At 44.0% G+C, this 115,343-nt stretch carries 122 protein-coding genes, 1 other RNA gene and 2 other annotated features (2 of these 125 cut by a window edge); of the genes, 19 read left to right on the top strand and 104 right to left on the bottom strand.

Annotated features, from left to right (window positions below):
• From dnaJ to gpr, 9 genes are all read right to left on the bottom strand, one after another.
• Positions 1–431 carry the beginning of a molecular chaperone DnaJ gene (gene dnaJ / locus HWX64_RS18390; protein WP_175990986.1) on the bottom strand. It extends 697 nt beyond the left edge of the window, so only the first 431 of its 1,128 coding nucleotides appear in the window; its start codon is at positions 429–431; the stop codon falls past the left edge of the window.
• Positions 432–589: 158 nt separating this feature from the next.
• Complete coding sequence (gene dnaK / locus HWX64_RS18385; protein ID WP_175990985.1) at positions 590–2,419, bottom strand: molecular chaperone DnaK; 1,830 nt, start codon at positions 2,417–2,419, stop codon at positions 590–592.
• Positions 2,420–2,457: 38 nt separating this feature from the next.
• Positions 2,458–3,015 carry a nucleotide exchange factor GrpE gene (grpE, locus tag HWX64_RS18380; RefSeq protein WP_175990984.1) on the bottom strand — a complete coding sequence of 186 codons (558 nt, stop codon included), beginning with the start codon at positions 3,013–3,015 and terminating at the stop codon, positions 2,458–2,460.
• Positions 3,016–3,112: 97 nt separating this feature from the next.
• The gene (gene hrcA / locus HWX64_RS18375; RefSeq protein WP_175991582.1) at positions 3,113–4,147 is read right to left on the bottom strand and encodes a heat-inducible transcriptional repressor HrcA; all 1,035 of its coding nucleotides are present in this window, start codon (positions 4,145–4,147) and stop codon (positions 3,113–3,115) included.
• 501 nt (positions 4,148–4,648) lie between these two features.
• Positions 4,649–5,806 carry a radical SAM family heme chaperone HemW gene (hemW, locus tag HWX64_RS18370; protein ID WP_175990983.1) on the bottom strand — a complete coding sequence of 386 codons (1,158 nt, stop codon included), beginning with the start codon at positions 5,804–5,806 and terminating at the stop codon, positions 4,649–4,651.
• 63 nt (positions 5,807–5,869) lie between these two features.
• A complete protein-coding gene (gene lepA / locus HWX64_RS18365; RefSeq protein WP_175990982.1) occupies positions 5,870–7,702 on the bottom strand; it encodes a translation elongation factor 4 in 1,833 nt (610 codons plus the stop codon).
• Positions 7,703–7,883: 181 nt separating this feature from the next.
• On the bottom strand, positions 7,884–8,219 hold the full coding sequence (locus tag HWX64_RS18360) for a DUF3679 domain-containing protein (RefSeq protein WP_175990981.1): 336 nt from the start codon (positions 8,217–8,219) through the stop codon (positions 7,884–7,886).
• Positions 8,220–8,237: 18 nt separating this feature from the next.
• The gene (gene spoIIP / locus HWX64_RS18355; RefSeq protein WP_175990980.1) at positions 8,238–9,446 is read right to left on the bottom strand and encodes a stage II sporulation protein P; all 1,209 of its coding nucleotides are present in this window, start codon (positions 9,444–9,446) and stop codon (positions 8,238–8,240) included.
• A 241-nt stretch (positions 9,447–9,687) separates the two neighbouring features.
• A complete protein-coding gene (gpr, locus tag HWX64_RS18350) occupies positions 9,688–10,839 on the bottom strand; it encodes a GPR endopeptidase (RefSeq protein WP_175990979.1) in 1,152 nt (383 codons plus the stop codon).
• 202 nt (positions 10,840–11,041) lie between these two features.
• On the opposite strand from gpr, the gene rpsT reads away from it, so the two are divergent.
• Positions 11,042–11,293, top strand: coding sequence for a 30S ribosomal protein S20 (gene rpsT, locus HWX64_RS18345; protein ID WP_175990978.1), 252 nt, complete (start codon positions 11,042–11,044; stop codon positions 11,291–11,293).
• A gap of 250 nt (positions 11,294–11,543) precedes the next feature.
• Here the strand turns inward: rpsT and holA are convergent, their stop codons facing one another.
• Entirely contained in the window at positions 11,544–12,563 is a 1,020-nt protein-coding gene (gene holA, locus HWX64_RS18340) for a DNA polymerase III subunit delta (protein WP_175990977.1), read from the bottom strand.
• A 296-nt stretch (positions 12,564–12,859) separates the two neighbouring features.
• Between holA and HWX64_RS18335 the strand changes: the two genes are divergently transcribed.
• Positions 12,860–12,994, top strand: coding sequence for a YqzM family protein (locus HWX64_RS18335; RefSeq protein WP_044339687.1), 135 nt, complete (start codon positions 12,860–12,862; stop codon positions 12,992–12,994).
• 158 nt (positions 12,995–13,152) lie between these two features.
• Here the strand turns inward: HWX64_RS18335 and HWX64_RS18330 are convergent, their stop codons facing one another.
• The 3 genes from HWX64_RS18330 to HWX64_RS18320 form a co-directional block, all read right to left on the bottom strand.
• A complete protein-coding gene (locus HWX64_RS18330; protein ID WP_175990976.1) occupies positions 13,153–15,447 on the bottom strand; it encodes a DNA internalization-related competence protein ComEC/Rec2 in 2,295 nt (764 codons plus the stop codon).
• On the bottom strand, positions 15,440–16,003 hold the full coding sequence (locus HWX64_RS18325; protein ID WP_175990975.1) for a ComE operon protein 2: 564 nt from the start codon (positions 16,001–16,003) through the stop codon (positions 15,440–15,442). The genes HWX64_RS18330 and HWX64_RS18325 overlap by 8 nt, the downstream gene beginning before the upstream one ends.
• Before the next feature lie 68 nt (positions 16,004–16,071).
• On the bottom strand, positions 16,072–16,704 hold the full coding sequence (locus tag HWX64_RS18320) for a helix-hairpin-helix domain-containing protein (protein ID WP_175990974.1): 633 nt from the start codon (positions 16,702–16,704) through the stop codon (positions 16,072–16,074).
• A 194-nt stretch (positions 16,705–16,898) separates the two neighbouring features.
• Between HWX64_RS18320 and comER the strand changes: the two genes are divergently transcribed.
• Positions 16,899–17,717 carry a late competence protein ComER gene (gene comER / locus HWX64_RS18315; protein WP_175990973.1) on the top strand — a complete coding sequence of 273 codons (819 nt, stop codon included), beginning with the start codon at positions 16,899–16,901 and terminating at the stop codon, positions 17,715–17,717.
• A gap of 94 nt (positions 17,718–17,811) precedes the next feature.
• Here comER and HWX64_RS18310 read toward each other — a convergent pair whose 3' ends face one another.
• From HWX64_RS18310 to HWX64_RS18275, 8 genes are read right to left on the bottom strand one after another with little or no spacing between them, the layout of a single operon-like run.
• Complete coding sequence (locus HWX64_RS18310; protein WP_175990972.1) at positions 17,812–18,558, bottom strand: class I SAM-dependent methyltransferase; 747 nt, start codon at positions 18,556–18,558, stop codon at positions 17,812–17,814.
• On the bottom strand, positions 18,558–18,905 hold the full coding sequence (rsfS, locus tag HWX64_RS18305) for a ribosome silencing factor (protein ID WP_175990971.1): 348 nt from the start codon (positions 18,903–18,905) through the stop codon (positions 18,558–18,560). The genes HWX64_RS18310 and rsfS overlap by 1 nt, the downstream gene beginning before the upstream one ends.
• A 4-nt stretch (positions 18,906–18,909) precedes the next feature.
• Positions 18,910–19,476: a bis(5'-nucleosyl)-tetraphosphatase (symmetrical) YqeK gene (yqeK, locus tag HWX64_RS18300; protein ID WP_175990970.1), complete on the bottom strand. Its 567-nt coding sequence runs from the start codon at positions 19,474–19,476 to the stop codon at positions 18,910–18,912.
• Entirely contained in the window at positions 19,469–20,038 is a 570-nt protein-coding gene (locus HWX64_RS18295) for a nicotinate-nucleotide adenylyltransferase (protein ID WP_175990969.1), read from the bottom strand. The genes yqeK and HWX64_RS18295 overlap by 8 nt, the downstream gene beginning before the upstream one ends.
• A 13-nt stretch (positions 20,039–20,051) precedes the next feature.
• Positions 20,052–20,345 (bottom strand): ribosome assembly RNA-binding protein YhbY, encoded by a 294-nt coding sequence (yhbY, locus tag HWX64_RS18290; protein WP_175990968.1) that lies wholly within the window; start codon positions 20,343–20,345, stop codon positions 20,052–20,054.
• Positions 20,346–20,347: 2 nt separating this feature from the next.
• The gene (aroE, locus tag HWX64_RS18285; protein ID WP_175990967.1) at positions 20,348–21,181 is read right to left on the bottom strand and encodes a shikimate dehydrogenase; all 834 of its coding nucleotides are present in this window, start codon (positions 21,179–21,181) and stop codon (positions 20,348–20,350) included.
• An 11-nt stretch (positions 21,182–21,192) separates the two neighbouring features.
• On the bottom strand, positions 21,193–22,293 hold the full coding sequence (gene yqeH, locus HWX64_RS18280; protein WP_175990966.1) for a ribosome biogenesis GTPase YqeH: 1,101 nt from the start codon (positions 22,291–22,293) through the stop codon (positions 21,193–21,195).
• Entirely contained in the window at positions 22,290–22,814 is a 525-nt protein-coding gene (locus HWX64_RS18275; RefSeq protein ID WP_175990965.1) for a YqeG family HAD IIIA-type phosphatase, read from the bottom strand. Before HWX64_RS18275 ends, yqeH begins: the two co-directional genes overlap by 4 nt.
• Before the next feature lie 380 nt (positions 22,815–23,194).
• On the opposite strand from HWX64_RS18275, the gene HWX64_RS18270 reads away from it, so the two are divergent.
• On the top strand, positions 23,195–23,335 hold the full coding sequence (locus HWX64_RS18270; protein ID WP_175990964.1) for a sporulation histidine kinase inhibitor Sda: 141 nt from the start codon (positions 23,195–23,197) through the stop codon (positions 23,333–23,335).
• 39 nt (positions 23,336–23,374) lie between these two features.
• On the opposite strand, the gene HWX64_RS18265 is transcribed toward HWX64_RS18270, so the two are convergent.
• Positions 23,375–24,157, bottom strand: coding sequence for a phosphatidylserine decarboxylase (locus HWX64_RS18265; RefSeq protein ID WP_175990963.1), 783 nt, complete (start codon positions 24,155–24,157; stop codon positions 23,375–23,377).
• A gap of 172 nt (positions 24,158–24,329) precedes the next feature.
• Between HWX64_RS18265 and pssA the strand changes: the two genes are divergently transcribed.
• Positions 24,330–24,869, top strand: a complete 540-nt coding sequence (pssA, locus tag HWX64_RS18260) for a CDP-diacylglycerol--serine O-phosphatidyltransferase (protein WP_175990962.1) — start codon at positions 24,330–24,332, stop codon at positions 24,867–24,869.
• Between the two features lie 44 nt (positions 24,870–24,913).
• On the opposite strand, the gene HWX64_RS18255 is transcribed toward pssA, so the two are convergent.
• Complete coding sequence (locus HWX64_RS18255; RefSeq protein WP_175990961.1) at positions 24,914–25,051, bottom strand: hypothetical protein; 138 nt, start codon at positions 25,049–25,051, stop codon at positions 24,914–24,916.
• A 173-nt stretch (positions 25,052–25,224) separates the two neighbouring features.
• On the opposite strand from HWX64_RS18255, the gene sigK reads away from it, so the two are divergent.
• Positions 25,225–25,938 carry an RNA polymerase sporulation sigma factor SigK gene (sigK, locus tag HWX64_RS18250; RefSeq protein ID WP_175990960.1) on the top strand — a complete coding sequence of 238 codons (714 nt, stop codon included), beginning with the start codon at positions 25,225–25,227 and terminating at the stop codon, positions 25,936–25,938.
• A 91-nt stretch (positions 25,939–26,029) separates the two neighbouring features.
• Here sigK and HWX64_RS22135 read toward each other — a convergent pair whose 3' ends face one another.
• Entirely contained in the window at positions 26,030–26,161 is a 132-nt protein-coding gene (locus HWX64_RS22135; RefSeq protein WP_303049496.1) for a hypothetical protein, read from the bottom strand.
• A gap of 265 nt (positions 26,162–26,426) precedes the next feature.
• On the opposite strand from HWX64_RS22135, the gene HWX64_RS18245 reads away from it, so the two are divergent.
• The 3 genes from HWX64_RS18245 to HWX64_RS18235 all read left to right on the top strand — a co-directional run bounded on the left by HWX64_RS18245 (position 26,427) and on the right by HWX64_RS18235 (position 27,885).
• Positions 26,427–26,750, top strand: a complete 324-nt coding sequence (locus tag HWX64_RS18245; protein WP_175990959.1) for a metalloregulator ArsR/SmtB family transcription factor — start codon at positions 26,427–26,429, stop codon at positions 26,748–26,750.
• Between the two features lie 68 nt (positions 26,751–26,818).
• Complete coding sequence (locus HWX64_RS18240; protein ID WP_175990958.1) at positions 26,819–26,998, top strand: hypothetical protein; 180 nt, start codon at positions 26,819–26,821, stop codon at positions 26,996–26,998.
• A 20-nt stretch (positions 26,999–27,018) separates the two neighbouring features.
• Positions 27,019–27,885, top strand: a complete 867-nt coding sequence (locus HWX64_RS18235; RefSeq protein WP_175990957.1) for a permease — start codon at positions 27,019–27,021, stop codon at positions 27,883–27,885.
• A 41-nt stretch (positions 27,886–27,926) separates the two neighbouring features.
• Here HWX64_RS18235 and HWX64_RS18230 read toward each other — a convergent pair whose 3' ends face one another.
• The 7 genes from HWX64_RS18230 to HWX64_RS18200 form a co-directional block, all read right to left on the bottom strand.
• The gene (locus HWX64_RS18230; protein WP_175990956.1) at positions 27,927–28,202 is read right to left on the bottom strand and encodes an adhesin; all 276 of its coding nucleotides are present in this window, start codon (positions 28,200–28,202) and stop codon (positions 27,927–27,929) included.
• 16 nt (positions 28,203–28,218) lie between these two features.
• Positions 28,219–28,644, bottom strand: a complete 426-nt coding sequence (locus tag HWX64_RS18225; protein ID WP_175990955.1) for a dual specificity protein phosphatase family protein — start codon at positions 28,642–28,644, stop codon at positions 28,219–28,221.
• 16 nt (positions 28,645–28,660) lie between these two features.
• The gene (arsA, locus tag HWX64_RS18220) at positions 28,661–30,436 is read right to left on the bottom strand and encodes an arsenical pump-driving ATPase (RefSeq protein ID WP_175990954.1); all 1,776 of its coding nucleotides are present in this window, start codon (positions 30,434–30,436) and stop codon (positions 28,661–28,663) included.
• A 15-nt stretch (positions 30,437–30,451) separates the two neighbouring features.
• On the bottom strand, positions 30,452–30,817 hold the full coding sequence (gene arsD / locus HWX64_RS18215; protein ID WP_175990953.1) for an arsenite efflux transporter metallochaperone ArsD: 366 nt from the start codon (positions 30,815–30,817) through the stop codon (positions 30,452–30,454).
• A gap of 85 nt (positions 30,818–30,902) precedes the next feature.
• The gene (gene arsC / locus HWX64_RS18210; RefSeq protein ID WP_175990952.1) at positions 30,903–31,322 is read right to left on the bottom strand and encodes an arsenate reductase (thioredoxin); all 420 of its coding nucleotides are present in this window, start codon (positions 31,320–31,322) and stop codon (positions 30,903–30,905) included.
• Positions 31,323–31,346: 24 nt separating this feature from the next.
• Complete coding sequence (locus HWX64_RS18205) at positions 31,347–32,636, bottom strand: arsenic transporter (RefSeq protein WP_175990951.1); 1,290 nt, start codon at positions 32,634–32,636, stop codon at positions 31,347–31,349.
• An 18-nt stretch (positions 32,637–32,654) separates the two neighbouring features.
• Positions 32,655–32,999: a metalloregulator ArsR/SmtB family transcription factor gene (locus tag HWX64_RS18200; protein ID WP_175990950.1), complete on the bottom strand. Its 345-nt coding sequence runs from the start codon at positions 32,997–32,999 to the stop codon at positions 32,655–32,657.
• A gap of 156 nt (positions 33,000–33,155) precedes the next feature.
• Between HWX64_RS18200 and HWX64_RS18195 the strand changes: the two genes are divergently transcribed.
• Positions 33,156–33,662 carry a GNAT family N-acetyltransferase gene (locus tag HWX64_RS18195; RefSeq protein WP_175990949.1) on the top strand — a complete coding sequence of 169 codons (507 nt, stop codon included), beginning with the start codon at positions 33,156–33,158 and terminating at the stop codon, positions 33,660–33,662.
• 334 nt (positions 33,663–33,996) lie between these two features.
• On the opposite strand, the gene HWX64_RS18190 is transcribed toward HWX64_RS18195, so the two are convergent.
• The 7 genes from HWX64_RS18190 to HWX64_RS18160 form a co-directional block, all read right to left on the bottom strand.
• Complete coding sequence (locus HWX64_RS18190) at positions 33,997–34,152, bottom strand: hypothetical protein (protein WP_175990948.1); 156 nt, start codon at positions 34,150–34,152, stop codon at positions 33,997–33,999.
• Positions 34,153–34,185: 33 nt separating this feature from the next.
• Positions 34,186–34,326 (bottom strand): YrzI family small protein, encoded by a 141-nt coding sequence (locus HWX64_RS18185; RefSeq protein WP_175990947.1) that lies wholly within the window; start codon positions 34,324–34,326, stop codon positions 34,186–34,188.
• 498 nt (positions 34,327–34,824) lie between these two features.
• Positions 34,825–35,067 (bottom strand): YrhC family protein, encoded by a 243-nt coding sequence (locus HWX64_RS18180; protein WP_175990946.1) that lies wholly within the window; start codon positions 35,065–35,067, stop codon positions 34,825–34,827.
• A 102-nt stretch (positions 35,068–35,169) separates the two neighbouring features.
• Complete coding sequence (locus HWX64_RS18175) at positions 35,170–36,306, bottom strand: bifunctional cystathionine gamma-lyase/homocysteine desulfhydrase (RefSeq protein ID WP_175990945.1); 1,137 nt, start codon at positions 36,304–36,306, stop codon at positions 35,170–35,172.
• Positions 36,307–36,308: 2 nt separating this feature from the next.
• Positions 36,309–37,232: a PLP-dependent cysteine synthase family protein gene (locus tag HWX64_RS18170; protein ID WP_175990944.1), complete on the bottom strand. Its 924-nt coding sequence runs from the start codon at positions 37,230–37,232 to the stop codon at positions 36,309–36,311.
• Positions 37,233–37,385: 153 nt separating this feature from the next.
• Positions 37,386–38,078: a 5'-methylthioadenosine/S-adenosylhomocysteine nucleosidase gene (mtnN, locus tag HWX64_RS18165; protein WP_175990943.1), complete on the bottom strand. Its 693-nt coding sequence runs from the start codon at positions 38,076–38,078 to the stop codon at positions 37,386–37,388.
• A gap of 14 nt (positions 38,079–38,092) precedes the next feature.
• The gene (locus HWX64_RS18160) at positions 38,093–38,731 is read right to left on the bottom strand and encodes a class I SAM-dependent methyltransferase (RefSeq protein WP_175990942.1); all 639 of its coding nucleotides are present in this window, start codon (positions 38,729–38,731) and stop codon (positions 38,093–38,095) included.
• Positions 38,732–38,940: 209 nt separating this feature from the next.
• Between HWX64_RS18160 and HWX64_RS18155 the strand changes: the two genes are divergently transcribed.
• Complete coding sequence (locus HWX64_RS18155) at positions 38,941–39,147, top strand: YrzA family protein (protein ID WP_175990941.1); 207 nt, start codon at positions 38,941–38,943, stop codon at positions 39,145–39,147.
• Between the two features lie 37 nt (positions 39,148–39,184).
• Here HWX64_RS18155 and HWX64_RS18150 read toward each other — a convergent pair whose 3' ends face one another.
• The 22 genes from HWX64_RS18150 to HWX64_RS18045 all read right to left on the bottom strand — a co-directional run bounded on the left by HWX64_RS18150 (position 39,185) and on the right by HWX64_RS18045 (position 62,123).
• Positions 39,185–39,901, bottom strand: a complete 717-nt coding sequence (locus HWX64_RS18150) for a YrrS family protein (protein ID WP_254871209.1) — start codon at positions 39,899–39,901, stop codon at positions 39,185–39,187.
• Between the two features lie 114 nt (positions 39,902–40,015).
• Positions 40,016–41,761, bottom strand: coding sequence for a penicillin-binding protein 2 (locus HWX64_RS18145; RefSeq protein WP_175990939.1), 1,746 nt, complete (start codon positions 41,759–41,761; stop codon positions 40,016–40,018).
• A gap of 518 nt (positions 41,762–42,279) precedes the next feature.
• Positions 42,280–42,756, bottom strand: coding sequence for a transcription elongation factor GreA (greA, locus tag HWX64_RS18140; RefSeq protein WP_175990938.1), 477 nt, complete (start codon positions 42,754–42,756; stop codon positions 42,280–42,282).
• A 169-nt stretch (positions 42,757–42,925) separates the two neighbouring features.
• Positions 42,926–43,561 carry a uridine kinase gene (gene udk, locus HWX64_RS18135; protein WP_175990937.1) on the bottom strand — a complete coding sequence of 212 codons (636 nt, stop codon included), beginning with the start codon at positions 43,559–43,561 and terminating at the stop codon, positions 42,926–42,928.
• Between the two features lie 5 nt (positions 43,562–43,566).
• On the bottom strand, positions 43,567–44,838 hold the full coding sequence (locus HWX64_RS18130) for a U32 family peptidase (protein WP_175991581.1): 1,272 nt from the start codon (positions 44,836–44,838) through the stop codon (positions 43,567–43,569).
• Between the two features lie 44 nt (positions 44,839–44,882).
• The gene (locus HWX64_RS18125; RefSeq protein WP_175990936.1) at positions 44,883–45,812 is read right to left on the bottom strand and encodes a peptidase U32 family protein; all 930 of its coding nucleotides are present in this window, start codon (positions 45,810–45,812) and stop codon (positions 44,883–44,885) included.
• Entirely contained in the window at positions 45,809–46,459 is a 651-nt protein-coding gene (locus tag HWX64_RS18120; RefSeq protein ID WP_175990935.1) for an O-methyltransferase, read from the bottom strand. The genes HWX64_RS18125 and HWX64_RS18120 overlap by 4 nt, the downstream gene beginning before the upstream one ends.
• A gap of 226 nt (positions 46,460–46,685) precedes the next feature.
• On the bottom strand, positions 46,686–47,786 hold the full coding sequence (gene mltG / locus HWX64_RS18115) for an endolytic transglycosylase MltG (protein ID WP_254871244.1): 1,101 nt from the start codon (positions 47,784–47,786) through the stop codon (positions 46,686–46,688).
• 203 nt (positions 47,787–47,989) lie between these two features.
• Entirely contained in the window at positions 47,990–48,277 is a 288-nt protein-coding gene (locus HWX64_RS18110) for a DUF1292 domain-containing protein (protein ID WP_032087548.1), read from the bottom strand.
• Between the two features lie 15 nt (positions 48,278–48,292).
• Positions 48,293–48,709 (bottom strand): Holliday junction resolvase RuvX, encoded by a 417-nt coding sequence (gene ruvX, locus HWX64_RS18105; RefSeq protein ID WP_175990933.1) that lies wholly within the window; start codon positions 48,707–48,709, stop codon positions 48,293–48,295.
• 3 nt (positions 48,710–48,712) lie between these two features.
• Entirely contained in the window at positions 48,713–48,979 is a 267-nt protein-coding gene (locus tag HWX64_RS18100; RefSeq protein WP_071619018.1) for an IreB family regulatory phosphoprotein, read from the bottom strand.
• A gap of 83 nt (positions 48,980–49,062) precedes the next feature.
• Positions 49,063–51,696 (bottom strand): alanine--tRNA ligase, encoded by a 2,634-nt coding sequence (gene alaS / locus HWX64_RS18095; protein WP_175990932.1) that lies wholly within the window; start codon positions 51,694–51,696, stop codon positions 49,063–49,065.
• Between the two features lie 355 nt (positions 51,697–52,051).
• Entirely contained in the window at positions 52,052–53,122 is a 1,071-nt protein-coding gene (locus HWX64_RS18090; protein ID WP_254871208.1) for an AI-2E family transporter, read from the bottom strand.
• A gap of 108 nt (positions 53,123–53,230) precedes the next feature.
• Complete coding sequence (locus tag HWX64_RS18085; protein ID WP_175990931.1) at positions 53,231–53,371, bottom strand: YrzQ family protein; 141 nt, start codon at positions 53,369–53,371, stop codon at positions 53,231–53,233.
• 6 nt (positions 53,372–53,377) lie between these two features.
• Positions 53,378–53,563: a hypothetical protein gene (locus HWX64_RS18080; protein ID WP_071619022.1), complete on the bottom strand. Its 186-nt coding sequence runs from the start codon at positions 53,561–53,563 to the stop codon at positions 53,378–53,380.
• A gap of 799 nt (positions 53,564–54,362) precedes the next feature.
• A complete protein-coding gene (bioB, locus tag HWX64_RS18075) occupies positions 54,363–55,373 on the bottom strand; it encodes a biotin synthase BioB (RefSeq protein WP_175990930.1) in 1,011 nt (336 codons plus the stop codon).
• A 21-nt stretch (positions 55,374–55,394) separates the two neighbouring features.
• Positions 55,395–55,991 carry a biotin transporter BioY gene (locus tag HWX64_RS18070; RefSeq protein WP_175990929.1) on the bottom strand — a complete coding sequence of 199 codons (597 nt, stop codon included), beginning with the start codon at positions 55,989–55,991 and terminating at the stop codon, positions 55,395–55,397.
• Positions 55,992–56,144: 153 nt separating this feature from the next.
• Entirely contained in the window at positions 56,145–58,544 is a 2,400-nt protein-coding gene (locus tag HWX64_RS18065; RefSeq protein ID WP_175990928.1) for an ATP-dependent RecD-like DNA helicase, read from the bottom strand.
• A gap of 18 nt (positions 58,545–58,562) precedes the next feature.
• Positions 58,563–59,225 carry a lipopolysaccharide assembly protein LapB gene (locus HWX64_RS18060; RefSeq protein WP_175990927.1) on the bottom strand — a complete coding sequence of 221 codons (663 nt, stop codon included), beginning with the start codon at positions 59,223–59,225 and terminating at the stop codon, positions 58,563–58,565.
• A gap of 168 nt (positions 59,226–59,393) precedes the next feature.
• Positions 59,394–60,509, bottom strand: coding sequence for a tRNA 2-thiouridine(34) synthase MnmA (gene mnmA / locus HWX64_RS18055; RefSeq protein WP_175990926.1), 1,116 nt, complete (start codon positions 60,507–60,509; stop codon positions 59,394–59,396).
• Between the two features lie 40 nt (positions 60,510–60,549).
• Positions 60,550–61,692 carry a cysteine desulfurase family protein gene (locus HWX64_RS18050; RefSeq protein ID WP_175990925.1) on the bottom strand — a complete coding sequence of 381 codons (1,143 nt, stop codon included), beginning with the start codon at positions 61,690–61,692 and terminating at the stop codon, positions 60,550–60,552.
• A gap of 11 nt (positions 61,693–61,703) precedes the next feature.
• Entirely contained in the window at positions 61,704–62,123 is a 420-nt protein-coding gene (locus HWX64_RS18045) for a cysteine metabolism transcriptional regulator CymR (RefSeq protein ID WP_175990924.1), read from the bottom strand.
• A gap of 240 nt (positions 62,124–62,363) precedes the next feature.
• Here HWX64_RS18045 and HWX64_RS18040 point away from each other — a divergent pair, with 240 nt between their 5' ends.
• Positions 62,364–63,632 (top strand): replication-associated recombination protein A, encoded by a 1,269-nt coding sequence (locus tag HWX64_RS18040; RefSeq protein WP_175991579.1) that lies wholly within the window; start codon positions 62,364–62,366, stop codon positions 63,630–63,632.
• 180 nt (positions 63,633–63,812) lie between these two features.
• Positions 63,813–64,532 carry a protein-glutamine gamma-glutamyltransferase gene (locus HWX64_RS18035; protein ID WP_175990923.1) on the top strand — a complete coding sequence of 240 codons (720 nt, stop codon included), beginning with the start codon at positions 63,813–63,815 and terminating at the stop codon, positions 64,530–64,532.
• Between the two features lie 95 nt (positions 64,533–64,627).
• Here the strand turns inward: HWX64_RS18035 and HWX64_RS18030 are convergent, their stop codons facing one another.
• Genes HWX64_RS18030 through HWX64_RS18010 form a run of 5 tightly spaced genes read right to left on the bottom strand, consistent with a single transcriptional unit; the run spans position 64,628 to position 68,349 of the window.
• Positions 64,628–65,575: an ABC transporter permease gene (locus HWX64_RS18030; protein WP_175990922.1), complete on the bottom strand. Its 948-nt coding sequence runs from the start codon at positions 65,573–65,575 to the stop codon at positions 64,628–64,630.
• The gene (locus tag HWX64_RS18025; protein ID WP_175990921.1) at positions 65,568–66,494 is read right to left on the bottom strand and encodes an ABC transporter ATP-binding protein; all 927 of its coding nucleotides are present in this window, start codon (positions 66,492–66,494) and stop codon (positions 65,568–65,570) included. Before HWX64_RS18025 ends, HWX64_RS18030 begins: the two co-directional genes overlap by 8 nt.
• The gene (locus HWX64_RS18020; RefSeq protein ID WP_175990920.1) at positions 66,491–67,198 is read right to left on the bottom strand and encodes an ABC transporter ATP-binding protein; all 708 of its coding nucleotides are present in this window, start codon (positions 67,196–67,198) and stop codon (positions 66,491–66,493) included. The genes HWX64_RS18025 and HWX64_RS18020 overlap by 4 nt, the downstream gene beginning before the upstream one ends.
• A 2-nt stretch (positions 67,199–67,200) precedes the next feature.
• Complete coding sequence (locus tag HWX64_RS18015) at positions 67,201–67,566, bottom strand: GntR family transcriptional regulator (RefSeq protein WP_175990919.1); 366 nt, start codon at positions 67,564–67,566, stop codon at positions 67,201–67,203.
• 3 nt (positions 67,567–67,569) lie between these two features.
• Positions 67,570–68,349 (bottom strand): hypothetical protein, encoded by a 780-nt coding sequence (locus tag HWX64_RS18010; RefSeq protein ID WP_175990918.1) that lies wholly within the window; start codon positions 68,347–68,349, stop codon positions 67,570–67,572.
• Positions 68,350–68,497: 148 nt separating this feature from the next.
• Between HWX64_RS18010 and HWX64_RS18005 the strand changes: the two genes are divergently transcribed.
• On the top strand, positions 68,498–68,932 hold the full coding sequence (locus tag HWX64_RS18005) for a hypothetical protein (protein ID WP_175990917.1): 435 nt from the start codon (positions 68,498–68,500) through the stop codon (positions 68,930–68,932).
• 53 nt (positions 68,933–68,985) lie between these two features.
• On the opposite strand, the gene HWX64_RS18000 is transcribed toward HWX64_RS18005, so the two are convergent.
• The 5 genes from HWX64_RS18000 to HWX64_RS17980 all read right to left on the bottom strand — a co-directional run bounded on the left by HWX64_RS18000 (position 68,986) and on the right by HWX64_RS17980 (position 74,130).
• A complete protein-coding gene (locus tag HWX64_RS18000) occupies positions 68,986–69,750 on the bottom strand; it encodes a ThiF family adenylyltransferase (RefSeq protein WP_175990916.1) in 765 nt (254 codons plus the stop codon).
• 495 nt (positions 69,751–70,245) lie between these two features.
• Positions 70,246–70,431: non-coding RNA, 6S RNA (gene ssrS / locus HWX64_RS17995), on the bottom strand.
• Between the two features lie 64 nt (positions 70,432–70,495).
• On the bottom strand, positions 70,496–72,268 hold the full coding sequence (gene aspS / locus HWX64_RS17990; RefSeq protein ID WP_175990915.1) for an aspartate--tRNA ligase: 1,773 nt from the start codon (positions 72,266–72,268) through the stop codon (positions 70,496–70,498).
• A gap of 39 nt (positions 72,269–72,307) precedes the next feature.
• Positions 72,308–73,579, bottom strand: a complete 1,272-nt coding sequence (gene hisS / locus HWX64_RS17985) for a histidine--tRNA ligase (RefSeq protein WP_175990914.1) — start codon at positions 73,577–73,579, stop codon at positions 72,308–72,310.
• Between the two features lie 72 nt (positions 73,580–73,651).
• Positions 73,652–73,882 (bottom strand) — a binding site (T-box leader).
• A 71-nt stretch (positions 73,883–73,953) separates the two neighbouring features.
• A complete protein-coding gene (locus HWX64_RS17980; RefSeq protein ID WP_175990913.1) occupies positions 73,954–74,130 on the bottom strand; it encodes an RNA polymerase subunit sigma-70 in 177 nt (58 codons plus the stop codon).
• Between the two features lie 181 nt (positions 74,131–74,311).
• On the opposite strand from HWX64_RS17980, the gene HWX64_RS17975 reads away from it, so the two are divergent.
• The gene (locus HWX64_RS17975; RefSeq protein WP_175990912.1) at positions 74,312–76,069 is read left to right on the top strand and encodes an SH3 domain-containing protein; all 1,758 of its coding nucleotides are present in this window, start codon (positions 74,312–74,314) and stop codon (positions 76,067–76,069) included.
• 64 nt (positions 76,070–76,133) lie between these two features.
• On the opposite strand, the gene dtd is transcribed toward HWX64_RS17975, so the two are convergent.
• From dtd to HWX64_RS17935, 8 genes are all read right to left on the bottom strand, one after another.
• Positions 76,134–76,574 carry a D-aminoacyl-tRNA deacylase gene (gene dtd / locus HWX64_RS17970; protein ID WP_175990911.1) on the bottom strand — a complete coding sequence of 147 codons (441 nt, stop codon included), beginning with the start codon at positions 76,572–76,574 and terminating at the stop codon, positions 76,134–76,136.
• A 14-nt stretch (positions 76,575–76,588) separates the two neighbouring features.
• Positions 76,589–78,781: a bifunctional (p)ppGpp synthetase/guanosine-3',5'-bis(diphosphate) 3'-pyrophosphohydrolase gene (locus HWX64_RS17965; RefSeq protein ID WP_175990910.1), complete on the bottom strand. Its 2,193-nt coding sequence runs from the start codon at positions 78,779–78,781 to the stop codon at positions 76,589–76,591.
• 553 nt (positions 78,782–79,334) lie between these two features.
• Positions 79,335–79,847: an adenine phosphoribosyltransferase gene (locus HWX64_RS17960; protein ID WP_175990909.1), complete on the bottom strand. Its 513-nt coding sequence runs from the start codon at positions 79,845–79,847 to the stop codon at positions 79,335–79,337.
• Positions 79,838–82,204: a single-stranded-DNA-specific exonuclease RecJ gene (recJ, locus tag HWX64_RS17955; RefSeq protein ID WP_175990908.1), complete on the bottom strand. Its 2,367-nt coding sequence runs from the start codon at positions 82,202–82,204 to the stop codon at positions 79,838–79,840. The genes HWX64_RS17960 and recJ overlap by 10 nt, the downstream gene beginning before the upstream one ends.
• A 403-nt stretch (positions 82,205–82,607) precedes the next feature.
• Positions 82,608–82,943 (bottom strand): lipopolysaccharide assembly LapA domain-containing protein, encoded by a 336-nt coding sequence (locus HWX64_RS17950; protein ID WP_175990907.1) that lies wholly within the window; start codon positions 82,941–82,943, stop codon positions 82,608–82,610.
• Between the two features lie 11 nt (positions 82,944–82,954).
• Positions 82,955–83,881, bottom strand: a complete 927-nt coding sequence (locus tag HWX64_RS17945) for a cation diffusion facilitator family transporter (RefSeq protein WP_175990906.1) — start codon at positions 83,879–83,881, stop codon at positions 82,955–82,957.
• Between the two features lie 113 nt (positions 83,882–83,994).
• Positions 83,995–86,259: a protein translocase subunit SecDF gene (gene secDF / locus HWX64_RS17940; protein WP_175990905.1), complete on the bottom strand. Its 2,265-nt coding sequence runs from the start codon at positions 86,257–86,259 to the stop codon at positions 83,995–83,997.
• Positions 86,260–86,380: 121 nt separating this feature from the next.
• On the bottom strand, positions 86,381–86,698 hold the full coding sequence (locus HWX64_RS17935) for a post-transcriptional regulator (protein ID WP_175990904.1): 318 nt from the start codon (positions 86,696–86,698) through the stop codon (positions 86,381–86,383).
• A gap of 131 nt (positions 86,699–86,829) precedes the next feature.
• Between HWX64_RS17935 and spoVB the strand changes: the two genes are divergently transcribed.
• Positions 86,830–88,377: a stage V sporulation protein B gene (gene spoVB / locus HWX64_RS17930; RefSeq protein ID WP_175990903.1), complete on the top strand. Its 1,548-nt coding sequence runs from the start codon at positions 86,830–86,832 to the stop codon at positions 88,375–88,377.
• A gap of 481 nt (positions 88,378–88,858) precedes the next feature.
• Here spoVB and HWX64_RS17925 read toward each other — a convergent pair whose 3' ends face one another.
• Both HWX64_RS17925 and HWX64_RS17920 read right to left on the bottom strand, forming a co-directional pair.
• Positions 88,859–89,503 (bottom strand): DUF421 domain-containing protein, encoded by a 645-nt coding sequence (locus HWX64_RS17925; RefSeq protein WP_175990902.1) that lies wholly within the window; start codon positions 89,501–89,503, stop codon positions 88,859–88,861.
• Between the two features lie 71 nt (positions 89,504–89,574).
• Positions 89,575–90,870 carry an ArsB/NhaD family transporter gene (locus HWX64_RS17920; RefSeq protein WP_175990901.1) on the bottom strand — a complete coding sequence of 432 codons (1,296 nt, stop codon included), beginning with the start codon at positions 90,868–90,870 and terminating at the stop codon, positions 89,575–89,577.
• Between the two features lie 144 nt (positions 90,871–91,014).
• Here HWX64_RS17920 and HWX64_RS17915 point away from each other — a divergent pair, with 144 nt between their 5' ends.
• Positions 91,015–91,404 (top strand): TIGR04086 family membrane protein, encoded by a 390-nt coding sequence (locus HWX64_RS17915; RefSeq protein WP_254871243.1) that lies wholly within the window; start codon positions 91,015–91,017, stop codon positions 91,402–91,404.
• 83 nt (positions 91,405–91,487) lie between these two features.
• Here the strand turns inward: HWX64_RS17915 and yajC are convergent, their stop codons facing one another.
• From yajC to nadB, 13 genes are all read right to left on the bottom strand, one after another.
• On the bottom strand, positions 91,488–91,748 hold the full coding sequence (yajC, locus tag HWX64_RS17910; protein WP_175990900.1) for a preprotein translocase subunit YajC: 261 nt from the start codon (positions 91,746–91,748) through the stop codon (positions 91,488–91,490).
• A gap of 31 nt (positions 91,749–91,779) precedes the next feature.
• Positions 91,780–92,919, bottom strand: a complete 1,140-nt coding sequence (tgt, locus tag HWX64_RS17905; RefSeq protein WP_175990899.1) for a tRNA guanosine(34) transglycosylase Tgt — start codon at positions 92,917–92,919, stop codon at positions 91,780–91,782.
• Positions 92,920–92,957: 38 nt separating this feature from the next.
• Positions 92,958–93,983 carry a tRNA preQ1(34) S-adenosylmethionine ribosyltransferase-isomerase QueA gene (gene queA / locus HWX64_RS17900; protein WP_175990898.1) on the bottom strand — a complete coding sequence of 342 codons (1,026 nt, stop codon included), beginning with the start codon at positions 93,981–93,983 and terminating at the stop codon, positions 92,958–92,960.
• A gap of 37 nt (positions 93,984–94,020) precedes the next feature.
• Positions 94,021–94,227 carry a DUF2905 domain-containing protein gene (locus tag HWX64_RS17895; protein ID WP_175990897.1) on the bottom strand — a complete coding sequence of 69 codons (207 nt, stop codon included), beginning with the start codon at positions 94,225–94,227 and terminating at the stop codon, positions 94,021–94,023.
• Positions 94,224–95,225 (bottom strand): Holliday junction branch migration DNA helicase RuvB, encoded by a 1,002-nt coding sequence (ruvB, locus tag HWX64_RS17890; RefSeq protein WP_175990896.1) that lies wholly within the window; start codon positions 95,223–95,225, stop codon positions 94,224–94,226. Before ruvB ends, HWX64_RS17895 begins: the two co-directional genes overlap by 4 nt.
• 26 nt (positions 95,226–95,251) lie before the next feature.
• Positions 95,252–95,866, bottom strand: a complete 615-nt coding sequence (gene ruvA / locus HWX64_RS17885; RefSeq protein WP_175990895.1) for a Holliday junction branch migration protein RuvA — start codon at positions 95,864–95,866, stop codon at positions 95,252–95,254.
• A 600-nt stretch (positions 95,867–96,466) separates the two neighbouring features.
• On the bottom strand, positions 96,467–97,009 hold the full coding sequence (locus tag HWX64_RS17880) for an intercompartmental signaling factor BofC (RefSeq protein WP_175990894.1): 543 nt from the start codon (positions 97,007–97,009) through the stop codon (positions 96,467–96,469).
• Positions 97,010–97,198: 189 nt separating this feature from the next.
• The gene (locus HWX64_RS17875) at positions 97,199–97,939 is read right to left on the bottom strand and encodes a YhcN/YlaJ family sporulation lipoprotein (protein WP_175990893.1); all 741 of its coding nucleotides are present in this window, start codon (positions 97,937–97,939) and stop codon (positions 97,199–97,201) included.
• Between the two features lie 108 nt (positions 97,940–98,047).
• Positions 98,048–99,031: a phosphotransferase gene (locus HWX64_RS17870; RefSeq protein ID WP_175990892.1), complete on the bottom strand. Its 984-nt coding sequence runs from the start codon at positions 99,029–99,031 to the stop codon at positions 98,048–98,050.
• Positions 99,021–100,907 (bottom strand): SafA/ExsA family spore coat assembly protein, encoded by a 1,887-nt coding sequence (safA, locus tag HWX64_RS17865; protein WP_175990891.1) that lies wholly within the window; start codon positions 100,905–100,907, stop codon positions 99,021–99,023. Before safA ends, HWX64_RS17870 begins: the two co-directional genes overlap by 11 nt.
• 224 nt (positions 100,908–101,131) lie before the next feature.
• Positions 101,132–102,238: a quinolinate synthase NadA gene (gene nadA, locus HWX64_RS17860; RefSeq protein WP_175990890.1), complete on the bottom strand. Its 1,107-nt coding sequence runs from the start codon at positions 102,236–102,238 to the stop codon at positions 101,132–101,134.
• Positions 102,225–103,085, bottom strand: coding sequence for a carboxylating nicotinate-nucleotide diphosphorylase (gene nadC, locus HWX64_RS17855; protein ID WP_175991577.1), 861 nt, complete (start codon positions 103,083–103,085; stop codon positions 102,225–102,227). Before nadC ends, nadA begins: the two co-directional genes overlap by 14 nt.
• Positions 103,054–104,640, bottom strand: coding sequence for an L-aspartate oxidase (nadB, locus tag HWX64_RS17850; protein ID WP_254871207.1), 1,587 nt, complete (start codon positions 104,638–104,640; stop codon positions 103,054–103,056). The genes nadC and nadB overlap by 32 nt, the downstream gene beginning before the upstream one ends.
• A gap of 239 nt (positions 104,641–104,879) precedes the next feature.
• Here nadB and HWX64_RS17845 point away from each other — a divergent pair, with 239 nt between their 5' ends.
• Positions 104,880–106,016, top strand: coding sequence for an IscS subfamily cysteine desulfurase (locus HWX64_RS17845; RefSeq protein WP_175990889.1), 1,137 nt, complete (start codon positions 104,880–104,882; stop codon positions 106,014–106,016).
• A gap of 57 nt (positions 106,017–106,073) precedes the next feature.
• Positions 106,074–106,616, top strand: a complete 543-nt coding sequence (locus tag HWX64_RS17840; RefSeq protein ID WP_175990888.1) for a transcription repressor NadR — start codon at positions 106,074–106,076, stop codon at positions 106,614–106,616.
• Between the two features lie 303 nt (positions 106,617–106,919).
• Here the strand turns inward: HWX64_RS17840 and pheA are convergent, their stop codons facing one another.
• From pheA to minD, 11 genes are all read right to left on the bottom strand, one after another.
• Positions 106,920–107,771: a prephenate dehydratase gene (gene pheA, locus HWX64_RS17835; RefSeq protein WP_175990887.1), complete on the bottom strand. Its 852-nt coding sequence runs from the start codon at positions 107,769–107,771 to the stop codon at positions 106,920–106,922.
• A gap of 131 nt (positions 107,772–107,902) precedes the next feature.
• A complete protein-coding gene (locus HWX64_RS17830) occupies positions 107,903–108,358 on the bottom strand; it encodes an ACT domain-containing protein (protein WP_175990886.1) in 456 nt (151 codons plus the stop codon).
• Positions 108,359–108,384: 26 nt separating this feature from the next.
• Positions 108,385–109,674, bottom strand: a complete 1,290-nt coding sequence (gene obgE / locus HWX64_RS17825; protein ID WP_175990885.1) for a GTPase ObgE — start codon at positions 109,672–109,674, stop codon at positions 108,385–108,387.
• A gap of 52 nt (positions 109,675–109,726) precedes the next feature.
• Positions 109,727–110,260: a Spo0B C-terminal domain-containing protein gene (locus tag HWX64_RS17820; protein ID WP_175990884.1), complete on the bottom strand. Its 534-nt coding sequence runs from the start codon at positions 110,258–110,260 to the stop codon at positions 109,727–109,729.
• 219 nt (positions 110,261–110,479) lie between these two features.
• Complete coding sequence (rpmA, locus tag HWX64_RS17815) at positions 110,480–110,770, bottom strand: 50S ribosomal protein L27 (RefSeq protein WP_032087495.1); 291 nt, start codon at positions 110,768–110,770, stop codon at positions 110,480–110,482.
• 12 nt (positions 110,771–110,782) lie between these two features.
• The gene (locus HWX64_RS17810) at positions 110,783–111,115 is read right to left on the bottom strand and encodes a ribosomal-processing cysteine protease Prp (RefSeq protein ID WP_175990883.1); all 333 of its coding nucleotides are present in this window, start codon (positions 111,113–111,115) and stop codon (positions 110,783–110,785) included.
• 11 nt (positions 111,116–111,126) lie between these two features.
• Positions 111,127–111,435, bottom strand: coding sequence for a 50S ribosomal protein L21 (rplU, locus tag HWX64_RS17805; protein ID WP_172253646.1), 309 nt, complete (start codon positions 111,433–111,435; stop codon positions 111,127–111,129).
• Positions 111,436–111,448: 13 nt separating this feature from the next.
• Positions 111,449–111,527 (bottom strand) — a sequence feature (ribosomal protein L21 leader region).
• Positions 111,528–111,594: 67 nt separating this feature from the next.
• Entirely contained in the window at positions 111,595–113,040 is a 1,446-nt protein-coding gene (locus tag HWX64_RS17800; protein ID WP_175990882.1) for an Rne/Rng family ribonuclease, read from the bottom strand.
• Between the two features lie 122 nt (positions 113,041–113,162).
• The gene (locus HWX64_RS17795; protein WP_254871206.1) at positions 113,163–114,029 is read right to left on the bottom strand and encodes a M50 family metallopeptidase; all 867 of its coding nucleotides are present in this window, start codon (positions 114,027–114,029) and stop codon (positions 113,163–113,165) included.
• Positions 114,022–114,810, bottom strand: coding sequence for a M23 family metallopeptidase (locus HWX64_RS17790; protein WP_175990881.1), 789 nt, complete (start codon positions 114,808–114,810; stop codon positions 114,022–114,024). Before HWX64_RS17790 ends, HWX64_RS17795 begins: the two co-directional genes overlap by 8 nt.
• Before the next feature lie 255 nt (positions 114,811–115,065).
• Positions 115,066–115,343: the final stretch of a septum site-determining protein MinD gene (gene minD, locus HWX64_RS17785; protein ID WP_175990880.1), read on the bottom strand. Its footprint extends 526 nt past the window's final position; the window shows 278 of its 804 coding nt (coding positions 527–804); its start codon lies off the right edge, out of view; the stop codon is at positions 115,066–115,068.

Raw genomic sequence — 115,343 nt, 5'->3', positions numbered from 1 at the left:
TCTTCTTCTTTCGGAATTTCGATTTCGGTTTCCTTACCGAACACCGCTTCTTCGAATTTCAGTGACATCGTATACTGAAGATCGGCACCTTGTCTAGGCGCATTCGGATCTCTTCTGCGTCCTCCGCCGCCGCCGAAGAATGTATTGAAGATATCTTCAAAGCCTCCGAAGCCTCCGCCGCCAAAGTCTGCACCGCCGCCGAAGCCCTGATTAGGATCTGTGTGACCGAACCGATCGTATTGAGCACGTTTTTGATCATCACTCAACACTTCATATGCTTCTGATATTTCTTTGAACTTTTGGTCTGCATCCGCCTCTTTATTAATATCAGGATGATATTTTTTGGAGAGTTTGCGGTATGCTTTTTTTATTTCATCTTTAGAGGCGCCTTTTCCGACACCCAGAACTTCATAATAGTCCCGTTTACTCATGAAAACACCACTCCCGAATCGTTTGCATAAAGGTTATTTTAACATTGAGTTCTATTGATTATCAATAAAAACATGGAATCCCCATTTTTTAGAGCCAATCTCATAGAAAAAGCCAAAGCCAAGAACCGTCCTGACTTTGACTTTTTACTGCGTGAATCTTATTTCTTGTCGTCGTTTACTTCTTCATACTCAGCATCAACGACATCATCATCCTGCTTAGCTTGACCTTCTTCTCCTTGAGCAGCCTGTGCATCCGCCTGAGCTTGCTCATACAGCTTCATTGTCAACGCTTGAACGATTTCCTGAAGTGCATCTTTCTTTTCACGGATAAGATCAAGATCATCTTTTTCGATTGCTTCTTTAAGTTCAGCTTTCGCATCTTCCGCTTTTTTCACTTCTGCTTCGTCGACTTTGCCTTCAAGGTCTTTAAGCGTTTTTTCCGTTTGGAAGACTAATTGATCCGCTTCATTGCGAAGTTCAACTTCTTCCTTGCGCTTTTTATCAGCTTCAGCATTTTCTTCTGCTTCTTTCACCATACGTTCTACTTCATCTTCAGAAAGACCAGTAGAAGATTTGATCGTAATGTTTTGCTCTTTACCTGTTCCAAGGTCTTTCGCGCTTACATTGACGATACCGTTTTTATCAATATCGAATTTAACTTCGATTTGAGGTACTCCGCGTGGTGCCGGCGGGATATCAGATAATTGGAAACGGCCAAGCGTTTTGTTATCTGCAGCCATCGGACGCTCACCTTGAAGCACATGGATATCAACGGCAGTCTGGTTATCAGCAGCAGTTGAGAATACTTGAGATTTTGAAGTAGGGATCGTTGTATTACGCTCGATCAGCTTCGTTGATACTCCGCCCATTGTTTCGATACCAAGTGAAAGTGGTGTAACGTCAAGTAAAACAACATCTTTCACGTCTCCAGTAAGGACTCCACCTTGGATAGCAGCACCCATCGCTACTACTTCATCAGGGTTTACACCTTTAGAAGGTTCTTTGCCTGTTTCTTTCTTGATTGCTTCTTGTACAGCCGGGATACGAGTTGATCCACCTACAAGGATGATCTTATCGATTTCGCTTGCAGAAAGACCTGCATCTTTCATTGCTTGGCGAGTTGGTCCCATCGTACGTTCTACAAGATCAGAAGAAAGTTCATCAAACTTAGCTCTTGTCAGGTTCAATTCCAAGTGTAATGGACCTGCTTCACCTGCTGTGATGAAAGGAAGTGAGATTTGTGTTGAAGTAACACCTGATAAGTCTTTCTTCGCTTTCTCAGCAGCGTCTTTAAGACGTTGAAGAGCCATTTTGTCTTTAGATAAGTCAATGCCGTTTTCTTTCTTGAATTCAGCCACTAAGTGGTCGATGATCACTTGGTCGAAATCATCTCCGCCAAGACGGTTGTCACCGGCAGTGGAGCGTACTTCGAATACTCCGTCGCCAAGTTCCAGGATGGATACGTCAAATGTACCGCCCCCAAGGTCGTATACAAGGATGGTTTGGTCTTGATCCATTTTATCCAGACCGTATGCAAGTGCTGCTGCAGTTGGTTCGTTGATAATACGTTCCACTTCAAGACCTGCAATTTTACCCGCGTCTTTTGTTGCTTGACGTTCTGCATCATTGAAATAAGCAGGCACGGTGATAACCGCTTTTTCAACCTTTTCACCAAGATAGTCTTCTGCATATGACTTCAAGTGCTGAAGGATCATGGCTGAAATTTCCTGCGGTGTATATTCTTTTCCTTCTGCTTCTACTTTGTGATCCGTTCCCATGTGGCGTTTCACTGAGATGATCGTATTCGGGTTCGTAATTGCTTGACGTTTTGCAACTTCCCCGACTTGTTTTTCACCATTTTTAAATGCAACGACTGAAGGGGTTGTACGGTTACCTTCCGCGTTTGCAATTACTTTTGGTTCTCCGCCTTCAAGAACGGATACACAAGAGTTTGTTGTTCCTAAGTCAATACCGATAATTTTACTCATCGTCATTATACCTCCCTGTTTAATATGTAATTTCTATATTATTGATTTACTTTTACCATGGACGGACGGATTACCCTGTCCTTAAGCTTGTATCCTTTTTGGAACTCTTCCACGACGATATTGCTGCCGTAGTTTTCATCTTCCGTCTGCATAACAGCCTGGTGAAGATGAGGATCAAATTCCTGGCCGACAGCTTCAATCGGTTCTACGCCTTCCTTCTTCAATGCGTCGATAAGGCTTCTGTGAACCATTTCCATTCCTTGAAGCAGTGTTTTCGTCTGGTCATTATCAACTTCTATATTCAAGGCACGTTCAAAGTTATCAAGTGCCGGTAAAAGTTCAGTGATAAGTGGTTGAGCACGATATTTTTCCTTCGCCTCGTTTTCAACATTCACCCGGCGGCGGAAGTTATCAAAGTCTGCTCTTAATCGAAGATAACGATTTTCAGATTCATCAAGCTTTTCCTGCAGTTGTGTAAGCTCATCTGATTCTTGCACGTCAGACTCCTGAGGCTCTTCGGCGAACACTTCTTCCACAACATCTTCGTTCTCAACGTTCGCTTGTTCTTCCTGCTGTTTCTTTGTTTCTTCTGACATTACGTTCACCTCCTTAAAAATACCCCAAGCATTTCTCCGTAACAAAGGCGCGGAATACACTGATTCCGGGCCAGTTAACCTTTATACAATATGTCCACTAATCGTTGCTTTGATACAGTTTGGTCAAGACCTGCGACATATCGTTTGAAAAGAAATTAAGTAAGCTTACAACCCTCGAATACTCCATTCGGGTTGGTCCGATGATTGCAATGGAACCTAATTGCTCTTTACCGATTGAGTATGTTGCGGTTATGAGACTGCAATTCTCCATCGCCAGATGATTGTTCTCTTTCCCGATTTTAATATTCAATCCAGATGCTGCAGGGCGGATGAGATTATAGATGCTCTCTTCCTGTTCGATCATCTCAAGCAGCATACGCACTTTGTGCACATCATTGAACTCGGGTTGATTCAGCATATTTGTCTTGCCGCCAAAGAACATCTTGTCTGTAACGGTTGAGTTAATAGAGTCCGTAATTGAATGCAGGATAAAATCATAATTCTGGATGTGTTCTTTTAACAGAATGGCCACTTCTTTGAAAATTTTATCGTTTAATTCATTTATAGGGACTCCCGTTAATCGATCGTTCAGAATATGAACCAGCTTTTCAAGCTCTGAAGCATCCATTGTCGGCGGGATATGGAACAATTTGTTTTCCACATGTCCGTTATCCGTTACGATAATGGCAATCGCGGTATCCTTATTGAGTGGAACAAGTTGAATTTTCTTCAGCTTGTTTTCCTTCAATTCAGGCCCCAATACAATTGTCGTATAGTTCGTCAGTTCAGAAAGGATCTTAGCCGACTTCTGAACGACTTTCTCCAGTTCATAAATTCTTTCTGAAAAAATGGATCGCAGTGCATGCACATCATTCTTCTGCAATTTCTGAGGTGAAAGCAAGTGATCCACATAATAGCGATACCCTTTCTCAGACGGAACACGGCCAGAAGAAGTATGGGTTTTTTCAATGAAGCCCAGTTCCTCCAGATCCGCCATTTCATTCCGGATGGTAGCAGAACTGAACGAAATCTCATCCTTTTTAGACAAGCTCCTTGAACCGACAGGCTGAGCCGAAAGGATAAAATCATCAATGATAACTTGAAGAATTAGAAGTTGTCGATCTGTTAACAACATTCATCACCTCTGTTAGCACTCTGTTAAGATGAGTGCTAAATCTAATTAATAAATTATCAAATCAGATTGTGGATGTCAATATATTAGATTCGGGGTTTAATACTTGTCAGGTTTTTATATACAAATACAGCTTCCACTCTCAACACCCCTGATCACCGCTGTTGATTTCCGTGCCAGACTTCGCTTTCCGCGGGTGCCCCGTGAGCCTCCTCGTCGCTGCGCTCCTGCGGGTAAGAAAAGCGGAAGGGCTTTGCTCAGAGGCGTATGGCATAAGGCGAATCGGCCACGAAGGCGCTCTTTGCCTTCATGGACGAGTTGACTTATGACATGTGCCTCTAAGCCCTGAAGCTGGACAGGTCTCACCTAACTCGCTTCTACCGCAGGAGTCTTCGTCTTCCACTCCAATCAACTGCTGGAGCCGGTTAATAACAAAAATAATGTTAATAGGACAAGCTCAAATCGCCTTCACAACCAACTGTTAGTCTGGATTTTCATCAATTAGATCACACCCAAGAAAGCTTGAAAGACTTCGTTGCCCAGGAATCGTCCCTGTTTTGTCAACGCGACATGTTGATCGTCTACGAGCAGGAGGTTGCGGTTCTGCATTTCTTCTAATGAAGACTGGAAGACGGATTCGATTGAGCAGCCGAATTTCTCTGAGAAAGCCGATTTGCTGACTCCTTCTACTTTTCGGAGGCCGAGGAACATTTCTTCTTCCATCATTTCTTCGCGTGTGACTTTGTGTTCCTGGATTGTCGGCAGGGCCCCGGCGGAAATAGGCTCCATGTATTTTTTCAGCGGACCGAAGTTTGAATAACGTACTCCGTTTATATATCCGTGTGCGCCGGCACCTAAACCATAATATTCATTGTTGTCCCAGTAAACAAGGTTGTGTTTGCTTTCATAGCCTTTTTTCGCAAAGTTACTGATTTCATATTGATTGATCCCGTATTTCTCCATCGTTTCAATCAGCACTTCATACATAGCCGCTTCCTGTTCCTGTGATGGAAGCGATAGTTTGCCCTTGCGCATCAGGTTATAGAAAACGGTCTTTGGCTCTACGATGAGCGAGTATGCTGAATAGTGAGGGAGTTCAAGTTCAAGAGCTTTTGTAAGTGTGTCCCTGAAATCTTCTTCCGTCTGCTTCGGCAGACTGTAGATCAAATCAATGCTGATGTTTGTAAAACCGACTTTCTGAGCCGATTCCACAGAGGAATACACATCCTTACTCTTGTGGCTTCTGCCGATTCCCTTCAGCAGTTCATCATTGAATGACTGGACGCCGAAGCTTAACCGGTTGACGCCATGTTCTTTCAAAACTCTGAGTTTGTCTTCCGTTAAATCTCCAGGGTTCGCTTCAAATGTGAACTCCCCTTGTGAAAACGGCAGATTTTCGTTGATTTCCCTGCACAGCTTATCCAATTGGTTGGCACTCAGTGCAGTAGGGGTACCGCCGCCAACGAAAATCGTGTCTAGTTCATTATTTTTATTTACCCGCTGCCTCATTTCCCGTCCCAGCATTTCGAGATATTCATCAACAGGCTGTCCCTGCATGAATACTTTATTAAAATCGCAATAGTGGCAGATATGTTCGCAGAACGGTATATGGATGTAAGCTGATTTCGCCAACTTCAATCCCTCCTTTTCAACACTCATAGAGAAAAGGGGGTAAGCAGAACTTGTAAAACAAGCCTCTTCCCCCCTTTATCCATGAAAAATCTATTTCTTTTCAGAATCGTCCATCTTCAGGACCGCCATGAAGGCTTCCTGTGGAACTTCAACGGATCCGACTGATTTCATCCGTTTTTTACCTTCTTTTTGTTTCTCAAGAAGTTTACGTTTTCGTGAGATGTCACCGCCGTAACACTTAGCAAGTACGTTCTTACGCATGGCTTTAATCGTAGACCTCGCTACAATCTTTTGACCGATTGCCGCTTGAATAGGCACTTCGAAGTGTTGTCTCGGAATGAGATCCTTCAGTTTTTCAACAATTAGTTTCCCGCGTTCGTAAGCAAAATCCCTGTGAACGATAAAGCTCAACGCATCTACATTTTCAGAGTTTAGCAATATGTCCATCTTCACAAGTTTCGATTCCTTATAGCCGATCAATTCATAATCAAAAGAGGCGTACCCTTTTGTGCTTGACTTCAATTGATCGAAGAAATCGTACACAATCTCCGCGAGCGGAAGTTCATACACAATATTGACACGGGTATCATCCATGTATTGCATGTCAATGAAGTTGCCCCGCTTGCCTTGGCAAAGCTCCATTACGGCTCCTACATAATCGTTCGGAACCATTACCGTCGCTTTAACGTAAGGTTCTTCTACAAAATCGACTTTTTGCGGATCGGGCATCATGGATGGATTATCAACCTTCACTTCTTCACCGTCTGTAAGCTGCACATGATAGATTACGCTCGGTGCAGTCGTGATCAGATCGATTTTGAATTCACGTTCGATACGCTCCTGGATGATCTCCATATGAAGCAGCCCCAGGAATCCACAGCGGAAACCAAAGCCCAGCGCCTGGGAAGTTTCCGGCTCATATTGAAGAGCAGAGTCGTTCAATTCAAGTTTTTCCAGTGCTTCTCTAAGGTCGTTATAGCGATTAGAGTCGATTGGATACAGACCGCAATATACCATTGGATTTAAGCGGCGGTAACCCGGCAGCGCTTCCTGTGCAGGATTTTTAGCAAGGGTGATTGTATCCCCTACTCGGGTATCTCCCACATTCTTAATCGCTGCAGTCAAGTACCCTACATCACCGACCGTCAGTTCTTGAAGTCCCGTTGCTTTTGGTGTAAATACACCCACTTCCGTTACTTCAAACTCTTTTCCTGTCGCCATCATACGGACCTTGTCCCCGACTTTGACGCTTCCTTCCATCACACGGATATAGGCAACAACCCCTCTATACGCATCATATAGGGAATCAAAGATCAATGCTTTTAACGGGGCATCGGGATCTCCCTGTGGTGCAGGCACCTTTTCCACGACCTGCTCCAATATTTCTTCAATCCCGATTCCTGCTTTTGCGGAAGCCAGTACTGCTTCTGATGCGTCAAGTCCGATCACGTCTTCCACTTCCTGACGCACCCGCTCAGGATCTGCTGCAGGAAGGTCGATCTTATTGATGACCGGAAGTATTTCCAAGTCATTATCAAGTGCCAAATAAACATTGGCAAGGGTCTGGGCTTCGATGCCCTGAGCAGCATCGACTACAAGTACCGCTCCTTCACAAGCTGCTAAACTCCGGGATACTTCGTATGTAAAATCGACATGTCCCGGTGTATCAATCAAATGGAAAATATATTCTTCGCCATCTTTCGCTTGATATTTCAACTGCACGGAATTCAATTTAATCGTGATTCCACGCTCTCTTTCCAAGTCCATTGAATCTAGCAATTGCTCTTTCATTTCACGTGCCGTCAACGCTTTTGTTTTCTCCAAAATACGATCGGCAAGCGTCGATTTACCATGATCTATATGAGCAATGATAGAGAAGTTTCTAATTCTGGATTGTCTTTTCAATTTTTCTTCACGGTTCATTCTTCGTTCAACTCCTGTTATATCCACACATGTACACTATGTTGAATTATAGCAGTACAGTATATATTATTCAATCTAAACCGGAAGGCGAGGGCTAAAAAGGAATGACCATAAAAGATTAGGCACACCAAAAGGGGAAAGTCCCCCCTCTGATGTGCCAATCACTACTTCCTGTCTTTATTCAGATCAATGAGGCTATGAATTCTACGATTTTTGTGGTTATGCCTTCAATAAAGCCGGCGAGGGCTTTTCCTATTGATGAAAAGGCGTTGAAGGCTTTCATCTCTTCCAGCTTCTCTTTTTTCTCGGCCAGGGTCTGGCTTTCGACCTCTTTACCAAGAAATGTTGCTTCTACATTGCCTTCGTTATCCTGGGTCATTCCTACAGGGGAAGAGAACGATTCTTTTTCATGGCCTTTCATTTCGACAATCCCTTTGTTTGCGTGCTGCATGCCGATCAGTACACCTACAAACAAACAACATATCAGAACGACGCACTTCATGATAAATTTACTCATTTCTTTTTCACCCTTTGTTTACTGCCTTACCGGCTCCGGAGAAAGATGATGATCTACCTTTTCCGCCTGCCAATAATAGTCAGCGAATATGTCAGCAAAAGCGATAGAAGAACGCTGAAGCTCTTCAAACGTGTTATCGACCCCGCCAAATTCAAGAAGCAAGGCATTACCGGAAAGGTCCTGATTGAATTTACCGTTTGTACCGCTACCCTTTTTAGAAATGACTCCTCTCGAGAGCCCCTTGTATTTCGATTCGAGGAGTTTATGGAGCTCTGTTGCAACCTTCAGATTCTGTTCATAGTTTGGATGTTCTTCACCTACCACAAAGGCCAGCTTGGCATACGACTTCCCATTTATCTCCATCGTGGTGACGTTTTTTCTTTGCGAATCCCTGTGGATATCAATCAAGTATAATAAGTCTTTATTGTTTGTCATCGCTGTCTGGACCAAAGGCCGGGATTCCTGGTAAGCACTAAAATAATCCAGCCCTTTTTCATTCAGTTTTTGAATCACATCTGTTTTATCGATACTTGTGCCGATTCCCAGCTGTTCCAGGTCTGACTTCAACATATCGCCGACTTTTGTGACATTGATCTTGGAGTGCATGGCGGAGTCGGGAGCTGTTACTCCATCCAAATACGGGAGATAGGATTCCCTTGTATGGGTAAAGTAGAGATGCACCGTTTTTTTATCCCCCGTGGTCAGAACGGATTTACCTGCATCTCTGTTCTCCTCGCCTTTGTTGATTCCTTCTACGTTTTTCAGCTGCGCTTCATTCTCTGAATCGAGCGCTTCTTTCGGAGGAACTGATTCAATCGGCATATTCGTAAAATCGGTACCTTCGCCAGCCACCAGGATATTTCCATCAAAGATTGAAAAACCCGGCAGCTCCCTTCCCAGCAGACTCCTCGGATCGTCAAAGCTGACGTTTGTCGCCACACTGAATAGTAGAGATGATATATTAGGAAGTTCTTTCTCTTCCCCTTGTAAAATGCTGTTATAAGACCTGTTTTCCAGGGCAAACAATTTATAAAGAACTTCCCCCTTCACACCGGAAGCCGCATGATTTATTGAATCTGATGTAATTCTATATTCGGGCTTCATCGAGGTCAGAATTCCTGTTACTGAAAAGATCGAAAGCATGGCCATCACTATAATAATGACCCATTTAAAAATGTTCGTCATATTAACCGCTACTACATAATTAGTGGCTTTATACGATCTCATTACCTCACCCTTCCTAAAATCTACTCTAGTACAAGCTATGCTGTTGATAGATAAAGTAGAACTGCTTTTAGTAGTCATTATGAGGATTTATGACAAGGAATAAACAAATAAGGGCGAAATTTTACTAGTAATGATTGATCGAAGAAATGAAAGGAGTTTTCTAACTGGGGCTTTGCAATCAACATTTCAGGAAATGGAAGAAGCTGCAGGAAGTTTTCCCGCAGCTTTAATGGCTAGATCTTTATCTTGTCTGAAAACCGGTGTTATCCTGATTCACCGACTCATGCAGTGCGGCATTCAGCCCGTTCGCTACCAAGTTGGCCATGTCTTCTATGAATACATCCACCTCTTTTGGCGTGACCATGAGGTTGTGGCCGATCGGTGCGAGCACTTCATGAATCAATTTCCTTTTTTCCTGATCCTCAAGAGTACCCACAATACCCATGAAAGTTTGACGATGTTTTTCTTCCGGAAGATCTTCCTCCGTCAGTTTCTTCCTCTCCCCGAACGTAAGACCGGCCGGAGCGAGGGAGCGGGATGGACGATTCCCTTCCTTCATCTCCTTCCCGAAATGCTTCAATAGGAAATCGACAGTGTCACTTACAATCGTTACAGCATCAAGCACTGTAGGCACTCCGATGGCGATGACAGGAACACCCAGGGTTTCCTTATCGAGCCCTTTCCTCTTATTACCCACTCCGGATCCAGGATGAATGCCGGTATCGGATATCTGGATTGTAGAGTTGACACGCTCGATCGACCGGGAAGCTAGGGCATCAATCGCTATAATGAAATCCGGCTTGGACTTTTCCACAACTCCGAAGATGATATCGCTTGTTTCTATACCGGTCAGCCCCATCACTCCCGGCACAAGCGCACTTACAGGACGGTACCCTTCCTGGACGGATTCCGGCTGTAGCTCAAACAGGTGCCGGGTGACTAACACATTTTCACAAACCTGCGGACCGAGTGCATCGGGAGTCACATTCCAATTTCCCAGCCCCACAATTAAACAGCTGGCATTTTTCCCGATATTGTTGTTCTCAAGAAACTGACTGAATTCTTTAGCAAAAACAGCCTCTACCTGCTGCTGCAGGTCTGAATTTTGCTCCCGGATCCCATGTGCTTCAATCGTCAAATAGTTCCCTGCTTTTTTCCCGATATTTTCTTCGCCTTCTGGAGTGATGGTGACAAGGGAAATTTTTATCCCCTCTTCCTCTCTCTCCTTAATGACCACTCCCTTTATTTCGGAAGTAACTTCCCCAGAGTCTCTGGAATCGTTTTTGCCGTTTTCATTAATCACCATTTCTCTTGCTTCAACGGCGAGATCAGTACGTACAGAATATACACTTAAATCTATTTCTTCTTGATTCTTTTTCATTTCGTCATTCATTTTCCGTCACCCTCCAAACATTGAATCTTTCATGATTATTTTTTATGTTTACCTTTAAACCTGGGCTTCATTCACTTGTTTATTTTCTCTTGTTAGTATTGCAATCTCACCGTTCGTTTGATAAAATATCATTTGTTCTAATAGATTAGGAATTTAAATCGAGTCACATAGAATCTCGATCCTTTTTTAGGAGGTGACAGGAATGCCAAACATTAAATCTGCTATCAAGCGCGTTAAAACTAGCAACGAGCGCAACGCTCAAAATGCTACTGTAAAATCTTCTATGCGTACTGCTGTGAAGAAAGCAGAAGCTGCAGCTGCTAACGGAGCTGAAAACGCTAAAGAATTAACAAACGATGCGATTCGTCAATTAGACAAAGCAGCTCAAAAAGGTCTTATCCACAAAAACGCTGCAAGTCGTCAAAAATCACGTCTAATGAAAAAAGCAAACTAATGAAATGAAAAAACCACTGGAGTCTACTCCAGTGGTTTTTTTGTTTGTTAGTTTCCGGACTGCACAAGTTTCTGAAGAACTTTCGACAACAAGGGTGCAATTATTCCAAACAAAGGAGGAATTCATTTAACTTAAGGTACAATTCATTAAAATACAGGCACAATCCTTATATTCCACTTCTAAATAGGTTCCCGGCTCCTAAAAAGGCTGATTTATGACCCGAAAATACCACGTTTATCCTGTATATCCCTTATAAATCATTCAATTTCAATAAAAACATCTCGATCATGAGTTCTTTTTTGATTCTACCGGTTTTGATTTCGTAATCCCCCTCCGAAAGCAGTTCGATGATTTTTGCCAATTGACTGTCATCGAAATGCTTGGCCTGTCCTGCTGCAAGCTTCACCCTGAAGGGGTGCACTTTTAAATAAGACGCAATTTTCTGTTGTCCATACCCTCTTCTTGATAATTCTTTCGTCCCGTAAATCAACCTGAATTGGCCTGCCAAAATGGAAAGTATCTTCAACGGCTCCTCATTTTGCTTGAGCAGATCATAATAAATGCGCAGCGCTTCATCGATCCTTCTTTGTACAACCTTGTCCACCAGTGCAAAGATATTCTGTTCGAGGGAACGGGCGGTTAATTTCTCCACCGCGGCAGTATCGATATGGTTTGTGTCGCTTGCGTACAGCGACAGCTTGTCCAGTTCCTGGGTGAGCATCATCAGATTCGTCCCGGCCAATGTAAGCAGCAGTTCGATGGCATCTTCATCGATTTGAACAGCATTTGCAGCCGCCCTCTCCCTCACCCAGACTTTTAACTCCTGTTCGTTGAGTTTCTTTGCCTCTACCACTTCGGCATCTTTCTTAAGGGCCTTGGTGATTTTTTTCCGTTCATCAAGTTTTTCATAACGTGCAGTCAGGACAAGTATCGTATAAGGAGCCGGTGATTGTATGTATTGTTCAAACCTTTTGATGTTGTGCTCGACTTTTTCCTTTGTCTTCTCGGCTGTAAGGAAAACTGGATTATCCAGGATGACGACCCGCTTCTCCCCCATGAACGGGAAGGTCTCCGCATCTTCAATGGCCACTTCCACGGGTGTTTCTTCCAAATCATATCTCGAAAAGTTAAAATCCATTTCTTCTTCCGTCAAGGCAGCAGAAACAATGCGCTGCTTTGTTTCATTGATTAAAAACGATTCATTTCCATATACTAAATAAATAGCAGCAAACTGAGATCTCTCAATTTTCTTCCAAGTGTCTATAACCAAGTCAGCACTCTCCAATATCTCTTTTATCTACTCTATGTTAAAAAAGGTTTGGGGATTTGACAAGTGGTAAGGGGACGCCCAGGCCAAGAGGGACACCCCCTATATCTATATTAACGCCAGCTGAGAAAGACCTAGGACCCTTTCACGCTGACGGTATTCCTTTGTAGTGATTAGTGTCACCCCGCAGAGGGTAACTTATAGGTGACAACTCTTGTCAGTAAAGGAAAATGTACAGTGAAAGTATAGATTTTTTAATACTGATGTTCTATACTAGAATAGAAATAGGAGGGGTAGTTGTGAACCAATTTGAAAAAAACGTACAATCAAAGAGAAATGATGCTGTAGACTCAGGTGTCGGCTTTATTGTTTCTTTTGGATTCTTTGCTACGATGTTTGTTATCGCGACTGTCATTAAGCTGATTGGATCTTAATGAAAAAAAGAAGATAAGGGGAAGACCCAAAAAGAATCGGTTTCTTCAATTTCCATATATGGTACTGAACAAAGTAACATAAATTGGGTTGAAGGCCTGACACTTTCTGAGGTCTGCCCCTTTTTTCTTTAGCGCTTATTGTGTGTTGGTACTACATACTATGGAAGTTGGGCAGAAAACGTTCCTTGTTTTCCCAAAAAACGATAAGTCAATGCCCCATGCTCGGCGGTAGTATGAATCATGACTTCCTGGTTTTTCAACCTCCTTATCACATCCGGATGCGGATGACCGAACCGATTATTCCTGCCTGCAGAGATGACTGCTACGGAAGGCCCGATTTCCTCAAGAAACTCTTCACTTGTAGAGGTATCACTGCCATGATGACCAATTTTCAATACCGATGCGTCTATATCGTAAGAGTCAACGAATTCCCTTTCCCCCTTTTCTTCCAGATCACCTGTAAACAGCCACTCGAGACCTCCCAATTCAGAGTAGACAACAAGAGAGTCATTATTTCCTTCATAATCGTCATCCTGAGGAGAAAGGATATGAAATGTATGGTGCTTTGCTTCCCAACCGTATGGAGCTTGAACTTCCTTGACCGGGATCCCCTTTTTATCTGCGATTGAAATGATCTCCATCATCTCTTTTTTTTCCTGGCTGTTGGGAGTTATCAGGATTTCATTTATTTTAATATTCTCGATTAATTCTTCAGTACCCCCGATATGATCGACATCACCATGAGTCAATATAAGCTTATCAAGACCGGTGATCCCTTTACTTTTCAGAAAAGGAAGGATGACGTCTTCTCCGACTGTAAATGACCTCGTTTTCTTTTCCCACTCTTCTCTAGGAAATTCAATGGCCCCACCTGTATCGATCAAGTAGGTTCCTCCATTATAAGGTAGATCGATGAGAGTGGAGTCACCCTGTCCTACATCGATGAATACCACTTCACCATAAGGGTTGAATTGATTCCATGCAGCATGCAAAAGAACGAAACCGAACAGAATAGTTGACGGAAGCCGCCATACTCCGCTTTCTAAATTTTTAAATACATTCAGAATTAACAGAACATAGCACACGATTACAAGGCCATGCGGTTTCCCTACTATCATTGTATTTAACGGGAGGCCGGATAGTAAGGAAGCGAATGCATCAATTCCCTTGACCATCAACCCATATGATTTTGTCAGCCACTGCACCCCCCCGGTTACCAAGAGTTCCATAAAAAAAGTACTCAATGCCATCGGCAGAACAATAAAAGAAAATAGAGGGACGAATAAAAGATTGGTTAAGAACCCTATAAGGGAAAATTCATAAAAGTGAAAAATGATGATGGGCAGGGAAGATAATTGAGCGATAACGGTCACTTTGAACAATTGAATCTGTTGGGAAGCAGTAGATATTAAAATAGAACGGGAAGACAAAACCAGGCAGAAGCTGACGGCAAACGAGAGCTGAAATCCAATATCGAATACCAAAAAGGGGTTCCTAAAAAGGAGGCCCATAAAAACGATGGATAAGCTGTCCAAAATACTGATTTTAAAAGGGGATTTCCTTGAAAGTATAAGGATGATCATCATGGAGGAAGCCCGGATCACCGGAGGGGCACCGCCTGTTATCACGATGTAAAATAACAAAAATACGACTGATATCCATAAAGAATTTTCCCGTGTGATTCCAAGCCTGAGAAGGATGAAGTAAACCATCCCGAAGATAAGTCCGACATGCAGGCCCGAAATCGCCAATAAATGAACAATGCCCAATGCACGGTATGAGTTCATCATTTCTTCAGATACCCTGCTTGTCTCCCCGAATACCAATGCTTGAGTCACCCCGACGGTTTCTGATGGAAAACGACTTTCAATAAACTTTAACCCTGCGAATCTCCACTGGACCAATAAGTATTTCCATTCACCCTTTGTCTGGCATTCATGAAAAGAATCCACTTGTAAAACCCAATGGATACCCCGTTCATACAGGTATCTTTTATAATTGAACTGATTGGGGTTTGAGTTCTGTAAAGGTTCTTCAAGCTTCCCGGAAATGCTGCATGTCAGGCCAGGTTTCAGTGTTTCTGCCGGTTCTACCTGGTTTTCTGACGGAATCCGATATCGAAAAACGATTCTTTCTCCGTTAAGTTGGCCAGACCCCCGTAAGGAATTCCCATCAATTAATGGGATGGAGTCGATTGTCACATTATGGATTGAGGTATGAGGGGATAAAGTGGTGATTCTAATGGTCTCTTGATGATTGGATACCATAAACGCAGAAAGGAATATAAAGGAGCAGGAGAGCCATAAGGATAAGGAGGATTTCCGGAAGATGAGCATAGGAACAAGCAAGGCAAGAAAGAAGGCACCCCAATAGGATTGAAGTGCCAGGAGGGTTCCCGAAATGGTTGATACTGCCATAAAAAGCAAAAGGTAAGACGGATGGGATTTATTCATCAAATAGCTTTATGTACTGCTTCTCATATTTCTCGATCAATTCCTGATCGGCGCCTTTGTGATGAAGTTCTTCAATCAATTCCAATACAAAGCGGGATTTTTCCTTGTTTTTTGGATCAAGGCTTTTTTCATGAAAAGGTACTTTTTCAACACGTACTTCTGCCTGCTGAAACAACTCGGCTGCATATGGGTGATTCTTATAATCGGCTGCGTAGTAGACCGTTTTAATCCCTGCTTGAACGATTGCCTTGCAGCACTGCAGGCACGGAAAGTGAGTTACATAAATTTCCGCTCCATCTGTTCCAACTCCGAATTTTGCACATTGGAGAAGGGCATTCATTTCAGCGTGGATGGTTCTGATGCAATGATTGTCAATGACATAGCAGCCTTCATCTATACAATGATCTCCGCCAGCTATCGAGCCATTATATCCACCCGCTATGATTCGTTTATCACGTACGATGGTGGCACCTACAGTCAAACGGGTACAGGTGCTTCTAAGCGCAAGTAAATGGCTTTGAGCCATGAAATATTGATGCCATGCTATTCTCTTCATTCTCTTTTCTCCCTTCAGCAATGTATGTCTTTCTATAAGTGTATAAATAGTCTTGTTCATTCGTCAATTCATTGCACAAAAATATATTCCTTTAATTTTTCAAAGGTTTTATCACCGATTCCGGAAATATTTTTGATGTCTTCGATTTTAGTGAAGGGACCGTTTTCTTCCCGGTACTGCACGAAAGTGGCTGCTTTTGCAGGTCCGATTCCCGGTAATGATTCGAACTCTTCCTCGGATGCCTCATTCAGGTTGATCTTCGTTTCTTCCGTGCTGCCTTGATTTCCTTGAATGACGGGGACTGCCGAAACCACCTCCCCTATTTCAGGAACATAGATCAACATCTCATCCGTCACCTTGATGGCAAGATTAATGAGGTTTCTGTCTGCTTGCGGAGTGAAACCCCCGGCCTTGTCGATGACGAATTTCAATCGTTCTCCTTTTCTGACCTCGTATAAGCCCGGCTCCTTCACCTCCCCCTTTACATCAACAAATACGCTAGTATCTTCTTCTGGCAGAGCTGGGTTTTCTGAAGTATCCGCCTCGACCGCTTTCGGTTCTTCAGCCTCAATATTCACTGCTGCAAACTTTCCCTCTTCCGTTTTACTTTCAGAAAAACCAAGAAGATAAAATGCCAATATAATCGCAGCGATGGCTGCTATCACCAAGATACTTTTGTGTTTTTCAATAATCGGATGCATATTTGAAAATCACCTCGTTTGGAATATTCATTGCCGGCATTTCATAAGTTGTAGGAGAAAACTGTTTCTAGTTGGATATTGCAGAATGTAGTTTTATTTTCCGCCGTTGATCATAGTAGACTGCAGATAGCGAAGGCTTGAAGTAAATTCAACAACGGTTTTTCGAAACATTCGTAAAAGAAGGAGGGCTGCATATGAAAGTAGGGATTATCGGAACTGGTAATATGGGGAAAGTGATTATAGAAGCTTTTATCGAATCAAAGGCAATTTCTCCTTCCGACCTGAATATGACAAATAGGACATTGAAGAAAGCGAAGGAAATACAGGAAAAAAACGGCGGCAATGTCATGAATTCAAACAAAGAAGTCATCAAGTCTTCTGATATAGTTTTTGTTTGCGTGAAACCACATGATGTTTATCGTGTCATTGAAGAAAATAAAGATAGCTTCACAAGGGATAAATGTGTAGTGTCTATAACGAGTCCGGTCAGTGTTGATCAGCTGCAATCCATCATCCCGTCTTCGTGTGCACGATTTATACCAAGTATCACAAACCGTGCGCTTAGCGGGGTTTCACTGTTGACATTTGGAAGTCATTGCTCCGAAGGCTGGAAACGGGAACTGACGACGCTTGCAAAGCATGTGTCTGCTCCTGTAGTCATAAATGAGGATATCACAAGGGTTGCCTCTGACATCGTAAGCTGCGGGCCGGCATTTTTTAGTTATCTGACTCAGCGGTTTATAAATGCAGCTGTCGAGGTGACAGAAATAGATTCAGAAACTGCAACAGTCCTGGCATCGGAAATGCTGGTAGGTTTGGGGGATTTATTGAAGAAAGACATCTACACATTACCGGCATTGCAAGAGAAAGTTTGTGTGAAAGGCGGTGTGACTGGTAAAGGTATCGCTGTAATGGAAAAGGAATTGGGGGAGGTATTTGAGAAGCTGTTCCAAGCAACACAAGAGAAATTTGAAGATGATCTCACAGAAACCCGATCTCAATTTGGAGTCTAAATGTGGACTCCTTATTTTTATTTCGACACAAACAGCTAAATTCCTGCTTCTTACCAACAAAAAAACCAGGGAGGTCACGATGGACATCCGTGGTTTATTTTTTCCTGCATGTGAAGAAAATTCTTTCACTGTCGTCTGAAGGAGGCAGTTCTGTAAAGTCTGCCGAAACATCCAGAACCTCAAAACCTTCATGATCAAGCCATTCCGTAAGTTGTAAAACCGGATATGTCCGTTGTTTATGAAGCTCTTCCACTTTTTCATACAAATCTGTTTCTTCGTCCCGTACAAAGAAAGTAAGTTCATGTTCCACACTATTGGGGGCTTCGCCCGGGAAACAATCCCATATATAGGATACAGTATCATCGGTCAGCGTGAATGTCTGATTCATAAAAATTTGCGACATTTTATATACAGAATGTACGTCAAACAGAAATAGTCCGTCCTCTTTTAAATGCCTCAATACTTGTCTGAAGGTATTCTTTACATCTTCTTCTTTTTCCAAATAGTTGAGGGAATCGCAAAATATCGTAATCAGATCGTACTCCCTCTGCAGATCGAGCTGAGCCATATCCTGTTGAAAAAGGGACAGCGCGGTGTTTCTCTCAAGAGCTTTTTGCTGAGCAATCACAAGCATATCTTCAGACAAATCAACTCCGGTTACCGTATAACCTTCCCCTGCAAGCCGTAAAGACAATTCCCCGGTGCCGCATGCAATATCGACAATGGCTTTCCCTTTTACAGCAAAGGTTTCAGACTGGCGCTTGACAAAATCAAGCCAGCCGTCATAATTCACGTCCTGCATTAAATAATCATAAATATAGGCAAAACGCTCATAACTCATTAAAGACTCTCGCTTACCTCAACAAATGAGGCATCTCCCCATAAACGCTCCAGGTTGTAATACCCTCTCTCATCCTTGTGGAAGACGTGAGCGACGATATCCCCAAGATCAACAAGGATCCACCTGGCCTGATCAAATCCTTCGAGACGTTTTACAGTATAGCCGCTCTCTTCTGCTTTGTCTTTCAGCTCACGTGCAATGGCCTGGACTTGCTTATCTGAGTTACCATGACAAATCAGGAAATAATCCGAAATCATTGATACACCTTTCATGTCAAGTACAACTATATCTTCTGCGCGTTTGTCATCCGCTGCTTTATAAGCTAATTCCAATAAACGTTGTTCCATGTTTTCATCTCCTCTGTTCAAGTACCAGTTTATTATAAAACCGGAATGTATCCGGATAGATTGCCTGGTTTTTTTTCATCAGAAACACGATGGTGTTCTGCAGTGCCTTTATGATTGCATTATCAAGGGATTCATCTGCTAACTCCCTCACTTCTTCCACTCCGGGAAAATGACGGTTCGGTTCTATATAATCAGCTAAATAAATCACTTTATCAAGTATGGACATGTTTTCGCATCCAGACGTGTGAAAACGGATGGCATCCAGTACTTCTGCATCACGAATGCCCGCTTCCCGTTCTACCAGGATGGCGCCTACAGGGGCATGCCAAAGTTCACTGTTATATTCTAATAGATCTGGTGCCAGACCTTCAGATACGATCAGCTGTTTCATTTCATTTTTATCCCTGAATTTAGCGTAGTCATGAAAAATCGCCGCAGTTTCAGCTTTCTTTACATCTGCCCCATATCGACGGGCAAGCCCTATGGCCGTTTCCATTACAGCGCATGTGTGTACAAAGCGGTGTTCTGTCAACTGTTCTTTCACAACCTCCAATGCTTCCTGTCTATCCATATAGTTTCTCCTCCTTTATAATTCGATACACCTCATCGGTCACCAGATAGCGGATTGATCTGTTTTCCTTTACGGACTCACGAATATAGGAGGAAGAAATGGAAAGAGAGGGTACTTCCACAAAGCGCATATCATAAGGCGTTTGATGAGAATAAGCCGGTCTGTTCACCCCGATGAAATGCACCATGTCAATAAGTTCCTCAATACGGAACCATTTTGGGAGATATTCGATCATATCCCCCCCGATAATGAAAGAGTAGTCAATGTCGGGATCTCTTTCAATCAAGGCTCTGACTGTATCGTACGTATAAGAAGGTCCTTCCCTTTGGAGCTCGATTTTCTCAATATTAAATTTCGGGTTCCCTTTTATCGCTTCTGCAAGCATTCTCAGCCTCTGCTCGACCGATACAGTTTCATCACGTTCCTTATGAGGAGGTACACGGTTCGGAAGAAAACGAATTTCGTCCAACTCCGCTTTTTCCAGGACCTGCTGTGCAATGACAAGATGGCCTAAATGGGGTGGATTGAAGGTACCTCCCAGAAGCCCTATTTTTTTCTTCATTTGCCTTTCATCCTTATCTTGGCAGGGTGATTTGCTTATTTTCTTTCGACTCTTTATAAAGGACAATCGTGCTGCCGATAACTTGTACAAGTTCTGCGTCGGTACCTTCCACAAGTGCTTCTGCCACTTCTGTTTTATCCCATTCACAGTTCTGAAGGACACTGATTTTCATCAGCTCTCTTTTCTCCAATGCTTCATCGATCTGTTTGATCATATTTTCATTGACGCCGCCTTTCCCAACTTGAAAAATCGGCGATAGATGATGTGCTTCCGAACGTAGATATCTTTTTTGTTTACCTGTTAACATTGTTAACCTCCCAGTTGTTTTAAAACGATGTTTTTCATTAATTCCGTATTAGGAGTGATCCCGGTCCATTTTGTGAACGCAAGAGCCCCTTGATATACAAACATATCGATTCCATTTTGAATGACTGCACCATGTTGTTCTGCCTGTCTCAAAAAGGACGTCTTTAGCGGATTATAAATGATGTCACTGAACACTGCCCCCGTTTTGACCCGGTCAACCCTTATTGGGGATTCTTCGGCTGCAGGGAACATGCCGATTGAAGTCGTCTGGATAACGATATCATATTGATGCAGCTTCAATTCAGCTTCCTGCAGCTTGCAATATTGTGACTCGATATCAACCGGACAAGAGTCGATCATATCGAAGGCCTTGTCATCTGAACGATTGGTAATATCGATGTTCCTTACTCCCAATGAAGCGAGGGTAAAGTAAATTGCCTTTGCAGCCCCGCCCGCTCCGATGATCAATACCTTCTTACTTGATAGATCACCTTGTATATCTTTTTTCAAGCCTTCCACGAAGCCTAACCCATCTGTATTGTAACCGATGAGCTTCCCTTCACGGTTGACAATCGTATTCACAGCCCCGATAGAGGCTGCCAAAGGATCTATCTCATCCAATAAAGGCATGACGGCCGTTTTATGGGGAACCGTTACGTTGATGCCTCTTAACCCGAGTGCCCTGATTCCCTTGATGGCATCAGGCAATTCACTGGGTACGACATGAAGCCTGCCATATGATGCCTGTATTCCTGCATCATGAAACGCTGCATTATGCATGACGGGAGACATGGAGTGGGCAATCGGATCTCCTATCACACCGTATAGATCATCCACTCTACCCCCTCCTAAATCAAAGACTTTCTTAAGAATACACTTACACCCTTCGGAACGTGGGCAGCAATACTTGCTCCCGGTTCATTCACTGTAATCCAGCCCAAGCCGGAGAAAACGATATCCGTCTTTGCTTCTTTTACTTTGAACTCATGCTTAACAAGCTCAGGAAATGTTTCCATATCCTCCCTGCGAGGAGGCTGCAGCAGCTCTCCTGCATGGTTCTTATACAGTTCATCGGCCTTATCCAATTTTGTCCGATGAATCGTCAATTCATTTGAGAAGTACGCAGTAAACGGCTGACGTTCCCCTTTCAAAAAGTCAAACCTGGATAATCCCCCAAAGAATAATGTCTGCTCCGGGTTCAGCTGGAACGTTCTCGGCTTGATTTCCTTTTTAGGGGTGATGATCTTCAAGTCCTGCTTATCCACGTAATGAGCCATTTGATGATGGTTGATGATACCAGGCGTATCGATGAGGGATTCATCTTCATCCAGCGGTATCTGGATCATATCCAAAGTGGTCCCTGGAAAATGGGAAGTCGTGATGACATCCTGCTCTCCGGAAACCTGCTTGATGATCCGATTAATGAAGGTTGATTTCCCGACATTCGTACAGCCAACCACATACACATCTTTCCCGTTGCGGTACTTCTCGATCGCCTGGATCGCTTCTTCCACGCCCTGACCCTTAGCCGCACTCACCAACTGAACATCGACCGGCTTCAACCCCAGTTGGCTCGCTTCATGCTTCATCCAATGAATCATCTTTGAGGGCTTAACAGATTTCGGTAATAAATCAACTTTATTACCGATTAACAGGATCGGGTTCGATCCGACGAAACGGTGAAGGCCAGGAAGCCAGCTCCCGTTAAAATCAAAAATGTCGACTATTTTAACGATCAGCCCTTCTGAATTCCCTATTTCATTCAGGATTTTCAAGAAGTCGTCATCGGTAAGGGGGACATCCTGTACTTCATTATAATGCTTCAGCCGGAAACATCTTTGACAGATGATTTCTTCCTTCTGCAATGCGGAAGGCGGGGCATAACCCATGCCTTCCTTGTCTTCTGTCTGAATTCCAACACCACAGCCTACACAAACTACTTCACTCACTTCTTTTCCTCCCACTCAAGCAGTCCTTTACGCTTGAAAAACTTCATGATTCTTCTCTCGACTTTCCGGTTAAACTTTGTAATGAAACCGTCTGATTGCGCTACAGGAACTACCAGAATCGTATGAAAACCATTTCTGTTCCCTCCGAGGACGTCTGTCAAAAGCTGATCCCCAATCACAACCGCTTCTTCCCTCTTGACACCCATTTCTTTAATGGCACGTCTGAACGCACGTCCCATCGGCTTTCGTGCCTGGAAAATGAATGGCACGCCCAGCGGATCTGAAAATGCCCCGACTCGTTTTTCATTATTATTCGAAACAATCGTCACAAGAATTCCATGTTCCTGCATTTCTTTAAACCATTGAATCAATTTAGGCGTGGCATTGGGCCTGTCCCATTCCACAAGTGTATTATCCAAATCTGTAATGATTGCTTTAATTCCTTTATCCTTTAAGTACTCCGGACGGATACTGAATATGTCCTGAACCTGTTCATCAGGTAAAAAATGCTTTAACACCATCTATACACCTCATATTTCTAAATCATTTATTACGTACTTTAACCCTAATTAAATCAATGATAACCAATTTTACTCGCAGATTCAAAATAAACCATATTATATGGGCACGGTCAATGAATATTACAACTATTCATAAATATTTTTCGACAAATTTCCAGGTGCTTCACAGCTGTGGATAACCTTATTCACATTATTCCCTTAATAAAGTTAGGTAATTTTACCAGTTGTATACAGTTTAATCACAACTTATCCACCAATAACTGTGGATAACGGAACGCTTGTTCTGAAAAAATATATTTGGTAAAGTTTAATTACTACTTCATAACTTACTAACGATATGTTTCAAAATAAAAATATATGACGATCTGGAGGTGAAATTAATGAGGAAACTATCGGACGAGCTGTTGTTGGATTCTTATTACAAAGCGTGCCAGCTTAAACTTAACTCTGAGTTCATTCGCCTCATCGAAATGGAAATTCACCGTCGGTCACTATCGCATCGAATAAAAGCTTCTTCATAAAATAAGAAAATGGACGGATCAGGTATCCGTCCTCTTTTTTTATTCTTTGAACTTCCCTATCGTTTCCCCCATTTTCACTTCACGCGGAACAGCTTTACCTTCTGAGAACAGGAACCGGTCTTTTTCAAATAGAAGAATGACAGTGGATCCGAAAGTGAAGTAAGCCACCTCTTCTCCCTGTTTCCATGAATTTCGCTCATTTACATATTCGATGCTGTTAACGAACATCGCTCCCACTTTTACGACTGACACCTTCCCGAGCTGATGCTGGAGCTCCGTGACTTCACGATAATTTTTAGAGAGTGCAGCTTTTCCATACAGCAGCCCTAAGTCATTTACCGGGTAAGAGTGGCTGCCCAGTGACCATTTATTCAGAACAGTCCCATTTATAGGGCTGTGTATGCGATGATAATTCGCCGGACTCAGGTAAAATACGCCAAATCCCCCTCCTATATAAGATGAAGCTTTTTCTCTGCTTCCCAGCATCTCAAGAACAGAATAAGACTTCCCTTTCACCATGATTTCAAGCTCGTCAGAAATGGAGCCGGTTTCGGCAAGCAGCCCGTCCACGGGGCTTACAGCATCATTCTCTCCATATTGGATCACCCTGGCATCTTCTTTCAGCTTTCTGATGAAGAATTCATGAAGTGTCCGATAATCCTTTGTGCTGCCTTCCAATTCGTTTACATCGATCTTGAATGTCCGGACGAAGCTTTGAATAAACGGCTTGCTCAAACGGGACTGAACAAATTTTTTCAATATAAATGATGACCATTTTTTATTAGTCAGTTCAATACATAACCGATAGATAGATTGTTTCACATTGACCCCTCTCCACTCGTTAAAAAACGATAACCTTTCGCAGTTTACTAAGTATATAATAAATTATCATTATATACTATATTGAAAGGGATTTTTATCTGCAGGAAAATCATTTTCTTACTGAAACAAACATAAGCATCTGTAAAATGAATATGGAGGAGGTGAATGCATTTTGTTACTCTCCGAAGTCGTTGACCAGACTGTAAGAAAGCTGAAATCACAAACCGCCAATCTCTTAACATTAACAAACTTGTCCCTAGGAGGATTCAGTGTCATTGCGACTCTTCACAATCAAATGAATCTTAGTCTGCTTCTCATTTTCATTGCTGCCTTAACGGACCGTTTTGATGGGATGGCGGCGAGAAGACTCAACATAGAATCGGAACTGGGTAAACAGCTGGATTCTATGAGTGATATCGTTTCTTTCGGTGTGGCCCCTGCCTTGCTGATCTATACGGCTATTCTAAATGAATTTTCATTTCCGGGAATGTTTTTCACGATTTTCTATATCGGATGCGGTGCCTTCCGGCTGGCTCGCTTTAATATCTCTGACAATACAGGCTATTTCACCGGGCTCCCCATTACCGCTGCCGGCTGTCTTTTAACACTGAGCTACTTAGCCATTCCGTATATTCCGGGTGAATTGGTATTATTCTTTACTATCATTCTATCTTTATTGATGATCAGTTCGTTTACCCTGAAAAAGGCGTAAAACAGAAGGACCGGCGACAATGATCGCCGGTCCTTGCGTTTCTTTTAACAGTTGTTATAGTACCACCATCCACCGAATAAGAAGAGAAGGATCAAAAGGACGACTGCCAGTGCAAAGTAGAACCCTCCGCCGCCGTAATACGGGGGGTAATAATAAGGATAACCAGGATAACCATATGGCATAAGATTACCTCCTAACTTACTTATTATGATTAATATATGTGCCCCGCTGAGCGACGGTGTAGGCAATTACCCTCTATATTTGGTCAATTGGCCTGTATACTTTTCAGGGACGTGCAAGGACTCGCTTCATGATTCATATGCTTCTAGTATAAGTCCTTCATGGAGGTGTAAATATGTCTGGCGTTCTAACAGCACTGGGGTATTTCTTCAAGGAATTAATATTTCTCGTCTCTTATGTAAAAAACAACGCGTTTCCTCAACCCTTATCGGCAGCAGATGAAAAAAAGTATTTACGCAAGATGGCCGATGGCGATGACCACGCACGAAATCTGCTGATCGAGCACAATTTACGTCTGGTCGCGCATATCGTGAAAAAATTTGAGAATACAGGCGAAGACCCAGAAGATTTAATTTCCATTGGGACCATAGGTTTAATCAAGGCCATCGAAAGTTATTCGGAAGGAAAAGGAACAAAGCTTGCGACCTATGCGGCAAGATGTATCGAGAATGAAATCCTCATGCATCTCCGGGCGCTTAAGAAAACTAAAAAAGACGTTTCCTTACATGATCCGATTGGTCAGGATAAAGAAGGAAATGAAATAAGCCTGATTGATATTTTAAAATCAGAAACTGACGATGTCATCGACACGATTCAATTGAGCATGGAACTCGAGAAAGTCCGTAAATATATCTGCGTGTTGGATGAAAGGGAAAAAGAAGTCATTGTCGGCCGCTTTGGGCTGGATATGAAAGAAGAGAAGACGCAAAGGGAAATTGCCAAAGAACTCGGCATATCCCGAAGCTATGTGTCACGTATAGAAAAACGTGCCCTCATGAAAATGTTTCACGAGTTCTACCGGGAAGAAAAAGAAAAAAGAAATATGTGAGCCGGAAGTTAATAGAAAATCGGGGTCTGCCTCCCGCTGCACTTTATGGAAGCGGAAGCAGACCCCGAAAACGATTTTCACTTAGTATTTACTAACAGCATTGAGTCTCTTCCGAATGACAGCAGCTTTCCTCACTGTCATTATCCACTTCTTTAATTTCTATGCTGCAGCAGTTCTTTGACTCTTTACCTTTTTCCCCTAAGAAAATTTTCACAAAGTTCATTTAACCCAACTCCTTTATTCGATTTAAACCAAATATTTTTGATTTATTGTTTACATCAAATTTATTTGATTTATAGAAATAGTATATTAGCAATTTTTTCTAAATGCAACTATTAAATCAAAAAAAATTGTTTTAATCACTTTTGTGATCCATCCTGCATACAGTAAATCAGTACATCAAAAAATATTGATTATTTCCTTGACACATGAAAATATTGGATATAAGATGAGGATATCAAGACGAATTAGAAATGAGGTTACAACAAATGAAGAAGGAAATACCATTACAAGACATTTCTAAACAAAAGATGTTTGAAACGTATGAAGCAAAATTCAAAGCAATCGCCGACCAAAAGAGACTTCAGATCATGAACATCTTGACCGAAAAAGGAGAAATGTGCGTTTGTGATCTTGCTCCGCTTATGGATATGGCCCAGTCGAAACTTTCCTATCACCTTAAAATCCTTCTCGATGCAAATATCATCACCAAAGAAACCAGAGGGACATGGAGCTACTATTCCTTGAACCAAAGCGAGATTAATCATCTTCTATCAGCTGAGCTATGTTGTCTGTTCAGGCCAACATGCTAATTTTTAGGATTTACATCAATTTTTTTTGATATATAAATCAATTTATTTTGATTAATGGAGGGGTTAACATGTTCAATATGTTCAAAGAAGAAATGATAATAAAACAAAAGATGAGTGAAATGAAGGAGATGGTTGAAAGAAATCAGGCTGAATCGTTCTTATTGCAACCCATCCTATCCAAATTCATCTCTAAAAAACCAAAGAGAAAGCACGCCTGCTGTAATAACTGCTGCCCGGCAGTAAGCTAAAAGGAAAGGGGATCAACTAGATGTGGGAAGAAACTTTAAGAAGCTTTCTTGAGATTGTACTCGAATTAACGGTTTTGTTTGTGATCATTTCATTTGCCATCAGTGCATTACAAGGATTCATCCCTTATGAAAAAATCGAGAAATTGATATCTGGCAGGAATAAAGCATGGGGTGCAGCTGCTGCGATCGTCTTTGCTTTCATTACTCCATTTTGCTCCTGCTCCACCATTCCTGTGGTGGTGAACATGCTGAAAAAGAAAATGCCTTTCGGTATTGTCATGATCTTTTTATTCGCTTCACCCGTTTTGGATCCAACCATCCTCACAATCATGGGAGTGGTTCTCGGCTGGAAGGTGACACTGATTTACACACTGGTCACTACCTTCTTCTCTATCGCTGTTGGATTTATTTTAGAAGCATTAGGATTTGAGAAATATGTCAAAAATGTCATGATGTCCGGCTTCAGTGAAGAGGAAAAGAAATTTTCCTTGAAGGGAGCAATGAAAGAAACCCTTCAATTAATGAGAAGTGTATTTCCATATCTTATCATCGGGGCAGCAGTTGGTGCAGTCATCCATGGTCTGGTTCCTACTGAATGGATATCCGATTTCTTTGGAAGAGATCATTGGTGGTTGATCCCGATTGCAGCCATTATCGGAGTTCCATTGTATATACGGCTATCCAGCATGATTCCCATATCACAGATTTTGATCATGAAAGGAATGGCTCTCGGTCCGGTTATGGCGATGATGATCAGTTCAGCGGGAGCGAGCCTTCCTGAAGTGGTCCTGCTCAAATCCATCTTTAAAAAAGAACTGGTCTTCATCTTTGTGCTATCGGTGATTTCAATGTCTACCGTCTCCGGATTCATCTTTTATTTAGTCTAATGAACAAAAGGCAGCCGCTCAAGAAGCAGCTGCCTTTTTATTTAACAACAGTTATTCGCTCCGATGAGGACCAGTCCTTCTCCCTCAGGTGTCTTCTCCAAGTCAATCGTTAGTTCTTGGGTTGCCGTCATGTCTGGGTCGATGGCAACCCGTATACCGTTGATGGTTTGAATGTTATCTGTTGGTTTCGGCTCGTCCATCGATACTGCAATTTGCGGTCCGCAGCACCCGGCAGCCGTAGATAGACGGATGCCTTCTGCTCCTTGTTCTTTTAGAATATCCAATAATACTTGTTTTGCTTGATCAGTAATCTGCATTTGAAATTCCCTCCTGTTAAGATTGTGGGTAGAGTTTACGTAAAGAGACCATCATTTCAGGTTTTACATTGATCTTTGGCCGTGATTGTTTCGCCATGGCTTCAGCCTCATCCAATGTTTTCGCTTTACCAAGTTCAAGCAGTGTCCCCACCGCCACGGTACCAGTTCGGTTGCTGCCTCCCTGGCAGTGAAAGAATACATTCTTGCCTTCTCTATAGGCAGATACAACCTGGTGGATAGATTCTTTTATGGAGTCATCCTGGTCACCCGCATCATCCACGATCGGGCTGTGGATACGAGTATACTCTGTATCATTATTTGGCGATTCAGCACGCAAATCAAAAACAAAATCGATCTGTTCATTCTTTACTGCTTCTTCAGCGTCGGCCGCCCCGCCGACATAAATACGATCCTTGATTAATTCATGATAGTTTTTAGTCATGTTGTTGTTACCTCCATTAATACTTCATATAATCCATCAGCTTGTTATAGCCGATCTTTTCTTCTTCCATCCAGGGAATCACCGCTGTTTTTTCTGCGAACTGTTCCTTCACTTTCAAAATCCACTCTTTTTCAGCGAGGGCTTTACCCTTTAACACTGGATCACTTGTTTTCGTTTGTAACAGATTTTGATTGATGACCCACCATTGGGGATGGATCGAGGCGCGCTTAAGGTCCTCCTGCAGGCGTGAAGCTTCCATTACAGGGGTTGCCTCAGCCAAGGTGACAATGACCACGGCTGTTTCTTCTTTGTTTCGTAATTTTGGCAATAGATCCTTTACACTGGAGGGGATATCCCCTGTGGATTTCTCAATTTCCTTACTGAATGACTCAGCCGCATCCAATAATAGGAGTGTATGACCGGTAGGTGCTGTGTCAATGACGACAATTTCATTCTCTGAGCGGGAAACCACTTCACTGAATGCCCTGAATAACGCAATCTCTTCTGTGCAGGGAGAGTTTAAATCTTCTTCTAAATAAGCCAGACCATCTTCCTCAAGATCATCTTTTGCGTTACTTAAAACCTCATCTTTATATTTTTCAACTTCCATTTTTGGATTGATGCTGCTGATTGTCAACCGTTCATTCAATTGATCATGATGAAATTGATAGTTGATATGAGCAGCGGGATCAGTCGTTGTTAAGTGAACCTTTTGCCCCTTCTCGACCAGCCCTACGGCAATTGCCGACGCAACGGTTGTTTTCCCGACGCCCCCTTTTCCCATGGTGAAGATTAAAGAAGTTTCTTTCCCTAATAAGTCTTCAATAAGATCATTTAACTTCCCTGTTTCTATTGAAGAGTCGATGTCATCTTTCATTTCACTTTCAGGCAGTATGTCCTGCTTGAATAAAGAGCGCAGATTGTTTACACCTGTCAGTGAATAGGAAACAAACGGGAGTGAGTAAGTGACCAATTGTTTCAGGTTTTCAGGCATTCCGCACAAAGCTTTTTGCTGCTTGTCATAGAAGGCAATTGAAATTGCATCGTCACTTACCCTTTCCTTTAAAAGGCCGTTGATAAGCAGATGCTGATTAACCAGCCCAATCTCCCTTAATTCTTCTGAGGCTCTATTGGCTTCTGCAAGAGAGGAACCGTCCGCTCTTGTAACAAGCAATAAAGTCGTTTGTTTTTTATCGGATAAGACTTCAACCGTTCTGGCATACAGGGCTTTTTTTTCTGAAAGCCCTGCCAGGGGCCCTAAACAAGATGCTCCGTGGGTACTTTCTTCAAGAAACCCATTCCATGCTGCAGGAAGCTGCAGTAAACGAAGCGTATGTCCAGTGGGAGCCGTATCAAATATGATGTGATCATATTCTTCTATCACCTCTTCATTGGAAAGGAGACCTGAAAACTCATCAAACGCGGCAATCTCCACTGTGCAGGCACCGGATAATTGTTCTTCCATGGTCGCAACCACAGTCTCAGGTAGAACTCCCTTGTACGGGCCGACCACTTTTTCGCGATACGCCCTGGCAGATTCTTCAGGGTCGATGTTACTGATAAAAAGATTGTCCTCACCGGGAACGGGTTTGGGCGTGTTTGAACATTCCATTTGGAACACATCCTGCAAGTTCGACGCAGGATCGGTACTTATGAGGAGAACCTTCTTCCCGCCATCGGCTAGAGCAAGTGCAGTTGCACTTGCTGTTGACGTCTTGCCCACACCTCCTTTACCTGTTATGAAAAGGAATGGAGTGTGAACAGCATGTTGAGGTAAATAAGGTTGAAACATAATGTCCTTCCTTTCTTACTTCCGTGATTTTAAATCCAGGGATAAGCGAACTTTGGGTTTCTTGGTTAATTCTTCCGGGGGAAGGTTGAACCATTCTGCCAATTCCTCATTGGTCGGGTAAGTTCCCATATTGACAACTTCACCGTCTTTCAACACTAAAGGCAATGAGTCCGGCCCCTTTTCTTGAAGGGTTTTGCTCACGACCGGATTTTCTGCAAATTTCTCCGGTTCATTTGTTAGCTGATAACGCGAGATGCTGAACCCTTTTTGTTCAAGCGAATATACGGCTGATGCTATCCGGGTAAGCTCGGGGTCGACACTTGGTCCACATACACCTGTAGAACAGCACATGGCCGGATCAAAGATCTCAACTTTTTTCATCGTAACACTCCTCTATTATCCATAAGCACTTACTTATATTTAAGTAATAAAGAAACCAAGAGAAAAATCTCTTGGTTATGTTTTTTTATTCACCCGTCTCAGCAAAACGGTTGATTCGTTCACCGATTTCGTCTCGTACTCGCTGGAAGAATGCCCATTTTTCTTCTTCGGTTCCTTCAGCTTTTGCAGGGTCATCAAATCCCCAATGCTCCCGTTTTACATGAGGAGGGGTCATTGGACATTTATCTGCAGCATCTCCGCATAGCGTTACGACCAGGTCGGAATTATTCAAGATTTCAGGGTCGATGATATCTGATGTTTGATTTGTGATATCGATTCCTGACTCTTTCATCGCCTTAACCGCATTGGGGTTCAAGCCATGAGCTTCGATTCCCGCACTATATACGTTCCACTCATCACCTAAGTGTTTTTTTGCCCAGCCTTCAGCCATTTGGCTTCTGCATGAATTACCTGTGCATAGGAAGTAGATGGTTTTCTTTGACATGTTGAATCTCTCCTTTAATGTTTGTTAAATAATTAATAACCATAAGTAAAGTCCGACTAATGTAATGAACAGGGTTGGGATGGTCAAAATGATTCCTGTTTTAAAATACGTCCCCCAGGAGATTTTTACTCCTTTTAATGAAAGAACGTGGAGCCATAATAATGTAGCGAGTGACCCGATTGGCGTGATCTTCGGTCCAAGATCCGATCCGATGACATTCGCGTAGATGAGCGCTTCGCGGACAACCCCGGTAGTATCAGTGTCTGCAATCGCAAGGGCATCAATCATGACGGTCGGCATATTGTTCATAATGGAAGAAAGAATCGCCGCGATGAATCCCATTCCGACTGTAGCTGCGAATAAACCTTGGTCAGCAGTCATCTGGATGACGTCTGCCAGCACATTGGTAAGTCCTACATTACGAAGACCATACACGACGACGTACATTCCAATCGAGAAAAACACGATAGCCCACGGAGCGCCTTTGATGACGGTCTTCGTATTGACAGCTGCACTCCTTCTCGCCATTGCCAAAAAGAAAATAGCGACAATCCCTGCAATGATGGATACCGGAAGACCGATGAACTCACTTGCAAAGTAGCCGATCAATAAGACAGCCAGAACAACCCAGGAAAGACGGAACATTTTCTCGTCACGGATCGCTTCAACCGGTTTTTTCAGCTGGGAAACATCATAGTTCTTAGGAATGCTTTTACGGAAGAATAGATACAGAACCAAAATGCTTGCCCCTAGCGAGAAGAAGTTCGGAACAATCATCCGGGAAGCAAACTCTACAAACCCTATGCCAAAAAAGTCAGCGGAGACGATATTCACCAGGTTGCTGACGACCAGAGGAAGGGATGTCGTGTCAGCGATAAAGCCGCTGGCAATGATAAACGGAAATACAAGTTTCTCACTGAAGTTCAGGTTCCGTACCATCGCTAATACGATGGGTGTCAGTATAAGGGCTGCTCCATCGTTTGCAAAGAGAGCTGCCACAACCGCACCTAACAATGAAACGTAGACGAACATCCGAACGCCGTTCCCTTTTGCTGCCTTTGCCATATGTAAGGCAGCCCACTCGAAGAATCCAATCTCATCAAGTATGAGTGATATGATGATGATGGCGATGAACGCTAAAGTCGCATTCCAAACGATAGATGTGACATCCACCACATCATTGAAATCGACGACCCCTGCAACCAGCGCCAATACGGCTCCTCCGCAAGCGGACCAGCCTATGGAAAGCCCTTTAGGCTGCCATATGACGAGAACAAGGGTGATGAGAAAGATCACTGATGCTAAAATGGTCATAATTCCTTTTACCTCCAATTATTCACAAGATATCCGCAAGCCCTGTTCCTCCAATTCCTTCAGTTTGAAGTCCTGGTTCGGAAGGTGATCAAGCAGGGTTTGGATCATCGGAAAGTATTCACTATCACGGTTGAGGGAATAAATAATCCACTGCCCCCTGCGCTTTTCCCTTACAATCCCGACATCCTTTAATTTTCGCACATGCTGACTGATGGCAGGTTGACTGGCTTTAAAAATTTCTACGAATTCACATACGCAGCAGTCATTCGTATCCAGTATCTTCACCATCCTCAAACGGGTTTTATCCCCTAATAATTTCAAGATTGCAGCAGACTTATCGATTTCAATAGCCGATGCTTTCATCAAATCACCTCCAGGCTTTTTTCGGGTATCAATATATTATTCTATGCTTATATAATATTTCACTTATATATGGATGACAAGTGATTTTTAGTTGAATTTTAATTCTAAATATTAGTAAAATTTATGAATACTTCTAATAGAGAGTGTGGAATTCTAATGAAAAAATTATTCATTGATGAAATGAAAGCTGAAGACTGGGCAGGGGTAAGAGAGATTTATGTAGAAGGGATAGCAACCGGGAATGCAACCTTTCAAAAAGAAGCCCCCACCTGGGAAGAATGGGATGAGGGTCATGCTAAGGAAGGGAGGATTGTGGCACGTACAGCTGATTCTTTACAGGGCTGGGCTGCATTGAGCCCGGTTTCCGGCAGATGTGTTTATGCAGGGGTAGCTGAAGTAAGTGTATATGTTTCGACTCAACATCAGGGTAAAGGCACGGGGAGCCTCCTTCTGGATGCTCTGATAGAAGTCAGTGAATCTCATGGTTATTGGACCCTGCAAGCGGGAATATTCCCTGAAAATGTTTCAAGTATCAGATTGCATGAAAAGCATGGATTCCGTGTTGTGGGCCATAGAGAAAAAATTGGTATGTTGGACGGTGTATGGCGGGATACCCTTTTGTTGGAAAGGAGAAGCAAATCGGTAGGGACAGGACAAATGTAACTAAAAAAAGCGATCCAAAATTGATCGCTTTTTAACAGATTCAATATTTCTCTCTCTAAACTACTCCACACTGACTTCAGCAGCAATGATCAAACCAATGACAGACGTTAAGACAAGACCCATTATCATGGAAAACATCTCATTCACTCCTTTTTTAAGTCAGGAATCAACTTTCCTTCTTACTATTAATGTATCACTTTTACTCGCCGATTCTCGGGCCAAACGTGAACAACTCTTTACTAATACATGACAGATTTGTGACCGGATCTTCCTTAACTGCATAGTTCTGTTCATGAAAAAAGGGATGCCTCACTCTAAGAGGCATCCCTTTTGATCATCTGTCATTTCTTTTCTTTTTCTTATGAAAGACAGCAGTCCAGACTAGAATATTCAGAAACAATTCTTCCACCTTCTTTCGTGTAACTAGGCAGAATCCTTCTCTACCCATAGCGCATTTCTTCTCTTCTCCTGTATGTTCATCATTTTTCATTCTCCTCTCCTTATTTGCTTTCAGTTCCGAGCATTAATAAATGCGTGTTGTGAATTGCTGCTTCATTTTCGTTTGTTCATACTGCTTCATCACGCTGCAGTTATGTTCTGCTTCCTCAAACGATTCTTGTTTCTTTTTAAATGTAACCGTCATGAATAAAAGATTCAGTGTCATACTTATCACCCCTTTCAAAGCCTATTTTTGGCAGTAAAAAACCGCACAGAGCTTCCTTCCCCGCACGGCACAAAAAGCCGCAGGAAAGTACATTCTCCCCGCGGCTTCATTTAAATTATAAATTGAATTAAATGAAATTCATCCCACAAGCGGTCGAATGGTTAAAACAATATTCTGTTGAGTTGAATTTATTAGCAGCAATGATCATTTTCTTCGACCTCCTTTAGTGTGATTTTTTTCTTACATTGGTTAGTATATCCAATTCTCCCTGAATTGTAAACATTTTCTTTTCAACAAATTTCGATTTTCGCATCATGCTCTACCATAGTATTCCATTCCTCCGTTTGCGAGGCGGCAAAAGCTCTATATTAATGAAAAATAGACGAAAAAAATGGACCCTGTGGAAGGGTCCATAATAAAAACCCGAACTAATTTGACTCATCGGAAGCAAATTAGTTCGGGTTACTTAGACTGAAACACTTTTGTTCCAGCCTCTTTTTATTCATCTACTGATTGCAGATCTTTTTTATATTTTATCGCTTTGGTAAAGAAGATGAGTGACAGTCCAAGTAATACGATGGTGCCTGACATCAGGGTCATCGTTTTGATCTCCGTCACGGTTTCTGAGGGAATTACCACACCGAGATACATGAATACACTCAGTGCCAACAGCGTAAATCCGTACCGTTTAAAGTCATTCATCTTATCTTGCAGCTTCTTTTTATTTAGTGTGTGCTTCATCTCGCCATCACCTACTTTTGAACTAGTAACCTCTCATTCTATGGTAACATATGCAGGCGGGCAGCCTGCCATGTAATTGATACCAGTTCTTCCAACAGGCAATTAGCGTGATAAAGCTCTTTCTAGATCTTCGATAAGATCCTCTGCATCCTCAAGGCCGACCGAGATCCTTACCAGGCCATCCGTGATTCCTAATTCGATGCGGCGGTCCCGCGGAATCGATGCATGTGTCATACGTGCAGGAACAGATATCAGACTCTCAACCGCCCCAAGGCTTTCAGCCAATGTAAAATACTTTGTGTTGGTCAGAAGTCGGTCTGCATTTTCTTCACTTCCCACATCGAAAGATACCATCCCCCCGAATCCACCAGCCTGCTTTTTCGCGACGGTATGATGAGGATGAGTTTCCAGGCCTGGATAATAGACCTTTGAAACCTTCGGGTGCTTCGTCAGGTAGTCTACAATTTTCTTCGTATTCTCTTCATGCTCCTCCATTCTGAGGCCGAGCGTTTTGATGCCCCTGATCAGAAGCCACGAATCCTGTGGTCCCAATACGCCGCCGGTGGAATTCTGAACAAAGAACAAGTCTTCTGCCAGTTCATCGGAATTGACGACGGCGAGTCCTGCCACTACGTCACTGTGCCCTCCGATATATTTTGTCGCACTATGAAGCACGATATCAGCCCCAAGGCTTAACGGGTTCTGCCAATATGGGGTACTGAACGTATTATCAACGATGGTCAATAGATTGTGTTTCTTGGCTAGCGCTGCCGCTGCTTCGATATCGGTTATCTTCAGTAATGGATTTGTCGGTGTTTCAATATAAACCGCTTTTGTATTCGGCTTGATTGCCTTTTCGATATGTTCAATTTCACTGGAATCCACGAATGTCGATTGAATGCCGAGACGGTTCAATACCTTCGTCATCACTCTGTAAGTGCCGCCGTATACATCATCCGTCAGCACGACATGATCTCCGCTGTCAAACAACATCATCACGGCCGTAATGGCTGCCATTCCGGACCCGAACGCAAACCCTTTCTTTCCGCCTTCCAGATCCTTGATGAGTTCTTCAAGTGCGTGTCTGGTCGGGTTCCCTGATCTGGAATATTCAAATCCTTTATGTTTGCCCACTTCATCCTGCTTATATGTGCTCACTTGATAGATCGGTGTAGAAACCGCTCCTGTTTGCGGATCAAGTCCGACTCCTCCGTGGATTAGCTGTGTTTTCTTTTTCATGATCAAATTCCTCCTTCATAAATTTTCTTGCTTAAGTAACGTTCGCTCGAGTCAGGAAAGATGGTCAGGATATTGCTTCCGGCCTCGGCCCTCTCTGCTTCCATCAGGGCTGCATGCAGCGCCGCACCAGAAGAACTCCCCACCAGCAGTCCTTCCTGAACTGCCAGTTCTTTCACTCTTCTGAAAGCATCCTCATCGCTAACGGTATGAATCGCATCGAAATAGGATGTATCCATATACCCCGGAAGGAATTCCATACCGATGCCTTCGGTTTTATGAGGTCCGGACAGCCCTCCATTCAATATCGAGCCTTCGGGTTCCACGATGACCGTCTTGATTTTTGGATTCATTTCTTTCAGGTAACGCGAAGTTCCCATGAATGTACCGCCTGTTCCGGCGCCAGCGACAAAGCTGTGGATTTGACCATTCATCTGCTTCCACACTTCCGGACCCAGTGTTTTATAGTAAGTGGCAGGATTTGCTTCATTTTCAAACTGACCTGGATAATAGGAGTTATCGATTTCTTCCGAAAGCTCTTTCGCTTTTGCAATAGCACCTTTCATCCCAAGTTCAGTGGGCGTATGAATGATTTCCGCTCCCAGGGCTTTCATCAGGTCCTGCTTTTCGATGCTGAATTTTTCCGGCACGCAAAAAATGACTCTATAACCGGAATTCACAGCGGCCAAAGCCAATCCGATGCCTGTATTCCCCGCGGTTGGTTCGATGAACACTCCGCCCGGCTTGATTTTTCCCGTTTCCTCTGCCTCTTTCATTAATTCGATACCCAGCCGGTCCTTGATACTTCCACCTGGATTGAAGAATTCCAGTTTGACAAAAAGCCGGACACCGTTTTTCAGGGGAAAATGCGTGAGTTCCATCACTGGAGTGTTTCCTATCAGCTCATGCACACTTTTATATACATCCATTTCACTGCCCCCTTTATCTCGAAATAAAAAAGCCGACCTTTGCACACACTTCTCTTCACTATCAGTCCATGGAAGCATCAGCGGTTTTGCTGCGGCTTCTTAAGAACGGAAAGAGAATACGTGGGCGCTTGGGTCAGCTTTTTTCTCTATACTTTATACGGATTCTACAATGTTCATAACCATTTTAGCAGAGTGCAGGGCTGCTTTTTCCAGGTATTGCTCGAAGGAAACGTCTGATTCCTTTCCTGCTATATCTGATAAAGAGCGGATGATCACGAATGGGACATTGAATTGGTGTGCTACCTGCGCAATCGCAGCTGCTTCCATTTCAACGGCCTGTAAGCTTGTGAACTTATCACGAATCGCTTCTACCCGTGCAGGATCATTCATGAATGAGTCTCCGGTTGCAATCAACCCTGATACAACCTGGGCATCTCCCAGTTCCCTGACACTCTCCACTGCTGCTGTCATCAATTTCTCATCTGCTGTGAATGCAGCAGGCAATTGAGGAACCTGGCCGTATTCATATCCAAAAGCAGTCACATCAACATCGTGATGGCGCACTTCTGTTGAGATGACGACATCACCTACATTCAATGAAGGATCAAATCCTCCAGCTGACCCTGTATTGATGATGGCATCCGGCTTGAAGTGCTGTAACAATACGGCTGTGGACATAGCAGCGTTTACCTTTCCGATTCCGGAACGGAGTAGGATCACTTCTTTCCCTTTCATCGTCCCGCTTGTATATTCACACCCGGCAATCGTTTCGGTTTGCGGATTTGTAATATTTTCTCTAAGTAAAGCTACTTCTTCTTCCATTGCTCCAATGATGGCGATTCTCACATTAAAACCTCTTTCTATTGTTTAGTCGCCTCCATAATCCAGACAAAGTTATTCATCTGGCGAAAATTCACGGAAAACCCCTCTGCACTCAATAACCCTTTGAGAACTTCCAGAGTCGTATAGTATTCCCGTTTTAGATCTTCTGCAAGATTCAGAAAGCCTTTATCTAAAGCTAGATCTATGGCGGCATGATAATGCTGTTCCGTTTCAAACATCGTATCAGCAAATACTATTTTACCACCTTGTGCAAGCAAGTTTCCATATATCCCAAAGGCTTTTCCTTTTTCTTCGTCTGTTAAATGGTGAAAAGCATACGTACTGACAATCGTGTCAACGCTGCCGTCCAGCTTAAATTCGAGAAAATCCCCGTCTAAAAACGGGACTTTATCCCCCAGCTTCTGCTGCCCGATGAGTCTCATCTCCGGAGAAGGTTCGAACGGGATGACGTTCAACCCGGCTTCAGACAGTTTAACTGTCAGATTCCCGGTCCCTGGCCCGAATTCTACAACTGTCCCATTAGAGCGGGTAACGACCTCCTCCAGGATAGCATCATATTTTTCAAAGACTTCCTTGTACTCTGCATCTTTCCCTGCGACCGTATCATCGTAAGAATCTGCCCAGTCTTCGAACAAATCCAAGAACTCTCTTCCCATCCTAAGCACCCCAGTTTTAAATTAAGTTTATAATTCCTATCAATATACTATGAATTAATTTTAAAACTGTTATTAAAGTATCATATTACTTTTATTAATTCAACAAAAAATATTTGTAAAAGTAACGATCACACACTAAAATGATAGTGTCAAAGTTAGAAATGGACAAAGTGATCACAGATCACTTTTCGTATTAAGGAGGACTTTCAATGAATTTTTCATTTGATTTAATTGAAGATAAAGTGGAGTTTTTTGAGGCAGATCAATTAAAAACCCTGGAGAAGAAAATAGATGAGCAAATCGAGCACAACAAGGCGATTATGTTAAACGTGCACCATGTACAGCACAATGTATCCATCGATGAAAATGGAAGAAGGCTCTATACAGCCGTCGTTCATTTCAAGGTGAAGAAATAAAAAAAGCTCCGGGCAACTCGCCGGAGCTTTCTCTTACTTAATCTTTATCGTTTTCTATCAGTTCTTCCACCTTTGTCGGCTGCCATCCTTGACCGTCATTCCATTGCAGATATACCCGATAGGCTGTAGAACCGCCTTTCTCGGTAATAGTACCAATGGATTTTTGCGGACCGCCGTTTCCTTCGATGTACCAAACCGTCATGTTATCCTGCGGGATGCCGGTTGCATAGGATAGAGCTTGCTCTTTTTCCTGCCAATCGACACTGCCAGTATCATATGACGATACATGCTCACCTGACTGCTGTGTTCCGACCGGCTCCCAATCAGGGTGCACAATCGTTCTCTTTACATTTGGTTCGCTGCTTTCCTCTATCTGGGCGCTGCTGTCATCAAGTGCAACAGATTCCTTTTCCTCTGGTGACTCTTCTTGCTCTTCCTCTTTGGTTTTATCTTCTTCTTCTTTCTTTTTATCTTTTTCTTTCTCTGATTCAGATGACTCTTCTTCTTTCATAGAAACAGAGTTCTCATCATTTTTTTGTTCACTATCGTTATCGCGATCAGCACTATTTTCAGCCGAATTCTTGTCACTGTTTTCAACCTTTGTTGATGCATTTTCTTTATCGGAACCGTTACCGGTCAGAATAGTGGCGCCTACCACTACGATCAAGAGAACAACAACAGCGATCATTATGTTTAATACTGTATTGGTTTTAGATTTAGAGCGTCGATCTAATCGAGATTTATATTTCGCCATAAGATTCCCTCCTATTATCCTAAACATTTTAACATGATAGAGTAATAAGAATAAAGCGAAACATGACCCAATTTCTAAGTGTAATGGAGATTGGTACGTTCGGAACAGGAGGTTTTACTCATTCTCAAGCTTATAGACAGCGTCCACACTGTCTTTGAAAATCGGATAAATTCCCCCTTCATTGATGAGCACATCCATATTGACAGCGACCAAAGCATATTTAGGATCTTCAAAAGGAAAGTAACCTGCAAACCATTTATTGTACAGTTCCTTGCCTTCAAGCTTTGTCCCTGTTTGGGCGGTCCCGGTTTTACCTGCAATCGTATAAAGAGCTGTGTCTAAATGAGGGGCGGTCCCTTCAGGAGAGTGGACGACCCCCCTCAAATACTGCTGCAGTTTCATGGCGGTGAAAGGGGAAATTTTATCTCCATCCATTTTCTTTTTAGGAAAAGAAAACATGCTTGTCCCGTTTTGATAATCGATGGATGTCGCCGCACTGACCATGTACTTTTCCCCGCCCCTGGCAATGGTCGCCATCATATTGGCGATACCGAGCGGGGTGACTCTGACTTCCTTCTGTCCTATACCGGTTTGAGAGATAAAGTTGAAATCTTTTCTTTCATCGTCTGAGACGAAAATTCTTCCATCACTCACTTGCAGCTGTGAAAAATCCTCATAATGAAAAACATTTCCCTCCCAGCTGATGTCACCTAATAAGCCAAGCTTTCCTGCATATTCCTCAAGGGAATGCGCATCTTTTTCCACCAATTCTTTTGCCAAATCAGCAAATGTTCTATTACAGCTGACTGCGATACTTGTTTTAATATTAATCGTACCATGTTGTTTCTCAGCGGGTTTACCATAGATATCTTGATCGCAATTGAACATGCGGGATTCATCCACGATTCCTTCATCCATGGCGGCAGCGGCAACGACTGTTTTGAAGACAGAACCTGGCGCCAAGGCTTTCAGCATGTAATTGGCTGCACCCCCGCTGAATGGATCACTGGTGTTAACTGCGGGCCGCGACACGCTGGCAAGTATTTGACTATTTTCGATGTCCAAGAGCAGCAATCCGCCTTTTTCAATATTGTACTGATCTGCCACCGTTTCCAAGGCCTGCTGCATGTCTGTGTCAATTGTCGTTTTGACATTGAGGGGATAAAATGGATTCGCAGGTGCGAGATACTTTACGTCCGCCCCAAATAAAGGTCCTCCGATCGCATCTACATGATAGATCAGCTTGGACTGTTCTTCAGAAATCAGCCATTCATCAAATATTTCCTGCATCCCGGTCACACCTATTTTCTGGTGCACCCCTTTTACTTTATCAGGGTAGCGTTCATGAAATTCTTCTGCATTTTCCCCCGTTATTCCAATCAACTGAGAAGCAGGGACATGTTCATTCTTGAATTTTCTTGTCACGGCAAATACCCCTTGGATTTTCAACGCATTTATCTCTTTCATTTGTTCTTCAGAAAGCTGATACGCCTCTTTTCCTCCAAATACAATCGGTCCTTTAGCATGCTCGAGTTTGGTTTCAATGATTTCAGGGGTGACATGGATGATATGCGCTACTTCTTCAACCGGCCACTCCATTCTTTTTAAAAAAGGAAATAAGACAAGAACATTTTTTTCTTGGAACGTCAGAGGCTTGCCATTTCGGTCCAAAAACTGTCCTCTGCCTTCATCAATGACGAGCTGTTGTGTCCGTTGAGCCACACTTTCCTCAATTAAATTGATCTTATGCTTTGAGAACGATTCTGTCTGGAATAATTGGAGCTGCATTAATCTGGCAGATAGCAGTATGAGTCCCACAAGCAGTAAGATGCCAAGCAGCCTGACCCGTTTTCGTATCATTCCTCTTCACCTCGTCTACATTGTTGACGAGATTTTAGAGTTCTAACCGTTAAGGGGATTGGGCTAGTCTCAGTGTGTGTATGTATGGAATCTATTAGAAACCGGTGATTCGATGGGAAATATGAAATCGATGCGGTGTGCGGTATGGGTACGCAAATTAGAATCATTATTATAAGATCATAAATCAGGAAAGTGGATCGTATTTCTTGAATTAGGATCGTATTTCTCCCATTAGGATCGTATTTCTCGAATCAGGATCGTATTTTCCGATTTAGGATCATATTTGCTTGTCCTCACAAACATCTCTCCTTTCAAAGTGTGAATGAAGAGACGAAAAGCTTACAATTCCGGAAAAGGTGCATTTAATCGTATGGTTTCCTTCAATCCATAGAATGAGCTAGCTGCTTTAGGATCCAATATAAGTCTTATTCCAAAAAACATTTAATGACACTTTCCTGATGGATCTGCAAAAAAAAGGAAGAAACCCTGAACAGGCTTCTTCCTTTCATTGTATTTGATCAGCTTACTTCTACAATCTTCACATTCATTTCCCCGCCTGGTGTCTGAACGGTTACTTTCGCTCCTACTTTATGGCCGAGAAGGCTTTTCGCGATAGGAGAATCATTGGAGATTTTCCCTTCGAATGGATCTGCTTCTGCACTTCCGACGATTGTATATGTTTCCTCGTCTCCATCAGGCAGTTCCACGAACGTTACTTTCTTACCTAATTGAACTGTATCTGAATTCATGTCATCTTCCTGTATGACCTTAGCATTGCGAATCATATTTTCCAATGTAGAGATGCGGCCTTCAACGAATGCCTGCTCGTCTTTCGCTGCATCATACTCAGAGTTCTCTGAAAGATCCCCGAAGCTTCTGGCGATCTTGATGCGCTCCACTACTTCCTTACGTTTTACCGTTTTAAGATTTTCTAATTCTTTCTCTAATTTTTCTTTACCCTCTAATGTCATCGGGTATACTTTTTCTGTACTCATGACCCTCTTCACTCCTTAACTGTCTTAAAGCTTCCCAAGCTTTTTATGTAGTTCATGGTGCACGATAATGTAAAGGCAGGGAATGGAGGGAAAGACTCTTCTCCTCCATTCCCCGGTTCCGTTACATTGATGGGAATTTAACCTATATATGTTTATCTATGTTATCGTATTACAAAAATGACTTTTGTTCAAGAATTGTTTGAATTTTTGTTACCATTAAATCGATTGCCACGTGATTATGGCCGCCTTCAGGAATGATGACATCCGCATATCGTTTCGTCGGTTCGATGAATTGATTATGCATCGGGCGCACCACGGTGATGTATTGATCGATCACTGAATCAATTGAACGGCCTCTTTCTTTGATATCACGGAGCATCCTTCTGATGATGCGCAGATCTGCATCCGTATCAACGTAAAGCTTGATATCCATTAAGTTGCGCAATCTTTCATCTTCTAATACTAAAATTCCTTCTAAAATGATGACATCCTTTGGTTCTACCAAAATAGTGTCGTCAGAACGGGTATGCATTTTATAATCATATACAGGCTTCTTAACCGACTGGTGGTTAAGAAGTTCGTTTAGATGCTCAATGAGAAGATCGTTATCGAAGGCCAAAGGATGATCGTAATTGGTTTTCAAACGCTCCTCAAAAGGCAGATTTGATTGATCTTTATAATAATAATCCTGTTGCAGCATTAAAATCGAGTGTCCCTGGAATTGCTCATAGATGGCTTTCGTCACACTTGTTTTTCCAGATCCTGATCCTCCTGCTACACCAATAACAACCGGTTTATGTTTCATAACGTTTATGTGTTCTCCTTTCGCATCATGTTGTCAGGGTACACCCTCTGATCAACTTTGAACTTTACGATTTGCAGCGGATGCCGCGCCACGTCAAGCTCATTTCCTTTATCATCCCAGATCTGTCCGATCACTTGTGTGAAATTAGAGATCTCAGGCCCGAAAAATTCAACTTCCTGCCCGGACTTAAAATGATTTCGCTGCTGCAGCGTAACAATCCCGGTTTCCTCATCATAATCGAGCACCAGTCCGACGAATTCATAATTTGTATTCTTTTTATTGTGGACCCCGAACATCTGCTCCTTGAATCCCGGGACCCCTTCAAAGAATGCAGGAGCCGCCTCCCGGTTGGCGCATTTTTCAAGTTCTTCAAGCCATTCTTTCTTGATCTTGAAATGATCCGGATCTTTACAATATTCATCTATGACTTTACGGTAGACACTTACTACTGTTGCAACATAATGAATCGATTTCATCCGTCCTTCAATCTTAAGGCTGTCAATTCCAAGTTCGATCATTCTTGGAATCGATTCAACGAGCTTCAAGTCTTTCGGACTCATGGCAAAAGGAGCATCATTTTCACTGTATAGAGCCTGTTCATTACCGTCTTCAAGCTGATAGAGATCATAATCCCATCGGCATGATTGACAGCAGCCTCCACGGTTAGAGTCGCGTGCAGTCATGTGATTGCTCAATGTACAGCGCCCTGAATATGCAATGCACATGGCCCCATGGATGAAAGTCTCGATTTCTATATCGACTTTTTCCTTCATCTCACGGATCTCTTCGCCGCTCGTTTCACGCGCCAGCACAACACGGTCCAGACCTTCTTCTTTCCAGAACTGAACAGCCTTCCAATTGGATAAGCTCTGCTGTGTACTTAAATGAACCTCAACCTTCGGGGCAACCCGTCTGCAGGTCTCGATAATCAACGGGTCTGCTACAATGATTCCTGCAATTCCAGCTTCTTCGAGACCCATTAAGTACTCTTCCAGACCATCCATGTTCTCATTATGGGCATAGATATTTGTGGTTACATAAATCTTGGCCCCATACTTCCGTGCGAACTCCACACCCTCTTTCATTTCTTCCAGTGTGAAATTGCCTGCGTTTGAACGCAGTCCGAATTCCTGTCCGCCAATATAAACTGCATCTGCACCATAGTGCACGGCTATTTTCAATTTTTCAAGGTTACCGGCAGGAGCCAATAACTCAGGCTTCTTCACAATAACACGTTTACCATCAACAACGTTAGAGATAGGGTCTTTAACAACCATGGTCAACGTTACTCCTCCGTTCTTTTCATCTTTCTTCATCTGATTCAATAGACCGTTTCTTTAAAGAAGAAACCTGTATCTAGCGGGCGGCTTTCAGGCTGAAGCTGTTTCGCTTCCTCTAACAGTTCATCCTTGATTTCATCGTACTGTTCTTCATCCTGTACAAATAAATCGATCGCTTTCCGATACAGTTTCGTGACTTCCACTACGTATTCCGATGGTTTCAACACACCATCGATCTTGAATGAATCGATACCTGCTTCAATCATTTCGCCAAGTTCATCAATGATGCACATATCATTCGGGCTCATGATATGAGTACCGTTTTCATCTTCGAAAATAGGATAGTGGTTATGACGTTCTTTGTCATGGAGGTACATATTCTTCTGCTCCTTGCGGTTTTCCACTTCCATCACTTTTCCTTGATATTCAAAGTAGTTACCGAGCAGGGAGCGTTTCGATTGGAACATGCATGTCATGCCATGCACCTGAACCTCGACTTCCACTTCTGCATTTTCCTTGATTTCCACAATGGCATCCATGCTTAATTCACGGGCAAGGACGGCACGTTTTGCCCCTTTTCTGCCCCAGTAATTGCATGTGTACCAATTTGTTGCCGTCGTTTCCGTGTTCCAATGCAGCTTCATATCGGGTGCCGCGCTTCTTGCAGCCATCAATACAGCAGGATCGCCAAAGACGATGGCATCCGCTTCAGCATCCTTTAAGAAAGAAATATACTCTTCAAGCTCCTCGATTTTATCATTATGAAAAATCGCATTCATTGCGATGTATACCTTTTTGCCATAAACGTGGGCAGTCTTAATGGCCTTTTTTATGTCTTCTTTTGAGAATTCCCCTGCCAGGCGCAATCCAAATTTTTGTTCACCGATGACGAATGCATCCGCTCCGGCATGGGCTAAAGGTTCAATATCAGAAAGGGATGTCGGGGTCACTAACAGCTCGGGCATTTTCACTTTCGGTCACCTCTTTTTTTACTTATGGCAATACCATCCCCTACTGGTAAGATGGCTGTTTCGTAATCTTCATGACTCATCAGCCAAGCATTATATTTCTGCAGCTTCTTCACCATGTTCCGGATTCTTTTTTGTTCGATTTCTTCTTCTGCTACAAGTCCCTTGAATAAAACATTGTCTGAATAGACGACGCCGTTTCCTGAAAGCATCGCTGAATAAAGATCAAAAAATTTCTGGTATTGGCCTTTTGCTGCATCAATGAAAATGGCATCGTACGGACCATATTTCTCTACTTCTTCCTGAAGTTCGAGAGCATCCCCGAAAAGGGTGTGGATACGGCTGCTGTGTTCTGAACGCGACAGAAATGCCTGTGCCGCGCCGTACCGCTCTTCGTCCCGTTCAATTGTCGTTATTTCCGTTCCGGGAAGGGATTCCGCCATTCTTATTGCAGAGTAACCGATGGCCGTCCCGATTTCTAGAATACGGGCAGGCTGTTGAATGGATAGGATACCTAAAAGAGCCTCGATTCCTACCAGCTCCATGATGGGTACATGATGTTCTTCCGCATATTGTTTCATCTCCTCCAAAAGCGGAGAACGTTTTCTAGTGATCGATTCTATATAGTTAATAACCTGCTCATTTATCATATGTTTTTCACAATCCTCATCTTTAAACTGCCTTATGACTTCGGGATAACATGAAAAGAAGAAAGCTGCTCTGAGCTTTCTACTTCATTACATTTATCCGCAAAGATAACGCACATTTATGAAAAATAACTTGTACTATTTTAACACAAAGAAAAGAGGAAAGCGAATGTTTCTTTCCTCTTCTCCTGCATCCGAAGTTGATTCACAACCGCTTTCACAGAAGGAATCATTCAGATTTATTTGTAATATATTTAGCTTTCTTTTCGTTGTGTTCCTCAAGCGTTTCCGAATAATAGACCGATCCGTTGGAAGAAGCCAGGAAATAATAATAATTTGTGTCTTCCGGCTGAAGTGCCGCTTCGATTGATGATAGTCCCGCATTTGCAATCGGCCCCGGCGGAAGTCCTTTCACTTTATAGGTGTTATAAGGCGAATCGACTTCCAAGTCCTTGTAGACTGTGCGTGATTTATGCTCTCCGAGTGCATAGAGGACGGTAGGGTCTGTTTGAAGGGGCATCCCTTCCTCGATGCGGTTATAGAACACACTTGATATCTTGCCCCTGTCCGCTTTTTCAGTTGCTTCTTCTTCAATCAGGGAAGACATCGTTAATAATTCATGTGCTGTATACTCTCTATCAGCCATAGAATCCTGGTATTGCGCCAGCACTTCATCGGTTTGAGCGATCATTTTATTGAGTATTTTTTCAAGAGAAGGTTTCTTTTCATAGAAAGAATAGGTTGCAGGGTAAAGATAGCCTTCCAGCGGTCTCTTGATATCTTTATTGAATACTTCGTCTGTTACCAAGTTCGGATATTCCTTTTTTAATTGCTCGATCCATTTCTTGTCTTTCAGTTTCTTTTCGATTTCATCTTTTTCATATGGGGACTTATCTGCGATAATTTCTGTAATTTTATCCAGTTGAAGTCCTTCGGGTAATGTAATTTTGAATTCTGCTTTTCTCATTACCTTGCCTGTTTTTAAACTATTGACAATTTCATTCAGCGTCATGGAAGGTGTCAAATCATATGAACCCGCCTGAAACCCTGATTCATTATTGAATTTCACATAGTATTTAAAAACGGTTGCGTTTTTCACAATACCGTTTTCTTCCAGGATATTACCAATGGAAGTGACTCCTGAACCAATCGGGATCTCCACCTTCACCGGTTTGCTATTATCCGGATCGACTGGCTTCAGGGCAGACTTCACATAAAGATATCCACCGACCGCCGTTCCTCCGATTATAATAATAAGCGATAAAAAGATAAGTCCGACGATTTTACGAATGACTTTCGCCTCTTCTTGTCTTTCCAAGAGTTTGTTCATAAGCGTTTCTTTTATTTTATTTTTATCTTCCAACTCTTCATTTCCCCCTTTCGAGCAAAAAAGCGGGATATCCGTCATGTTGATTCGACATCATCCTCCCTATTATACAATATTTTGCACAAAGTGAAACAGGGACCGGCAAAAAGGAATAAAAATAATCCTTTCACCGATCCCTGTTCTAAAAAACGTTCTTAAAGGGAGGGTTATTCGCCCTCTTCTTCATCCAGGAACGTATTCAGCATTTCTTCAATCATGTCCCACTCTTCTTCTGTTTCAATCGGCTTTAATTCGCCTTCTTCGCCTTCGTCACCAGGAACGAAAGCAGATGCATGGATTTCGATTTCTTCTTCATCATTTTCATCTGCTCCAAGCGGATAATACAGGACATATGATTTGTTGAATTTATCTGATTCAAATGTGAAGAGGACTTCACAAAGCTGTTCATTTCCTTGTTCATCCACAACTGTGATTTGTTTTTCTCCGTGTTCCATTGAACATTCACCTCATTATTTTTGACTGTCAAGATATCCTTGCAGGATCATCACTGCAGCCATTTTATCAATTACTTTCTTCCGTTTCTTTCTGCTTACATCGGCTTCAAGGAGGACTCTCTCCGCAGCCATCGTGCTTAAGCGTTCATCCCAATATTTAACTGGTATGGAAAGCTCGCGCTCGATCAGATCGCCGTAAGACTTTGAAGCTTCCCCGCGCGGTCCGATAGTATTGTTCATGTTTTTCGGAAGCCCGACAATGATTGTGTCCACTTCGTATTCCTTTGCCAGTTCCTTTATACGTTCAATACGGAAGTCGCCTTCTTCTTCGTTGATTCTCACTGTTTCGATCCCCTGGGCTGTCCAGCCAAGGGCGTCGCTTATTGCAACGCCTACAGTTTTAGAGCCAACGTCCAATCCCATAACTCGCATTCATTATCCCTCTTTATGCTGTTTCAAATACGATTTGACTAATTCTTCGATGATTTCATCACGCTCCAAGCGGCGGATGATATTTCTGGCGTCTTGATGTCTTGGGATATAAGCCGGATCCCCAGATAATAAGTATCCAACGATTTGATTGATCGGGTTATACCCTTTTTCTTGAAGAGCATCATGAACTTGAAGCAAAACTTCCTTGACGTCATGCTCGAATGGCTCATCAGAAAAATCAAATCGCATCGTTTTGTCAAAAGAACTCATTTTTAGCACCTCTCTTCAGGCTTGTCTTTCAAACAAACGAATTGTTAATCGTTACCTTCATTGTACACCACTTTAATGCAGAGTTAAACGGATTTCACCCATTCTTCTACAAATTGCAGTGCTTCCTCCAGTTTCTCAGGGTTTTTACCGCCTGCCTGTGCCATATCAGGACGGCCGCCTCCACCGCCGCCGCAGCGTGATGCCACTTCTTTAACAAGCTTTCCTGCATGATACCCTTTGTCCACTAGATCTTTGGTAACTCCGGCAATCACGTTCACTTTGCCATCGCCAGCAGTACCCAGTACGATGACAGCAGATCCCAGTTTCTGTTTAAGATCGTCCATCATCGTACGCAATGCATTGCTGTCTCCCGCTCCGACTTTAGCTGAAAGTACATTGATTCCGTCGATTACTTTCACTTGATCGGTTAAGCTTCCTGCTTCTATGTTAGACAACTTCGCTGCCAATGATTCATTTTCTCTTTGCAGTTCTTTCATTTCCAGCATCAAGGCATCTACGCGGTTTACGATATCTTTAGGATTAGCCTTCAGTTTATTTGCTGTTTCTTTCAAGAGTGATACTTGGCCGTTCAGCAATTTGTAAGCAAATTCTCCTGAGACTGCTTCGATTCTTCGTGTTCCTGCACCGATTCCGCTTTCAGAAATAATCTTGAACAAGCCGATTTCAGATGTATTGGACACATGGCAGCCTCCGCAAAGCTCAAGGCTGTAGTCACCGATGGAAACAACACGGACCACTTCCCCGTATTTCTCGCCAAACAATGCCATGGCCCCCATCTCTTTTGCTTCAGCCAGGGATTTAAGATCCGTATTCACAGAAATAGCTTTCCACACTTGCTCATTGACGATGCTTTCGATTTTCTCCATCTCTTCATCTGTGACTGAACCGAAGTGAGAGAAGTCGAATCGAAGGCGGTCCGGTTCCACTAAAGATCCAGCCTGGTTGACATGTTCACCTAGTACATCCTTCAGCGCCTGGTGCAGGAGATGAGTGGCTGTATGGTTCTTTTCCACTTTCTTTCTTGATTCGCGAGAAACTTTCGCCACTACCTTTTGATTACTTTCCAAGGTGCCTTCTTCCACAATCCCGGTATGAAGGTTCTGTCCGTTCGGTGCCTTCTTAACATCAGTTACATAAACTTTGACACCCTCACCTTCCAGGTAACCTTTATCACCGATTTGTCCTCCACTTTCTGCGTAGAAAGGAGTCTGGTCAAGAATGAACTGGAATTCCTGGCCTTTATCCACTTTCGGCTGCCGGTCCTTATCGACGAGTACCTCTACTACGGTCGCATTCGTTTCCAGGTTGTCATATCCGACAAATACGCTTTCCGTTGTGATATCGCTCAAGATACCACCTTGCACCTGCATGCTTCCTACGTCCTGACGAGCAGCACGCGCTCTTTCACGCTGGCCTTCCATTTCCTTTTCAAAGCCTGCTTGATCGACTGCCAGTCCTTCTTCTTCAGCGTACTCTTCCGTTAGTTCCACCGGGAAGCCATATGTGTCATAAAGTCTGAATACATCTTCACCAGGTATCGTATTGCTTCCTGCTTTCTTTTCTCTTTCTACAATGGAAGAAAGAATCGCAAGTCCTTCATTTAACGTTTCATGGAAACGTTCTTCTTCATTTTTCACTACCTTTTGAATGAATTCAGCCTTATCTTTTACTTCCGGATAGAAATCCACCATGATTTCTGAAACAACAGGGACCAATTCATACATAAACGGGCGGTTGATCTCGATTTGCTTAGCAAAACGGACGGCACGGCGCAGTAATCGTCTCAATACATATCCACGTCCTTCATTTGAAGGAAGTGCTCCGTCCCCGATTGCAAAAGAAACGGTACGGATATGATCGGCAATTACTTTGAAAGCTACATCGATTTCTTCCTTTTGACCGTAAGTGCTTCCGGAAATCTTTTCTACTGCTTTCATGATCGGCATGAACAAATCTGTATCAAAGTTGGTAGGAACTTCCTGAACCACACATGCCATCCGTTCAAGTCCCATACCTGTATCTATGTTCTTCTTAGGAAGCGGTGTATACGTCCCATCAGGATTATGGTTGAACTGGGAGAAAACCAGATTCCACACTTCAAGATAGCGGTCGTTTTCCCCGCCCGGATACAATTCCGGATCTTTCGGGTCATCACCGTATTCGGGACCGCGGTCGTAGAAGATTTCCGTGTTGGGTCCGCTCGGGCCTTCCCCGATATCCCAGTAGTTACCTTCGATTCTGATGATCCTCTCAGCGGGAACGCCGACTTTTTTGTTCCAGATTTCAAATGCTTCTTCGTCCTCGGGATGGATGGTGACGGATAATTTCTCCGGGTCGAATCCAATCCACTTTTTATCCGTCAGGAATTCCCAAGCCCATTCAATCGATTCCACTTTGAAATAGTCCCCTATCGAGAAGTTACCAAGCATTTCAAAGAATGTGTGATGACGGGCCGTCTTCCCGACGTTTTCAATATCATTTGTCCGGATGGATTTCTGTGCATTGACGATTCTTGGGTTCTGCGGAATGACACGTCCGTCAAAATATTTCTTTAATGTCGCTACACCACTGTTGATCCACAGCAGTGAAGGGTCTTCATGAGGTACAAGCGATGCGCTCGGTTCTACGCTGTGACCTTTTTCTTTGAAAAAATCCAGAAACATTTGGCGGATTTGTGCGCCGGTTAACTTGTTCATTTTCAATTTCCTCCTTTAGATATGTACTTAAAAAAGAATACAAAAAAGCCCTCATCCCAAAAACAGGGACGAGAGCTGACTCGCGGTACCACCCTGGTTGTGAATACAGAAAATCCCTATATTCACCCCTCATACACCTTAACGCGGTTCAACGGCAGGGTTTTCCTGCACTCTGGATTAGCTTTCGGTCATCCTTCATCTGGAACTTCTTTCAGCCGGGGAAGTTCCTCTCTTATGTGCATCCGCACTCAGATGGGCTATAACCTACTGGATCCTTCATCATTTTCATCTTTGTAAACTTTATTGTATATGTTGGATTATAGAAATATTCAATCCTTTTGTCAATGTTATCCCGTTAGTTTTTTGCATTAAGAAAATGTGTTCTTCCATGTAAAATGGCAACCTTTATCACCGCAAGTACAGGAACGGCTACAATCAATCCGATGACTCCCCCGATTTCTCCCCCGACAATCAGGGCACCCATGATGAACAAAGGATGCATATGGAGACTTTTCCCTACAATCATGGGGGATAGGATGTTTCCTTCAAGGAATTGCAGTACCACAACGAGGATGACGACATATAGAATCATCTTCAATGATAGCGTGCTTGCTACAATCACTGCGGGAACAGCCCCGATGACCGGGCCAAAATAGGGAATGACATTGGTGACCCCCATGATGACGCCGAGTATCAACGGATACTTCATATCCAAAAACCAAAGCACCGCTGCTGAGAGTCCCCCGATGATCAGGCACACCAGGAGCTGCCCGCGGATATAGCCGCCAAGCGACTCATCGACATCCTTGGAGAATCTCAGCGCACTTTGCCTCCACCTCCTCGGGGTCAGTTCCCAAAAGAATTTTTTTACTTTTGTAATATCCTTCAATAGATAAAATGATACAAAAGGTACAATGGCAATGATCAACAGGCTATTCATCAGCTTCAAAAGAATGGCAAGCGCTGCCGCTACAAGACCCGTCAGCCAGTCTTCGATCCCGTTGATCCTCTCTTCCAATTGGGTCTGGATCCCATCAGGCCAAGTCGATGTTTCACTTTGTATAAAATGAAGCCACTTCTGGTATTGGGAGGTGAACATTGGTGCATTTTCTGATAGGTCCCTCAGCTGATGAATGATGACGGGGGTTCCTTTGTAAAGACCATACCCCAAGCCTCCGAAAAATAAAATATAAATGAGCATAATGGCAATTCCTCGATGTATGCCTGCTTCATGAAGCTTCTCAACCAAAGGGTGCAGCAAATAGGCAATGAAACCTCCGATCATAAATGGAAGAAGGGATATGATCAATACATCTAAAACCGGATGCCAGACAGGCCTGAGCAAAAAAAGTATATACAGAAATACGGCACAGACCAATGCTATGGACAGCCTGTACAGCCACTTGGCATAATTCCTTGTTTCCACCGGCACCCCTCCTTCTTATCCTTTATTGTTAGAAATCGGGGGAGGTTTTTATACTATAAATATAAAAACTGACTCCCCCGGGCGGAGAGTCAGTCAAAGAATCCTTTGTTAAAACATTTTTTTCATTTGTCTGCGAAGTCTTTTCATTTGCTTTCTATTCATCATATTTGATCGCTGAGAATAAATGGATGCTGCGATTCCTGCCCCAAAACCAACAATCGATGCAAAAGTTCTGTTCAAGAAAGACACCTCTTCCTAGATTAATTGGCGGTCTTCCTCATCGAACAAGTCGTCTAAAGAGCTTAATGATCCATCTTCTTCTACCTGATGAGTATGAATGACTCCTTTTGACAAGGAAAGCTCAATAAAGCATCCCCAACAATAATATTGGTTGATCCCGATCTTCCCTATATCTTTACTCTGGCAGTTTGGACATTTCATCGTAAGGTCACCTCTATTGCACCATTAAAACTGGTGATTATTCCCTACCATCATGTCCAATCAGAGTGAAAAATATACCTGCCCGAGAAGAAACACGCCTGAACGGTATAACATATCATACACCGTTCTTATATAGTGTGAGACATTTTCCTTATTTCATGAGGAGATACTTTTACCATAGGAACCACCCTTTGAATTTCTCTCCGTTTATTAGGGTTTTAAAATGGGGCGTATAAGAATCACAAAGCCCGTTCCTTTGCGCTTCAGGCACTTGCTTTCCGCGGGGAGGAATTCGAGCCTCCTCGGCATTGCCCGCGGGGTCTCGACTTTTCCTCTATTTCCCGTCGGAGTCAAGTGCCTTCCGCTCAAATCCACTCAAGGTTGTTAAAGGATTAGACCAATTTATCGAAATGAATATTGAATAATATTGGAAATCGTCTCTTACCTAACTTAATTGTAAAGTGAATTGATTGATTATGTGGTTGGACCATGATGTTCTTATATAGGATGATTCTTCAGAAAAGATTATCTTAAGTATGAACCGGTTCCAGCGGTTGATTGGAGTGCAAGACGAAGACTCCTGCGGGAAAAGCGAGACAGGTGAGACCCCGCAGGAGCGCATGCGACGAGGAGGCTCACCGGCAGCCCGCGGAAAGCAAAGTCTTGCACGGAAATCAATAGCGGTGTTATAAGAGCTATCACAGTATAAAGAATCTGTGATAACAAAAAAACGGGCAAAACCTGAGTTTCACCCGTTAGAATCGCTTTGTATCAATAGTCTGGACTGCGCAATTATTCTTTATTGATTCACCAGATCTTCCGCAGTGATTTCATTTGAATAGTCGATTTCGAAGCCGAGGTCTTTGAGCATTTGGTGATCGGCGGTTTCCTGCTGGCCGGACGTTGTCAGGTAGTCACCTACAAAGATTGAATTTGCAGGATACAATCCGAGTGGCTGAAGACTGCGCAGATTGACTTCGCGTCCCCCTGAGATCCTGATTTCCTTTGTAGGGTTGATGAACCTCATCAGGCAAAGGACCTTCAAGCAATATCTCGGATCGAGTTCATCTGTCCCCTCAAGAGGCGTTCCGTCGATTGCGTGAAGGAAGTTAACCGGTATTGAATCTGCATCAAGAACTTTCAGGCTTCTAGCCATATCCACTACATCCTGATAACTCTCTTTCATACCGACAATGATGCCTGAGCAAGGGGATATTCCTTGCTTTTTAGCCATTTCAACCGTATTCACACGGTCTTCATATGTATGGGAGGTAGTAATTTGCTCATGATGGTTTTCAGACGTATTAATATTATGATTGTAACGGTCTACGCCTGCTTCTTTCAGCTTTTGTGCCTGTTCTTCCTTTAACAGTCCGAGGCATGCACATACTTTCATGCTGTAGTTTTCCTTGATTTCTTTCACAGCAGAAACGACTTTATCCACGTCGCGGTTTGTAGGCCCGCGCCCGCTTGCAACGATGCAGTATGTTCCGACGTTAAGGTGATGTGCTTTCTGTGCGCCTTTTACTATCGTATCCTTATCCACCATCGCATATTTCTCAATCGGTGCTTTTGAGACGATGGACTGAGAACAGTAACCACAGTTTTCAGGACAAAGACCTGATTTGGTATTGATGATCATATTCAATTTCACTTTATTGCCATAATAATGTTTCCTGATATGATAGGCACTGTTCAAGAGCTCCAACAATTCCTCATCGGGACTCTGTAAAATCGATAATGCTTCCCCGTCGCTGATTTCTTTCCCCTCAAGAACTTCCAAAGCAAGACTCTTCCATGATTTACTCATAACATATCCCCCTAAATGTTATTATGCTGCGCGTTTCACATTTCTGAACGTGCTCTTTGACAGCACTGATTTCTCCAACCGGTGAGCCATGATCCCTGCACAAACTGCTAAAATGATATCCTTCGGCAGCGGAACAACCATCCATGACCATACCAAACCGTATGTCAAGCCATCCGGAGCTTGAGCCCAAAGCTTGTAAGCTGCATACATCCAATTGGTACCGACAATATAGTTGACGGCCATACCCACTAATGCTGCAATGACATAACCTTTTATTCCTTTATTCTTTTGAACGATCTTGCCTGTTATATAAGCTGTGAATATAAATGAAATGATGAAGCCGAATGTCGGGCTGACGATCGAGGAAAAACCTGCTCCGAATCGTGCGAAAACCGGTACTCCCACTAATCCGACCAAGGCATAGACAGCCATGGATATAGCTCCGATACGGCTCCCTAAAATCGCGCCAGCCAAAATCGCAAAAAATGTCTGGAGAGTGATGGGAACTCCTCCGATGACAAGGAATGGTACGAACGAGGTTATATTGGCGCCTACCGCCATAAGTGCCACAAACATACCAGCCAGTGTCAAATCAATGGTTCTAAGTTTTTTGTTCATGTCTCTCTTCCCCCAAGTTGAAAGTTATTTACTATTTAAGAATATCGTTCTCCACAACTTAATGTCAACCTAAAATTAATATAGGTTAACTTAAAAGATATAAAAAAGGTTAACAAAGAACAGACCTCATTCTTTGTTAACCAGATGAATTGATTATTCAACTTCCATGAAATCGTAAGGGGTGATGCCTTCCATCCCGATCATGGGGTCTTCCTTCATCAACGCTTCTCCCACTGTCAGATCGTCATTATTTTTATCATCCGCTTCATATTGATTCCCCTCCACCATGAGGGTGAGCTTTTCACTCAGTGTGGTTTTCCGAAGGAAATCGTCTTCTCTTTCCACACCGAGCTTAAATGCATCCAATTCACCGCAGAGGATCAGGAATTGTTTACTTCTGGTAATCGCGGTGTAAAGAAGGTTTCTGCGCAGCATACGGAAATAACTTTTCACGACTGGCAGAATGACAATCGGAAATTCACTCCCCTGGGATTTATGAATCGAACAGCAATAGGCATGGGTAATCTGCGTTAAGTCCTGCCTGGTGTAAGTGACTTCATTGCCCTCATAAGAGACGATGATCATGTCCTGTTTTTCCGTGTTTTCCTTTGCATAGAAAATCGAGACGATTTCCCCTATATCTCCGTTGAACACATTATTTTCAGGTTGATTAACGAGCTGCAGTACTTTATCTCCGATTCGATAATGAACGTCTCCGAAGGATATTTCTTTCCGCGTACCATCATTGCTGTTGAAGATTTCCTGCAGTAATTTATTCAAGTTATCAATTCCCGCAGACCCTCTGTACATGGGGGCAAGAACCTGTATATCCTTTGGGGTATAGCCTTTTTTCTTGGCGTTTTCGACTACCTTCCTGACGACTTCTGCAATTTGATTCGTCTGGCATGGAAAGAAGGACCGGTCTTTTTGCTGCTTCGTCAAATCTGCAGGGACTTTCCCTTTTTTCATATGATGCGCAAGCTCTATGATTGAGGAACCTTCTTCCTGCCGGTAAATATCCGTCAGCCTGACCGTAGGGACGACACCCGATTGAAGCATATCCTTCAATACCTGCCCCGGCCCCACTGAAGGCAGCTGATCTTCATCCCCAACAAAGATCACCTGAATGTCGTCCGGCAGTGCTTTCAACAATTGATGGGCAAGCCATGTATCGACCATGGACACTTCATCGACAATCAGGAGCTTTCCTTCTATTGCACGTTCTTCATCACTTTGAAAGCCTTCCTGTCCGTTCCAGCCCAGTAAGCGGTGGATCGTCATCGCAGGTATCCCTGTTGATTCGGTCATTCGTTTAGCCGCTCTGCCTGTGGGAGCAGTCAATAATACCGGAAACGGTTCATCTTTATAGTCTTTGGGATCAAGGGAACAACCGTGAAGATCAGCAAACAGCTCTACTATCCCATTGATGACCGTGGTTTTTCCTGTACCCGGTCCCCCGGTCAGCAGCAGCATCGGAGACATCAGGGCTGTCTCAATGGCTTCCCTCTGTGAAGGTGCATACTGGACGCCAAGCCGGTCCTCTAACGCACCCAATGACAGCAGAAACTCAGATTGAGGAAATTGATCTTCATATTGTTTTTGAGCCAATAGTTTCTCGATGCTTGTCACAATCCCTTTTTCAGAGAAATATAAAGAAGGGATATACACCTTTGAGCCTTCCCCGATCACCTTGCTTTCTTCCTCAAGTGAAACCAACTGACTGGATATCTCAGTATACTCGATTTTTTCCGGCTGGCTCTTTTCCAGCAATTCCTTTACCGTCACAATCAGTTCTTCCGCTTCAAGGTACACATGGCCCTGCTTTACGCATACTTGTTCTAGGGTATAAAGACATCCTGCCTTGATCCTGTCGGGATGGCTGCCGGTTATCCCGATTTTCGATCCCAGCTCATCCGCCCTTGTAAACCCGATTCCTTCAATGTCTTCGACAAGTTTGTATGGATTATTCTGAATGATCTCCAGCGCCTGTTCTTTGTATGCCTGGTAAACCTTCATGGAGATTTGCGGTCCGAACCCCAGATCATTCAATACAATCATCACTCGTTCCAAACCTTGATGTTCAGTCAAAGTATCATAGATGTTTTTTGCCTTATCCGGGGGAAGCTTAGGAACTTCATCCAATACGCTTGGGTTTTCAAGAATCTTTGAAATGGCATTTGCACCGATATGCTCTACAATCTTCTCCGCTGTTTTCTTCCCGATTCCCTTAAAGAGATCACTGGAAAGGTAATGGACGACACCCTGAGTTGTTTGCGGTATTTCTTTTTTGAAATGTTTCGCATGGAATTGCATACCGAATTTCGGGTGCTCTTGAAAGCGCCCGTAAAACACGTATGTTTCTTCCTCATGAATGCGGGGGAAATGTCCTGTGATGACCGCTTCCTTTTCTTCATAGGAATGATTCGTTTCATCCACCCGTATCCGGACAACGGTATAAAGATTTTCCTCATTATGAAAAATCGTCACAAGATGCCTGCCCTTGATATATATTTCTTCATCTCCAAACAGCTTCATAGAATCTTGCTGGCTCAAGGCTTATGAACCCCCTAACTATTCGCTCTTCATTTTCTCGATCATTTTGATTCCATATCCCGCAAGCATGTGATCCGGTTGAATTTTCACCGCTTTATTAAAATACTCCAATGCTTTGTCGGCATCATCTTTATATCCTGCGTAAGCCACTCCAAGGTTATAGTAGGCATCAGCATGCTCGGGATCCTTTTCGATCACTTTCGAAAGATGCCCGATTGATTCCTCATAGGCTTCTGCCTGCGCAAGGCTCAACCCGAGCTGAAAGCGTGCTTCGATGTCTTCTTCATTTAACTCCACGCTTCTTTGCAGGTAAGGAACGGCAAACTTAGGCTGCTCAAGGTTAACAAGGCTCACACCCAGCATGAAGTACACATCGGCATTTTCCATTCCTTTATTGACTGCTTTCTCGAATTGATTCTTAGCCGAATCATAATCTCCTTCATTGAAGAACAAATTCCCCAATGAATAGTAAGCTGCCGCCGCATTTTCATCGACCGCGATTGCTCTTTCAAAAAATGACTTTGCCTTGTCGCTGTCTCCAACTGACATGAGGACATTCCCGAAGTTGATATATCCGACTGGATCTTTCGGATTCTCTTCTATGGCTTCCGTGAATAGCTTGACGGCATCCTCCAGTTTCCCTTCCTGTAATAACTCGATTCCCTTTAAGTTTTTGTCCATTTTCAGCACCTCTATTATGTAATGTTTATATATCTTGATTCCCTATGTGATTTGTACTCAGTATAACACAGAGTAATAGAGCTAAATACTCGTAAAGAAAGGACTGAGATGAAGGAATACTTTACTCGCTTCTTCACAGTCCTTTTCACTATCCATATCAGGCCGGCATCAGCCGACATATGTCAATTTTTTCTCATCTTTGAAAATCGTATCGATTGTTCCTCCTCCGAGACATTCGTCACCATCATAGAAGACGACTGCTTGCCCCGGGGTCACCGCACGAAGAGGCTCGTCAAAAATCACTTTTACTTTCCCGTTTTCAAGCGGCATGACCGTAACGGAATTGTCTGCCTGACGATAGCGGAATTTAGCCGTGCATTTGAATTCTGATGGCTTTTCTCTGTTGGATGTCCAGTGCACATCCACTGCAAGAATCGAATCAGAATACAATGCGGGGTTTTCAAACCCTTGGCCGACATAGAGGACATTTCGTTCGAGATCTTTTCCGATGGCGAACCATGGATCTCCTGCACCGCCGATACCAAGTCCGTGGCGCTGGCCGATCGTATAATACATCAGGCCATCATGTTTACCCATGATTTTGCCATCCATCGTCTCCATATTCCCTGGCTGTGCCGGCAGGTAATTGCTTAGGAATTCCTTGAAATTCCTCTCACCGATAAAGCATATTCCGGTACTGTCTTTCTTGGATGCCGTCGCAAGCCCTGCTTCTTTGGCTATTTCCCGCACCTTTTTCTTATCGATGCCCCCAAGCGGGAACATGACTTTTTCAAGCTGTTCCTGACCAAGTTGATTGAGGAAGTATGTTTGATCTTTATTGTTGTCGACACCGCGGAGCATTTTATACTCTCCGTCGCGGTACTCAACCTGAGCATAGTGCCCTGTCGCAAGGTAATCGGCACCAAGCTTCATGGCATGCTCGAGGAATGCTTTGAATTTGATTTCTTTATTGCACATCACATCTGGATTTGGCGTTCTTCCAGCCTTGTATTCATCAAGGAAATAGGTGAATACCTTATCCCAATATTGTTTTTCAAAATTGACAGCGTAGTAGGGGATTCCGATTTGATTACATACCCGAATGACATCATTATAGTCTTCCGTCGCTGTACATACACCGTTTTCATCTGTGTCATCCCAGTTTTTCATGAAGATGCCGATGACTTCATAACCTTGCTCTTTCAGCAAAAGAGCCGCAACGGATGAATCCACACCGCCAGACATCCCGACGACCACTCTTGTATCCTTTGGATCCTTATTCATTTACGCCACCTCCTTTATTCTTTCTATCTATTCAAGGCACTTAAGAGATCAGTCTCTTGACCACCTTTGCAACTTCGTCTGCAGCCTGCACGATCTGTGCTTCTGTATTCCCGAGTCCAAAGCTGAACCTGATCGAGTTCTTTGTTCTTTCGGATTCATTCCCAAACATGGCAACCAATACATGCGAAGGTTCGATCGACCCTGCGGTACAGGCTGATCCGCTTGAAACGGCAATGCCCGACATATCCAGATTCATGAGCATTGATTCCACGTCTGTTCCAGGGAAGCTTAAGTTTAGCACATGGGGTAATCCGTGCTCAAGGGATCCGTTCTCATCGAATTCAACATTTTTTTCCATTAACTTTTTTCTAAATAAACTCTTGAAGCCTTCATACATTTCAACCTTATCTTTCCAGGAAATCTGAACAATCTCAACGGCTTTTCCCAATCCGGCAATCGCAGGAACATTTTCTGTCCCTGCACGTCTCTTGCGTTCCTGCTCGCCTCCAAATGAGCCCGGCATAAGATTTACGTTCTTATGGCAGTAAAGGAAGCCAACTCCTTTAGGACCGTTGATTTTATGGCCTGAAACGGATAGCATATCGACTCCAAGTTCCCTCACATCCATATTAAGCAATCCAAATGCCTGAACCGCATCCGTATGAAAATATGCACCGTGATCTTTCAAGGCCTGTCCGATCTCCTGAATGGGCTGAATCGTTCCAACTTCATTATTCCCATACATAACCGTAACCAAAATGGTGTCAGGACGAAGTGCATGTTCCAAATCATGCAGTGACACCCTTCCTGATTCATCAACTGGCAGGTATGTTACGTCAAAACCTTCCTCTTCCAGATGCTTACATGCATGAAGGACAGCGTGATGCTCAATTTGGGTTGTGATGATATGATTCCCTTTAGACTTATTTGCATGTGCCGTACCGATTATGGCTAAATTATCCGCTTCTGTTCCGCCGCTTGTAAAAATGATATCGTTATAATCCGCATTTAAACTGCGGGCAATTTTCGTACGTGCCTGATCCACAAGATGACGGGCGGAACGACCAAAGGAATGAATGCTTGACGGGTTCCCGAATGTCTCTTTCATGACAGAAGACACTTCTTCTATCACGTCGGCATTCATAGGTGAAGTAGCGGCATGATCCATGTAAATCCTATCCATCTCAGTACCTCCTAGATATAAAACATATAAGCATCGGATTCTCCATCATCCGAATGACTGGCTAAGTCTTCTATCGTTGTATTATCCAATACATCCTTGACCGCATCACGTATACGAATCCATAACTCACGCTTTGCAGGCTCTTCATCTTCAATTCCTTCCACAGGACTGATCGGCCCCTCAAGAATACGGATGATATCCCCGGCTGTGATCTCGGACGGTTCATGTCCAAGTACATAACCGCCATAAGCTCCGCGGATACTTCTCACAAGTCCGCCGTTACGCAGCGGAGCCACCAGCTGCTCGAGATAATGTTCCGAAAGCTCATGCTGCTGAGCAATTGTTTTCAGAGAAGTCGGCCCTTCCCCGTGACGTTTCGCCAATTCAATCATGATCGTCAAGCCATAACGGCCTTTAGTAGATATCTTCATTTTCCTGCACCTCTTAAATTCATATATTAAACATTCATTAGACGTAATCGTATGCGTAAATCGTAATCTGTTGATATATGTTTTATCATTTATTAACCTTAGTCATTATAGCATATCCGTACATGGGCTGTGAAAGGGATCGTTTGCTTCCGCTGCAGACGGAATCATTTCCTAATAAACTCCGCCTGTGATAAAGTAAAAGTAATCGAGAACACCAGTTTGGAGAGATATGATATGGCTATTAAACCACTTGCCTTTAAAATGAGGCCGAGAACAATAGATGAAGTAATCGGTCAGCAGCATTTAGTGGGAGAAGGAAAGATCATCGACCGGATGGTAAAGGCTAAACAGCTTTCTTCCATGATTTTATACGGCCCGCCCGGAATCGGAAAAACATCGATAGCCAGCGCCATTGCCGGAAGTACGAAATATAGGTTCAAAACATTGAACGCCGTCACAAATAATAAAAAAGATATACAAATCGTAGCAGAAGAAGCCAAAATGTCCGGGAAAGTGATCCTTCTGCTCGATGAAGTTCATCGTCTTGATAAAGGAAAGCAGGATTTCCTGCTTCCCTATCTTGAAAACGGGATGATTACCTTGATCGGTGCAACAACGAGCAATCCGTATCATGCCATAAATCCCGCGATCAGAAGCAGATGCCAGATATTCGAACTTAAGCCTCTTACAGTTGATGAAATGAAAACAGCCATATACAGGGCGATCGAAGACAAAGAGCGTGGATTGGGCGACTATACTCTCGACATTTCGGATGAAGCCGTCCTGCACTTTGCAAGCAGCAGTAATGGTGATGTGAGAAGCTCCCTGAACGCATTGGAGCTCGCAGTCCTATCCACAACCGCCGATGCGGATGGTACGATTCACATCGATGTCGGCATAGCAGAGGAATGCCTGCAAAAGAAAAGCTTTACTCATGATAAAGACGGCGATGCCCATTATGATGTATTGAGCGCGTTTCAAAAATCAATACGGGGAAGTGATGTGAATGCTGCCCTTCATTATCTAGGGCGATTGGTGGAAGCTGGTGACTTGCCGAGCATTGCACGACGATTGCTCGTCATCGCCTATGAAGATATCGGCCTTGCCAACCCGTCAGCGGGATCAAGAACGCTTGCGGCAGTTGAAACGGCTGAAAAAATCGGGTTTCCAGAAGCGCGGATCCCCCTGGCAAATGCAATCATCGAACTCTGCCTGTCCCCAAAATCCAACTCGGCCATCCTGGCCATCGATGGAGCACTTGCTGACATACGGAAAGGGAAAAGCGGGGAAGTTCCCGATCATTTGAAAGATGCCCATTACAAAGGGGCAAGTGAACTGGGCAGAGGGATAGAGTATAAATACCCTCATGATTACGAATCCGGCTGGGTGCCGCAAACCTATCTGCCGGACCGGTTAAAAAATGTCCGGTACTATACCCCTAAATCGACCGGTAAATTTGAGCAGGCCATTGCAGGGGTTTATGAAAAGATCAATAAGCAAATGAAATAGCCGTTATTGAGCCAGGCCTTTACTTGAGGTCTGGCCCTTTTATTCAAAAAATGAGTAAGCGGCAAGAATGCGCCCATACCGGCGTGTGCATCACCTTCATTCCCTTCTGCCCCTCCCAAAAAGTTCCCCATCGGGCACCCCTCACATACACTGATAAAAAAATCCGCGGAGGTCCTGCCGATGATCATACTGAAAGACGGCTCTGCCATCAGCAGCTTAAAAGGGTTGTCTCCTACAGAATCCATGATCCTGATTGCAATTGAAAAAAGCAAGATCCGCTATGAATATAACAACCTGAAAGAACTTGCGTTTGAATTAAAGGTAAGAGAACGAATCATCATGAACAGCAGATTATTAAACAGCAGTGCGGCGGCATTCGCCACCTTTCCCAATTCTACTTTTAACCCTTACTACTGGATTAAAACGATGAACGGGTACAGGTTGCGTGCAGGCAGGCGTCCCTCAGCTGCGATAAGGGATATCTTTGAAAATTCATACCTGTACAGTTTTGAATGTGTGACAGCCATCGTCCTGATTTATTACAAATCCATACTCGATACAATACGGCCCGAATATTTCGACCGCCTCTATTCACCTATGCTCATTTGGGGACATAACTTCAACGATGCGATGCATATGGTGACGTATGAAGGTATAGACAATATACCGGGGGATGTCTATTACTTCTCAAACCCTGATTATGAAGATCCTATCTGGATGGGAGAAAATGCCGTCTTCTTGGAGTACAATCAATACTTCGGACATGGTATCGGGATCGTCACACATAGCAAAATGATCGAAGCGCTGAATACGCTGCGAAGGTTGAATGCTGTAAGGTCAGCCTTCCAATTAGACCAGACTACCAGACTTGATTTCTCAGAACTATATAAGTACTCATAAAAAATGACGGTCTTCATCAAGACCGTCATTTTTAAGTATGTTTAAGCAGCCATCAACAGGCTTACTTTATAAAACAGACAGACCCGTTCGCTTTTCTAAGCCGCTACGTCCCTCTTCTTGAACACGAAGAACGATAGAAGCTGGAAGATGGCAAAGTAAATGATCAGCATGGTGATAGAAAAGCCCATGGTCATCCCTTCTACCAGCGGCTGACTGAAGCCAGTATACTGAGTCAGGTCAGTGTTCGCAAACAAGCTGTATTTAGCCCAATCAAACTTCAGGGCAAGTAATCCTGTGGCGTTTGCTCCCATGAACAACAGGAATAAAGAGATCCCGATCGCAAGGGAAGAGCTTCTGAAGACAGTCGAAATCATGAATGCCATCGTGGCCATCATCGTCACATCGATCGACTTCAATAAATAGGTTTTGATCAGGTATCCAATCATATTCTGCTCGACCACTTCACCATCAATATAAGCCAGATGAACAGATTGGCCGGTGCCGCCGAATAGAATCAGACCCACCAGGAAAGAGACTGCGAAAAGTATCGCAAGCATTGTCGCACCGTAAAGGATGACGGTGATATATTTTGAAAGCAATATCTTCGTCCTGGAAATCGGGCGGATCAATAACAGCTTGATTGTACCCCACGAAAATTCACTTGCCACGATGCCAGCTGCCACAATGATTGCAAACAAGCCGACGAGTGTCACGGCAAAGCCATTCGTTTCTACAAAGGTCCAAACCGTTTCTTTCGAAGTTGGTGCTATATCGTTTTCGATTCTATACTCATTGAGGGCAATATTTTGTTCAAACATGCTTTTACTGTATTTATTCATTCCGTCCTGGGACAAAGCTTGTTTATCGCCCTCGATTTGCATGGACAGCTCCTGTTTCCAGTTATCGGATTCTTTCACTTTTGAGTCCTCATATTTCTCAAATGCACCTACTACTCCGATGATCAGGATCAACAGACCGAGCATGACCCAGGTGCCGACCCGCTTGAAGATTTTCATCCATTCATTCTTAATCAGACTAAGCATGCATGACCTCTCCCTTCTCATTTGTGATCTCCAGGAAGCGGTCCTCTAATGTCTTCGCAACCTGCATAACGCTGTAGATTTCCACTTCGTTCTCCACGAATGCTTTAATCAGATGTGGAACCTGTTCTTTTGTAATGCCTGTTTGCAGCTTGTTATTTTTCACCTCGAACACAAGGGAAGGGTTGAAGCCGTTTATGACAGCTCGAGCCTTCTCTTCATCATTCACTTCAAATTGATAAACAAGCTCTTTCCCGTCCACAAAATCACGCACAGTCTGCACATCGACAAGTTTTCCTTTTTGAATGATCCCTATTCGGTCGCACATCATCTCCATTTCGGAGAGAAGATGACTGGATACGATGACAGCCATGCCTTCTTCTTGTGCCAGCTTCCGGATATAGGCACGGATTTCACGGATACCTGCGGGGTCCAATCCATTGGTCGGTTCATCCAATATCAGGATTTTCGGTCTGTGCAACAAGCACTGGGCCAGGCCGAGCCGCTGTCTCATTCCAAGGGAATATGTCTTGACCTTATCGTTAATCCGATCGGTCAGGCCAACCAGTTCGACCACTTCCTTGATTCGTTCTTCTGTTATCCCTTTCTGCATCCGTGCGAAATGCTGGAGATTTTTATATCCGGACATAAATTTATAAAGCTCCGGATTCTCGACGATCGCTCCCACAGATGCTATCGCCCCTTCGAAGTCTTTCTTGATGCTTTTACCTGAGATCAGTACATCCCCCTGGGTTATGCTCATCAGTCCGACAATCATTCTGATCGTCGTCGTTTTCCCGGCTCCATTCGGTCCCAGAAACCCAAATACTTCTCCCTCATACACATCAAAAGAAAGGTCATCTATGATCTTTTTTCCCTTAATGACTTTTGACACGTTTTGTAATTTTACAATCGTATTCATTCTTCCCTACTCCCTTCAGCTGTCGTTTTCTTCAACCATTGAAGCACTGATAAACCTTCTTCTTCCCTCAGCTTCTCCACGTCGCAATGACCTTCGATCCTGCCATTGTGGATGATATAGGCTTCATCCAGGATCGCTTCGATTTCATCGATCTCGTGCGTGGCGATGATGACCGTCTGACTGCCAAAGTCGATGTATGAAATCAGGCTCTTCACGATCGAATCCCTCACCATCGGATCCAGACCCGAAAATGGTTCATCCAGGAGAAGCACCTCTGTATTACGTGACAGGGTCAAGATAAGTTTCAATCTTCCACGATTTCCCTTTGATAAATGTTTAATTTTTTTATTTCTATCCAATTCCATGAATTCTGACAGCTCATATGCTTTCTTCCTATCAAAGTCTGTGAACTGCGAAGCATAGAAGGAGATCATGTCATCAACGGTGAACACTTCGTAGAACATATCCAGCTCTGTCAAATAAGCGACTTTATCCGCAATCTTCCTGGTTACTTCCTCTTCGTTCAAGGTTACTGTCCCGCTGCTCGGAATCACCAGGCCGGCAATCATCTTCAGAGTGGTTGATTTACCACTGCCGTTAGGACCTAACAATCCGTAAATCTTCCCTCTATTAAATTGAAGCGTAGTGTTTTCAAGTGCCGCTCCATGACCATATTTTTTTGTCACCTCTTGAAACCGGATCACGTCTATTCCCCCTTCCCATACTTTTCAAGGCTTTCGATCATTTGCTGCTTCGACAGGCCGAGTTCTTTCATGTTGCGGATGAATTGCTCGACCACTTCTCTTTGGACTTTCTCATTCAAAATTGATAGAATTTCCTCATTTTCAGTCACAAACGTCCCCTGCCCTCTCCTTGTCTCCACAATGTCCATCCTTTCTAATTCACTGTACGTTCTTTGAATCGTATTCGGATTTACGCCGGACTGGATCGCCATCTCCCTTACGGAGGGAAGCTTATCTCCCGGATTCAATTCTTTTCTTACGATTTCCCGGATGATGCGGTCTGCTATTTGTACGTATATGGGCTTTGATGCTGTATATTCTTCTGTCATACCTTACACCTCGACTTTACGGTCTAATAACCAGCAGGAAATGATGAATAAAGAGACCATGACAAGCCCTTCAAAGGCAAAGGGAAGGACGGGGAACGGAATGATTTCACTGTAAAATCCTGCATCGGCATTTTTCTGCCCCACCGAAAAAGCAAAGCCTGCAGGGACGTCGATCGTCCACGCTTCAAAAAGATCCTTCACCCAGTCAAAGCTCATCAACATCGCTGTTATGCTTTGATAGACAATGATAAACCCCAAGATGAACAGCCATCTTATGTTTTTGATGGCAGGGAATTTACCCAGTGCGTGATAAAGCGTCCAAAAGAAGAAAATCCAAACGGAAAAGTTAATTGCGGCGACAGATATCCCAAGATTGAACAAAATCGCTTCCTTAAACGGCCAATAGGAAAAGAAGTTCGCTGAATCCGGCAGGCCTGCGAGACTGAGGACCCCAAGGATATCGACCACAATGAAAGATAAGGTTGAATAAATGAAGGCAAGGATCAATTTCGGCACGATCAGTTTAAAGCCGCTTTGTGGACTGTGAAGCCACAGCTGGGTCTGCCCTTCCACCCTGAGCATCGAGAATAAGATGACAGGCATGACGGCAAGATGAAAGATACCGAGCATAATGACAAACACAACCACAACAGTCGGTTCGCCTGTCACCCTGCCAAGTATCAGCCCCAATGCATAAATGAATAAGATAATGGCGATCCAGCCGTAAAACCATATCCTTGATGTTTTAAAATCTTTCCACAGAAGCCCTTTAAATGCGCTCATATCCGACTCTCCCTAAAGTGTTTTAGTGTTCTAGTTAGATAGTACACTATGACACGTTTAGAAGTCAATCCTTTTTACATAAAATGGGTTCATTTAATTTATTTGTTGTGTAAAGCTATAGTAAAGAGCAAATGCAGGGAGGGATATCATGAAATCTTCAAGGAAAGGCTGGACAGAACCCGAGGAAAAACTGTTGGTTGACACAGTAGATTCTTTTACGGGAAAGGGACTTTCAAAGAAAGCTGCATTTGAGGAAGTAGCAGCGAAAATAAACCGTACAACGGCGACTTGTTCTCATCATTATTATGCCATCCGGAAAAAGAAAGCACCGTCCTCAGACGGTGCTCCCTTAACTCTGCATGATTGTATTCATTTCCTGAAAAACATGCAGCATCCTGATTCCCTAGCCGGGGAAAATCAAAGGCTGCAGAAAGAAAAGAAGGAGCTCCTTCATGCTCAGAAAGAGTTGAAGGTCAGATATGAGAGTCTCCTGAAAAAACAGAAGAAGATGCAGCAGATGCTCTCGATCCTCAAAGAAGCAGAGCGGTACGGGGAGCCTTCCCCTAAACCCATTATCCATTGATACTCTAAAAAAGAATGGCCCGTCTTCTCGATCGAGAACGGGCCTTTCTTCTCTTATTTATCTTTCACTCGTTTAATTTCAATATCCTTCAACAACTGATTCACTGCATAACTTGCCTGGATCAATCCTGCCACGGATGGAACAAAGGCATTGGAAGACGGCGGCATCTGTGCCTTCCTGATCTTGGCATCGTCTTTCCCGACTTCCTTCCGTACATCTTCACGGATGACAATCGGACTTTCATCCGAAAATACGACAGGAACACCTTTCTTGATTCCTTCTTTCTTCAAACGTGTACGGATGACTTTCGCAATCGGGTCCGTGTGCGTTTTACTGATATCGGCAATCTGGAAGCGGGTCGGATCTGTTTTATTTGCCGCACCCATGCTTGAGATCAAAGGTATATCCCTTTTCAGGCATTCTTTCATGAGATGGATTTTGTATGCGATCGTATCGGAAGAATCAATCACAAAGTCCAAGCCGTGACTGAAAAACTCTTCATATGTTTCTTCTGTATAGAACATCTTCAGGGAGATGACTTCACATTCAGGGTTAATATCTTTTATGCGGTCGCGCATCAGATCGGCTTTAGGCTTTCCTACAGTGGAAAGGAGTGCATGGATCTGGCGGTTTACATTCGTGATATCCACATCGTCTTTATCCACCAGCACGAGGCGGCCAACACCGGAACGTGCCAATGCTTCTGCTGCAAAAGAGCCCACTCCGCCGATTCCCAGAACGGCAACGGTGCTGTTCTTGAGAATATCGAGTCCTTCCTTTCCGATTGCTAATTCATTTCTGGAAAACTGGTGTAGCATTCGATCAACTCCATTATAAGTATTCAACTAGGTTTATACTGAATTAGAATAAAGGATAGCAGGGGGAAAATCAACTTGAAATCTTTTCTGAGCTTTGCTTTCTATTGCCGCTATTGATTTCCGTGCAAGACTTCGCTTTCCGCGGGTAGCCCGTGAGCCTCCAGACAGATTCCCGTGGGATTAACTGTCCAGCTGCAGGGCTTAGAGACACATGTCATAAGCCAACCCGACCAAGAAGGCAAAGAACGCCTTCACGGCCGATTCGTCTTATGCCACACGTCTCTGAGCAAAGCCCTTCCGCTTTTCTGATAGGAGTCTTCGTCTTGCACTCCAATCAACCGCTGGAGTCAGCTTAATATGAACAATACACTTCTATTTTACTTCAACTATCTTTACTGTACTTCATAACACTCAATATTTTTTCAATTTAACACATAAAAAAACCAGGCAGCCCGCCTGGTTTTTATTCAAATATGATTATTTAAATAGAAGTAAACAAGTCCCAATCGTGCCGTCGCTGCGATTCCTTCGTTTTGAACCCGCTCTCGGCAGGTGGGTGCTTTGCTCTGCTAGTTGTTAGTCCTCGCTGAGGCATGAACGCGTAACAGAAACGACAAGCTCCCAAAGTTTTAAGTGTTCGGTCAAAACTATCAGGGTTAACGTCGTACACATCAGGACTCGTTTGTGATTGTTTAAATCATACCATAAGATTTTTGAATTTTCAATGAACTACCCTTAGGAATTTTTACTCATTCTCAACGTCAAGCGATAAAGACAATTCCTTTAATTGAGCTTCACTGACTCCGCCTGGTGCTTCCGTCAACAAGCAGCTTGCACTTGCTGTTTTAGGGAAGGCGATTGTATCGCGTAAATTTGTACGTCCTGCAAGAAGCATAACAAGACGGTCTAAACCTAGTGCGATCCCGCCGTGAGGAGGCGTGCCATATTCAAATGCTTCCAATAAGAAGCCGAATTGCGCCTCTGCTTCTTCTTTGGAGAATCCGAGAACCTTGAACATTTTTTCTTGAATGTCGCGTTCATATATACGAAGCGATCCCCCGCCAAGTTCGTATCCATTCAGAACAAGATCATATGCTTCAGCACGGACCTCTGCAGGGTTGGAATCAAATTTTTCGAGATCTTCACGGACCGGCATTGTGAACGGATGGTGTGCTGCGTAATAACGGTTTTCTTCTTCATCGAACTCAAGAAGCGGCCAATCCGTCACCCATAGGAAATTGAACTTACTCTCATCAATCAGTTTAAGCTCTTTTCCTAATTTCAAACGCAACGCACCCAATGCATCAGCAACGACTGATTTTTTATCAGCTACGAATAGAAGCAGGTCTCCTGTTTCAGCCTCAGCCGCAGCAGAAATTTGAGTCGCATCTTCTCCACTCACAAATTTGGAAATCGGGCCTTTCAAGCCTTCATCTTCGACTTTGAGCCACGCAAGTCCTTTCGCACCATATCGGGAAACGAATTCAGTCAATGCATCTATGTCTTTACGTGAATACTGAGATGCAGCACCCTTGACGTTAATCAGCTTTACCTGACCGCCGGATCCGACGGCACCGGAGAAGACTTTGAATCCGGAATCCTTCACGATTTCCGACACATCGATAAGTTCCATTGCGAATCTGGTATCAGGCTTATCCGAACCATAACGGCTCATCGCATCATCATATGTCATACGCGGAAATGGTGTTTCAATGTTTACACCTTTTGCGTCGTTCATAAGCTTTTTCATCATATCTTCGACCAGGGCCAAGATTTCATCCAGCTCCATGAAACTCATTTCCATATCGATCTGAGTGAATTCCGGCTGGCGGTCTGCCCGAAGGTCCTCATCACGGAAACAGCGAACAATTTGATAATACCGGTCAAACCCGGATACCATCAGTAATTGTTTGAAGATCTGCGGAGACTGAGGGAGTGCATAGAATTCTCCTGGATGTACCCGGCTTGGCACTAAATAATCACGAGCCCCTTCTGGAGTGCTTTTTGTCAGAATAGGTGTTTCGATATCCAAGAAGCCGTTATCGTTTAAAAATGTACGGAAAGATGTCGTGACATTGTGACGCATCTTAAGGGTGTCGGCCATAGCAGAGCGTCGAAGATCGATATAGCGGTATTTCAAACGGACATCTTCCGACACTTCCATTTGGTCATCGATCATGAATGGAGGTGTTTTCGCTTCATTGATGATTTCTACCTTATCAACCTGAATTTCGACTTTACCGGTCTTCAGATTAGGGTTGACTGTACCCTCTGCTCTTTCCACTACCGTACCGGATATGCTCAAAACATATTCATTACGGATTTTTTCTGCAAGAGCAAGCGCCTCTTCAGATAGATCCGGATTGAATACAGCCTGTACGATTCCTTCTCTGTCCCTAAGGTCGATGAAAATCAATCCGCCCAGGTCTCTTCTCTTTTGGACCCACCCTTTGATGGTCACTTTTTCACCGATGAACGATTCCGTTATTTCACCGCAGTAAGCTGTTCTTTTTGTCATCTTGTTCTCCTCCTTGATGAATTCCTTCATCCTTTTCTATTAGGATAATTTTTCTTTTATCGTATCGACAAACTGGTCAAGGCTGACTTCTTCTTGTTCTCCAGTCGCCATATCTTTTAAATTAATCTTGTTTTCTTTCAGCTCATCGTCACCGATGACTGCGACATATTTGGCCTGATGCCGGTCTGCTGCTTTAAACTGGGCTTTCAGCTTGCGGTCAAGATAGTCCTTCTCTGAAGAAATACCTTCTCTTCTTACAGTGTGAAGCAGCTTCACTGCATAGTCTTTTGCCTCATCACCAAGGGACACGATAAAGAGATCGATTCCTTCGTCAATTGGCAGTTCCACACCTTCAGCATCCAAAGCCGACAATAGTCTTTCAATACTGAATGCAAAGCCGATCCCAGGTGTTTCAGGTCCGCCTATCTCCTGTACAAGTCCGTTATACCGCCCGCCTCCGCAAAGCGTCGTGATTGCCCCGAAACCTTCAGCATTACTCATGATTTCAAATGCCGTGTGATTATAATAATCCAGTCCCCGTACAAGTGTCGGATCCACTTCGAACTCTACATCCATGTCTTTCAGATAGCGCTGAACTTTCTCAAAGTACTCTTTCGATTCCTCATTTAAATATTCAAGGATTGACGGGGCTGTCGCCATCAATTCGTGATCACGGTCTTTTTTGCAATCCAATATCCGCAATGGGTTTTTCTCAAGTCTGTTCTGGCAGTCTCCGCAGAATTCATCGATTCTTGGTTTGAAGTGATTGATAAGGGCCTCTCGGTGAGCATTTCGGCTTCCTGAATCACCGAGGCTGTTGATGACCAGCTTTAACTGTTTCAACCCTAGTTCTTTGTATATGCTCATTGCCAGGGAGAGCACTTCCGCATCGATTGCCGGATCCTCGCTCCCAAGAGCCTCGACGCCGAACTGAACGAACTGCCGGTAGCGTCCAGCCTGAGGTCGTTCGTATCGGAACATCGGCCCTGAATAATATAGCTTCACGGGCTGGCTCGGATTCCCGAACATCTTATTACCGACAAAGGATCTTACGACAGATGCCGTTCCTTCAGGGCGAAGTGCAAGACTTCTTCCCCCCCTGTCTTCGAACATATACATTTCTTTTTGAACAATGTCCGTCGTATCCCCGACGCCTCTTGTAAATAGTTCACTTGATTCGAAAATGGGTGTGCGAATTTCTTTATATTGATAGGCATGACATAGATTTTTCGCCACTTCCTCTACGTACTGCCACTTTTCCACATCTCCAGGCAGAATATCCTGTGTGCCTCTTGGTATTTGAATGGACAAGTTGAATTCCTCCTTCAATGAAACTAACTTTTTATGTAAATAAAAAAAGCCCTCGATCCCTTGTCATAAATAACAAGGGACGAGAGCTGTTATTCCCGTGGTGCCACCCTAATTGAGGTCCCATAAAGACCTCCACTTAAGCCAGTTAACGCCTGGTACGTTCATCTCCTACTAGTATCCGTTCAGAGCGAAACCTTCCCGAGTGTTCATTCACTAAGGCACTTTGCAGAATGCTTTCAGCCGCGGCATTTCCTCTCTTATCCAAGTGTTTGCTTAGTTACTGTTCTCGATCATCGGTTTTATAAAATGTTATTTTATTTCTATAATGATACGTATGGCACAAGTTCATGTCAAGAGTCTGAATGAAAATTCTCTCAGGATCTTTCCAATTTCTTTTTCAATAACTTGACTTCCCTTAAGGAAAGACCGAATTCAGAAGCGAGCTCCACGTTCATCGCATCTTTCTCCCGCTCTACAAAATGATGAAAATTCACCCCGAACAACTGATTTTCTCCATTGGCACTCATAAAGTTTTTATCACTGGACCTCATGCAGACCATCCTTTCAACCATTCATATCTACTATCATTTCCAAATACCCAAATTTCTTTCGTCATGGAGGAATTTTAATTTTTTTATCGTATTTAACGGTAATGGGGATTTTCATCGGATGAAATAAAAGTTGCAGAAAAATCTCCGATAATAAATGAGTAAGAAAAATCAACAGAAGGTGGTGAAGGCAATTAAAAGAATAACAGCAGTCATCCTGGCATTATTATTGATTTTCCCTTTTCAACCGTTGACTGATTCCTACGTTCATGCCGAGGAAGGAAAAGTGTCCATTAGTACGGCAACGCTGAATGTCCGTACCGGTCCTGGCCTTAGTTATCCAGTCCTGACACAAGTACATAGAAATCAAACGTTCAATATTGTTGAAACGAAGCGGGACTGGTACAAGATTTCTACAGAAGATGGAGAGGGCTGGGTGGCGGATTGGCTCGTCACCCGTGTATCGAATGGCGTTGTAAATGAATCGGGTGAGCATGGAACCGTAAGTACCAATGGTCTGCGGTTAAGAAAAGGTCCGAGCACCTCCGAGGCAGTCGTCACAGTACTGAACAAAGGGGACAAGGTCACAATTTCCGAATCCAGAGGAAACTGGCTTTCCGTAAAATCCGGGAATGCAGACGGATGGGTCCATAATGATTACGTGGATCTGAACGGCCAATCAAGTTCATCTGCTTCTTCCCCAAAAAAACAGGAAGCGAAGCAGGGAGTGATTACTGCGGGCACATTAAACGTCAGAAAATCACCATCACTTCAGAGCCCCATTGCGGGGGCAGTCCACAGAGGCAACACCATATCGATCACGGGCAGTGTCTCCGGATGGTACGAAATTCAATTTGGAAATGCGAAAGGCTGGATATCTGATAACTACGTTGAAATATCCAGCACTCCAGCAGCAGCACCTTCCTCTTCTTCAGAGTTTACAGGAATGATAACTGTGAATTCGTTAAATGTAAGAAGTGAGGCTTCTTTAAACGGCAGCATCATCGGCAAAGTGAATAAAGGGGAGAAATACCCTATATTGAATGACCGGAATAATTGGGTTCAAATCAAACTTTCCAGCGGTAAATCTGGTTGGATTGCCGGTTGGTTCGTTCAAAAAACCGTTGCTGAAGAACAGAAAAAATCGAGCTCCGCCTCACAGTCTGCAGGTGAAAAAGTGACCATACTCCATAATGGGACAAATATCAGAAGAAGTGCCGATGTTCAGTCTGGAGTCGTCAAGCGGGCGAACAGCGGAGAAACCTTTCCTGTCACAGACAAAACAGGGGACTGGTATGAAATCAAAATGGAAGATGGAACGACCGCTTATGTGGCTGGATGGATCGTATCCATAAGAACGGGCAATGGCTCTGAGAGCTCCCCTTCCAGAAACACAAGCGGAGGGATAAATGACAAAGTCATCATCATCGACCCCGGACATGGAGGCCGTGACAGCGGTACGATCGGTACACGGGGGACGCTTGAAAAGCTGATTACAATGAAAACGGGACAACTGCTTGCCGATAAGCTCAGAAGCGCGGGTGCGGAAGTCGTCCTCACAAGGAAAAACGATGAATATGTGTCACTTCCGTCGCGTGTATCACTGTCACATTATTATGATTCGGATGCGTTTATCTCCATCCACTTCGACAGCATCTATGACACAAGTGTCGCAGGGCATACTACTTTTTATAATAAAAGCTATCAAAAGGATCTGGCTTACGACGTGCATGAGAGCCTTGCAAGCCGGCTGCCATCAAGAGACCGCGGTGTCCGTTTAGGCGATTATCATGTCATCCGCGAAAATAAACAGGCTGCCATCCTGCTCGAATTAGGATTTTTAAGCAATCCTGCCGAAGAAGCGAATATGACTTCACATTATTATCAAGATTTGGCTGCAACAGCCATCTATCATGGGCTGAATGACTATTTCTCTAATTGAAGGTCCTGAGCCTCGATACCAATAAATGAAAAAGCTGCCCCACACGGAGCAGCTTTTTCATTAGTTATTTACTTTCCAGGATCAGTGTGACAGGTCCGTCGTTTGTTAATTTGACATCCATCATTTCACCGAACACACCTGTTTGCACCTTTACACCTTTTTCTTCCAACAATCGATTGAAATGTTCATAAAGTGGGAGAGCATGATCGGGTTTTGCTGCCTCCATGAAATTCGGTCTTCTGCCTTTTCGGCAGTCACCATATAATGTGAATTGAGAAATGGATAAAATGTCACCCTCTACATCAAGCAGGGAGTGATTCATCTTTCCGTCTTCATCCTCAAATACTCTTAGATTCACCACTTTATCCGCTATATAGCGGGCGTCTTCTTCTGTATCTTCATGGGTGATGCCCACAAGCAGAACAAAGCCTGACTGAATCCTTCCGGTCACTTCTCCCCCGACAGTCACAGAGGCTTCTTTACTTCTCTGCAGGACGACTTTCATGAAAGAAACCTCCCCTAGTTCATAATTCTGCGAACAGCATATACATCAGAAATTTGTTTGATTCTCTCGACAACCCTGTGTAGGTGCGAGATATTCTGTATCGAAATAGACATATTGATGGTTGCCATTTTATTCCGATCTGACTTACCGCTGACAGCAGTAATATTTGTCTTCGTTTCATTTACTACTTGCAGCACTTCATTTAAGAGACCTCTGCGGTCATAGCCTGATATTTCAATATCAACGTTATATTCCTTCCGATCCTGTCCGTCCCCTTCCCAGGAAACCGGAATCAGGCGCTGTCCCACTTCTTCCGTCTGGACATTCGTACAATCTGCCCGGTGTACAGAAACTCCGCGGCCTTTTGTAATAAAACCGACAATTTCATCCCCGGGTACGGGACTGCAGCATCGAGATAACCTGATCAGCAGGTTGTCGATCCCCTTCACTTGTACCCCGGCATCCTTCTTCTTCTTAGTAGGCTGAGCGGCGTTCAGTTCCTTCATTGTTTCTTCGAGCTTATCTTCCTGTTCACGTTTCTTACGGTCTTTCTCTGTCAGGCGGTTGGCAATTTGGGCAGCCGTGATCCCATTGTAGCCGACAGCGGCATACATATCTTCTTCATTAGAAAAATTGAACTTCTCAGAGACACGCTGGATGTTTTCTGCAGTCAGGATCTCTTTTAAATCAAAGTCCTGATTTTTAATTTCCTTTTCAACCAGATCGCGGCCCTTTTCAATGTTCTCTTCTCTTCTCTGCTTTTTGAAGAATTGCTTTATTTTATTCTTGGCCTGGGAAGTCTGGGCAAGCTTCAACCAATCTTGACTCGGTCCATACGAATGTTTTGACGTAAGGATTTCGATGATGTCACCCGTCTTTAATTTATAATCCAGCGTCACCATTTTTCCGTTCACCTTGGCACCGATCGTCTTATTTCCGATTTCAGAGTGGATGCGGTAGGAAAAGTCGATCGGAACGGAGCCGGACGGTAACTCGAGAACATCCCCTTTTGGCGTAAACACAAACACCATATCTGAAAAAAGGTCGATTTTAAGAGATTCCATGAATTCCTCAGCATTGGCCGATTCATTCTGGAACTCAAGGATTTCCCTGAACCATGAAAGTTTCTTTTCAAATGAAACTTTATCATCGATGTCTTTACCTTCTTTATAAGCCCAATGGGCTGCTACCCCGTACTCAGCGATTTCATGCATCTCAAGCGTCCTGATCTGAACTTCGAGAGGATCTCCTTTGGGTCCGATGACGGTTGTGTGAAGAGATTGATACATATTCGGTTTAGGCATGGCGATATAATCCTTGAATCTGCCAGGCATTGGTTTCCAGCAAGTATGGATGATTCCCAGCACCGCGTAACAATCTTTGATGCTGTCCACAACGATCCTGACGGCCAGAAGGTCATAAATTTCATTGAACTGCTTATTTTGAAGAGCCATCTTGCGGTAGATGCTGTAAATATGTTTCGGGCGTCCTGAAATCTCCGCTTCGATTTGTACATCACCAAGGCGGTCCTTCACTTCATTCACTACATCATCCAGATACTCTTCACGTTCTGCACGCTTTTTCTTCATTAGGTTGACGATCCGGTAATATTGCTGAGGATTCAAATACCTCAGGGAAGTATCTTCGAGCTCCCATTTGATTTTAGAGATCCCCAGCCGGTGGGCAAGGGGAGCGAAGATTTCCAGCGTCTCATTCGCAATCCTTCTTTGTTTTTCCTGAGGCAGATGCTTCAGTGTCCTCATATTATGCAGACGGTCGGCAAGCTTGATCAGGATGACCCTGATATCCTGGGCCATCGCAACAAACATTTTCCGGTGATTTTCAGCTTGCTGTTCTTCCTGGGATTTATATTTGATCTTACCAAGCTTTGTAACCCCATCCACGAGCATGGCCACTTCTGCGTTAAAGGCCGTTTCAATCTCGGACAGTGAGATATCGGTATCCTCCACTACATCATGAAGAAACCCGGCAGCGACAGTTGACGGATCCATTTCCAGATCTGCCAGGATTCCGGCAACTTGAATCGGGTGGATGATATAAGGTTCACCGGATTTTCGGTATTGTTCCTTATGAGCTTCCTTGGCAAAATCATAGGCTTTCTGTACCATTTGCACGTGCTCATCATTCAAATATTCTTTTGTTCTATCGATAACCTGTTCAGGGGTTAGTACTTGATCTTTGGACATGATCAAAATCACCTTTATATTTAAAAATTTTCAGTGCTGTTTCAATTTTAATGATTGTTACTATTATCAAAAAAAATTAAGGTTCTGTAAAGTGTTTAGGGTAAAATTCTCAGATTTCATCTAATTTTGTCGAAATAAGTCGAATTCAATCACTATTAATACCGCTTTTGATTTCAGTGGAAGACTTCGCTTTCCCGCGGGTGACCCGTGAGCCTCCTTGTCGCTTCGTAAGGAGAGTTAACTGTCCAGTTGCAGAGCTTAGAGGCAGGTGTCATATGCCTCTGAGCAAAGCACTTCCGCTTTTCTGATAGGAGTCTTCGTCTTGCACTTCAACCAACAGCTGGAAGTACTAAATATTGAAGTTATCATAAGCATAGTTGAATTTAGAATGTACCCATCAAATATTTTATCTGCGTAATAAAAGCATAGACTTTATCAATCTTATTTTTGAAAACATAATCAAATATATAAAAAAGGGCTGACATTTCGGCATGCCAGTCCCTTATGGATTCGTTTATGTGTAGTATTGACGGTGATGAAAGAATGTAAACGATTAGTATTGCATTAGTGTAAGGACGTCATATCCTTCGAGTTTATCACGGCCGTCTAGGTATGTGAGTTCAATGAGGAATGCACATCCTGCCACGATACCGCCAAGTTCTTCAACAAGCTTGATCGTTGCTTCTATCGTACCGCCTGTTGCAAGGAGGTCGTCTGTGATAAGTACTCGCTGACCTGGCTTGATCGCATCCTTATGGATCGTCAGAGCATCTTTGCCATATTCCAATCCATACTCTTTCTTGATCGTTTCACGAGGCAGTTTACCCGGTTTGCGTACCGGTGCAAAACCTACGCCCAACGCATATGCTACCGGACATCCGATGATGAATCCTCTTGCTTCCGGTCCCACTACCAGGTCGATTTGTTTTTCTTTTGCGTATTCTACGATTTGGTCTGTAGCATATCTATAAGCATCACCATTATCCATGAGTGTGGTGATATCTTTGAATTTGATCCCTTCTTTAGGCCAGTTTTCAACGATTGTAACATATTGTTTTAAGTCCATGCTTCTACTTCCTCCTCAAATGTAACGGACTCTTTTATCCTCTCATTAAACCAAGCCTTCAACTCGTTGTAAGAAGAATATAACAACTCGTTTTCAAGTTCGTATTGCTGCTGTTTCTTCTGATACGCCGTGGACTCTGATAAGTCTTTCTTGGTTTTAACAGGATTAAGAGAAATAAATCCATTGTCTATTGTAACAAACTTCAATTCAAAAAACACCTGTGACATGAAATCTATTGTTTCTTTCGACCAGCCTTTATATTTTGCAAGATCATCGCCATGCTTGTTTAAATCGAACGAGCCCCGCTTTGTTAAAAAGGCATAATACCATTTGAAATGGTCACGGGTGGGCATCGTACTGAAGAAATGATCTTCATCCTGGAAGAAATGGGCATAAATGCGGTGAGGCTTGCCTTTTCCAACGATGGCTTTCACCAGGTCCATTGAGGCAGGCATATCCAGGAACACGACGCTTCCACCATCAATCGATACCTCATTCAGTGATTCAGCATCTTCTACCAGATGAATGTCCTTCCGATCTTTCATATTCAGCTTCTCAAGAGTTGATGAATGGAAACAAAAGATCTTTTTGTTTTCTCCGGGAACATGCTTTTCCCATTTATCGACTTGCCTTATTCCGCGTACATCAAAGAGCTGCCATTGATCGATTTTAATATCATGCAGGAAGATCTGGGGTTTCTTCCGATTATTCCACTCATTGATCGATAATTCACCAATGATGGAGGCATCTGAAAACGGTGTGATATGATCAGCGAGTTCTCCCAGACCAAAACCGACGCCGTCCAATTTATTGGCTTCATCCCCCAGCACTACTTTAAGATGATTTTGATTCGATCCAATTTTTTTATAGTGTTCAATCGAAACATTTTCGATGACCCACTTTGGTTTGGGATTTTGCATCCCAAACGGAGCGAGAAGCGAGAGCTTCTCGATCGATTCGATTGTAATCTCTTCCATTTTGACTGCTGCATCCATTACCGTGACGGGAATAAAATCTTCTTCCGTCAATTCACTTTCAGCAATTTCATTGAGTCTATTTCTAAGCTCACCCACGCGGTCAAGCTCCAATGTCATACCGGCCGCCATCGGATGTCCGCCGAAATGCGGCAGGATATCACGGCATTTTGATAAGCTTTTAAATAAATCAAAGCCGACAATGCTTCTGGCGGAGCCCTTTGCCATCCCTTTTTCAGAGTCAAAGCTCAACACAATAGTAGGACGATAGAATTTATCTACTAATCTTGATGCCACGATCCCAACAACCCCGGAATTCCATCCTTCTTTGCCGATCACGAGTACAGAGTTGTCATCCAGAGGAAAATCATTCTCCACCATCTCTATCGCTTCTTGTGTCATCTCAGTCACAATGGCTTGTCTTTCCTTATTGAGCGAATCGATTTCTACAGCCAGGGCTTTCGCTTCTTCTTCATCTTCCGTTAACATGAGATCCACTGCAGGATCTGCGTCTCCCAAACGTCCAACCGCATTGATGCGGGGAGCAATCATAAAACCGATCGACTCTTCCGTCATTTCATGCTGGTGGGAATTTGCCACTTTGCATAAAGCTTTTATCCCTTTGCGTTCCGTTACACGGAGCTTTGCGATTCCCCGCTTAGCAAGGATCCGATTTTCCCCGCGGAGCGGCACCAGATCAGCAATCGTCCCAATCGCGGCAAGATCAAGGAGATGGGCGGGAAGTTCTCCATATAAAGCATGGGCAAGCTTGAAGGCTACCCCTACTCCTGCAAGGTCTTCGAATGGATATTCTGAGCCTTCTATCTTAGGGTGGATGATGGAATGTGCTTCAGGCAGGACAGGACCCGGTTCATGGTGGTCCGTGATGATCAAATCAACACCCAATTCCCTGGCTATTTTTGCTTCATGTACGGCTGATATCCCAGTATCGACCGTAATGATCACCGTAAACCCTTCATCCTTTGCCCAGCGGAATGCTGCTTCGTTCGGACCATAGCCTTCACTGAAGCGGTTTGGAATATAAAATTCCACCTCGGCACCTATATCACGAAGAACAGTCATCATCACAGACGTACTGCTGACTCCATCGGCATCATAATCCCCGTATACCAGGATTCTTTCCTGGTTTTCAATTGCATTCTGTATGCGTTCGACTGCTTTTTTCATATCATTGAATAAAAATGGATCATGAAAAGAATCACCTGTATCAAACAAAAAATCCCGAGCTTCTTCTACGTTCTTCAAGTCTCGGTTCACTAATAATTTCGCAACAAGCGATGGTATTTTTAATTCTCTTTCAAGTTCTTCTATCTTTTGCTGGTCCGATTCTGCAATCATCCAGCGTGTTTTAGAATTTAACATACGTTCACTCCTCAGCCTTACTTATTATACAAAAATGAGGGAGGTGTTTCAATCTCTCCAACTTAGGAAAACAAAACAAAAATGCGGCTGGGACAAACTAAAAAACCATCATAAAAAACAAACAATTTCAGTATAGACTCTTAATGCCGCTAATGATTTCCGTGCAAGACTTCGCTTTCCGCGGGTAGCCCGTGAGCCTCCTCGTCGCCTTCGCTCCTGCGGGGTCTCACATTAGCTACTCTTCCCGCAGGAGTCTTCGTCTTGCACTCCAATCAACCGCTGGGAAGACCTAAATCTATATGAACATTTGAAAAAATTAAAAACCCGAACTAATTTGCTTCCTAAATTGCAAATTAGTTCGGGTTTTACTTAGACTAAAACACTTCCGTCCCAGTCTCTTTTGTTATTCTCCGGTTTCCCCTATCGAATCCGGTGCCTGCTTTTTTAAAGAAGTCTCTTTCTTTTTTTCTACATGCTTCTTTTCTGCCTGCTCCCTTAGAAGGAGGTTCTCTTTTTCCAATGCTTTGACTTTACGCTGGACGACATACAGCCGGAAAAGACCGACGGAACCGATGATGATGCCGCCCATCAGGACAGATCCTAGTATAACGAGGATCAGCGGCCATTCAGCCTCGCCGAATAAATAATTGACGGTAACCGGATCGACATTGATGACCGCAAATACCGCAACGATCAGTGCAAAAGATATCCCCAAAAGTAATGTCCATTGAAATTTCATGTTATCTCCTCCTACATTAAGTCAACCGAATCCCCTGAGTCTCCTTCTGTTGAATTATATGGGTTGATATGAACAAATACGTCATTTACATTTGATTCTTCCATCAGTTTCTTCTTCACGGCTTTTCCTACCCGATGCCCGGCCTCGACTGTCATAGAGGGATCTACACTGATCTTCAGGTCAATGATGACATAATGTCCATGCTCCCTGGCATGCAATTCGTTTATTTCCTTTACGTCGGGCACGGTTTCAACGATTTTCCGTAAAGGAACGATATCCTCTTCATGGAGGACGTGATCCAGTGTATTATGTATGGATTCCTTGCCCAGATGCCAGGCCATTTTCAGCACGAGAAGTGCGACAAACAACCCTGCTACCGGATCTGCATATACCAGCCACCCGATCTCCAGTTTCCCGCCCAGGATGGAAGCTGAAATCCCGATTAGAGCAGCTATTGAAGAGAAAACGTCTGAGCGGTGCTCGTATGCATTCACAATCAAGGCATCACTCTTTAACCTTTTACCCAAACGATATTTATATTGAAACATCGCTTCTTTTACTATAATGGAAAATATGACAGCATAAATCGCAATCATCCCAGGAGGAGTCAAGGGATGAAAAAATGATTCGATGGACGATTTGCCGATTTCAATGCCCACTAAAAATAATAAGACTGCGACAATGATTGCTGCGATCGATTCCGCTTTTCCGTGCCCATAGGGGTGATCCTTGTCAGGAGGCTGCTTTGCTGCACGCAGACCGATATAGACAGCCAGGGATCCCGCTACATCCGAAGCAGAATGAACGGCATCTGCAATCAGCGCACGGCTGTTTCCGGCTGCTCCCGCCCACCATTTGATAAGGGCAAGAAGTATATTCCCGACAATTCCAACCATAGCAGCGAATTCAGCTTTTTTAAAACGATCTTCAGGATTCATGAAGTAACCTCCTTCTACTACCTTACTATTGTAACCTAACTCCGTAAAAAAACGCGACTTAATCGCCAAAGAAAAAGATCCAGGGATGCCCTGGATCTTTGCTTTTATTGCTATTAAACTTGTGGTTCGTCCGACCACTTTTTCTTTTCTTTCACTGTTTTGATCGTCCCTTTTTTCTTCAGTTCCTTTTTCTTCATGACCAGCCACAATTGGGATGCAATGAATACTGAAGAATAGGTACCAGCAATCAAACCTACCAATAATGCAATCGAGAAGTTCAGAATCGATTCGCTTCCGAAAATCAGGAGCGCAATGACAGCGAAGACTACGGTCAAGACGGTGTTTACTGAGCGGCCCATCGTTTGGCGCAGACTCTGGTTGACCACATCTTCGATATCTTCTTCTGATTTCAAGCGGCGCTTTTTATGGAGGTTTTCCCTTATACGGTCAAAGGTAACGATCGTATCATTGATCGAATACCCCACAATCGTCAAGACCGCTGCAATGAATGTGATATCTACCTCAAGCCTTGTCAAACTGAAGAAAGCGATGATAAAGAATGCATCATGCAAGAGTGCCGCGATGGATGCCAAAGCCATTCTCCATTCAAAACGGAACGTTACATAAATGATGATGCCGATGGATGCAATGGCAACTGCAATCATCGCATTTTTGGCAAGTTCCTTACCAATGACAGGTGAAACCGTACTGATGCTCGGCTCTGCACCGTAAAGACCATTGAAATGATCTTTCAACTTGGCAATATCACCTTTACTGAGATCTTCCGTATAACGGACGACTGCAACATTCTGCTTATCCCCTGAAATCACTATATCATCAGAAGACAATTTGACTTCTTCCAATTCTTTCTTTACTTCTTCAGTTGTCAGGCTTTCCTCTGCAAGGATCTGCATTCGAGATCCGCTGATAAAGTCAATTCCAAGGTTCAGCTTGAAAATGAGGAGAATCAGGATACCCGCAGTTATCAAAATTCCTGAAAAAGCAAAGAACTTCTTGCGCTGCTTCGCAAAATCGAAACGGTCAAACTTGGTAGGGAGGTCGAGTGTATCATAGTTCTCAGCCAGATCCTTGATTTCACTCTTCTTCACTCCGAACCAGCCCGGCTTTTTATTAAAGAATTTACTGTGGACCCACAGGCTGAGCAATAGACGTGATCCCCAAACAGCTGTAATAAAGCTCGTCAGGATACTGACGATCAGCATCGTCGCAAATCCCTTTACAGAGCTAGTCCCATACATGAATAGTACAGAAGCAGCAAGTATGGTGGTTACATTCGCATCCAAAATCGTTAAGAAGGAAGATTTATTTCCTGCCTGGAAAGCCGAACGGATCGGTTTACCCACTTTCATCTCTTCTTTTATTCTTTCATACGTAATGATATTCGCATCGACTGCCATCCCGACACCGAGAATGACGGCTGCAATACCCGGCAGCGTCAATACCCCGTTCATTAGATCAAAAATCAACAGAACAAGATAAATGTAAACCGACAGCGTGATGGTCGCTATCAGACCAGGGAAACGGTAATAAGCAATCATGAATAAGAAAATGATCGAGATTCCGATAATCCCCGCCAGTACTGTCTTATCAAGGGCCTGCTGACCGAATTGTGCCCCGACGGAAGTGGAATAGATTTCATCCAATTTAACAGGTAGTGCACCTGCATTTAAGAGGGATGCCAGATTCTGTGCTTCTTCCACTGTGAAATTACCTTCAATGATGACTTCATCTGAGTTGATTGGTTTGCTTACTGCAGGAGCGGATAAGAACTTGGGATCTTGTTTACCCGCTTCTTCTTTATAAGAATCTTTCCCCTCTTCATAATCAAGCCAGATGACCAGTTGATTCTCAGGAGCCATTCCCTGAATATCTTTTGTCAATTGATAGAACTTTTCACGATCCTTTAATTTAAGGGAAACGATCGGATTGTTCTGTTCATCAAACGTTTGTTTTGCCGCTCCGGAGACCAGATCGGAACCATCAAGGCGGACCTTGTCATTTACGTCCCGGAACGTGAGGTTTGCCTGCGTGGACAGGATTTCCCTCGCTTGATTCTGATCCTCTACACCAGCTAACTGAACACGGATCCGATTTCCGTCTTCAATTTGGATATTCGGTTCACTGACACCGAGGACGTTGATACGCTTGTCCAGTGCATCTGCAGTATTCGAGACTGTTTCTTTCGTTATTTTCTGCCCATCTTTAAGGGGCTGGACTTCATATAGTACTTCGAAACCACCCTGAAGGTCCAACCCTAATTTAATGTTGTCCAGGATGCTTTTTGCTGTTCCTCCCATAGTACCTGCAAGTAAAAACACAAGTAAAAAGAAGGCGATTATTCGGCCGCGCTTTACCATTATGTATAAATCCTCCTTGCCGTTTTTCACCACATGATAAAAATGACTCTATTATATTCCCGATAAATCCATACTCATTATCTATGAGAATCAAAGGAGTGTCAATTAAATTTCAGACAATTTACCTTTTCTTCCCTGGACGCAAAAGTGCATTTAATTCCTCTTCATTGATATCCTCGAACCAATTAGGGGAACGGTACGCTTCCACCGTTTCAAAGCTCATGTATTCTCCCGGCTTGACTGACAGGACGTCACTTACCAATTGAAAAAGCATCACGTCCACCTCAGGCTTCTTCCACTTCTTTTTAGTCAAATAAGCCCAAAGCCGTTCCACGTTCGCCTTGCCATATCCCAATATTTCGAACTCTTCCACTTTACTTGAAAGTGCTGGTTCTAATGAATCATAAAAACGATCGTAAGGATGCTGATTTGCTTTCATTCCTCGTCACCGCCTAGGGCTAACCTATCACAATTAGCCAGAATTATGTACAACTTGTCATGCTTTGTCCACATGCCTGCATATACATTATTGTATACGATAATACCAATTTTGAGAAGGCAGGGAATTTTATGTCAAAGTTTCTTAAAGGTACAATCATCCTCATGGTTGCAGCCTTTATTACAAGAATATTGGGTTTTGTCAATCGCATCGTCGTCGCCAGGTTTATCGGTGAAGAAGGCGTAGGGCTATTCATGATGGCATTCCCGACCTTGATTCTTGTCATCACCATCACACAGCTGGGACTCCCTGTAGCCATATCCAAGAATGTTGCAGAGGCGGAAGCCAAAGGAGATATCCGGAAAGTCAAAAGAATTTTGGTTGTCTCCCTATCCACTACTTTACTCCTATCTTTGATATTCACCCCTGCCCTAATCTTACTGGCTCCCTATTTAACTGAGACACTGTTCACGGATGAACGTATCTATTATCCTCTTGTCGCCATCGCCCCGATCATCCCGATCGTGGCCATCTCTTCTGTTATCAGAGGATACTTCCAGGGCCGACAGAATATGAAACCGTCTGCCATCTCACAAGTCATCGAACAAGTAGTCCGCATCACATTCATTGCCGTATTGACGAAGACATTCCTTCCATATGGTATCGAATATGCTGCAGCTGCGGCCATGGCGGCTTCCGTACTTGGAGAACTTGCTTCACTGCTTTATTTGTTTGCCAGTTTTAAATTAAGAAAGAAATTTAAAATAAGGAAGAACTTCTTTAAATCGATGAAAGACGGACGGCACACCTTCAATGAATTGATGAGTGTTGCCCTTCCTGCAACAGGAAGCAGGATGATCGGGTCGATCGCCTGGTTTTTTGAACCCATCGTCGTCGCTCACAGCCTTGCCATTGCAGGAGTGGCAGCGTCGATGGCTACAAAACAGTACGGTTCACTGACAGGCTACGCACTCCCACTCCTATTTTTGCCATCATTCGTCACGTTATCCCTGTCCCAGTCATTGGTGCCTGCGATCAGTGAAGCAAATTCGAATAAAAACTATTCGTTGATTGAACACAGGCTGCAACAGGCGTTACGTTTTTGCCTGATCACCGGGGGTATCTCGGTCGTCATTTTGTATATATACGCTAAGCCTCTCATGCAGGTCATGTATGGCAGTGAAAGCGGTGCGGCATTTCTCATGATCATGGCCCCATTCTTCCTGTTTTATTATTATCAAGGACCGCTGCAAGCGGTGCTGCAGGCTTTGAATCTTGCACGGGCAGCCATGGTCAACAGCCTGATCGGAGCAGTCGTAAAGACCGCGGTGATTTTCATTCTTGCCTCCCAGCCGGCTTTTGGGATCAACGGAGCCGCTTTAGGAATCGTCACTGGCTTCATGCTGGTCACCCTGCTTCATTTCATGACCATTCTCAAATATATACCGATGACCATTTATCTCAGGGATTATGTAAAAATCATCCTGGTCCTCGCTGCTTCGGGGTTGTGGGGTCATTATTCATTCCTGACGCTGTTTACGAATGAAGGCCTTATGTGGAGGCTGCTGTTTGGAGTCATTTCCACAACGATTGTGTACACCGGCCTTTCCATCGCCTTGAAGCTCATCGTGAAAAATGACTTGGCCAGGATTCCGTTTTTGCGCAGATTCATTGTTTGACATAATCTTTCGTTTTAATCACCGCTGTTGATTTCCGTGCAAGACTTCGCTTTCCGCGGGCGGCCTGTGAGCCTCCTCGTCGCATACGCTCCTGCGGGTTAGAAAAGCGGAGGGGCTTTGCCTAGAGGCGGGTGGCATAAGGCGAATCGGCCATGAAGGCGTTCTTTGCCTTCTTGGTCGGTTTGACTTATGACATGTGCCTCTAAGCCCTGCAGCTAGACAGGTCTCACCTGTCTCGCTTTTCCCGCAGGAGTCTGCTTCTTGCACTCCAATCAACAGCTGGATCCAGTCCATAACAACACTTAGTCTTATCAAAGGAAATGCAAAAAGCCTCCTTCCTGATGAAGTCGAAATCAGAATGGGGGCTTTTTCGATTTGCCCACTGGCTAACTTGCAGAGAAGCCCTGCAACCACCAGAAGGTAAACTGGTTTTTATAATTAAAATGAACCGGCTATCACTAATTATTAAGCAACTAAGATATTATTTATCAATCAAATCAATATAAAATTGTCCGTTATGAAAACTGCAGAAAGATATATCAGAAATTTCCTTATATCCCCTTTGACGCAGCTCTTTCCTCAGCCAGAATGAGGTTTTCCCCATCATCTCCAGATGGTTGCTTTGGACTTGCCCGTCAAGGATCAGCGGGAGTGTCAATGAGCCTGGGGTTTTCTTTTCATTTTTCAGAACTGACAAGCTTCCTGACGGCTCAAGAACGGCGAATTCCACGTCTGCCAGGTTGAAGATATCCTTCTCACGCAGCTGGAGTAATAAATCATCATAATTATACCGCTGTTTCTTCATTTCTTTTTCATCTATTTTCCCATTATGGATCAGTACGGTCGGCTTTCCATCGACAAACTCCCTGAACGATTTCGACCGTAAAGAAAGCCAGGCAGAAATAAATTGGACGATCACCATTACACCGATGGGGAGTATGGTGTGAATGATCGGATCTGACGGCTCCTCGATGGCCAATACAGCCATCTCGGCAATCATGATAAAGACAACCAAGTCTAATATGCTCAGCTCCCCTATCTCCCGTTTTCCCATGATTCGAAAGATGAATGTAATCAATAAATAAAGAAAAAGTGTGCGTATTATTATGACTCCATATTCCTCCACAACTTTTCCCCCTCAAAAAAACATTTCACCTAGTAGTATGAACGTTCCTGGAAAAATAATCGGAGGAATTTTTATCCACCCAGGAAAGGGCGGATATATTTAAAGTAAACATACACGGTTGAAACAGCCAGCGAAATCAGGGTGATGGGGACGCCAATGAGCAAATATTGATAAAACTTGATATGTACATGTTCTTTCGATGCAAGCCCCGCAATGACCAAGTTCGATGAAGACCCCAACAGTGTGCCGTTCCCTCCCAAACATGCTCCCAAAGCGAGCGACCACCAAACCGGATCCATATTGACCATACCAAATTCACCGAATTCCTGGATGACAGGGATCATGGCAGCCACAAACGGAATATTATCCACCACGGCTGAAAGGATTCCCGTACCCCATAGAATGACAAATGATGTTTTCTGCATATCACCATCTGTCGCCCTTATGATTTCACGTGCGATTTCATCGATGAATCCCGCTTCTTCAATCCCTCCTACAAGCAGGAACAGCCCTATGAAGAAGAATAATGTCCCCCACTCCACTTCTCTCAAAATACTTTCCGGAGGGTAAATCTTTTCAAGGAGCAGCATCAAGAGCACCGCCCCTGCAATGGCCACAGTTGTCACATCAAGATGGAACATAGGGTATAACGAAAAACCTGTGAGTACCATCAAAAGCACGGCAATCGATTGGAATAAACCATTGTTTCGTTTCAGATAATCCTTTGCAGTTACACCTTTGAGAAGTAGTTTTCGGTCTTCCTTCACATGAAGGACCTCCCTGTACACCACCCCCATGATCAATAGTGTGACAACATACACAATCGCCACCACCGGAAGAAGGTTTTCAATAAAAGCGTTAAAAGTAAAGTGTTTTACTGCCTGCCCGATCATCATATTAGGCGGATCCCCTATCAGTGTCGCGGTCCCACCTATATTGCAGGCGAGTATGGTCATGATCAGATACGGTATCGGGGGAAGGTCAAGTAACTTAGTAAGCTTAAACAAAATGGGGACAAGCAGCATCGCAATCGTCACATTTGCCAAAAATGCGGATCCCACTGCAGCCAGCATCGAGAAAAGAATGAGCAGGGCCAGCCCGTTCCCGTTTACGGACTGTGCCAGACGAATCGCAATATATTCGAAAAAACCGGTTTTACTTGTCATCGTGACAATGAGCATCATGGAAAACAGGAGAGCGATGGTTTTCCAATCAATATAGGTAAAGAGAGCTTTTTCTATAGGGAATGCCCCTATCAAAAGCATGGCAGCCCCTCCTGCCATCGCTGCCAGGACGCGGTTCCATTTTTCTGAGATCAACAGAATATATACAAGGATAAAAACGATAAGAACGAGAGTCGGTGACATAATCAAGCTCCTTCTGCCCGAAGTCAAGTTTCATAATAAGTCTATGAGGCTTGACCATGAAAAATTTCTAGTCTTTTTTCAAATCCCCGTGAATATGCTTGTACTAGTAGAAAATTAAATAAGAGAGGCAGAAAGGGGAGGACCATCATCGAAGCGAAAAAAATCGGAGGTGCCGTATTCTACGGAACTTTAACCATTTTTCTTATAGCAGTTGTGGCAAGTCTTGTATTTTCATTAATGCTTCGATTTACCGAACTTACCGAGAGTTCGATATCGTTATTTGTCACGATCATCTCATTTTTGGCATTATTCATCGGCGGGTTCATGTCCGGTGGAAAAGGGAAAACGAAAGGCTGGATGCTTGGGGGATCGACCGGACTGATTTACACGGTCATCGTGTTCTTATTTCAATACTTGGGATATGACAGCCTTTTTTCAGTCGAACAGATGGTTTATCATGGCTGTTACATCCTGACGGCGATGATGGGAGGCATTCTTGGAGTAAACTTAAGCGGAGGCCCTGCAGGGGATTAAATCAGGAAACACAGCAAGCATAAATAAAAAGCTGCTCCTATGTGCTTGGCACATATTGGAGCAGCTTTTTCAATTATGGTTCTTTATACACTGACTACTTCCCTGATTGCATTGCGATCATATGTAAGTCGGCTTCCGTCTCCGCACAGGATGACTACCTTGCCTTCTTCAATGGCATCAATCGTTCCGTGTAACCCGCCGATCGTAATGATTCTGTCACCTTTCGCCAGTTCATTCTGCATTTTCGAAATCGCTTTTTGACGCTTCTGCTGCGGACGAATAAGCAAAAAGTAGAATAGTACGAACATAAGGATCAACGGTAAAATCGTACCTAAACCTTCCATTCCTTTTCCCCTCCTTTCCATTCTTTATAGCTTAGAAGTTTTTCGCATCTGGACGGTTGAAGCCGTATTGTTCGAAAAATTCTTCTCTGAAGTCCCCCAGTCGATCTTCTCGAATCGCTTGTCTGACCTGCTCCATTAAGTTTAACAGAAAATGAAGATTATGATAAGTCGTAAGGCGTATCCCAAAGGTTTCATCACATTTGATGAGATGACGGATATATGCACGGCTATAATTTTTACACGTATAGCAATCACAATTTTCATCGATTGGCCGGAAATCCCTAGCGTATTTTGCATTCTTCACGACAAGGCGCCCTTCACTCGTCATAAGAGTTCCATTACGCGCAATGCGTGTCGGAAGCACACAGTCAAACATATCGACTCCTCTGATGGAACCGTCAATGAGCGAGTCCGGCGACCCTACTCCCATTAAATAACGAGGTTTATCCGTCGGCAGATGAGGGGTCGTGAAATCGAGAACGCGATTCATGACATCTTTCGGTTCGCCTACTGAAAGACCTCCGACAGCGTATCCCGGGAAGTCCATGGAAACGAGGTCCCGCGCACTTTGTTTACGGAGTTCTTCGTATTCCCCCCCTTGAACGATTCCGAAAAGCCCCTGGTCCTGCGGTCTCTGATGAGCTGCAAGACAGCGTTCAGCCCATCTTGAAGTCCTCTCCACCGAACTTTTCATATACTCATATTCCGCAGGGTATGGAGGACATTCATCAAACGCCATCATGATATCAGAACCAAGCGCATTTTGGATTTCCATCGCTTTTTCGGGACTGAGGAATAATTTATCACCATTCAGATGATGACGGAAATGAACCCCTTCTTCCTCGATTTGACGGAGCTTGCTCAAACTGAATACCTGGAATCCACCGGAATCTGTGAGGATGGCGCGGTCCCAATTCATAAATTTATGAAGGCCGCCTGCCTCTTTGATAATCTCATGTCCGGGACGGAGCCATAAATGATACGTGTTGCTGAGTATGATTCCTGCATCCATTGACTTAAGGTCTTCCGGGGACATCGTTTTCACAGTGGCAAGTGTCCCGACCGGCATGAAGACCGGTGTTTCAAAGGATCCATGCGGTGTATGAACACGTCCGAGTCTCGCCCCGGTCTGTTTGCACGTTTTGATCAATTCATATTTTATTGCAGTCAAGGTGGTGATTCTCCTTCCAAATTAGGTAAAGCTTATGATTACTTTATAAACATTGCATCGCCGAAACTAAAGAATCTGTACTTCTCTTTTACTGCCGTTTCATAAGCGTTCAGTACATTCTCCCTTCCGGCCAGCGCACTGACAAGCATGATCAAGGTGGATTTAGGGAGATGGAAATTCGTTATCAGCCCATCAATCCCCTTGAACTCATAACCGGGATAGATAAAGATATTGGTCCAGCCATTTTCTTCGACGAATTCCCCATGCTTCGAAGCAATGGTTTCAAGCGTCCGTGTCGATGTAGTCCCGACAGTGATGATTCTCCCGCCGCTATTTTTCACTTCATTCAACAAGCGCGCTGTACCTTCTGACACCTGATAAAACTCCGCATGCATGTCATGTTCTTCGATATTATCCACTGAAACAGGCCTGAACGTTCCAAGACCTACGTGAAGAGTGATAAAGGCAATATGTATCCCTTTTGCTTTCAGTTCTTCCAAGAGCTCCTCTGTAAAATGAAGGCCTGCTGTCGGCGCTGCCGCAGATCCCCTCTCCCTTGCGAACACAGTCTGATATCTGTCCTGTTCATCAAGGCGCTCCCGTATATACGGAGGCAGAGGCATTTCTCCCAGCTCATCCAGCACTTCATAGAAAATACCATCATACTGGAATTCGAGTATTCTTCCCCCATGTTCTTTCAACCCGACACATACCGCTTTCAGCTTTCCATCGCCGAAGATGATTTCCGTACCGACTCTTACCCGCTTCGCAGGCTTTACGAGTGTTTCCCATTGATCCCCGTCTTCCTGCTTCAATAGAAGCACTTCGATATTGGCGCCTGTATCCTTCTTCTGTCCGAAAAGCCGCGCCGGCAAGACCCTTGTATCATTCAGAACAAGGCAGTCCCCTTCCTTCAGGAAATCAACGATATGTTTAAAACGATAATGTTCTATGGAACCATCTTCTTTGTCCAATACCATCAATCTGCTTTCGGAACGATGCTCAAGCGGTGTCTGAGCGATCAATTCCTCAGGCAGATGAAAATCAAAATCTTCTACATTCACTTCATGTCACCCAGCTTTTCAATCTCACATATGAGGTCTATTTAAATCGTCCTATGATATAAAAGACAAGTGAAAGTATAACACTTAACAAAATAGAAGTCATAAGTGGAAAATAAAATGTTGTGTTTTCTTTTTTGATGACGATGTCACCAGGGAGTTTCCCTATTTTGATAAACTGCATCAGGAATCCGATGATCAATATGATTCCTCCGATGACCATCAACATCTTCGGCAGTCCTGTCACTTGGCCGGCACCTCCAGTTGAAAGTGTTCATATACAAGATGCGTAACGATCCTCCCCCTTGGAGTGCGCTGTAAGAAGCCGATCTGCAGCAAATAGGGTTCGTACACATCTTCGATCGTATGGGATTCTTCACCGATACTTGCAGCAATGGTATCAAGTCCGACAGGTCCTCCCCTGAAGCGTTCAATAATGCCGCGGAGCAGCTTATGATCGATATGATCGAGTCCCAGTTTATCGACTTGAAGAAGTTCGAGCGCTTCCCTTGAAAGCTCTGTGGTGATATCACCGTTCCCTTTGACCTGCGCAAAGTCCCTCACTCTGCGAAGCAATCTGTTCGCTATTCTCGGGGTTCCCCGTGAACGTCTCGCAAGCTCAACTGATGCGGTCGCTTCGATCTTCGTATTCAGTATCGCCGCCGTTCTCTGAACAATTTCATTTAATTGCTCTTCATTATAGTATTCCAAACGGCACAAAACTCCAAACCTGTCCCTGAGCGGTGCTGAAAGAGCACCTGCCCGCGTCGTGGCTCCGACAAGCGTGAAAGGCGGAAGATCTAAGCGGACGGACCTGGCACTTGGGCCATTGCCGATCACGATATCAAGGCAGAAATCTTCCATGGCGGGATATAATACCTCTTCAATTGCACGGGGGAGCCTGTGAATTTCATCAATAAACAGTACATCACCCGGCTCCAGTGCTGTAAGGACAGCGGCAAGATCCCCCGGCCTTTCGATTGCCGGTCCGGACGTCGTCCGCAGATTCACACCCATCTCATTGGCTATGACCGCTGCCAGGGTCGTCTTCCCCAATCCCGGCGGCCCGTAAAGAAGAACATGATCCAAGGTTTCCTGGCGCATTTTTGCCGCTTCGATAAACACTTCCAGATTGTTTTTCACTTTGTCCTGACCGATATATTGTTTTATCGTCTGAGGTCTCAATGAATACTCGAAGGAATCCTCATTGAATTCAGATTCACCTGATACAATTCTTTCTTCCATCCAGCCTTCCTCCTTTCTTGAAATCTTTATTTAAGCAGCAGCTGAAGGGCTTTCCGGATGATTTCATCCGCCGATAAGCCTTGCCCTTTTAGTTTTGGTGTCACCTTCTTGATCTCCCTGTCCGAATAACCAAGGGCCTTAAGAGCAAGGATCCCCTCTTCAAATGCTTCATCTTTATCTGATGATCCTGTTTGAGTTCCTTCATGTTCATTGAACAGATTCGGGAAGTAATCCGGTACGACATCCTGGAGTTTGCCTTTCAAGTCAAGGATCATCTGGCGGGCAGTTTTCTTCCCGACCCCCGGAAACTTTGTCAGAAAGCTTTCATTTTCTTCTTCGATCGCGGAAATGACCTGCTGCGGGGCACCCGATGCCAAAATGGCCAAAGCACCCTTGGGACCGATTCCTGATACATTCAATAATTTCATAAATAATAATTTTTCTTCCAATGCGAGAAACCCATAAAGAGCAATGAGATCTTCCCGCACATGCTGATATGTAAAAATCTGCATCTCTTGATTTTGGTATTTTGAATAAAGAAATGGATTGGCCGTATAGAGCTGATAGCCGATCCCGTTATTTTCTACTACTACATACTCGGGACCCACCTGGCTTACAGTCCCTTTTATATATTCATACATTGAGTTCTCTCCCTGTCTATAAAAGCGGAGGCGGTTCGTTCAGCCGGCAGGAAATGGCCTGACGCTATGGACATACGCCACCTATCTTAAATATTCATTGTATCACATGTTTCAGCATAAGAGCGGAAAATCGCGCCTCTCAGCGAAACATCTGTTCTTATTTTATCAAAGATTTACTGATTGTGAATGCAAATTGGGAAAGGAATATATATTTTGTTGGTTCCAGCTGTTGATTGTAGTTAAAGACGGATATTTCTTTCTTCCGATGAGGTTGTGGCTAGTAATCGACAGTTCGCCCTTATAATAGGGATAGCGCCCTTAAATTGATAATTTCGCCCAAATAATCAAAATTTCGCCCTTATGTAAAGAATACCGCCCTTAAACAAAAAAAACACCCCCGTCCGCACCTGCTATACCCTCTATGTCAGCCTTAAAAATTGAGTATTTATGTACCTCTACAATCTTTTATAGTGCCTCCTTATCATAATTATGTGGTCCTATATACAAAAAACAACCAGAATTCCGTCCCATTCTGGTTGTTTAATTTAATATAGTATATTAAGTTTTTAACTTTACCCGTGATGCAACTTTAAACGCTCTTCATTCCGGCACAGAATACTGTTTAAAACTTTCCAAAACTTCTTCGAATTTCTGCTTGGACTTCACAGGGATACCTTTTAGTAAAGTCTCATGACTGTTACTTTCAAGCTTTTCGACATCAATCTGAAAAAAAGATTGTATGATCTCTGCCTGGCCGGGTTTTCCATTAAAGATGGACAGAACCCCATTTTCTGATATGCCGAAATAGCCGTTCGTTTTTAACAATGGCGAAATATCGTCCACTTGTTTTTGAAAAACGACTTCCTCCTCGGTCATATCAATCAGCTGCCAGTCAGCATAGGCTGCCCAGAAATCTTCCATACTCCAGATTGTCTCCTGGACAATTTCTTCACTGATTTCCCCATCCAGGTACACTCTTTCCAATTTCACTGTAACAGTATGCGCTGAAACCACATCAACCGGGTCTTCCTGCTGAACGTTTTCTCGATCGGCGGCCTGTTTTTCTTCTGTATAAAAGAAAGTGAAATAAAATGCACCAAAAAGCAGCATTACCATAAACACGATTCGAATCTTCATCGTCATCGTGATCACCTCGTACTCGTTTAATGTCGTACTTCAAGGCTCTTTACGGATAAAATAACCGAAGCCTTCTTCAATAACTAGTGTTGCCAAACCCTGCTAAGAATATCCAATATCATTTACTTTTTTTGTCTGCCTGCCCAAACAAAAAAAGATCACCAAAAGAGGGATACTCTTTTAGTGACCTTTATTTCAATCATTATTCTTTAGGGCCTTGAACATATTGTCGATATCTAAGTTGATCCCTTCAAACGGCCCGCCGTCACGCAGGTCATTATCGATATTTCTGACTCGGCTGAACGTTCCTTCGTCGGCAACAACCTTTACTGAACGGCCGTTAAGATATGGTTTAACAGCTTTCTTAATTTTTGCTTTTGTTTCTTCTTCTTTGTCTCTGCTGTGATCTTGGAGTTCAACTGCTATCAGCACATCCGTACCGTAGGCAACTGCACGGACATCACTTACGTTATCCACTTTACCGGTAACCTCCCCAATTTTCTCGGCAAGGTCCCCTTCGTAAGCAGTGTAGTAAGATCTGTTGGCTTTTCGGGTATTATCATCTAAATGACCATGATAATTTGCATCTCCATGACTGGCACGGCCATCCTGTTCAAGGAAGCTTTTATCATAATTCGCCAGTGGAGCGGAAGGGTTCCTTGGATTTCCGTTTTCGTCCTTGACTTGAAGGTATTCACGTTTTTTCTGGCGGATATCCTGTCCTTCCCTGCCAATCGGCGAATGGTCATACATTTCGGTCAGTGGACCATCCCTCTCGTCCCGCTCATCTCCACCGTGGCCTTCGTTGGAGTAGAAACCGAGTGGTTCATAGGAATCTGTATACCGGTTCTGAGCTTCTTCTTCACCTGTATTACAAGCTGCCAGACCCATCGTCATGACGGCTGCCAATGGTACCATGAATAATTTTTTATTCAATGGTGCTTCCTCCTTCAACCCGCTGATTGAGCATATTACATGCTCATCATTAGGTTGTGAAAGTGCGGCAGTCTTCATTCCTTCAAGTAGTTGGAGACTTCTCCTACATTATGGATTAAGGAGACGGTTCATTTCATGATGCACCTCTTGAGAAAATTGCATTCTTTGTGGGAATTGATGGATGGTCAAATGAATGAGATAGTTCCATGCCCTCTGTTTATAATTGTAATCTTCCCTGAGGAATCGATTCCACTCCCTGAAAATATCTGTAGGGTATAGTAATCCCACGTAAAAGATGAGCTGATTGAGATAAGGGTGATAAACATTCAATTGTTTTATTTCATTCAGCGACCAATCGATAAACGGGAGGATGCGGTTACAAAATTGCAAGTCATCCATTAAAGGCGTAGAGAAAGCAATCAAATCGAAATCGATCAAATAGACATTCCCGTTTTTACCTCTTAAAAAATTGTGATGCGCTACGTCCCCGTGTGTAATGCATACAGGCTTCTCCATCATGCCCAGTACTTCCAGCTGTTCAACAGCGCGCTTTCCCCATTCCAAATAAGTATAGAGATAATATGGCTGGATGAATGATTGAAGAAAGGGGATATTATGTTCAAATTGATTCAATCGTTTTTTCCACTTCTTCAACCACTTGTATCTTGGAAGTTCATCCAGCCATTTACCTTGCATTTTCCCGGTGCAGGCATGAAATTTTTTTAACACAATTAATACGTCCATCCTGTCTTGTGTATTTCCATAGTTGATTGGTTCACCGGTCTCAAGCCAAATCGTCAATCCGATTGGATGACCTTCGAATATGAGCATCTCTCTTTGATGTATCGGGTGAAACTGAAGGACATGAGGGAAATTCTGCTGTACTAACATCCGAACCAACGTTTCCTGCATGATAAACCTGCTCTGGCTGGAATATTTTTTGACAAACCACTTTCTTCCATTACTATATAAAACCCATTTACCTTCTTTTAATTTCTTCAGGGATGCGGATGAATCATTTAATTTGTATTTTAAAAAAGAAAGGAGACGATACGTATAATCGTCTCCTCCCGGGTGGATATCAGCTGTCAAGATCATCATCTTGGAAGTTTGGCATGGAGAATGCTCTTGGTCCAAACATCCCTTGACCCATCGGCATCCCCTGACCCGGCATTCCAGGACCATACCCGTATGGAGCCTGCATTCCTTGTGGCATCGCACCATATCCCTTAGGTCCTCCGCAGCCGCAGTCATCTTTATCGGCAGCGCCCATTACTCCGGATGGTTGACCCATCGGCGATTGCGCTCCCATCACTCCGGACGGCTGACCCATTGGCCATTGCGCTCCCATCACCCCGGACGGCTGACCCATCGGCGATTGCGCTCCCATTACTCCGGACGGCTGACCCATTGGCGATTGGGCTCCCATCACCCCGGACGGCTGACCCATTGGCCATTGCGCTCCCATCACCCCGGACGGCTGAGCCATCGGCGATTGCGCTCCCATCACTCCGGACGGCTGACCCATCGGCGATTGCGCTCCCATCACTCCGGATGGCTGACCCATTGGCGATTGGGCTCCCATCACCCCGGATGGCTGACCCATCGGCCATTGTCCTGAAGAAGGTGACTCATCCATCGCTCCTTGAACCTGACCTGGCCACATCGGCTGACCATGCATGCCCCCAGGGAATCCTGATCCCGGCATGACCGGGGATACCGGGTAGCAATTATCATACGGCATCCATTGACCTGGAGCTGTTTGTGAAGGCATTTGAACAGTAGGATATCCATCTTCGTCATCCATAGCACCCATCACGCCGGATGGTTGACCCATTGGTGACTGGGCTCCCATCACGCCGGACGGCTGACCCATCGGCCATTGGGCTCCCATTACTCCGGACGGCTGACCCATCGGTGACTGGGCTCCCATTACTCCGGATGGCTGACCCATCGGCCATTGTGCCCCCATCACGCCGGACGGCTGACCCATCGGTGACTGTGCCCCCATCACTCCGGATGGCTGACCCATTGGTGACTGGGCTCCCATCACTCCGGACGGCTGACCCATCGGACTTTGATGCGGCATGTATGGCATCATTGAAGATTCATCATCATAGCCCATTCCAGGCATCATTGGCATTTGCTGCATTCCAGGCATCATCGCACCTTGGACCTGACCTCCCGGCCCCATCGGCATTCCATAACCAGGCTGCATTCCTCCATGAGGTCCGCCGAATCCGGATCCTGGCATTACTGGTGATACAGGTACGCAATTATACGGGTTGAAATACATAGGCTGATTGTACCCTCCTTGTGGTTGTGCTGATTGTGCCGGTTGAGACGGCATTTGTAAGCTTTCATCATCATCATGAATTCCTTTTACATTGTTTTGCTTAGGTTTTTCTGCTTTAGGTGGTTTCATATCTTTGGCTTGTGGAAGAATGTTGGAAGGTTTAGGCGGCATTTTTGGTTGAGCTTTCGCTTTAGGTTGAGTTTTAGGCTGTGGTTTGGGCTGCGGTTTGGGCTGCTGGACCGGTTTTTGCATCGGTTTTTGCATAGGCTGCTGAATTTGCATATTCGCCATGTTCATCATGTAATAATTATTGATATCAATTTCCGGGATGACCGGCTTCGGCATCTTCGGAGTAAACGGTTTTTGTGCTTCCTTTGGCTTTTCTTCGGCAACAGGCTGCGTGATCGGCTTCTGCTCTTTAAAAGGATGCTCAGCTTTAGGCATCTCCTTCATCGGCATTTCTTTTTTAGGAGCTTCTTTAGATCCGAACTTTATCTGTGCTTCTTTTTTTACGGATCCCCCTGTTGTCGGAACTTTGATTTTCATACCCGGCATAATCATATCAGGGTTCGATAGCTGGGCATTCATCTGCTTTACCTCTTCGAAATTCACACCATATTTCTTGGCGATTTTCCAAAGAGTGTCCCCTTTTTGAACAATATGGATTTTCACTCTTTTTCCCTCCTCAGGCATAAGTCTATATATCCTATGACAAGATAGGCAAATTGCTAATCATCTACATAAAAACTTATGATTGGGCGAAAAAAAATATACCTCCCAACAGGTGCGAACACTCTTCTTTAAACAAAAAAGCAAGCAGAAAAAGATTTTTTCCCAACTGCTTGCTTTTACCATAAAATTTTTGAAGAGCGGTTTTCACATAAAAATGAGGGAATTTATGCCCTGGCTAACATTCGGTCTAATGCCAACGTGGCATTAGCAGCAATATCTTTCTCCACTTTTATTATATTGTGTGGTTTTTCCTTTATTATCTTTTCGAGCGACCAAAGCAAATGCGGCAAATCGATCCTGTTCATTGTCAGGCATGGACACATATAAGGATTGAGAGAAATGATTTGCTTGTCGGGATGCTGCCCGATCAGCCGTTTGACAAGGTTCATTTCTGTGCCTATTGCCCATGAAGAACCCTTTGGCGCATTCTTGATTGTGTCAATGATAAACTTTGTACTACCGTTCAAGTCTGATTTTTCAACGACTTCCCTGCGGCATTCAGGATGGACGATGATTTTCATTTCAGGGTGTGAACTGCGTACATGTTCGATGTTCTTTTCCGTGAAATTTTCATGAACGGAGCAGTGGCCCTTCCAAAGGATGATTTTAATACTCTTCAGTTCCCCCTCATAGATCAACTCATTCCGGATCGGGTCCCAAACGGCCATTTCACTCTTTGCAACCCCAAGGTCTGCAGCTGTGTTTCTTCCCAGATGCTGATCAGGAAGGAAAAGAATCCGTTCCTTCTCCCCCAATGCCCAGTCCACCATTTTGTGTGCGTTGGATGAAGTGACAGTCGCGCCGCCGTTTTTTCCGACAAAGCTTTTAATGGCGGCCGTTGAGTTGACATAGGTGAGGGGGATGATGGTATCTCCGAATAATCCCTGCAGGCTGGACCAGGCTTTTTCCGTTTGATAAATATCGGCCATATCCGCCATGGAGCAGCCTGCTCTCATGTCTGGTAAAATGACCTGCTGATATTCCTGGGTTAATATATCGGCCGTTTCTGCCATGAAGTGGACGCCGCAAAACACGATATAGTCCGCTTCCCGGTTTTCGGATGAGATTTGCGCAAGCTGCAGGGAATCACCCACAGCATCGGCGAATTGTATGACTTCATCTTTCTGATAATGATGCCCCGGTATAAAAAGTTTTTTCCCCAGAATTCTTTTGATTTCCCTTACCCGAATTTCCATTTCTTCTTTTGTAAGGGTGGTGATTGATTCAGGCAGGACGCCTGTTTCAACTGTCAGTTCTTCAAGTAATCCCATTATAGATTCCCTCCTGCCTTAATACTCTTGCGCTGATATCCAATGACTTCACTGAATGCGTCAGGTATCCGAGTGAAATGTACCCGACCCCTGTGTGGGCGTACTCTTTCAGATTCTCTTCCGTAATCCCCCCTGAAGCTTCCGTCACAACCTGAGGAGGGACGTGGTGGATCCACTCCTTTATTTGCCGGGGACTGCAATTGTCAAACATGATGATGTCTGCACCGCTGTCGACCGCCTCTATCAGACTCTCTTCACTTTCGATTTCCACTTCAATTTTCACTGTATGACCGCAGTGCTGTTTCGCTTTTTTTACGGCAGCGGCAATCGATCCTGCAAATGAAATATGGTTATCCTTCAACATGACGGCATCATACAGACCGTTTCGGTGATTGAAGCCTCCGCCTGTTCGCACAGCGTATTTCTCCAGCATCCTGAGCCCCGGCGTCGTCTTTCTGGTGTCGCAGATCCTCGCCCCGGTTCCCTCCGTTTTCAGTACGGCACGGTGTACGGATGTCGCTATTCCGCTCATCCGCTGAATAAGATTCAATACCACCCTCTCACCCTGGAGAAGAGCCCTCATGCTCCCGCTCACCTTGGCAATCAGCTGCCCTTCTTTTACGTAATCTCCATCTTCAACGTGCACCTCGGCCGCTGCTTCCGGACTCAATAATGTGAACGTCGTTTCAATCACTTTCCTGCCGCAAAAAATCCCTTCTTCTTTTGACATTAAGTAGAACGTCCCTTTATCGCTTTCTGTAAATACACTTTCTGATGAAAGATCACCGTCACCGAGATCTTCTTTTAAAAATTCTTCAAGCATAGATTTCAATTTTATGTTGTTCATCATGTACCACCTTCAGTTGATGATTTTCATTTATTAAAAGAATCCTTCGTTTAAACCAATCTGTATTGTTTTCTGCAGGATAGTCCGAACGGATATGTCCGCCCCTGCTTTCCGTCCTCAAGAGGGCGGACTGTGTGATCATCATACTGACCACCCACATTAAGTATGTTTGGATCTCGTCTTGAGACAAACGATCGAGGTCTGCATTATATGGTAAGTATTGAGCCTTCAACCAGTTCAAATGATTCGTTAGACTTTGTTCATTCCGTATGATCCCAACATCCGTCATCATCCGCTCTTTAAGTTCAGCTGGGTCAAAAGTAATTTCCGGGGCCGTTCCTCTGGATTTCGAAACATGATAAGCTGCTGTGAAAGACGCGGCATTTTTTTTGGCAGTTATCAGATGATGTGCGAGTCTTTCTCCAAACACCAGACCTTCAAGCAGGGAGTTGGAGGCGAGCCGGTTCGCTCCATGCAATCCAGTACAGGCAACCTCCCCGATTGCATATAATCCATTGACCGTGGTTTTTCCTTCTTCATCTGTCACCACTCCCCCCATTGTGAAGTGGCACCCGGGAGTGACTGGAATTTTCCCATCTGATAAGGAGACATGATGGGTTTCACACATTTTGGTGATGGAAGGAAATTTCGTTTTAAACTCTTTTACAGGAGTGATATCAAGGTAGACCGTCTTCCCTTCATTCCGCTCACTGTTTATCTTCTCTGCCACGATATGTCGCGGGGCGAGCTCCAGCTGTGGATGCACCCCTTCCATGATTCTTTCTCCCCTATCATTGATAAGGAGGGCCCCCTCTCCCCGGACTGCTTCTGAAACGAGTCCGCCTGAAGTTGTGCCTAAAGACAGAAGAGTCGGGTGAAATTGAATGAATTCCATATCGGACAGCGCAGCCCCCGCCAGGAAAGCCAGTGCCATGCCGTCGCCCGTAACCGACGGTGCATTGCTGCTCAGTGAATAGATTGATCCCGCGCCTCCGGTGGAAAGCACCACATGAGGGGCAAAATAGTGATGGATGGAGCCGTCACTTTTCATTGTTTTCACCCCGCAGCAATGACCCCGTTCATTTCTCAAGAGTTCGCAGACCATTTCCTCCTGAACGAATCTGACTTTACCGGTAAGGGAATCCAATAAATAGTCAACGATGTATTTCCCTGTCTGATCACCGCCGCTGTGGAGGATGCGCGCGATACTGTGAGCTCCCTCCATCCCGAGTGCAAGGTCCCCATCGGCTTTCCTGTCAAAAGGAGCCCCGTCATTAATCAAGTATTCTATTATTCTTTTGCCATCCCTTATGACGTTCTTCACTACCTCTATGGACTGATGGTTGCAGCCTGCTGTCATCGTATCTCTTGTATGAAGCTCAATTTTATCAAGTATACCGATCGGTGCCGCAATCCCGCCCTGGGCAAGATACGAATTGCTGTCTTTCACTTTATTCTTTGTGATAATTATCACATTCAAATGCTCCTGAAGCTGACGGGCAAGCTGTAATGCCGCGATACCGCTTCCCACAATGATTACATCGGTGCTCATCATATTAAAATCCTCCTGATTATTTACAGGTGTCTTGACACATATATTTACACATTATTAAACTAATGACAAGAGTTTTTTTATAGATGGCTAATTTAATGGCTGCATTCACGCGTCTATACCAACTCACCCCCAGAGTGTCCGGAGTTGTGTACCATCAAAAAACGTGATGAAAACAGCAAGTTTTGTGTTAAGAGCCTTATAGATTGCTAACTTTGGAAAGTATAAAAGGAGAATGACAGATGCTTTATTTCGATTATGCGTCAACCACACCCGTCGATCCGGAGTGTTTACAGATTTATTCGAAAGTCAGTGAAGACTATTGGGGAAACGCCAGCAGCCTTCATGATACAGGAGGAAAAGCTCAGCTTCTTCTTGAAAATTGCCGAACGAGGCTTGGAGGAGTACTCGGTGTCCCTCATGAGGGGATATCTTTCACTTCCGGTGGAACGGAAGGGAATCATCTGGCTCTTCTCTCACTGGCATTCAGTTATCAAAAGAAGGGAAGGGATATCATCATCAGCGGAGCTGAACACTCGTCCATTCAAAGTACTGCTGCTTTTCTGGAGAAGGCGGGATTCAGGGTAACAAAAATCCCTTATACTTCCGAAGGACTCATAAACCTTGAATGCCTGGAAGCGGCCATTACAGATCAAACGACGGTCGTCTCCGTCTGCCATGTTAATGGTGAAATCGGCACAATCCAGCCGATTCAAGAGATAAAGAAACTGCTGCAAGGCAAAGATATTTTATTACACAGTGATATGGTGCAATCCTTCGGCAAGCTTGATATTAAGGAAACTGCTTCGATCGTGGACAGCTTTACGATCTCATCTCATAAAATCTACGGTCCAAAAGGGACCGGTGCCGTCTATATTCATCCGCAATCCGATATCCATCCTTTCATGCCGCATCAGACGCATGAACATGGATTCAGGGGAGGCACCGTGAACCTCCCCGGGATTGCCGGTTTCGTGTCTGCGGCATTAAAAGCAAAACCAATTGAGGAACATCATCACTATACAGGGCTGCGAAACCATTTCTTCAAGACGATGCACAGCTCTTTAGGAGAACATTACACAGCCTATGGTGCCCCGGAGGCCAACCAGCTTCCTCATGTAATCGGAATGAGGATCAACGGCGTGGAAGGCCAGTGGCTCATGCTCGAGTGCAACCGGAGAGGCGTCCATATTTCAACGGGAAGTGCCTGTCAGACAGGGAAACATTCGATTCCAAAAACCTTGGATGCCATGGGAATTGGAGAAAGGGAAGGAAAAGAGTTCATCCGGATTTCCCTTGGACGGGACACAACCCGCGAACATATCGAAGAACTTGCAGAGGTCCTGTCACATATTCATCAGGAAGCATACATTTCTTAACTTGATGAAGCAGGTGTGATATGATTTCCTATATAAAAAAGTACGGAGGAGATAGCAGTGGCAGGGAAGAAAATACTTGGTGAAGAGAGAAGACAAGTCATTCTCGATCACCTCATAACAAAACAAGCCCCGATAACAGGAGGCGACCTTGCAAAGCTTGCCAATGTAAGCCGGCAGGTCATCGTCAGTGACATTACCCTGCTGAAGGCAAAAGGAGAGCCGATCATCGCTACGAGTCAGGGATACCTCTATATGCCAAGCTCGAATCGCGATTCGATGGTGGAACGGATCGTTGCCTGTCAGCACTCTCCGGACAGAGCCGAAGAGGAACTGCTGCTACTGGTCGATCATGGCGTCACGGTGAAGGACGTGAAAATCGAACATGGCGTTTATGGTGATCTGACAGCATCCATCATGGTCTCCAATCGGAAAGAAGTGGAACAATTTTTAACGAAAATCCAAAAAACCCAAGCGGCATATTTATCCGAATTAACGGACGGCGTGCATTTACATACGCTGATGGCCCACAATGAGGAAACATTGATTCATGCAGAAAACGCACTTAAGGAAGCTGGGTTTTTGATGAAGTCTTATAGCTGATCTGATGGAAGTACCCGGCCTGATTTAAGTACGGGTGCTTTTTGTATGGCTGGCCTCGGTGAGTACGGTTGGGTGTTTTGGGAAGGGGATGGATTCGGGTTCGCGCAAATATCTGGAATTTCGAGCATTTAAATAGATTCTTCGAGCAAATATCTGAGAGCATCGAGCAAAAACTTTTTTCAGTCTCCTTTTTCACTTACAAATACCCCTGCATCATGCACCCGGAGACGAAATGCTTTTGAATGATTCCTGGTTATGAAAAAAAGACAGCTCCTTTTCTCAAAAAGGGGCTGTCTTTTCCATTTATTTATCCAGCAAATAAGATGAGTACGTCCCGATCATCTTCACTTCACAGCCGAGCGCCTCCATCTCGCTGATTGCTCCCGGAAGCAGCACCTCGTCCATTCCATGAGCAACGTCAATCAAGAAGAAATAGTCACCCAGACCGGTCTTTAAGGGCCTTGATTCGATTTTGCTTAAATTCAGCTGTCTCCAGGCAAACGTGGAGAGAACCTGGTGGAGAGCTCCGGAACGATCTTTTGGTAGGGTCACCATGAGCGTCGTTTTGTCTGACGTTTTATTATGGTCAATCGTAAGCGCATTACTCTGCTTATGCAGTACAATGAAACGTGTGTGATTATAGGCAAAGTCATGGATACTCTCATCGATGATCGTTAATCCGTACTCGTGTGCGGCCAGTTCATTCCCGATGGCCGCCAGCTTTTCCTCGGGGTGCTCGCTCACGTATTTGGCTGCAGCCGCGGTTGAGGTCGTCTGCTCCAGCGGAGTCCCGCGATAATGGTGATGAAGAAATTTATGGCACTGAGCCAGTGCATGGGAATGCGAAAGGATCTTCTCTACCTTGCTTTCACTGCCTCGGTGTTCTGGGTGCACCATCAAATGCTGCTGAATCGGAGAAGTAAGTTCAGCGACGATGGATAAGTCCGCTTCATGAAATAAATAATCCACCGTGATATGTACAGATCCCTCCAGTGCGTTTTCCAGGGGGACCACCGCATAATCGGCATCCTCTTCAATGACCGCTTCAATGCAATCTGGTATCGTCACGCATGGTACTTGTTGTTCTTCGGGAAAAGCCTTCTTCACGGCCAGGTCCGTGAAAGAAGCCTGAGGTCCTAGATAAGCAATTTTCAATTGGTCAACTTCCTCTCGGCAAATTTATTGAACATTCTAACATGTGATGAATGGTTTTGTATATACATCTTTTTAAAAAGTTATATTGCGAACATTTTAAATGTGTGGAGAGTGCTATCAAAAAAGAAGTGTCAGGCCCCTGAGCCCAACACTTCTACTTTCTCGACAAATTCCAGTCGTCTTAACCGTGCCAATAATTCTTCCAAGCCGACGGTAAGATCCGTCACATTCAGGGACAGCGTTACATTTGCTCTCCCCTGAAGCGGAATTGTCTGGTGAATGGTCAATATATTGCATCCGTGCTTCGCTGTTTCACTTAGAAGGTGTGACAGCGTTCCCGAGCGATCTTCAAGATGAAAGAATAACGTGATGATCCTTTCCTTCACGATTGTATGAAAAGGAAAGACTGTGTCACGGTATTTATAAAACGCACTCCGGCTCAAATCTACTCGATTCACGGCTTCCCATACCGAGTCAGCCTTTCCTCTTTCGATCAGTTCTTTGGCATCGAGCGTCTTTTTCATCGCTTCCGGCAGGACATCTTCACGGACCAGATAAAATTTACCGTCCTGAAATTTTTTTCCCAATGATTACTCCCCCAATATGACCAGGCTTAATCAACGAATTCAAATTCATATTTCAATAATCGGATCGTGTCGCCGTTTTCGGCACCGCGCTCGCGGAGTGCATCATCCACACCGTAAGAACGGAGCTGTCTTGCGAAACGTCTGACAGAATCCTCGCGGGAGAAGTCGGTCATCTTGAATAGACGTTCGATCTTCGCTCCGCTGACCACAAAGGTACCATCAGGATCACGCGTGATTTCGAAATCTCGCTGATCTTCTTCGTGTCTGTAAACGACACGATGAATACCTGTTTCCTCAACTTCTTCCGTAATCGGGAATTCTTCTGTGGTCTCCAGCTTATCAGCAACTGCAAATAACAGCTCTTTCAAGCCCTGCTGTGTAAATGCTGATATCGGAAATACAGGATAATCATCTTGAAGCTTTTCTTTAAACACTTCCAGATTTTCTTCCGCTTCCGGCATATCCATCTTGTTCGCCACGATGATTTGCGGGCGTTCCGTAAGGCGGAGATTATACTGCTTCAACTCTTCGTTGATCGTCAGATAATCTTCGTAAGGGTCGCGCCCTTCCATTCCGCTCATATCGATTACATGGACGATGACACGGGTCCTTTCGATGTGGCGAAGGAATTGATGGCCGAGCCCCACTCCTTCATGCGCCCCTTCGATCAATCCCGGCAGATCTGCCATGACAAAGCTTCTGCCATCAGCCGTTTCGACCATTCCGAGGTTCGGAACGATTGTCGTGAAGTGATACGAAGCGATCTTCGGTTTTGCTGCAGATACGACGGATAGCAATGTGGATTTCCCCACACTAGGGAATCCGACAAGTCCGACATCGGCAAGCAGTTTCAATTCCATGACGATATAGCGTTCCTGGCCCGGTTCACCTTTTTCGGAAAGCTCAGGTGCTGGGTTTGCTGGAGTCGCAAAACGCGAGTTGCCTCGTCCTCCGCGTCCGCCTTTTGTAATGACTGCGCGTTGTCCGTGCTGCGTTAAGTCAGCAATCGTTTCGCCGGTATCATCGTCTTTCACGACCGTGCCCGGCGGCACCTTGACAACCATATCCTCAGCATTTCTTCCATGCTGATTCTTACTCATGCCGTGCTCCCCGCGCGGCGCCTTGAAATGGCGCTGATAACGGAAATCCATCAGCGTTCTGAGACCTTCGTCCACTTCAAACACGACATCTGCACCATGACCGCCGTCCCCGCCTGCAGGGCCGCCTTTCGGTACATATTTTTCACGGCGGAAAGCAACCATTCCGTTACCGCCGTCTCCGCCTTTTGTATAGATCTTGACCTGATCGACAAACATACTTTCACTCCTAACTTATCCATCATGTTGACATCATTATGTACATTCAATGTTATTCAACAGAAAGATGAATCACAAATGCTTCTTTTTGAAGCAGTTCTATTTCTATATTTTGTCCGTTACTTTGTTTTTTCTTTATCCATTCTTCCAAAACATTCGTCTCTTTTAGTATACCTGTGAAATCAAATATAAAACGGGGATGTTCTTCAGAAAAGTTGATGATTAATGAGAGATGGTTTTCTGCGCTGGCCTCTGTATTGGCTTCAAGAAGTTCCATTACCTCTTTACATAAGGAAACGAGCTTTTGATCATGAAGCTTGTGCGTATACTCGGTCTGCCCCACTTCGAACTCCAGTTTCACCAAATGCGTGGTCCAGTTATATGTTAAAATCCATTCAGCCAATAATGGAAGTTTTAGATTCGATAGCTTAGATTCATTTTGCGCCGTGAGAACCATGGTGTCTATGACTTGCTTCGCACGCTCGACTCGATTTAATTCAAGATTGCCCTTGATCAATTGAAGATCGTTCATCCAATCATGACGAGCATGTCTCAGTGCGTCCAAAATACCCCAATTTTCGCTCATATAATAACTCCTATACTTTAAGTGCTACTAGTTAGTATATCAAAGATAGGTATCCGAGTATATTGTTTATGAAAAAAGTGTCGAAAGGGCGGGGAATGGGCAGGGTTGCTGCTTGAGTGGTGCTGCATTTCCGGCCACTCGGAACGAGCCTTTCACCTCATTGGCAAAAAATAAAACTCTAACCGAAAGTCGGTTAGAGTTTTCGTTAAAGATATGCGATTAAGCTTCATTCGCAACAGGGTATACGCTCACTTTTTTCTTGTCACGACCCATGCGTTCGAAACGAACAACACCGTCTGTTTTAGCAAAAAGTGTATCGTCACCACCACGGCCAACGTTCAATCCTGGATAGATCTTTGTACCGCGTTGACGGTAAAGGATAGATCCGCCTGTAACCATTTGACCGTCTGCACGCTTAGCGCCAAGACGCTTAGCAATAGAGTCACGTCCGTTTTTAGTCGAACCTACTCCTTTTTTAGACGCGAAAAACTGAAGGTCTAATCTTAACATCTGTTCCACCTCCTACTTTTTGAAGGTTATTTTAATGAAATCACGATAGTCTCTTTCAATTGTCTGCAGGCTGATCACCATACCATTCAGCAGGAGCTGGACCTTCATATCCGTTTCTTCAGGCAAGCCGTCTGGAAAGACGCAGCTGAAATATCCCCCATCGGCAGATTGCTCGATATCGGGTTCTATTCCGGTCAATGACATAATGGCATTGACACTTCCGAATGAAACAGCAGAGGCACCGGCACATACGATATCCTGCCCATGTTCGGCAAAATCTGCATGACCGTCCATTGAGAAAGAACGAATCCTTCCGCCGGACTTCTCAACGTAAACGTTAATCATTCAATCACGCCTTACGCGTTGATTTCGTCAATTACAACTTTTGTGTAAGGTTGACGGTGACCTTGCTTACGACGGTAGTTCTTCTTAGGCTTGTACTTGAATACTACAAGCTTTTTCGCGCGGCCTTGTTTTTCAACTTTCGCTGTTACAGTAGCCCCATCCACTAATGGACTTCCTACTTTCACATCGTCGCCTCCAACGAAAAGAACCTTGTCGAATGTAACCGTATCACCTTCACCTGCGTTTAGCTTTTCGATGTAGATTGCTTGACCAGCTTCTACACGGATTTGCTTACCACCTGTTTCGATAATTGCGTACATAATCGCACCTCCTTAATAAACTCAGACTCGCCAATCACAGGTGCTGGATCACTCCACACTTTAAGACCTGTTCTGAGCGGTTGTAGCACGGGTGCTACAATCAATAACATTAGAATCCTATCACAATTTGAGAGGAGGTGTCAATATAAATCGAGAAATTCATATTAACTTTGTGATTTGATAAAAAGGATGTGAATGATCGATGACATGTAGATCAAGCTTCACCTTCAAAGCTTTCTCCAATCTTTTTAGATGATGCTTATCACTTCCGGCAAATACGTCGAGCACATCTTTCGTTCCCTCTATTATGATTTGTGATGTGTCTGTGCCCTGATATTCCCACAGCTCTCTCTCCAGTTGAAACGCTTTGCTTTCGGGACTAATGATCCGGCCGGTGCCGCTGCATACAGGACAAGGGACGGTTACATATTCATTTAATGAAGGCCTGGTCCTTTTTCTCGTCAGCTCCAGGACGCCAAGTGAAGTGAAGCCCAGGATGGTCGTGCGTTGTGAATCATCCTTAAGGGCATCTCTGAACGCTGATAACACTTCCTCCTGATGACTCTCTTTTTTCATATCAATGAAATCGATCAGGATGATGCCGCTGATGTTACGGAGGACCAGTTGCCTCGCCATTTCCAAGGCGGCCAATACGTTCGTCTTCAATACGGTCTGAGAAAGATCATCTTTGCCTGTGAATTTACCCGAATTGACGTCCACCACCGTAAGGGCTTCTGTCGATTCGATTAGCAGGAACGCCCCATTATCAAGCCACACCACTTTTTTCATCGCGTTTTTCCAAACAGACGAGACCCCAAAATGCTGAAAGATATTCTCTCTATCCTGATACAGTTCCATTCTCCATTTGCCGCTGTAATGAGCATCGATCCATCCTTTTATATGGTGGAAGGTCTCAGAGTCATCGACCACGACTTGTCCGCCTTCGCCTGTTTTCAATCGGTCAAAAAGATCTTTATAGAAGGCATCCTCTTTAAATAGAAGGGCGGGAGCTTTGCTTCTCCTGCTCAATCCCTCGAGATCCTGAAAACGGCTTCTCAATGTATTCAGCTCTTCAGTCAAAACGTCACTTTCAGCGCTTGAAGCATTGGTACGGAAGACTACCCCTTCCTCTTCGGTTTTCCATTCTTTCCCGAAACGTTTCAGATCCCGCCTTTTCGATTCATCGAGTTTTTTGGAAACGGCGATGTAATGTCCCTCCGGCATATAAACAAGATGCTCGCCCTTCAGTTCGATGACGGCAGACAATTTCGGACCTTTGGTTCCCACTGCATCTTTTGTTACCTGAACAAGGATTTTTTGGCCTTCATGTACACATTTCGCAATCGGCACAGCCGTATCGCCAGTGTGATAGGCTGCAACGTTCTGGGGAAAATCTTTTTCATGAAGATAACCGTTTTTATCCCCGCCGATATCCACGAATGCTGCACTAAGCCCTTTTTGTACCTTGACCACCTTGGCGTAATAAATATTTCCTGTCAGCGTTTCTTCCTGCGGCTGATACGTGTAAAGCCCGCCGACCTTCTGATCTTTACGCAGAACCCATCGTTTTTCTCTGCCTTTTCCGTGCACAATGATTTCTTCCACCGGAGGATCCCTCTTTTCTATATGAACACGTCATTTTTCTCGGACAAAAAGAAAAGGAATGACGCGGCGTCAAACCTTTGTGTATTTTCTATTATTCACTTTATACAGTCTCTCCCCATTCGTCAATAAAGGTAGAGAAGATCCTTTGTTTTTGCATTTGTCATTTTTTCAGCAAAGAAAGCATGAAGGAGTTCATATTCATCAAGCTTGCCGACTTCAGTACCCTTCTCAAGAACGACGAGCGGGTGCTTCACACCGCGATGAAATCGTTCCACTACCGTCAGAAGCGTGTCTTCTCCTTCGATCGGCAGAGGTCTCAAATCAGCGAATTGATGACTGTTCCCGTAATAACGCTCCAACAGGAACTTCATGAAGTTATACCTCCTCTGCTTCCAGTCCATCCATAATGAAAAATAAAGAAACGAAAGCACAATCCAGAGATTCAAATGAAGCGGGGCAATCACCAGGACCGCTAAGTGAAACAGGATAAGGAGTGAAAATGAACTGATCAGCGTCATTTCATATGCTTTCAAATAATTGAACCTGAGCGACAGCAATAATGAAATCAGCTTCCCGCCGTCAAGCGGCCAGATCGGCAGCAGATTAAACAGCAGGACCATAAGATTTAATTGAAGAAACAGCGTAAATAAGTCCCCGCTGATCAAACTTCCTTTCATCAAGAGCCATCCTGCCCCAACGAGCCAGACATGCTGAAGCGGCCCTGAAACAATCACCCAGAACTCCTCGCGAAGGGAGCGGTTGCCATGCTCATCCATTTCAGCAACTCCCCCAAAGGGCAGGAGCGCAATCCTTTTCACTCTCCACGAAAAATAGTGGGCGGTCACCCCATGGCCCAATTCGTGGATGGTGATGATCAGTAGCAGCATGATCAATTCAAGAAAATGAGCCGTCGCTATACCGATGGCCATGACAAGCCAGAGCAATGGATGAATATAGAGTTTCTTTACTGCCGAAGTAATATTAGTCAAATGATATCACCTGTATCGGGTCGATGAATTCATCACCCATTTTAATGGCAAAATAAAATTCCCCGGAGACATCGCTTTCCCCGCTCGTTGAAACCTTCCCGACTGCAGACCCTTTATCAACAAATTCATATTGATTCACTTCGATTGATTCGAGATGGCCGTACCATGATTCCGATTTATCTTCATGCTGGATGACAACGGTATTCCCGAGCTTATCCTTCTTTCCGGCAAAAATGATCAGCCCTCCCTTCATAGCGGCCACATCTTCGCCAAAACCGGTTTCAAGCATGATCCCCTGTCCATTCGTTTTAAAGTTCTCAACGACCTTGCCTGAAGCTGGCCGTGCATATTCTTTAGTGGTGTCGGCGGATGAAGAGTCTTTTTCCTCCGTCCCTCCAGGAAGCAAGGCAAGGGGTTTTCCGAATTGATCCTCATACCAGGACGAGATGGCGGCAAACTGAAATTCTGTCTCCATCGTACGGTTGACCACCGTTTTCGCTTCGTCGAAAACGGGTGAAGGACTTTTGAACATGATCGCAGTGATCAAAACCATGATGCCCGCACCCAAAATCTTCATCATGAAGGTCTCTTTTTTGAACAACGGATGAAACCCTTCCGGAGGTGGCCCGCCTTCAAAGCTTGAATACCGTTCTGCCCCGTATCGTTCTTCATCACTCGGCAGAAGATAAGAATTGTTTGGATAGCCGCGCTGCGTGGTCATCTTATTTGTTTTTTTTCTTTTCGCGATTCGCTTTCTTATTTCATCCGCTCGATTCCCCATGAACACCATTCCTTTTTCTAAGGTATTGTCCGGCTCCGCGCCAAACGAGCCTGTTCTATTCACATGCTACAATGTATGACTTGTCCGAAGGGATTATTCATGAAAGAAAACAAAATATATGGTGATGAGGGGAGTGGGTGCCTGGCACAAAGCGAATCATTTGTGCCTGGCTCAAAACACTTCATCCATATAAAAAAGACCTGTTCGGCATTCAAATGAACACTGATCAGGTCTCTTTCGGTTTCTATAAATCTATTAAGCTTTAACGCCGAAAAGTTTTTTGATTTTCGAGAACATGCCTGGTTTACTTTCTTCAAGCGATTGAAGAGGGACGGATTCCCCCAGGATACGCCTTGCTATATTCCGATACGCAATCGAAGCTTTGCTGGTGGAATCAAGGGCGATTGGTTCTCCTTTATTGGAGGACTTGATGACATTGTCATCGTCCGCGACAATCCCGAGCAGGTCGATTGACAGATGTGCAGTGATTTCGTCTACATCCAGCGCCTCACCATTTTTCATCATATGGCTTC

The sequence above is a fragment of the Bacillus sp. Marseille-Q1617 genome (assembly GCF_903645295.1).
Taxonomy (GTDB): Bacteria; Bacillota; Bacilli; order Bacillales; family Bacillaceae_B; genus Rossellomorea.
Note: the sequence above shows the minus strand (reverse complement) of the source record. Positions and strands in the feature narration are given on the sequence as shown.

What these genes read in the sequence shown, in the direction of transcription:
- HWX64_RS17790 (WP_175990881.1), bottom strand. Translation starts at nt 114,810, where the DNA reads ATGGGGAATCGAGCGGATGAAATAAGAAAGCGAATCGCGAAAAGAAAA.
- HWX64_RS18200 (WP_175990950.1), bottom strand. Translation starts at nt 32,999, where the DNA reads ATGAAAGCATCGGCTATTGAAATCGATAAGTCTGCTGCAATCTTGAAA.
- HWX64_RS18015 (WP_175990919.1), bottom strand. Translation starts at nt 67,566, where the DNA reads ATGACAGAAGAATATACAGCATCAAAGCCCATATACGTACAAATAGCA.
- HWX64_RS17810 (WP_175990883.1), bottom strand. Translation starts at nt 111,115, where the DNA reads ATGATTAACGTTTACGTTGAGAAGTCCGGCGGAAGGATTCGTTCTTTC.
- udk (WP_175990937.1), bottom strand. Translation starts at nt 43,561, where the DNA reads ATGAAACATAAACCGGTTGTTATTGGTGTAGCAGGAGGATCAGGATCT.
- HWX64_RS18150 (WP_254871209.1), bottom strand. Translation starts at nt 39,901, where the DNA reads ATGGCGAAATATAAATCTCGATTAGATCGACGCTCTAAATCTAAAACC.
- yajC (WP_175990900.1), bottom strand. Translation starts at nt 91,748, where the DNA reads ATGGAAGGTTTAGGTACGATTTTACCGTTGATCCTTATGTTCGTACTA.
- sigK (WP_175990960.1), top strand. Translation starts at nt 25,225, where the DNA reads ATGTCTGGCGTTCTAACAGCACTGGGGTATTTCTTCAAGGAATTAATA.
- spoIIP (WP_175990980.1), bottom strand. Translation starts at nt 9,446, where the DNA reads ATGAGATCGTATAAAGCCACTAATTATGTAGTAGCGGTTAATATGACG.
- HWX64_RS18005 (WP_175990917.1), top strand. Translation starts at nt 68,498, where the DNA reads ATGAAATCTTCAAGGAAAGGCTGGACAGAACCCGAGGAAAAACTGTTG.
- HWX64_RS22135 (WP_303049496.1), bottom strand. Translation starts at nt 26,161, where the DNA reads ATGAACTTTGTGAAAATTTTCTTAGGGGAAAAAGGTAAAGAGTCAAAG.
- mnmA (WP_175990926.1), bottom strand. Translation starts at nt 60,509, where the DNA reads ATGAATAAGGATCCAAAGGATACAAGAGTGGTCGTCGGGATGTCTGGC.
- HWX64_RS18230 (WP_175990956.1), bottom strand. Translation starts at nt 28,202, where the DNA reads ATGCAGATTACTGATCAAGCAAAACAAGTATTATTGGATATTCTAAAA.
- rsfS (WP_175990971.1), bottom strand. Translation starts at nt 18,905, where the DNA reads ATGGAACAACGTTTATTGGAATTAGCTTATAAAGCAGCGGATGACAAA.
- HWX64_RS18070 (WP_175990929.1), bottom strand. Translation starts at nt 55,991, where the DNA reads ATGAACAAAAAACTTAGAACCATTGATTTGACACTGGCTGGTATGTTT.
- HWX64_RS18100 (WP_071619018.1), bottom strand. Translation starts at nt 48,979, where the DNA reads ATGAGTTCTTTTGACAAAACGATGCGATTTGATTTTTCTGATGAGCCA.
- rpsT (WP_175990978.1), top strand. Translation starts at nt 11,042, where the DNA reads ATGCCAAACATTAAATCTGCTATCAAGCGCGTTAAAACTAGCAACGAG.
- HWX64_RS18295 (WP_175990969.1), bottom strand. Translation starts at nt 20,038, where the DNA reads ATGAAGAAAAAAATAGGGCTTCTGGGAGGTACCTTCAATCCACCCCAT.
- secDF (WP_175990905.1), bottom strand. Translation starts at nt 86,259, where the DNA reads ATGGTAAAGCGCGGCCGAATAATCGCCTTCTTTTTACTTGTGTTTTTA.
- HWX64_RS18320 (WP_175990974.1), bottom strand. Translation starts at nt 16,704, where the DNA reads ATGCATCCGATTATTGAAAAACACAAAAGTATCTTGGTGATAGCAGCC.
- arsA (WP_175990954.1), bottom strand. Translation starts at nt 30,436, where the DNA reads ATGTTTCAACCTTATTTACCTCAACATGCTGTTCACACTCCATTCCTT.
- yhbY (WP_175990968.1), bottom strand. Translation starts at nt 20,345, where the DNA reads ATGTTAACAGGTAAACAAAAAAGATATCTACGTTCGGAAGCACATCAT.
- HWX64_RS18175 (WP_175990945.1), bottom strand. Translation starts at nt 36,306, where the DNA reads ATGAAAAAGAAAACACAGCTAATCCACGGAGGAGTCGGACTTGATCCG.
- HWX64_RS18205 (WP_175990951.1), bottom strand. Translation starts at nt 32,636, where the DNA reads ATGACCATTTTAGCATCAGTGATCTTTCTCATCACCCTTGTTCTCGTC.
- HWX64_RS18225 (WP_175990955.1), bottom strand. Translation starts at nt 28,644, where the DNA reads ATGACTAAAAACTATCATGAATTAATCAAGGATCGTATTTATGTCGGC.
- HWX64_RS17920 (WP_175990901.1), bottom strand. Translation starts at nt 90,870, where the DNA reads ATGTCACCGACTCTCGTTCTTATCGTTTTTATCCTTGTATATATTCTG.
- HWX64_RS18360 (WP_175990981.1), bottom strand. Translation starts at nt 8,219, where the DNA reads ATGAGTAAATTTATCATGAAGTGCGTCGTTCTGATATGTTGTTTGTTT.
- dnaK (WP_175990985.1), bottom strand. Translation starts at nt 2,419, where the DNA reads ATGAGTAAAATTATCGGTATTGACTTAGGAACAACAAACTCTTGTGTA.
- HWX64_RS18245 (WP_175990959.1), top strand. Translation starts at nt 26,427, where the DNA reads ATGAAGAAGGAAATACCATTACAAGACATTTCTAAACAAAAGATGTTT.
- HWX64_RS18240 (WP_175990958.1), top strand. Translation starts at nt 26,819, where the DNA reads ATGTTCAATATGTTCAAAGAAGAAATGATAATAAAACAAAAGATGAGT.
- nadA (WP_175990890.1), bottom strand. Translation starts at nt 102,238, where the DNA reads ATGGGATTACTTGAAGAACTGACAGTTGAAACAGGCGTCCTGCCTGAA.
- gpr (WP_175990979.1), bottom strand. Translation starts at nt 10,839, where the DNA reads ATGAATGACGAAATGAAAAAGAATCAAGAAGAAATAGATTTAAGTGTA.
- HWX64_RS17845 (WP_175990889.1), top strand. Translation starts at nt 104,880, where the DNA reads ATGCTTTATTTCGATTATGCGTCAACCACACCCGTCGATCCGGAGTGT.
- HWX64_RS18025 (WP_175990921.1), bottom strand. Translation starts at nt 66,494, where the DNA reads ATGAATACGATTGTAAAATTACAAAACGTGTCAAAAGTCATTAAGGGA.
- HWX64_RS17965 (WP_175990910.1), bottom strand. Translation starts at nt 78,781, where the DNA reads ATGTCCAAAGATCAAGTACTAACCCCTGAACAGGTTATCGATAGAACA.
- HWX64_RS18045 (WP_175990924.1), bottom strand. Translation starts at nt 62,123, where the DNA reads ATGAAGATATCTACTAAAGGCCGTTATGGCTTGACGATCATGATTGAA.
- HWX64_RS18155 (WP_175990941.1), top strand. Translation starts at nt 38,941, where the DNA reads ATGAATTTTTCATTTGATTTAATTGAAGATAAAGTGGAGTTTTTTGAG.
- HWX64_RS18190 (WP_175990948.1), bottom strand. Translation starts at nt 34,152, where the DNA reads ATGAAAAATGATGAACATACAGGAGAAGAGAAGAAATGCGCTATGGGT.
- HWX64_RS18030 (WP_175990922.1), bottom strand. Translation starts at nt 65,575, where the DNA reads ATGCTTAGTCTGATTAAGAATGAATGGATGAAAATCTTCAAGCGGGTC.
- recJ (WP_175990908.1), bottom strand. Translation starts at nt 82,204, where the DNA reads ATGTTAAATTCTAAAACACGCTGGATGATTGCAGAATCGGACCAGCAA.
- aspS (WP_175990915.1), bottom strand. Translation starts at nt 72,268, where the DNA reads ATGACAAAAAGAACAGCTTACTGCGGTGAAATAACGGAATCGTTCATC.
- HWX64_RS18275 (WP_175990965.1), bottom strand. Translation starts at nt 22,814, where the DNA reads ATGGTGTTAAAGCATTTTTTACCTGATGAACAGGTTCAGGACATATTC.
- mltG (WP_254871244.1), bottom strand. Translation starts at nt 47,786, where the DNA reads ATGAACAAACTCTTGGAAAGACAAGAAGAGGCGAAAGTCATTCGTAAA.
- lepA (WP_175990982.1), bottom strand. Translation starts at nt 7,702, where the DNA reads ATGAACCGTGAAGAAAAATTGAAAAGACAATCCAGAATTAGAAACTTC.
- HWX64_RS18310 (WP_175990972.1), bottom strand. Translation starts at nt 18,558, where the DNA reads ATGAGTTATGAGCGTTTTGCCTATATTTATGATTATTTAATGCAGGAC.
- HWX64_RS17820 (WP_175990884.1), bottom strand. Translation starts at nt 110,260, where the DNA reads ATGAGCGAAAATTGGGGTATTTTGGACGCACTGAGACATGCTCGTCAT.
- HWX64_RS17880 (WP_175990894.1), bottom strand. Translation starts at nt 97,009, where the DNA reads ATGACGATGAAGATTCGAATCGTGTTTATGGTAATGCTGCTTTTTGGT.
- HWX64_RS18160 (WP_175990942.1), bottom strand. Translation starts at nt 38,731, where the DNA reads ATGGGAAGAGAGTTCTTGGATTTGTTCGAAGACTGGGCAGATTCTTAC.
- HWX64_RS18235 (WP_175990957.1), top strand. Translation starts at nt 27,019, where the DNA reads ATGTGGGAAGAAACTTTAAGAAGCTTTCTTGAGATTGTACTCGAATTA.
- yqeK (WP_175990970.1), bottom strand. Translation starts at nt 19,476, where the DNA reads ATGGATAGACAGGAAGCATTGGAGGTTGTGAAAGAACAGTTGACAGAA.
- HWX64_RS17935 (WP_175990904.1), bottom strand. Translation starts at nt 86,698, where the DNA reads ATGAAAGCAAATCAGCATCCTTACGATCGTTTTTATGATTCATTAGAA.
- nadC (WP_175991577.1), bottom strand. Translation starts at nt 103,085, where the DNA reads ATGAACAACATAAAATTGAAATCTATGCTTGAAGAATTTTTAAAAGAA.
- HWX64_RS17960 (WP_175990909.1), bottom strand. Translation starts at nt 79,847, where the DNA reads ATGGACTTAAAACAATATGTTACAATCGTTGAAAACTGGCCTAAAGAA.
- HWX64_RS18255 (WP_175990961.1), bottom strand. Translation starts at nt 25,051, where the DNA reads ATGCCATATGGTTATCCTGGTTATCCTTATTATTACCCCCCGTATTAC.
- bioB (WP_175990930.1), bottom strand. Translation starts at nt 55,373, where the DNA reads ATGAGTAAATCATGGAAGAGTCTTGCTTTGGAAGTTCTTGAGGGGAAA.
- rplU (WP_172253646.1), bottom strand. Translation starts at nt 111,435, where the DNA reads ATGTACGCAATTATCGAAACAGGTGGTAAGCAAATCCGTGTAGAAGCT.
- ruvX (WP_175990933.1), bottom strand. Translation starts at nt 48,709, where the DNA reads ATGCGAGTTATGGGATTGGACGTTGGCTCTAAAACTGTAGGCGTTGCA.
- HWX64_RS18145 (WP_175990939.1), bottom strand. Translation starts at nt 41,761, where the DNA reads ATGATACGAAAACGGGTCAGGCTGCTTGGCATCTTACTGCTTGTGGGA.
- HWX64_RS18080 (WP_071619022.1), bottom strand. Translation starts at nt 53,563, where the DNA reads ATGAAATGTCCAAACTGCCAGAGTAAAGATATAGGGAAGATCGGGATC.
- grpE (WP_175990984.1), bottom strand. Translation starts at nt 3,015, where the DNA reads ATGTCAGAAGAAACAAAGAAACAGCAGGAAGAACAAGCGAACGTTGAG.
- HWX64_RS18110 (WP_032087548.1), bottom strand. Translation starts at nt 48,277, where the DNA reads ATGGAACACGGAGAAAAACAAATCACAGTTGTGGATGAACAAGGAAAT.
- HWX64_RS17980 (WP_175990913.1), bottom strand. Translation starts at nt 74,130, where the DNA reads ATGAGGTCCAGTGATAAAAACTTTATGAGTGCCAATGGAGAAAATCAG.
- HWX64_RS18000 (WP_175990916.1), bottom strand. Translation starts at nt 69,750, where the DNA reads ATGCTACACCAGTTTTCCAGAAATGAATTAGCAATCGGAAAGGAAGGA.
- alaS (WP_175990932.1), bottom strand. Translation starts at nt 51,696, where the DNA reads ATGAACAAGTTAACCGGCGCACAAATCCGCCAAATGTTTCTGGATTTT.
- obgE (WP_175990885.1), bottom strand. Translation starts at nt 109,674, where the DNA reads ATGTTTGTCGATCAGGTCAAGATCTATACAAAAGGCGGAGACGGCGGT.
- HWX64_RS18130 (WP_175991581.1), bottom strand. Translation starts at nt 44,838, where the DNA reads ATGGTTGTTAAAGACCCTATCTCTAACGTTGTTGATGGTAAACGTGTT.
- ruvA (WP_175990895.1), bottom strand. Translation starts at nt 95,866, where the DNA reads ATGTATGAATATATAAAAGGGACTGTAAGCCAGGTGGGTCCCGAGTAT.
- HWX64_RS18035 (WP_175990923.1), top strand. Translation starts at nt 63,813, where the DNA reads ATGATCATACTGAAAGACGGCTCTGCCATCAGCAGCTTAAAAGGGTTG.
- HWX64_RS18195 (WP_175990949.1), top strand. Translation starts at nt 33,156, where the DNA reads ATGAAAAAATTATTCATTGATGAAATGAAAGCTGAAGACTGGGCAGGG.
- HWX64_RS18180 (WP_175990946.1), bottom strand. Translation starts at nt 35,067, where the DNA reads ATGAAGCACACACTAAATAAAAAGAAGCTGCAAGATAAGATGAATGAC.
- HWX64_RS18330 (WP_175990976.1), bottom strand. Translation starts at nt 15,447, where the DNA reads ATGAATAAATCCCATCCGTCTTACCTTTTGCTTTTTATGGCAGTATCA.
- nadB (WP_254871207.1), bottom strand. Translation starts at nt 104,640, where the DNA reads ATGATGAGCACCGATGTAATCATTGTGGGAAGCGGTATCGCGGCATTA.
- hemW (WP_175990983.1), bottom strand. Translation starts at nt 5,806, where the DNA reads ATGAGTGTTGAAAAGGAGGGATTGAAGTTGGCGAAATCAGCTTACATC.
- HWX64_RS18325 (WP_175990975.1), bottom strand. Translation starts at nt 16,003, where the DNA reads ATGAAGAGAATAGCATGGCATCAATATTTCATGGCTCAAAGCCATTTA.
- spoVB (WP_175990903.1), top strand. Translation starts at nt 86,830, where the DNA reads ATGTCAAAGTTTCTTAAAGGTACAATCATCCTCATGGTTGCAGCCTTT.
- HWX64_RS18010 (WP_175990918.1), bottom strand. Translation starts at nt 68,349, where the DNA reads ATGAGCGCATTTAAAGGGCTTCTGTGGAAAGATTTTAAAACATCAAGG.
- arsD (WP_175990953.1), bottom strand. Translation starts at nt 30,817, where the DNA reads ATGAAAAAAGTTGAGATCTTTGATCCGGCCATGTGCTGTTCTACAGGT.
- HWX64_RS18185 (WP_175990947.1), bottom strand. Translation starts at nt 34,326, where the DNA reads ATGACACTGAATCTTTTATTCATGACGGTTACATTTAAAAAGAAACAA.
- ruvB (WP_175990896.1), bottom strand. Translation starts at nt 95,225, where the DNA reads ATGGAAGAAAGAATTGTATCAGGTGAATCTGAATTCAATGAGGATTCC.
- HWX64_RS18060 (WP_175990927.1), bottom strand. Translation starts at nt 59,225, where the DNA reads ATGGACAAAAACTTAAAGGGAATCGAGTTATTACAGGAAGGGAAACTG.
- greA (WP_175990938.1), bottom strand. Translation starts at nt 42,756, where the DNA reads ATGAGTACAGAAAAAGTATACCCGATGACATTAGAGGGTAAAGAAAAA.
- HWX64_RS18120 (WP_175990935.1), bottom strand. Translation starts at nt 46,459, where the DNA reads ATGATAAATGAGCAGGTTATTAACTATATAGAATCGATCACTAGAAAA.
- HWX64_RS18170 (WP_175990944.1), bottom strand. Translation starts at nt 37,232, where the DNA reads ATGGATGTATATAAAAGTGTGCATGAGCTGATAGGAAACACTCCAGTG.
- HWX64_RS17945 (WP_175990906.1), bottom strand. Translation starts at nt 83,881, where the DNA reads ATGAATCCTGAAGATCGTTTTAAAAAAGCTGAATTCGCTGCTATGGTT.
- HWX64_RS18050 (WP_175990925.1), bottom strand. Translation starts at nt 61,692, where the DNA reads ATGGATAGGATTTACATGGATCATGCCGCTACTTCACCTATGAATGCC.
- arsC (WP_175990952.1), bottom strand. Translation starts at nt 31,322, where the DNA reads ATGTCAAAGAAAACCATCTACTTCCTATGCACAGGTAATTCATGCAGA.
- rpmA (WP_032087495.1), bottom strand. Translation starts at nt 110,770, where the DNA reads ATGTTAAGATTAGACCTTCAGTTTTTCGCGTCTAAAAAAGGAGTAGGT.
- HWX64_RS17950 (WP_175990907.1), bottom strand. Translation starts at nt 82,943, where the DNA reads ATGAAATTTCAATGGACATTACTTTTGGGGATATCTTTTGCACTGATC.
- dtd (WP_175990911.1), bottom strand. Translation starts at nt 76,574, where the DNA reads ATGAAAGTCGTCCTGCAGAGAAGTAAAGAAGCCTCTGTGACTGTCGGG.
- comER (WP_175990973.1), top strand. Translation starts at nt 16,899, where the DNA reads ATGAAAGTAGGGATTATCGGAACTGGTAATATGGGGAAAGTGATTATA.
- HWX64_RS18270 (WP_175990964.1), top strand. Translation starts at nt 23,195, where the DNA reads ATGAGGAAACTATCGGACGAGCTGTTGTTGGATTCTTATTACAAAGCG.